The organism is Jannaschia sp. L-14R (assembly GCF_056857695.1).
In genome coordinates, this window is record NZ_JBSXNP010000009.1 from 393,002 (window position 1) to 504,666 (window position 111,665).

At 62.2% G+C, this 111,665-nt stretch carries 116 protein-coding genes and 1 tRNA gene (1 of these 117 cut by a window edge); 54 read left to right on the forward strand and 63 right to left on the reverse strand.

What is annotated here, in order from left to right:
* Positions 1-45: 45 nt before the first annotated feature.
* Positions 46-2,508: a penicillin acylase family protein gene (locus tag AC13C2_RS06315; protein ID WP_482886258.1), complete on the forward strand. Its 2,463-nt coding sequence runs from the start codon at positions 46-48 to the stop codon at positions 2,506-2,508.
* Between the two features lie 12 nt (positions 2,509-2,520).
* Here AC13C2_RS06315 and AC13C2_RS06320 read toward each other — a convergent pair whose 3' ends face one another.
* The 9 genes from AC13C2_RS06320 to AC13C2_RS06360 all read right to left on the reverse strand — a co-directional run bounded on the left by AC13C2_RS06320 (position 2,521) and on the right by AC13C2_RS06360 (position 11,620).
* Positions 2,521-3,060 (reverse strand): RSP_2648 family PIN domain-containing protein, encoded by a 540-nt coding sequence (locus AC13C2_RS06320; protein WP_482886259.1) that lies wholly within the window; start codon positions 3,058-3,060, stop codon positions 2,521-2,523.
* Entirely contained in the window at positions 3,057-4,262 is a 1,206-nt protein-coding gene (locus tag AC13C2_RS06325) for an RSP_2647 family RNA methyltransferase (protein ID WP_482886260.1), read from the reverse strand. The genes AC13C2_RS06320 and AC13C2_RS06325 overlap by 4 nt, the downstream gene beginning before the upstream one ends.
* Positions 4,263-4,376: 114 nt before the next feature.
* A complete protein-coding gene (locus AC13C2_RS06330) occupies positions 4,377-4,523 on the reverse strand; it encodes an RSP_7527 family protein (RefSeq protein WP_482886261.1) in 147 nt (48 codons plus the stop codon).
* A 136-nt stretch (positions 4,524-4,659) separates the two neighbouring features.
* Positions 4,660-5,436 carry an HpcH/HpaI aldolase family protein gene (locus AC13C2_RS06335; RefSeq protein ID WP_339644903.1) on the reverse strand — a complete coding sequence of 259 codons (777 nt, stop codon included), beginning with the start codon at positions 5,434-5,436 and terminating at the stop codon, positions 4,660-4,662.
* 74 nt (positions 5,437-5,510) lie between these two features.
* Positions 5,511-6,770 (reverse strand): flagellar motor switch protein FliM, encoded by a 1,260-nt coding sequence (locus tag AC13C2_RS06340; protein ID WP_482886262.1) that lies wholly within the window; start codon positions 6,768-6,770, stop codon positions 5,511-5,513.
* 92 nt (positions 6,771-6,862) lie between these two features.
* A complete protein-coding gene (locus tag AC13C2_RS06345) occupies positions 6,863-9,559 on the reverse strand; it encodes an ATP-binding protein (RefSeq protein ID WP_482886263.1) in 2,697 nt (898 codons plus the stop codon).
* A gap of 31 nt (positions 9,560-9,590) precedes the next feature.
* Complete coding sequence (locus AC13C2_RS06350) at positions 9,591-9,854, reverse strand: hypothetical protein (RefSeq protein WP_092764334.1); 264 nt, start codon at positions 9,852-9,854, stop codon at positions 9,591-9,593.
* A gap of 23 nt (positions 9,855-9,877) precedes the next feature.
* Positions 9,878-10,300 carry a response regulator transcription factor gene (locus AC13C2_RS06355; RefSeq protein WP_092764185.1) on the reverse strand — a complete coding sequence of 141 codons (423 nt, stop codon included), beginning with the start codon at positions 10,298-10,300 and terminating at the stop codon, positions 9,878-9,880.
* An 18-nt stretch (positions 10,301-10,318) separates the two neighbouring features.
* Positions 10,319-11,620, reverse strand: coding sequence for a short-chain fatty acyl-CoA regulator family protein (locus tag AC13C2_RS06360; protein ID WP_482886264.1), 1,302 nt, complete (start codon positions 11,618-11,620; stop codon positions 10,319-10,321).
* A gap of 246 nt (positions 11,621-11,866) precedes the next feature.
* Here AC13C2_RS06360 and AC13C2_RS06365 point away from each other — a divergent pair, with 246 nt between their 5' ends.
* The 10 genes from AC13C2_RS06365 (at position 11,867) to aat (ending at position 22,685) form a co-directional block, all read left to right on the forward strand.
* Positions 11,867-13,243 carry a substrate-binding protein gene (locus AC13C2_RS06365; protein WP_092764181.1) on the forward strand — a complete coding sequence of 459 codons (1,377 nt, stop codon included), beginning with the start codon at positions 11,867-11,869 and terminating at the stop codon, positions 13,241-13,243.
* 158 nt (positions 13,244-13,401) lie between these two features.
* Positions 13,402-14,433 (forward strand): branched-chain amino acid ABC transporter permease, encoded by a 1,032-nt coding sequence (locus AC13C2_RS06370; RefSeq protein WP_339644883.1) that lies wholly within the window; start codon positions 13,402-13,404, stop codon positions 14,431-14,433.
* An 82-nt stretch (positions 14,434-14,515) separates the two neighbouring features.
* Positions 14,516-15,730, forward strand: a complete 1,215-nt coding sequence (locus AC13C2_RS06375) for a branched-chain amino acid ABC transporter permease (RefSeq protein WP_092764332.1) — start codon at positions 14,516-14,518, stop codon at positions 15,728-15,730.
* A 5-nt stretch (positions 15,731-15,735) separates the two neighbouring features.
* Complete coding sequence (locus AC13C2_RS06380) at positions 15,736-16,497, forward strand: ABC transporter ATP-binding protein (RefSeq protein WP_424337783.1); 762 nt, start codon at positions 15,736-15,738, stop codon at positions 16,495-16,497.
* A gap of 11 nt (positions 16,498-16,508) precedes the next feature.
* The gene (locus tag AC13C2_RS06385; RefSeq protein WP_474520714.1) at positions 16,509-17,264 is read left to right on the forward strand and encodes an ABC transporter ATP-binding protein; all 756 of its coding nucleotides are present in this window, start codon (positions 16,509-16,511) and stop codon (positions 17,262-17,264) included.
* A gap of 58 nt (positions 17,265-17,322) precedes the next feature.
* The gene (gene acs / locus AC13C2_RS06390; RefSeq protein WP_092764173.1) at positions 17,323-19,272 is read left to right on the forward strand and encodes an acetate--CoA ligase; all 1,950 of its coding nucleotides are present in this window, start codon (positions 17,323-17,325) and stop codon (positions 19,270-19,272) included.
* Between the two features lie 310 nt (positions 19,273-19,582).
* A complete protein-coding gene (locus tag AC13C2_RS06395) occupies positions 19,583-19,888 on the forward strand; it encodes a hypothetical protein (RefSeq protein ID WP_092764171.1) in 306 nt (101 codons plus the stop codon).
* 245 nt (positions 19,889-20,133) lie between these two features.
* Complete coding sequence (gene accB, locus AC13C2_RS06400) at positions 20,134-20,622, forward strand: acetyl-CoA carboxylase biotin carboxyl carrier protein (RefSeq protein WP_092764330.1); 489 nt, start codon at positions 20,134-20,136, stop codon at positions 20,620-20,622.
* Positions 20,623-20,627: 5 nt separating this feature from the next.
* A complete protein-coding gene (gene accC, locus AC13C2_RS06405) occupies positions 20,628-21,983 on the forward strand; it encodes an acetyl-CoA carboxylase biotin carboxylase subunit (protein WP_092764169.1) in 1,356 nt (451 codons plus the stop codon).
* Positions 21,984-22,040: 57 nt separating this feature from the next.
* A complete protein-coding gene (gene aat, locus AC13C2_RS06410) occupies positions 22,041-22,685 on the forward strand; it encodes a leucyl/phenylalanyl-tRNA--protein transferase (protein ID WP_474520717.1) in 645 nt (214 codons plus the stop codon).
* Here aat and AC13C2_RS06415 read toward each other — a convergent pair.
* Both AC13C2_RS06415 and AC13C2_RS06420 read right to left on the reverse strand, forming a co-directional pair.
* On the reverse strand, positions 22,643-23,032 hold the full coding sequence (locus tag AC13C2_RS06415) for a DUF2155 domain-containing protein (RefSeq protein WP_482886265.1): 390 nt from the start codon (positions 23,030-23,032) through the stop codon (positions 22,643-22,645). The two genes, aat and AC13C2_RS06415, sit on opposite strands and share 43 nt — an antisense overlap.
* A complete protein-coding gene (locus tag AC13C2_RS06420) occupies positions 23,029-23,406 on the reverse strand; it encodes an NADH:ubiquinone oxidoreductase subunit NDUFA12 (RefSeq protein WP_092764167.1) in 378 nt (125 codons plus the stop codon). The genes AC13C2_RS06415 and AC13C2_RS06420 overlap by 4 nt, the downstream gene beginning before the upstream one ends.
* Before the next feature lie 164 nt (positions 23,407-23,570).
* Here AC13C2_RS06420 and AC13C2_RS06425 point away from each other — a divergent pair, with 164 nt between their 5' ends.
* Positions 23,571-24,059 (forward strand): EF-hand domain-containing protein, encoded by a 489-nt coding sequence (locus AC13C2_RS06425; protein WP_482886266.1) that lies wholly within the window; start codon positions 23,571-23,573, stop codon positions 24,057-24,059.
* A gap of 5 nt (positions 24,060-24,064) precedes the next feature.
* On the opposite strand, the gene AC13C2_RS06430 is transcribed toward AC13C2_RS06425, so the two are convergent.
* Entirely contained in the window at positions 24,065-24,382 is a 318-nt protein-coding gene (locus AC13C2_RS06430; RefSeq protein ID WP_482886267.1) for a DMT family transporter, read from the reverse strand.
* A 46-nt stretch (positions 24,383-24,428) separates the two neighbouring features.
* The gene (locus AC13C2_RS06435) at positions 24,429-24,935 is read right to left on the reverse strand and encodes an acyloxyacyl hydrolase (protein WP_482886268.1); all 507 of its coding nucleotides are present in this window, start codon (positions 24,933-24,935) and stop codon (positions 24,429-24,431) included.
* Between the two features lie 173 nt (positions 24,936-25,108).
* Between AC13C2_RS06435 and AC13C2_RS06440 the strand changes: the two genes are divergently transcribed.
* Entirely contained in the window at positions 25,109-26,401 is a 1,293-nt protein-coding gene (locus AC13C2_RS06440) for an O-acetylhomoserine aminocarboxypropyltransferase/cysteine synthase family protein (protein WP_482886269.1), read from the forward strand.
* A gap of 143 nt (positions 26,402-26,544) precedes the next feature.
* Positions 26,545-29,622 carry a hypothetical protein gene (locus AC13C2_RS06445; RefSeq protein WP_482886270.1) on the forward strand — a complete coding sequence of 1,026 codons (3,078 nt, stop codon included), beginning with the start codon at positions 26,545-26,547 and terminating at the stop codon, positions 29,620-29,622.
* A 12-nt stretch (positions 29,623-29,634) separates the two neighbouring features.
* On the opposite strand, the gene AC13C2_RS06450 is transcribed toward AC13C2_RS06445, so the two are convergent.
* Positions 29,635-29,970, reverse strand: a complete 336-nt coding sequence (locus AC13C2_RS06450; protein WP_342707782.1) for an arsenate reductase family protein — start codon at positions 29,968-29,970, stop codon at positions 29,635-29,637.
* Between the two features lie 172 nt (positions 29,971-30,142).
* Here AC13C2_RS06450 and AC13C2_RS06455 point away from each other — a divergent pair, with 172 nt between their 5' ends.
* On the forward strand, positions 30,143-30,352 hold the full coding sequence (locus AC13C2_RS06455; RefSeq protein ID WP_092764155.1) for a cold-shock protein: 210 nt from the start codon (positions 30,143-30,145) through the stop codon (positions 30,350-30,352).
* A gap of 147 nt (positions 30,353-30,499) precedes the next feature.
* Here AC13C2_RS06455 and AC13C2_RS06460 read toward each other — a convergent pair whose 3' ends face one another.
* From AC13C2_RS06460 to AC13C2_RS06475, 4 genes are all read right to left on the reverse strand, one after another.
* Positions 30,500-32,386: an acyl-CoA synthetase gene (locus AC13C2_RS06460; protein WP_339642879.1), complete on the reverse strand. Its 1,887-nt coding sequence runs from the start codon at positions 32,384-32,386 to the stop codon at positions 30,500-30,502.
* Positions 32,387-32,595: 209 nt separating this feature from the next.
* On the reverse strand, positions 32,596-34,377 hold the full coding sequence (locus tag AC13C2_RS06465) for an ABC transporter transmembrane domain-containing protein (protein WP_482886271.1): 1,782 nt from the start codon (positions 34,375-34,377) through the stop codon (positions 32,596-32,598).
* Between the two features lie 76 nt (positions 34,378-34,453).
* A tRNA-Gly gene (locus tag AC13C2_RS06470) sits at positions 34,454-34,527 on the reverse strand.
* Positions 34,528-34,716: 189 nt separating this feature from the next.
* Complete coding sequence (locus AC13C2_RS06475) at positions 34,717-35,619, reverse strand: LysR family transcriptional regulator (RefSeq protein ID WP_092764148.1); 903 nt, start codon at positions 35,617-35,619, stop codon at positions 34,717-34,719.
* Between the two features lie 258 nt (positions 35,620-35,877).
* Between AC13C2_RS06475 and AC13C2_RS06480 the strand changes: the two genes are divergently transcribed.
* Both AC13C2_RS06480 and AC13C2_RS06485 read left to right on the forward strand, forming a co-directional pair.
* Positions 35,878-36,660 carry a Bax inhibitor-1/YccA family protein gene (locus AC13C2_RS06480; RefSeq protein WP_482886272.1) on the forward strand — a complete coding sequence of 261 codons (783 nt, stop codon included), beginning with the start codon at positions 35,878-35,880 and terminating at the stop codon, positions 36,658-36,660.
* A 121-nt stretch (positions 36,661-36,781) separates the two neighbouring features.
* Positions 36,782-37,105 (forward strand): VOC family protein, encoded by a 324-nt coding sequence (locus AC13C2_RS06485; RefSeq protein WP_482886273.1) that lies wholly within the window; start codon positions 36,782-36,784, stop codon positions 37,103-37,105.
* Between the two features lie 14 nt (positions 37,106-37,119).
* On the opposite strand, the gene rodA is transcribed toward AC13C2_RS06485, so the two are convergent.
* From rodA to AC13C2_RS06515, 6 genes are all read right to left on the reverse strand, one after another.
* Entirely contained in the window at positions 37,120-38,286 is a 1,167-nt protein-coding gene (gene rodA / locus AC13C2_RS06490; protein WP_092764142.1) for a rod shape-determining protein RodA, read from the reverse strand.
* Between the two features lie 7 nt (positions 38,287-38,293).
* Positions 38,294-40,237 (reverse strand): penicillin-binding protein 2, encoded by a 1,944-nt coding sequence (mrdA, locus tag AC13C2_RS06495; RefSeq protein ID WP_482886274.1) that lies wholly within the window; start codon positions 40,235-40,237, stop codon positions 38,294-38,296.
* Between the two features lie 32 nt (positions 40,238-40,269).
* Positions 40,270-40,797 carry a rod shape-determining protein MreD gene (locus tag AC13C2_RS06500; protein ID WP_139204722.1) on the reverse strand — a complete coding sequence of 176 codons (528 nt, stop codon included), beginning with the start codon at positions 40,795-40,797 and terminating at the stop codon, positions 40,270-40,272.
* 4 nt (positions 40,798-40,801) lie between these two features.
* On the reverse strand, positions 40,802-41,737 hold the full coding sequence (mreC, locus tag AC13C2_RS06505; RefSeq protein WP_339642859.1) for a rod shape-determining protein MreC: 936 nt from the start codon (positions 41,735-41,737) through the stop codon (positions 40,802-40,804).
* A gap of 6 nt (positions 41,738-41,743) precedes the next feature.
* Positions 41,744-42,781, reverse strand: a complete 1,038-nt coding sequence (locus tag AC13C2_RS06510; protein WP_092764134.1) for a rod shape-determining protein — start codon at positions 42,779-42,781, stop codon at positions 41,744-41,746.
* 142 nt (positions 42,782-42,923) lie between these two features.
* The gene (locus AC13C2_RS06515) at positions 42,924-44,498 is read right to left on the reverse strand and encodes a 2-isopropylmalate synthase (RefSeq protein ID WP_482886275.1); all 1,575 of its coding nucleotides are present in this window, start codon (positions 44,496-44,498) and stop codon (positions 42,924-42,926) included.
* Between the two features lie 183 nt (positions 44,499-44,681).
* Between AC13C2_RS06515 and AC13C2_RS06520 the strand changes: the two genes are divergently transcribed.
* The 4 genes from AC13C2_RS06520 (at position 44,682) to AC13C2_RS06535 (ending at position 48,404) form a co-directional block, all read left to right on the forward strand.
* The gene (locus AC13C2_RS06520; RefSeq protein ID WP_482886276.1) at positions 44,682-45,458 is read left to right on the forward strand and encodes a CE1 family esterase; all 777 of its coding nucleotides are present in this window, start codon (positions 44,682-44,684) and stop codon (positions 45,456-45,458) included.
* 43 nt (positions 45,459-45,501) lie between these two features.
* A complete protein-coding gene (locus tag AC13C2_RS06525) occupies positions 45,502-46,152 on the forward strand; it encodes an SDR family NAD(P)-dependent oxidoreductase (RefSeq protein ID WP_092764127.1) in 651 nt (216 codons plus the stop codon).
* Positions 46,142-47,677, forward strand: coding sequence for a cryptochrome/photolyase family protein (locus tag AC13C2_RS06530; protein WP_482886277.1), 1,536 nt, complete (start codon positions 46,142-46,144; stop codon positions 47,675-47,677). Before AC13C2_RS06525 ends, AC13C2_RS06530 begins: the two co-directional genes overlap by 11 nt.
* A gap of 97 nt (positions 47,678-47,774) precedes the next feature.
* Positions 47,775-48,404: a hypothetical protein gene (locus AC13C2_RS06535; protein WP_482886278.1), complete on the forward strand. Its 630-nt coding sequence runs from the start codon at positions 47,775-47,777 to the stop codon at positions 48,402-48,404.
* Positions 48,405-48,537: 133 nt separating this feature from the next.
* On the opposite strand, the gene AC13C2_RS06540 is transcribed toward AC13C2_RS06535, so the two are convergent.
* Positions 48,538-50,025: an MORN repeat-containing protein gene (locus AC13C2_RS06540; protein WP_482886279.1), complete on the reverse strand. Its 1,488-nt coding sequence runs from the start codon at positions 50,023-50,025 to the stop codon at positions 48,538-48,540.
* Between the two features lie 177 nt (positions 50,026-50,202).
* On the opposite strand from AC13C2_RS06540, the gene AC13C2_RS06545 reads away from it, so the two are divergent.
* The 5 genes from AC13C2_RS06545 (at position 50,203) to AC13C2_RS06565 (ending at position 54,741) form a co-directional block, all read left to right on the forward strand.
* Positions 50,203-51,867 carry an NAD+ synthase gene (locus AC13C2_RS06545; RefSeq protein WP_482886280.1) on the forward strand — a complete coding sequence of 555 codons (1,665 nt, stop codon included), beginning with the start codon at positions 50,203-50,205 and terminating at the stop codon, positions 51,865-51,867.
* A 122-nt stretch (positions 51,868-51,989) separates the two neighbouring features.
* Positions 51,990-52,400, forward strand: coding sequence for a VOC family protein (locus AC13C2_RS06550; protein WP_092764115.1), 411 nt, complete (start codon positions 51,990-51,992; stop codon positions 52,398-52,400).
* Entirely contained in the window at positions 52,397-53,335 is a 939-nt protein-coding gene (locus tag AC13C2_RS06555; protein ID WP_482886281.1) for a 2-hydroxyacid dehydrogenase, read from the forward strand. The genes AC13C2_RS06550 and AC13C2_RS06555 overlap by 4 nt, the downstream gene beginning before the upstream one ends.
* On the forward strand, positions 53,332-54,450 hold the full coding sequence (locus tag AC13C2_RS06560) for a pyridoxal phosphate-dependent aminotransferase (protein ID WP_092764111.1): 1,119 nt from the start codon (positions 53,332-53,334) through the stop codon (positions 54,448-54,450). The genes AC13C2_RS06555 and AC13C2_RS06560 overlap by 4 nt, the downstream gene beginning before the upstream one ends.
* Before the next feature lie 54 nt (positions 54,451-54,504).
* Positions 54,505-54,741 carry a hypothetical protein gene (locus tag AC13C2_RS06565; protein WP_339645876.1) on the forward strand — a complete coding sequence of 79 codons (237 nt, stop codon included), beginning with the start codon at positions 54,505-54,507 and terminating at the stop codon, positions 54,739-54,741.
* Between the two features lie 14 nt (positions 54,742-54,755).
* On the opposite strand, the gene AC13C2_RS06570 is transcribed toward AC13C2_RS06565, so the two are convergent.
* Together AC13C2_RS06570 and AC13C2_RS06575 are read right to left on the reverse strand one after the other, a co-directional pair.
* A complete protein-coding gene (locus AC13C2_RS06570; protein ID WP_482886282.1) occupies positions 54,756-55,226 on the reverse strand; it encodes a hypothetical protein in 471 nt (156 codons plus the stop codon).
* 108 nt (positions 55,227-55,334) lie between these two features.
* Positions 55,335-56,549, reverse strand: a complete 1,215-nt coding sequence (locus tag AC13C2_RS06575) for a pyridoxal-phosphate-dependent aminotransferase family protein (RefSeq protein WP_482886283.1) — start codon at positions 56,547-56,549, stop codon at positions 55,335-55,337.
* 107 nt (positions 56,550-56,656) lie between these two features.
* Between AC13C2_RS06575 and ygfZ the strand changes: the two genes are divergently transcribed.
* From ygfZ to AC13C2_RS06610, 7 genes are all read left to right on the forward strand, one after another.
* Positions 56,657-57,367, forward strand: a complete 711-nt coding sequence (gene ygfZ, locus AC13C2_RS06580; protein WP_482886284.1) for a CAF17-like 4Fe-4S cluster assembly/insertion protein YgfZ — start codon at positions 56,657-56,659, stop codon at positions 57,365-57,367.
* A 145-nt stretch (positions 57,368-57,512) separates the two neighbouring features.
* Positions 57,513-59,345 (forward strand): M3 family oligoendopeptidase, encoded by a 1,833-nt coding sequence (locus AC13C2_RS06585; RefSeq protein ID WP_482886285.1) that lies wholly within the window; start codon positions 57,513-57,515, stop codon positions 59,343-59,345.
* Complete coding sequence (locus tag AC13C2_RS06590; RefSeq protein WP_482886286.1) at positions 59,342-60,433, forward strand: zinc-binding dehydrogenase; 1,092 nt, start codon at positions 59,342-59,344, stop codon at positions 60,431-60,433. Before AC13C2_RS06585 ends, AC13C2_RS06590 begins: the two co-directional genes overlap by 4 nt.
* A gap of 214 nt (positions 60,434-60,647) precedes the next feature.
* Positions 60,648-61,355, forward strand: a complete 708-nt coding sequence (gene pth, locus AC13C2_RS06595; protein WP_482886287.1) for an aminoacyl-tRNA hydrolase — start codon at positions 60,648-60,650, stop codon at positions 61,353-61,355.
* A gap of 150 nt (positions 61,356-61,505) precedes the next feature.
* A complete protein-coding gene (locus AC13C2_RS06600) occupies positions 61,506-62,657 on the forward strand; it encodes a serine hydrolase domain-containing protein (protein WP_482886288.1) in 1,152 nt (383 codons plus the stop codon).
* Positions 62,658-62,709: 52 nt separating this feature from the next.
* Positions 62,710-63,096 (forward strand): DUF2237 family protein, encoded by a 387-nt coding sequence (locus AC13C2_RS06605; protein WP_482886289.1) that lies wholly within the window; start codon positions 62,710-62,712, stop codon positions 63,094-63,096.
* A 207-nt stretch (positions 63,097-63,303) separates the two neighbouring features.
* Positions 63,304-63,783 (forward strand): GNAT family N-acetyltransferase, encoded by a 480-nt coding sequence (locus tag AC13C2_RS06610; RefSeq protein ID WP_482886290.1) that lies wholly within the window; start codon positions 63,304-63,306, stop codon positions 63,781-63,783.
* A gap of 78 nt (positions 63,784-63,861) precedes the next feature.
* Here AC13C2_RS06610 and AC13C2_RS06615 read toward each other — a convergent pair whose 3' ends face one another.
* From AC13C2_RS06615 to AC13C2_RS06700, 18 genes are all read right to left on the reverse strand, one after another.
* Positions 63,862-64,644, reverse strand: coding sequence for a DUF7282 domain-containing protein (locus AC13C2_RS06615; protein ID WP_482886291.1), 783 nt, complete (start codon positions 64,642-64,644; stop codon positions 63,862-63,864).
* 307 nt (positions 64,645-64,951) lie between these two features.
* The gene (locus tag AC13C2_RS06620) at positions 64,952-65,221 is read right to left on the reverse strand and encodes a hypothetical protein (RefSeq protein ID WP_482886292.1); all 270 of its coding nucleotides are present in this window, start codon (positions 65,219-65,221) and stop codon (positions 64,952-64,954) included.
* Positions 65,222-65,225: 4 nt separating this feature from the next.
* Complete coding sequence (gene trpB / locus AC13C2_RS06625; protein WP_474520743.1) at positions 65,226-66,458, reverse strand: tryptophan synthase subunit beta; 1,233 nt, start codon at positions 66,456-66,458, stop codon at positions 65,226-65,228.
* 382 nt (positions 66,459-66,840) lie between these two features.
* Entirely contained in the window at positions 66,841-67,503 is a 663-nt protein-coding gene (locus AC13C2_RS06630; protein ID WP_482886516.1) for a phosphoribosylanthranilate isomerase, read from the reverse strand.
* Positions 67,504-67,533: 30 nt separating this feature from the next.
* Positions 67,534-67,881, reverse strand: a complete 348-nt coding sequence (locus AC13C2_RS06635) for a LapA family protein (protein ID WP_482886293.1) — start codon at positions 67,879-67,881, stop codon at positions 67,534-67,536.
* A gap of 73 nt (positions 67,882-67,954) precedes the next feature.
* Complete coding sequence (gene ihfB / locus AC13C2_RS06640) at positions 67,955-68,239, reverse strand: integration host factor subunit beta (RefSeq protein ID WP_092764087.1); 285 nt, start codon at positions 68,237-68,239, stop codon at positions 67,955-67,957.
* A gap of 402 nt (positions 68,240-68,641) precedes the next feature.
* Positions 68,642-70,354 (reverse strand): 30S ribosomal protein S1, encoded by a 1,713-nt coding sequence (gene rpsA, locus AC13C2_RS06645; protein WP_339645506.1) that lies wholly within the window; start codon positions 70,352-70,354, stop codon positions 68,642-68,644.
* Between the two features lie 208 nt (positions 70,355-70,562).
* The gene (locus tag AC13C2_RS06650) at positions 70,563-71,249 is read right to left on the reverse strand and encodes a dienelactone hydrolase family protein (protein WP_482886294.1); all 687 of its coding nucleotides are present in this window, start codon (positions 71,247-71,249) and stop codon (positions 70,563-70,565) included.
* Positions 71,249-72,451: a DUF2130 domain-containing protein gene (locus AC13C2_RS06655; RefSeq protein WP_482886295.1), complete on the reverse strand. Its 1,203-nt coding sequence runs from the start codon at positions 72,449-72,451 to the stop codon at positions 71,249-71,251. Before AC13C2_RS06655 ends, AC13C2_RS06650 begins: the two co-directional genes overlap by 1 nt.
* A gap of 48 nt (positions 72,452-72,499) precedes the next feature.
* Positions 72,500-73,081, reverse strand: a complete 582-nt coding sequence (locus AC13C2_RS06660) for a hypothetical protein (protein WP_482886296.1) — start codon at positions 73,079-73,081, stop codon at positions 72,500-72,502.
* 79 nt (positions 73,082-73,160) lie between these two features.
* A complete protein-coding gene (locus AC13C2_RS06665; protein WP_482886297.1) occupies positions 73,161-73,775 on the reverse strand; it encodes a (d)CMP kinase in 615 nt (204 codons plus the stop codon).
* Positions 73,772-74,176: a GFA family protein gene (locus AC13C2_RS06670; protein WP_482886517.1), complete on the reverse strand. Its 405-nt coding sequence runs from the start codon at positions 74,174-74,176 to the stop codon at positions 73,772-73,774. Before AC13C2_RS06670 ends, AC13C2_RS06665 begins: the two co-directional genes overlap by 4 nt.
* The gene (locus tag AC13C2_RS06675) at positions 74,176-74,577 is read right to left on the reverse strand and encodes a GFA family protein (RefSeq protein ID WP_482886298.1); all 402 of its coding nucleotides are present in this window, start codon (positions 74,575-74,577) and stop codon (positions 74,176-74,178) included. The genes AC13C2_RS06670 and AC13C2_RS06675 overlap by 1 nt, the downstream gene beginning before the upstream one ends.
* Before the next feature lie 212 nt (positions 74,578-74,789).
* The gene (gene aroA, locus AC13C2_RS06680; protein ID WP_482886299.1) at positions 74,790-76,127 is read right to left on the reverse strand and encodes a 3-phosphoshikimate 1-carboxyvinyltransferase; all 1,338 of its coding nucleotides are present in this window, start codon (positions 76,125-76,127) and stop codon (positions 74,790-74,792) included.
* Between the two features lie 313 nt (positions 76,128-76,440).
* Positions 76,441-77,136 (reverse strand): tRNA (guanine(46)-N(7))-methyltransferase TrmB, encoded by a 696-nt coding sequence (gene trmB / locus AC13C2_RS06685; RefSeq protein ID WP_482886300.1) that lies wholly within the window; start codon positions 77,134-77,136, stop codon positions 76,441-76,443.
* 59 nt (positions 77,137-77,195) lie between these two features.
* Positions 77,196-78,257: a 5-(carboxyamino)imidazole ribonucleotide synthase gene (locus AC13C2_RS06690; protein ID WP_482886301.1), complete on the reverse strand. Its 1,062-nt coding sequence runs from the start codon at positions 78,255-78,257 to the stop codon at positions 77,196-77,198.
* Positions 78,254-78,757, reverse strand: a complete 504-nt coding sequence (gene purE / locus AC13C2_RS06695) for a 5-(carboxyamino)imidazole ribonucleotide mutase (protein ID WP_092764070.1) — start codon at positions 78,755-78,757, stop codon at positions 78,254-78,256. The genes AC13C2_RS06690 and purE overlap by 4 nt, the downstream gene beginning before the upstream one ends.
* A gap of 6 nt (positions 78,758-78,763) precedes the next feature.
* A complete protein-coding gene (locus tag AC13C2_RS06700) occupies positions 78,764-78,940 on the reverse strand; it encodes a YdcH family protein (protein WP_092764311.1) in 177 nt (58 codons plus the stop codon).
* Between the two features lie 269 nt (positions 78,941-79,209).
* On the opposite strand from AC13C2_RS06700, the gene AC13C2_RS06705 reads away from it, so the two are divergent.
* A complete protein-coding gene (locus tag AC13C2_RS06705; protein ID WP_092764068.1) occupies positions 79,210-79,707 on the forward strand; it encodes an Hsp20 family protein in 498 nt (165 codons plus the stop codon).
* Complete coding sequence (locus tag AC13C2_RS06710; RefSeq protein WP_092764065.1) at positions 79,704-79,934, forward strand: DUF1150 family protein; 231 nt, start codon at positions 79,704-79,706, stop codon at positions 79,932-79,934. The genes AC13C2_RS06705 and AC13C2_RS06710 overlap by 4 nt, the downstream gene beginning before the upstream one ends.
* Before the next feature lie 84 nt (positions 79,935-80,018).
* Here the strand turns inward: AC13C2_RS06710 and AC13C2_RS06715 are convergent, their stop codons facing one another.
* From AC13C2_RS06715 to AC13C2_RS06730, 4 genes are all read right to left on the reverse strand, one after another.
* Positions 80,019-80,375: a response regulator gene (locus AC13C2_RS06715; protein ID WP_482886302.1), complete on the reverse strand. Its 357-nt coding sequence runs from the start codon at positions 80,373-80,375 to the stop codon at positions 80,019-80,021.
* A 370-nt stretch (positions 80,376-80,745) separates the two neighbouring features.
* A complete protein-coding gene (locus AC13C2_RS06720) occupies positions 80,746-82,461 on the reverse strand; it encodes a bifunctional sulfate adenylyltransferase/adenylylsulfate kinase (protein WP_482886303.1) in 1,716 nt (571 codons plus the stop codon).
* Between the two features lie 209 nt (positions 82,462-82,670).
* Positions 82,671-83,684: a thioredoxin-disulfide reductase gene (gene trxB / locus AC13C2_RS06725; protein ID WP_092764059.1), complete on the reverse strand. Its 1,014-nt coding sequence runs from the start codon at positions 83,682-83,684 to the stop codon at positions 82,671-82,673.
* Positions 83,685-83,789: 105 nt separating this feature from the next.
* The gene (locus AC13C2_RS06730) at positions 83,790-84,476 is read right to left on the reverse strand and encodes a 5-formyltetrahydrofolate cyclo-ligase (RefSeq protein ID WP_482886304.1); all 687 of its coding nucleotides are present in this window, start codon (positions 84,474-84,476) and stop codon (positions 83,790-83,792) included.
* Between the two features lie 121 nt (positions 84,477-84,597).
* Here AC13C2_RS06730 and AC13C2_RS06735 point away from each other — a divergent pair, with 121 nt between their 5' ends.
* The 3 genes from AC13C2_RS06735 (at position 84,598) to AC13C2_RS06745 (ending at position 86,558) form a co-directional block, all read left to right on the forward strand.
* Entirely contained in the window at positions 84,598-85,098 is a 501-nt protein-coding gene (locus AC13C2_RS06735; protein ID WP_092764055.1) for an Lrp/AsnC family transcriptional regulator, read from the forward strand.
* A 94-nt stretch (positions 85,099-85,192) separates the two neighbouring features.
* The gene (locus AC13C2_RS06740) at positions 85,193-85,588 is read left to right on the forward strand and encodes a RidA family protein (protein WP_482886305.1); all 396 of its coding nucleotides are present in this window, start codon (positions 85,193-85,195) and stop codon (positions 85,586-85,588) included.
* A gap of 64 nt (positions 85,589-85,652) precedes the next feature.
* On the forward strand, positions 85,653-86,558 hold the full coding sequence (locus tag AC13C2_RS06745) for a formate/nitrite transporter family protein (RefSeq protein WP_092764049.1): 906 nt from the start codon (positions 85,653-85,655) through the stop codon (positions 86,556-86,558).
* Positions 86,559-86,631: 73 nt separating this feature from the next.
* On the opposite strand, the gene AC13C2_RS06750 is transcribed toward AC13C2_RS06745, so the two are convergent.
* Positions 86,632-87,552 (reverse strand): manganese-dependent inorganic pyrophosphatase, encoded by a 921-nt coding sequence (locus AC13C2_RS06750; RefSeq protein ID WP_092764047.1) that lies wholly within the window; start codon positions 87,550-87,552, stop codon positions 86,632-86,634.
* 205 nt (positions 87,553-87,757) lie between these two features.
* Here AC13C2_RS06750 and AC13C2_RS06755 point away from each other — a divergent pair, with 205 nt between their 5' ends.
* The 3 genes from AC13C2_RS06755 to AC13C2_RS06765 all read left to right on the forward strand — a co-directional run bounded on the left by AC13C2_RS06755 (position 87,758) and on the right by AC13C2_RS06765 (position 90,025).
* Positions 87,758-88,375, forward strand: coding sequence for a hypothetical protein (locus tag AC13C2_RS06755; RefSeq protein ID WP_092764012.1), 618 nt, complete (start codon positions 87,758-87,760; stop codon positions 88,373-88,375).
* Between the two features lie 17 nt (positions 88,376-88,392).
* The gene (locus AC13C2_RS06760; protein WP_092764010.1) at positions 88,393-89,085 is read left to right on the forward strand and encodes a DUF2161 domain-containing phosphodiesterase; all 693 of its coding nucleotides are present in this window, start codon (positions 88,393-88,395) and stop codon (positions 89,083-89,085) included.
* 67 nt (positions 89,086-89,152) lie between these two features.
* On the forward strand, positions 89,153-90,025 hold the full coding sequence (locus AC13C2_RS06765; protein WP_092764008.1) for a DMT family transporter: 873 nt from the start codon (positions 89,153-89,155) through the stop codon (positions 90,023-90,025).
* Here the strand turns inward: AC13C2_RS06765 and AC13C2_RS06770 are convergent.
* On the reverse strand, positions 89,995-90,126 hold the full coding sequence (locus tag AC13C2_RS06770) for a hypothetical protein (RefSeq protein ID WP_281243235.1): 132 nt from the start codon (positions 90,124-90,126) through the stop codon (positions 89,995-89,997). The genes AC13C2_RS06765 and AC13C2_RS06770 overlap by 31 nt on opposite strands.
* 218 nt (positions 90,127-90,344) lie before the next feature.
* Here AC13C2_RS06770 and AC13C2_RS06775 point away from each other — a divergent pair, with 218 nt between their 5' ends.
* Positions 90,345-91,097: an esterase/lipase family protein gene (locus AC13C2_RS06775; RefSeq protein WP_482886306.1), complete on the forward strand. Its 753-nt coding sequence runs from the start codon at positions 90,345-90,347 to the stop codon at positions 91,095-91,097.
* A 21-nt stretch (positions 91,098-91,118) separates the two neighbouring features.
* On the opposite strand, the gene AC13C2_RS06780 is transcribed toward AC13C2_RS06775, so the two are convergent.
* The gene (locus AC13C2_RS06780; RefSeq protein WP_482886307.1) at positions 91,119-93,260 is read right to left on the reverse strand and encodes a sulfotransferase; all 2,142 of its coding nucleotides are present in this window, start codon (positions 93,258-93,260) and stop codon (positions 91,119-91,121) included.
* A 140-nt stretch (positions 93,261-93,400) separates the two neighbouring features.
* Between AC13C2_RS06780 and AC13C2_RS06785 the strand changes: the two genes are divergently transcribed.
* The 6 genes from AC13C2_RS06785 (at position 93,401) to AC13C2_RS06810 (ending at position 98,190) form a co-directional block, all read left to right on the forward strand.
* The gene (locus AC13C2_RS06785; protein WP_482886308.1) at positions 93,401-94,162 is read left to right on the forward strand and encodes a Hint domain-containing protein; all 762 of its coding nucleotides are present in this window, start codon (positions 93,401-93,403) and stop codon (positions 94,160-94,162) included.
* 86 nt (positions 94,163-94,248) lie between these two features.
* Positions 94,249-95,121, forward strand: coding sequence for a TIGR01459 family HAD-type hydrolase (locus AC13C2_RS06790; protein WP_092763998.1), 873 nt, complete (start codon positions 94,249-94,251; stop codon positions 95,119-95,121).
* A 106-nt stretch (positions 95,122-95,227) separates the two neighbouring features.
* On the forward strand, positions 95,228-95,671 hold the full coding sequence (locus tag AC13C2_RS06795) for a MaoC family dehydratase (RefSeq protein WP_092763996.1): 444 nt from the start codon (positions 95,228-95,230) through the stop codon (positions 95,669-95,671).
* A gap of 86 nt (positions 95,672-95,757) precedes the next feature.
* On the forward strand, positions 95,758-96,675 hold the full coding sequence (locus tag AC13C2_RS06800; protein WP_482886309.1) for a bifunctional riboflavin kinase/FAD synthetase: 918 nt from the start codon (positions 95,758-95,760) through the stop codon (positions 96,673-96,675).
* Positions 96,665-97,159 (forward strand): YcgN family cysteine cluster protein, encoded by a 495-nt coding sequence (locus tag AC13C2_RS06805; RefSeq protein ID WP_092763992.1) that lies wholly within the window; start codon positions 96,665-96,667, stop codon positions 97,157-97,159. Before AC13C2_RS06800 ends, AC13C2_RS06805 begins: the two co-directional genes overlap by 11 nt.
* Positions 97,159-98,190 (forward strand): threonine aldolase family protein, encoded by a 1,032-nt coding sequence (locus tag AC13C2_RS06810; RefSeq protein WP_482886310.1) that lies wholly within the window; start codon positions 97,159-97,161, stop codon positions 98,188-98,190. The genes AC13C2_RS06805 and AC13C2_RS06810 overlap by 1 nt, the downstream gene beginning before the upstream one ends.
* A gap of 60 nt (positions 98,191-98,250) precedes the next feature.
* On the opposite strand, the gene AC13C2_RS06815 is transcribed toward AC13C2_RS06810, so the two are convergent.
* Complete coding sequence (locus AC13C2_RS06815) at positions 98,251-98,520, reverse strand: accessory factor UbiK family protein (protein WP_092763990.1); 270 nt, start codon at positions 98,518-98,520, stop codon at positions 98,251-98,253.
* A gap of 127 nt (positions 98,521-98,647) precedes the next feature.
* Here AC13C2_RS06815 and lgt point away from each other — a divergent pair, with 127 nt between their 5' ends.
* From lgt to AC13C2_RS06835, 4 genes are all read left to right on the forward strand, one after another.
* The gene (gene lgt, locus AC13C2_RS06820) at positions 98,648-99,568 is read left to right on the forward strand and encodes a prolipoprotein diacylglyceryl transferase (protein ID WP_424338100.1); all 921 of its coding nucleotides are present in this window, start codon (positions 98,648-98,650) and stop codon (positions 99,566-99,568) included.
* The gene (locus AC13C2_RS06825) at positions 99,561-100,643 is read left to right on the forward strand and encodes a class I SAM-dependent methyltransferase (RefSeq protein ID WP_482886311.1); all 1,083 of its coding nucleotides are present in this window, start codon (positions 99,561-99,563) and stop codon (positions 100,641-100,643) included. The genes lgt and AC13C2_RS06825 overlap by 8 nt, the downstream gene beginning before the upstream one ends.
* On the forward strand, positions 100,640-101,404 hold the full coding sequence (pgeF, locus tag AC13C2_RS06830) for a peptidoglycan editing factor PgeF (protein ID WP_092763988.1): 765 nt from the start codon (positions 100,640-100,642) through the stop codon (positions 101,402-101,404). Before AC13C2_RS06825 ends, pgeF begins: the two co-directional genes overlap by 4 nt.
* A 140-nt stretch (positions 101,405-101,544) precedes the next feature.
* The gene (locus tag AC13C2_RS06835; RefSeq protein WP_281243233.1) at positions 101,545-101,679 is read left to right on the forward strand and encodes a hypothetical protein; all 135 of its coding nucleotides are present in this window, start codon (positions 101,545-101,547) and stop codon (positions 101,677-101,679) included.
* A gap of 93 nt (positions 101,680-101,772) precedes the next feature.
* On the opposite strand, the gene AC13C2_RS06840 is transcribed toward AC13C2_RS06835, so the two are convergent.
* From AC13C2_RS06840 to sseA, 5 genes are all read right to left on the reverse strand, one after another.
* Positions 101,773-103,179: a pyridoxal phosphate-dependent decarboxylase family protein gene (locus AC13C2_RS06840; protein ID WP_482886312.1), complete on the reverse strand. Its 1,407-nt coding sequence runs from the start codon at positions 103,177-103,179 to the stop codon at positions 101,773-101,775.
* Positions 103,176-103,412 carry a hypothetical protein gene (locus tag AC13C2_RS06845; RefSeq protein ID WP_339644316.1) on the reverse strand — a complete coding sequence of 79 codons (237 nt, stop codon included), beginning with the start codon at positions 103,410-103,412 and terminating at the stop codon, positions 103,176-103,178. Before AC13C2_RS06845 ends, AC13C2_RS06840 begins: the two co-directional genes overlap by 4 nt.
* Complete coding sequence (locus tag AC13C2_RS06850) at positions 103,409-105,055, reverse strand: thiamine pyrophosphate-binding protein (RefSeq protein ID WP_482886313.1); 1,647 nt, start codon at positions 105,053-105,055, stop codon at positions 103,409-103,411. The genes AC13C2_RS06845 and AC13C2_RS06850 overlap by 4 nt, the downstream gene beginning before the upstream one ends.
* A gap of 102 nt (positions 105,056-105,157) precedes the next feature.
* Complete coding sequence (locus AC13C2_RS06855) at positions 105,158-106,342, reverse strand: amino acid aminotransferase (protein ID WP_482886314.1); 1,185 nt, start codon at positions 106,340-106,342, stop codon at positions 105,158-105,160.
* Positions 106,343-106,346: 4 nt separating this feature from the next.
* Positions 106,347-107,192, reverse strand: coding sequence for a 3-mercaptopyruvate sulfurtransferase (sseA, locus tag AC13C2_RS06860; RefSeq protein ID WP_482886315.1), 846 nt, complete (start codon positions 107,190-107,192; stop codon positions 106,347-106,349).
* Positions 107,193-107,412: 220 nt separating this feature from the next.
* On the opposite strand from sseA, the gene AC13C2_RS06865 reads away from it, so the two are divergent.
* Complete coding sequence (locus AC13C2_RS06865) at positions 107,413-108,087, forward strand: 50S ribosomal protein L25/general stress protein Ctc (RefSeq protein WP_482886316.1); 675 nt, start codon at positions 107,413-107,415, stop codon at positions 108,085-108,087.
* Between the two features lie 118 nt (positions 108,088-108,205).
* Here AC13C2_RS06865 and AC13C2_RS06870 read toward each other — a convergent pair whose 3' ends face one another.
* Complete coding sequence (locus AC13C2_RS06870) at positions 108,206-108,406, reverse strand: hypothetical protein (RefSeq protein WP_339644304.1); 201 nt, start codon at positions 108,404-108,406, stop codon at positions 108,206-108,208.
* Between the two features lie 182 nt (positions 108,407-108,588).
* Between AC13C2_RS06870 and AC13C2_RS06875 the strand changes: the two genes are divergently transcribed.
* Positions 108,589-109,512: a LysR family transcriptional regulator gene (locus AC13C2_RS06875; protein WP_482886317.1), complete on the forward strand. Its 924-nt coding sequence runs from the start codon at positions 108,589-108,591 to the stop codon at positions 109,510-109,512.
* A 4-nt stretch (positions 109,513-109,516) separates the two neighbouring features.
* Here AC13C2_RS06875 and AC13C2_RS06880 read toward each other — a convergent pair whose 3' ends face one another.
* The 4 genes from AC13C2_RS06880 to rpoH form a co-directional block, all read right to left on the reverse strand.
* A complete protein-coding gene (locus AC13C2_RS06880; protein WP_482886318.1) occupies positions 109,517-110,503 on the reverse strand; it encodes a Gfo/Idh/MocA family protein in 987 nt (328 codons plus the stop codon).
* Between the two features lie 95 nt (positions 110,504-110,598).
* On the reverse strand, positions 110,599-110,868 hold the full coding sequence (locus AC13C2_RS06885; RefSeq protein ID WP_092763968.1) for a DksA/TraR family C4-type zinc finger protein: 270 nt from the start codon (positions 110,866-110,868) through the stop codon (positions 110,599-110,601).
* A gap of 50 nt (positions 110,869-110,918) precedes the next feature.
* Complete coding sequence (locus AC13C2_RS06890) at positions 110,919-111,272, reverse strand: DUF1428 domain-containing protein (protein ID WP_339644295.1); 354 nt, start codon at positions 111,270-111,272, stop codon at positions 110,919-110,921.
* A gap of 99 nt (positions 111,273-111,371) precedes the next feature.
* Positions 111,372-111,665, reverse strand: the 3' portion of a protein-coding gene (rpoH, locus tag AC13C2_RS06895; RefSeq protein WP_092763964.1) for an RNA polymerase sigma factor RpoH. It continues 603 nt past the right edge of the window; the window shows 294 of its 897 coding nt (coding positions 604-897); its start codon lies off the right edge, out of view; its stop codon occupies positions 111,372-111,374.

Sequence of the window (111,665 nt, forward strand, 5' to 3'; positions counted from 1 at the left end):
TGAAGGTTAGATCGGCCCCGACCAAGGGGGTCAACAGGGGGAAGTATGGAGCGTCTGTTCCGCTGGACATTCCGTATCGTTGCGGCTGTCCTGCTGCTGGCCGGTCTGGCCATCGGCGTTGTCTACTGGCTGGCCTGGCGCAGCCTGCCCGACTATGACGCGACCGAGGTCGTCGCCGGACTGACAGCTCCGGTCGAGATCGTGCGCAATACCTACAATGTTCCCCACATTTTCGGCGAAACGGATGCCGACGTGTTCTTCGGGCTGGGCTATGCCCATGCGCAGGACAGGTTGTGGCAGATGACGCTGATGCGGCGCACGGCGCAGGGCAAGCTGTCGGAATTGTTCGGCCAGCGTACCCTGCGCACCGACGAATTGCTGCGCCGCCTTGGCCTATACCGTGCCGCCGTACGGTCGGTCGCGGCGCAGGACGACGAAACGCTGGCGATGTTGGAGGCTTATTCCGCCGGCGTTAATGCCCGGATCGAGGTCATAAACCGCGAGGCGCGCGGGCGGGGCGCGCCCGAGTTTTTCCTGTTCGAACCTCAGATCGCCCCGTGGCAACCCGCCGACAGCATCGCGATCATCAAGCTGATGGCGCTGCAATTGTCCGGACAGGCCAGTGAAGAAGTGCTGCGCGCCCGCGCCTCGCTGATCCTGCCGGAGGAGCGTCTTCGCGACCTGCATCCCGACGTTCCCGGCAAGGGCAAGGTTGTTCTGGCGAGTGATCTTTTCCCGACGCTGTCGCAGACCCAATTCGCCCAAGCCGACCCCGAAGAGGACCCGTTTTTGTGGCCCGTTCCGCGCCGTGGTCTGTCGGGCGCGTCCAATGCCTTCGCCGTCGCCGCCGAACGAGCGGCCGCCGGGGGCGCCCTGCTGGCCAACGATCCGCATATGGGGCTGACGGCACCGACGATCTTCTATCTGGCGCGGTTGCAGCTATCGACGGGTGGCGCCATCGGCGGCACGATCCCCGGCATACCTGTCGTTATGGTTGGCCGGACAAACCAGCTGGGCTGGGGCCTGACATCCAGTTACATGGACGATCAGGACGTGATGATGGAGCAGTTGAACCCCGATGACATCACTCAGTATCGCACCCCCGACGGATGGGCCGATTTCGAGACCGAGCGGACGATCATCAAAATCAAGGATGCCCAACCCGTCACGCTGACCCTGCGACGGAGCGTCAATGGCCCGATTCTGACGGGACGCCAGTTCGATCTGGGAACGGTAACCCCGCAGGGCTATGTCCCCGCCCTCTCCTGGACCGCGCTGGCCGAAGACGACACGTCGCTGCGCACGGGGCTGGATTTGATGCGGGCCGCAGATCTGGACGAAGGATTGGCTGCCGCCAGGTATTTCGTCGCGCCGTCGCAGAACCTGATGCTGACCAATGGCAAGCGTATCGCCATGCAGGTGATGGGCCGTCAGCCCGACCGGGACGAACTGCATCAGTCCCAGGGCCGCATCCCCGCACCGGGCTGGGTCGAGGCCAATCGTTGGAAGGGCACGAAACCCTTCGAAGAGAATCCCGTCTGGACCGACCCCGAGGGAGGGTTGCTGGGTAATACCAACAACAAGACCGTCGATACGCCGTTCCCCGATCATCTGAGTTTCGTATGGGGCGACAGTCAGCGGGTGCAACGCATGGAGCGCCTGTTGCAGGCCCGCGACGTGCATACCCGCGCCTCTCTGATGGAAGCGCAGCTGGACACCGTGTCTTTCGCCGCGCGATCGCTGCTGCCGCTGGTCGGGCGGGATCTGTGGTTCACCGGAGATTCCGCCCCCGCCGACAGTGTGCAACGGCGCAGGCAGGTGGCGCTGGAACTGCTGGCCGCATGGAACGGCGAGATGTCCGAACACCTGCCAGAGCCGCTGATCTACTCCGCATGGATGCGATTCCTGCAACAGCGTCTGATCCGCGACGACCTTGGCCCGCTTACATCGGAATACCCCCTGATGGAGCCGCTGTTCATCGAACGTGTCTTCCGCAACACGGACGGCGCGGGCGCGTGGTGCGATGTCATTCAGTCGACCGCGCCGGAAACCTGCACCGAGATCGCGCGCCAGTCGCTGGACGATGCGCTGCAGTTTCTGGAAGACCGCTATGGCTCCCGTGTCGAGGCATGGCGCTGGGGCGATGCGCACGAGGCCCGGTCGGACCACCCCGTTCTGGGCGACATTCCCGGTCTGGGACTGATCGTGAATATTCGCCAATCGACCTCCGGCGGCGATCATACGCTGCAACGCGGGCGCACCAGTGGCGAGTTGCCCGACCCGTTCCTGAACGTACAGGCGGCGACCTATCGCGGCGTCTATGACTTTGCCGACCCGGAAAGCAGCGTCTTCATCACCTCGACCGGGCAGTCAGGGCATCCGCTGTCCAAGTATTACGACGACCTGGGCGAGTTGTGGCGACGTGGCGAATACATACCGATGACGCTGGACCCCGATCTGGCGCGCGCCGGTGCAGTCGGGATCACGACCCTGTTGCCCGTACCTTAAACGGGCGCTCCTTCAGTCTGACAGGGCCTTGCACAGCCGCGGCAAACGCGCCCGTTTCATCAGGGCGCGCAAGGGTTGCGGTGTGCCTGAAAGACGCTGCGCCGTCGCACGCACGTCTTCGACGACCCACGCAACAGTCGCGCCATCCACCAGCCAAAGGTCCATCAGGAAAGCGTCGGGATTCTGCAACTTCATCCCCTCGGCAGCCACGTCGCGGCGTGGAAAATCCTTGATGTTCAGTGTCACCAGCACGTCGGCCCCGGCGTCCGAGGCCGACGCCAGAACATGGATGTCGTCCGGGTCCGGCAACCAGAGCCGGGCCTGCGTTGCATCGCCAGGAAGGACCTCCGCCTTCGGAAAACGCGCCCGCAGGGTCGCGATTTCACCCCGCGAAAACACTTCGCCGCCTTCGATCTTGCGCGAGGCCCTTGCCCATTCCTCCAGCACCCGCGGCGACCAGAGCGGACGATACAGTTCCGCGCGGGCGCAGCCGATCAGAATTTCGCGCAGAACCGTCGGATACAGCACGCAGGCATCAAGGAAGACTTTCAATCCAGCAACCGGAACGTCAGTGCCTTGAGATACCCGCTTTCGGCCAGTTGCGGATGCACCGGATGGTCGGCCCCGGCGAACCCGGTATGGATCAGTTGTGCCGTTCTTCCGGCCCGCCCGATCCCCCGGATGCACGATGCTCGAAATTTGGACAACTCCGCAGCATGGCTGCACGAACACAGCGTCAGGTATCCACCCGACGCGACCAACGGGGCCGCAAGCCGCGCCACCCGTTCATAAGCCCGCAGGCCTGCCGTCAGCGCCGGTTTCGCTGGCGCGAAGGCCGGTGGATCGGCGACCACGATGTCGAACCGCATGCCATCCTCGCCCAAGGCGGTCATAACGTCGAAGGCATCGCCCTTGCGCGTCGTGAAAGCCTCGGCTCGTCCCATCCGCGACGCTCCCTCCTCGGCCAGCGCCAGCGCGGGGGCCGATCCGTCGACAGCCAGCGCCGATACCGCACCCGCCGCCAATGCCGCCAGCCCGAACCCGCCGACATGGCTGAACACATCCAGAACGGTCGCATCCTTGGCAAGCCCGGCGAGGAAAGCATGGTTCGGACGCTGGTCGAAGAACAGCCCGGTTTTCTGCCCGCCTGTCAGGTCCGCCATATAGGTGGCCCCGTTCATCGGCACCGCAACCGCCGCGTCGAGTCCCCCGCGCATCCAGCGCGTCCCCTCACTCAACCCTTCGGTCGTTCGGGCCCGACCGCTGGCGTTCAACAGAACATGCGCAATTCCAAGATCGGTCAATGCCGCCGCGATTTCCTCGACCAGAACATCCGCCCATGCTGCATTCGGCTGCACCACGGCGGCCTCGCCGAAACGGTCGATCACGACGCCCGGCATTCCGTCGGCCTCGGCATGGATCAGACGGTAGAAAGGCGCACCGATCAGCCGATCTCTATGCGCCACGGCAGTCGATAATCTGGCCGCGATCCATGCGCCATCGATGGCGGCGTCAGGGTCCAGCGACAACACCCGCGCGGCGATCCGCGATCCCATGTTGACGCCGACCGTGGCCAGCGGCACGCGATCGGCGTCTTCCAGAACGGCAAGGCTGCCGGGCGCGATGGCGCGACTGCGGCGGTCGGCGACGATATCGTCAAGATAGACCCAGGGGTGGCCGTGCCGGATGCGTTTGGCATCGACCTTGGGTTTCAGGCGGAGCGTCGGGCGGGACGTGGGAGTGCTGTCGGTCATACGCCTCCCCTAATCGGTGCCCAAGCCGTGCGAAAGCCCTGCCCGACATGCAAAAGCCCCCGAATAGGGGGCTTCGCATGGAACGTCCGGGCAAAAGGCCCGTCGTCATGTGACTCAGGCGTGAGCGTCACCCGCCGTGTTCGCGCGCGTATTGCGGATGCGAGCGGCAATGGCAGTGAATATATCGCGCACAAAAGCCGCACGAAGGGCGCGGGCATTGGCTTCGATTTCCATCGTATCGATCATGTTTGGGTTTTTCATTTTGCGTCTCCGGCTGCATCAGGAGCGTAGGGCACGCTCCGTTTTTGCTTGAAAGATACATATGCCGCGATGCGGCAGAAAACCAATGCCAGCGCAGCATTTCCCCCATGCATCAGATGCAACCCGGAAAATCCACCTATTTCAGCCCGTGTATACCTGCTGCAACCGCCTTCGCACCCTGCAATATCCAGCTGTGCTCGCTGGCCACCACGAACATGGTGAACCCGTTGGGGCGCCAGTTTCGCGCCGTTTCGATATCGGGTACCCAGGTCACAAAGGTCTTGTTCTCGTCTGCGCAGACCTGTCCGACGGAGGCCATCGCGGCAGGCAGGTCGGGGTTGTCCAGCGTGTCGTGACCATAGGCGACCGTCAGGTCGGCCGGACCGATGAACAATCCGTCGACGCCTGGCACGCAGGCGATTTCGCGGGCCGCTTCCACGCCTTCCGGCTCTTCGATCTGGGTCAGCACGATGGTTTCCGCTGCCGAGCGGGCCAGCAGGTCGGGCATCTTCTGCGCCGTGAAACCGGCCCATCGGGTCGATCCGGCATAACCCCGCCCGCCATGGCCGAACCGGGCGGCGCGGGCGATGGCGCGGGCCTTCTCGACAGTATCGACATGGGGCACCACGATGCCCGTCGCCCCCATGTCCATTACGTCGAGGATGCGCGCCGGGGACCCGTCGCCGATGCGGACCAGCACCGGAAAGTCCCGTGCCCGCGCCACGGCCATGCAGGCGTCGATGGCACCCCGATCGAACGGCGAGTGTTCGGCATCGAGGCAAACGAAGTCCAATCCGGCCAGCATCAGGATTTCCAGCGTGACGTGGTTCGGCGTCTTCATGAATGTCCCGACGAGCATGTCGCCTGCCTGCATCCGGGCGCGAAGTCCCCTGGCTCTGGTCAGATCGGTCACGTCGCGGCCTCCGGAAATAGTGTCGGACGCAACCTTAAAAGGCGGCGGCCGGAGGGCAAGCCCGAAGGAGCGCGTCAGGGCAGGTCTGGCAAGTCGGGCGAATCGGGCAGGTCGGGTAACTCCGGCAGGTCGGGCCATTCGGGCAGATCGGGTGATTCCGACATGTCGGACATACCGTCCATTGCGGGCACCTCGTCCATCGCGGCCAGTCTACCGGATGCAGCCTGCGGTGCACTCCGTTCAGCTTTCGGCCCGTCTTCGCCGTCAGTTGCAGTCTCCGCCTTTGAAGAGGTCAGTTGGCCGGTCCCGCCGAACTCCGATTGCCCGTCGCAACTGCGATCGACCGCCTCTCCCGGAAGGGCCGCGATCTTGACGGCGCGCAGGCCGTTCAACTGACCCAGCCGCGCCACCATTGCCGCGCCGCGTGGCAGACGTTTGCGGCCTGGCAAGGTCAGGCCCGAGGCACCGCCATGCAGGACGATCTGCGACAGGGCTTGCGGGTCAAGCGGGATAAGGTCGCCTGCTTTCATGTCCATCAGACGCGACAGCGGCAAACGCATCGGCGGCAATACGGCCTGCAGCAACACGGGGGCCTCTGCAGTGGCGGCGCGCATCGCGGCTTTCCAGTCGGCCTCGGGGTCCAGCGCCTCTCCGACTTGCGGAAGCGGCGCAGCGTCCACTGGAAGGATTACCGAAATCGACCCGTCCCGCAGGCCATCGCCCAGCTTCACCGCCATATCCAGCCGCAGGAACTGCGGCGACGTCAGTATCAAGGCCAGCGAGTCCGGCCCGGCAATGAAACTGCCCCCGCGCAATGCCCCGGGGCGCGGCTCCTCGGTCGCGGCGGGCAGCAGACGCTGCATCTGCACCAGCAGGGCGCGCGCGAAGGGTTGGACCAGTGCCGCATCGATCCGCGTGGCCCGTCGCGCCGGGCGGGCGGGGCCATCAACCCGGCCGATGGTCTGCACCTCCACCAAGGCGTCGGTCAGCGCCGGATGCAGCACGATCAGACCGGTCAATGCGGCCAGAACCTCGGGCGAATGGGCCGTGGGCGCGCCGGGTACCATTCCCGGTGGATCGATCGGCAGGCAGAGCGCGCGTTCGTTGAGATCATCGAACGCGGCCTCGGCCGTGACGCGCCGGGCCGTCCGCTCGCCCGTGGCAAGCCCAAGGCCCGACATGTCATCGCCGACCCGCAGTGCGGCCATTCCAAGCGCAGCCAGCAGATCGGGTGCCGCCGAGGGGGCGGCACGACCCGACATGCCGGAGTCCGGCCCGCCGGACGGGCCCCCGGCCATACGGCGGAGTGTGGAAGAGGACAGATCGGGCGACATGGCATCCGGTTGCGAAGAGACTCACTGCCTCCTGTCTGCGGCAATCGGGTTAACAAAACCTTTGCACGGGTCAGAACTGGGGTCGGGCGGGGCTATTCCGCCGCCCGCGCGGTGCCCGCGGTCCGCGTCTCCCCCGGCAGACGCAGGCGGAACGCGGCACCGCCCTGCCCCGGCAGGTAGTCGATGCTGCCGCCCAGCCGCGCCATGACCTCCCGGCAGATCGCAAGCCCAAGGCCCGCACTGCCTGCCGCCGCCTGGTCCGATAAACGTGCGAATTTCTCGAAGATCAGGCCGCGATCGGGCGCGGCAATACCGGACCCGTTGTCGGTGAAATCGACGATTACGCCATCTGCTTCCGCCATCACCGCTATCCGCAATGCAGGGTCGTCCGCATCGCAGTATTTTGCGGCATTGGTGATCAGGTTGATGAATACCTGCGACAGCCGGTCCGGGTCCGTCCGCAATGTCACATCCTCGCCCTCCGGGTCTCGGTCGATCCTCAGGCCGAGTGACACCGTGCCGGCCGCCGTCACGGCACGGTCGATCACGGTGCGCAGTGTAACGTCTGCGGGGTTCAATACGACTTGCCCCGATTCCAGGACGCTCAGGTCCAGAAGGTCATCCAACAGACGGGTCAGTCGCTCGCTCTCGTCCAGAATGATCCCGGCATAGCGGGCACGATCCTCATCGCTTACCCTACCGTCAGCCTCGTCTCCGCGCAAAATCTCGGAAAACGCCCGGATCGACGTCATCGGTGTCCGTAACTCATGGCTTACCTGACTGAGAAAAGCGTCTTTCTGATGACCCAGTGCCGTCAGCTTGTCATTGGCCGCACGCAATTCACCCGCAGTGCGGACCAATTCTGCCGACGAGGCCTCCAGCCGGGCTGAATAATCCATTATCTGCGCCGTCTCGTCGGCCACGGCCAGCAGGTCTTCAACCGATACTGCGGCATCTCCGGTGATGCCGGTGACCATCGCATGCGCAGTCGCGGCCCCGACCGACCCGGCAAGCTTCCGTTCCAGCCGATCCAGTAGGTCGGGCGTCGTTTCCGGCAGATCCGATGGACGTCCCTGGGCGCGGGATTCGGCAGCAAACACCTCCTGTGCCTCGGACGCGCCAAGAATGCGCTGCGCCATGATCAGAAGTTCCTCGGCCCCGGCATGATAGCTGCGACGGCCCCGAGGTGCTGCGGTACGGTCGAAGACCTGCACGAAACGCGGGGCCTGCAACTGCTCCATCGGCGTGGGGCGGGTCAACAGGGATGTCAGGCACAAGACGAAGGTGTTCAGCCCCAGTGAAAGGATCATCGCAGACAACAGCGGATCGCCGGTTAGTCCGAACGGTGCTTCAGGGCGCAGCCATTCGATGCCGAACGGTCCGACCGTCGTCGGCCCCGCCAACACCGGCACCAGCATCGTCCAGGCCCAGATGACGAATCCGGTGACGATGCCCGCCGCCGCGCCCAGCCGTGTGGCCCCCGTCCAGAACAGGCCGAATCCCAGTGCCGGCAAGACCTGCGCCATGCCGACGAAGCTGATCAGCCCGATGGAGGCCAGCGCCGCCGTGCCGCCAGTCGCCAGAAAATAAAGATAGCCCATTGCCAGCACGACCAGGATCGACGCCCGCCGCGCCCGCAGCACGACGCCCCGCACATCGCCGGAAATCGACGCCTGTGCCTGCCCGCTTCCATCCCTGTTCTGCGCCGCCAGCCAGAGCGGCATGACGACGTGGTTCGACAGCATCGTCGCGAGCGCAACGCTGGCCACGATCACCATGCTGGTCGCCGAGGAAAATCCGCCGAGAAATGCCAGAAGCGCCAACCCGCCCTGCCCCTCGGCCAGCGGCAGCGTCAGGACGAACAGGTCGGGATTCGATCCGGCAGGCAGTCGCGCCAGACCCGTCACCGCGATCGGCACCACGAAGATGCACATGGCCATCAGATAGGCCGGAAACGCCCAGCTTGCGGTTACCAGGTGCCGCTCGTCAGAGTTTTCGACGACCAGCACCTGAAACATGCGCGGCAGGCAGATGACGGCGGCACCCGACACAAAAATCAGCCCGGCCCAACGCCCCGGCACTGCCGTCCAGTTCGCAACCGGTGACGTCGCGATGGCTTCGCCCGTGGCCGCGGCCCCGCCGTTGATCCCCCAGACCACGAAAGCGCCGACCGATAACAGTGCCACCAGTTTGACCACCGCCTCGACCGCGATGGCCGAGACGATACCGTCGTGACGTTCGCCTATGTCCAGCTTGCGGGTGCCGAACAGAATGGTGAATACCGCCAGCCCGCAGGCCACCCAGAATGCCAGCCCGGTCAACTCGCTGGCCTGCGTTCCCGGTGCCGCAAAGACACCGAACGACAGCGTGACCGATTGCAGTTGCAGCGCGATGTAGGGTGTCGTGCCGACCACGGCCAGCAACGTCACGATCACCGCAAGCAGGTTCGACTTGCCATAGCGGCTTGAGATCATATCGGCGATCGAGGTGATGCGTTCTGCCCGCCCGATCCGCACCAGTTTGCGCAGGCCCCACCACCAACCGATGAAGACCAGCGTCGGGCCAAGATAGATGGTCATGAACTCCAACCCCGATCGGGCGGCGTATCCGACGGCACCATAGAACGTCCAAGCTGTGCTATAGATCGACAGCGACAGGGTATAGATCGTCGGGCCACGCATCAGACTGCGCCCTTTGGCGGCAGCACGCTCGCCCGCGAAGGCCACGACGAAAAGGAATGTCACATAGGCCAGGCAGACCGCGACCAGTAGGCTGAACGTCAGGTTCATGTCCGCTGCCCTGCAAGAAGCGCATGGCCGATCATTCAGCCCCGCTTTCGCGATCTGCATCGTCACGCAGATCCCGCATGTGCAACCGCCCGATCCAGAGCGCCAGACCGATCAGACCCAACCACGAAGCGAAAAGATACGTAAGCCAAGGTGCTGTAGCCCCGGCAGCGGCCGGATCATCGGACAGCACCAGATCGGGGATCAGAAATAGGACCGCCCCCAGAAACGGCAGCAGCCGGGCCGCATCCACCAGACGTGCCCTGCGATGCGCGCGGGTTTGGGCGTCCGTGGCCATTCGGTCCGCCGTCGCCCGGCCCGTCATCCGGGTGCCGTCCGCGCCAGATCACGCACGGCCTCGATCAATTCCCGGTTCGAAAAAGGCTTGGTCATGAACCGGCTGACGCCCAATGCCTCGGCCCGGTCACGATCCTTGGTCTGGCCTTTGGCGGTCAGCATCAGGACCGGCAGATCTGCCCGCGTGCCATTCTGTCCGGCGCGCAACCCTCCCAGCACCTCGAACCCGGACTGGCCGGGCAACATCACGTCCAGCACGATCACGTCCGGCGCATGCCGCACCACCGCGTCCAGCGCCGTCCTGCCATCTGAATGGGTGGACACGCGCCAGCCCTCTCGTTGCAGCAGAAAGCCTATGGCGGTGGCGATATTCGGTTCGTCCTCGATCAACAGGACACGGCCGCGCGGCGCGTCAACAGGCGCATCGGCAGAAGGTATATCAATCATGTCCGGCCTCCCCTCCGATCATGAACGCGGTAAAGTGTCCCCCGTCAGGTCCACCATGTCCAGCATATCCGGTCGCGTTGACAGGACCGACGGTTCCCGACGCGCCGGACATTCAATGCGGGGACAGACGCGGCAGCCCGGTCCGACCGGCGCACCCGCACCGCCGCTTTGAGTTCGGGTCAACAGCATCGTCGCGCGTATCACGGGCGCGGCGCCAAACCCCGCGACCGCCACCGCCTGAGCGATGGCATGAACGCGCCAGTCCGCGCCGTCCGGCGTTTCAACCACCACGGTCAGAGGGCGACCCGGCTGACCCAGCGCAGTGTACACAGGCCAGAGCGGACATCCGGCCCCCATTACCGGCAATGGAAATCCCGCCACCGGCTTGCGCCGCAGCAGTGCACCGGCGGCATCGCAGATCACCAATCCGCGCCCCGGATCGACGACACCCATGCGCCGCAGAACCAGTGCCAGATCGCCCCCGGCAGCGGCGATCAGATCATCCGGGCCGTCTGCTGCCTCGACGAGCGCGCGTGGCAATCGAGATGCGTCCTCGGCGTCGCCCGTCAGAATTTCTGTGGCCAGGACGCGCGCATCCTCCCCCGTCAGACCGCCGACAAGGTCCGTGACGGCGGCGACCCCGTCCCGTTCCAACACATCGAACCGGTGGCCCGCGTCGTCCAGAAACCGCGAAACCGTCTCGGAAGGCAGCATGCGGTCCGCCCCGCGCGCCGCCTGCCGGTCGAACAGGCCGACGACGGCTTCGGCCCCATCGGCCAACCTGCGGCTGTCGGCGTCGAGGTTGGCATGAAACCGGCCCAGCCAGTTGGCGTCGATTTCGGGCGTCTGCGCGAGGATCGAGGCGGTGGAGCGGACGACAGACACTGTCGACAATAACTCGTGCATTGCGTCGGCCAGTGTCGGATCGTGGGACAGACGGTCCGATAGCGCCTCGATGGTACGGGCCTGTGCGGCCAGGGCCCGCGCCTGCGCCGCGATCAACCCGGCCCAGTGTGGAAACCGACGAGCCAGGTCGGGGGCATCGTCAAACTCCGCCTCGTTGTTCTGCTGTGCCCCTGCAGCCGCCCGTAGTTCCTCGATCAGTGCTTCGTCGCCGTCTTCGGCCAGGGCGGCGCGATCGGTTTCCAGTGCCGTGGCCAGGCGTGACAGAAGACTGCCCCCGATCGCCCTGCGGTTGTGCTCGATCAGGTTCAGATAGGACGGCGAGATACCCACTGTCCCGGCCACTGCGGTCTGTTTGCGTCCCAGGGCCAGGCGGCGTTCGCGGATTCGGCTGCCGGTTGGAATGGACCTTGGCATACAACCTCCTGACCTTGTTCGATTGCTGCGCGTGCAAGCGATTTGCTGCATGTGCGGGACAAAAAATTTACACGTATCCGGACAAGTCTGTCATATTATTTACAATAAAATCGCATCCCGTCTATGAGTTATTGATGATTTCACTTCAGGTCGTCGATAGTGCCGTTGACCCGTCAAGCTGGACGGGCCTGTCGCGCGGACCTTCGGAGGAGGGGGAGCGGGGCGTCAAAAACAGGGAGGGTCTCAATGACCAAATCGAATTTCACTCGCCGTGGCGTGATGAAGACCGGTGCCGCAACCGGTGCCGGACTTGCCATTCCAACGGTTTTCTCGGGCGCGGTCTGGGCCGACGCCCATAGCGGTTTCACCAATGCGCCTCAGGGCGACACGGTCACGCTCGGCTTCAACGTGCCCCAAACCGGCCCCTATGCCGACGAAGGCGCGGACGAGCTTCGTGCGTTTCAGCTCGCGGTCCAGCACCTGAACGGTGAGGGCGATGGCGGCATGATGCAGACGTTCTCGTCCAAGGCTCTGGATGGCACCGGCATCTTGGGCAAGAAGGTCGAGTTCGTCACCGGCGACACACAGACCAAGTCGGACGCGGCGCGCGCCTCGGCCAAGTCGATGATCGAAAAAGACGGCGCCATCATGATTTCGGGCGGCTCCTCGTCCGGTGTCGCGGTCGCCGTTCAGGGCCTCTGCCAAGATGCTGGCGTGATCTTCATGGCAGGCCTGACGCACTCGAACGACACCACGGGCAAGGACAAGAAGGCCAATGGCTTCCGCCACTTCTTCAACGCCTATATGTCCGCCGCCGCACTCGCCCCCGTGCTGGAGCAGCTTTATGGTGCCGACCGTAAAGCCTATCATCTGACCGCAGACTATACTTGGGGCTGGACCCAACAGGAATCGATTGCCGCCGCGACCGAAGCTCTGGGCTGGGAAACCGTCAACGACGTGCGCACACCGCTCGCCGCGACGGACTTCTCGTCCTACATCGCGCCAGTCCTGAATTCCGGTGCCGATGTCCTGATCCTGAATCACTACGGCGGAAACATGGTCAACTCGCTGACCAACGCGGTTCAGTTCGGCCTCCGTCAGGCGCAAGCCAACGGCAAGCAATTCGAGATCGTCGTGCCGCTCTATTCGGAGCTAATGGCGCAGGGTGCTGGCGAGAACATTGCCGGTATCGTGGGCTCGCAGAACTGGGACTGGAAACTCGAAAACGAAAAGGGCGCGCGTTATACCGGCACCAATGCCTTCGTGAAATCGTTTGGCGAAAAGTACGGCTTCCCGCCATCACAGGCCGCTCAGACCTGTTATGCGCAGACCATGCTGTATGCGGATGCGGTCACCCGCGCCGGCTCGTTCAATCCCTGCGCCGTTGTCGAAGCCCTGGAGGGTTATGAGTTCGACGGTCTGGGCAATGGCCCCACGCTTTACCGCGCTGGCGATCACCAGTGCTTCAAGGACGTGGTCGTCGTGCGCGGCAAGGAGAACCCGGAGAACGAGTTCGATCTTGTTGAAATCGTCGAGGTCACTCCGGCCGAGCAGGTCACATACCCGGTCGATCACCCGATGTTTGCCGGTGGCGAACTGGGCGAATGCAACCCGGGCGCGTAAGCGAAAGCTGACAAAAGGGGCCGTGTCACTGGCACGGTCCCATTCCTTCCCAGCCGGTTCATCGGTCGCCGGATCGTCAATGGCAGTGGTCCCGCGTCCCATGCACCCCGATGCCGCCCCATAATCAGAACGCATCGTCTTACAGGAGACCTCGGGCCATGGAAGCCTTCATCCTCCAAATCCTCAACGGCCTTGACAAGGGGTCCGCTTATGCGCTGATCGCCTTGGGTCTGACGCTGATCTTCGGCACGCTGGGGGTGGTCAACTTCGCTCACGGCGCGTTGTTCATGATCGGGGCCTTCGTGGCCGTGACCATGTCCAAGCTGCTGTCGCTGTCGACCACCACAATCGACCCGACCCGCACCGATTTCCTTGGAAATCCGGCAACCATCGATACGCCCTATGTCGTCAACTGGTTCGGGCCGGAAGTCGGGGCCACGCTCATCGACTGGGCGGTGCCCTTGGCCATCCTCCTGGCGATCCCGGTGATGCTACTGTTCGGCTTCATCATGGAACGTGGATTGATCAAGCATTTCTACAAGCGCCCCCATGCCGACCAGATCCTCGTGACGTTTGGTCTTGCCATCGTTCTGCAAGAGGTCATCAAGTATTTTTACGGCGCGAACCCGATCCCGACCCCTGCCCCAGACGTATTTCGCGGGTCGTTCGACTTCGGCGCGTTGCTGGGCTTCGATCCGAATACCGTCATCTATCCCTACTGGCGTCTGGTCTATTTCGCTTTCGCGGGCGTCATCATCGCCGCAGTCTTCGCATTTCTTCAGTTCACGACCTTCGGCATGGTGGTCCGCGCAGGCATGGCCGACCGGGAAACCGTAGGCTTGCTGGGCATCAACATCGACAAGCGGTTCACCATCATGTTCGGCATCGCCGCAGCCGTCGCCGGTCTGGCCGGAGTGATGTACACGCCGATCAATCCGCCAAACTATCACATGGGCATGGACTTCCTCGTGTTATCCTTCGTTGTCGTCGTGGTCGGCGGCATGGGGTCACTTCCCGGCGCGGTGCTGGCGGGTTTCCTTCTGGGCATCCTTGAGAGCTTCGCCTCGACCACATGGGCCACGAACGCCGTACCCGGCATCAACCAGATCATTATCTACCTCGTCGCCATGATCGTCCTTCTGACGCGTCCGCGCGGGCTGATGGGGCGCAAAGGCGTGATGGAGGACTGAGCACATGACCGACCAGACACAACATATCGCCACCCCGACGTCAGAGCCCGCCAAACCGGTCCGCAGACGAGTCGGCGGCGGCATCCTGGGATTGACGCGCAAGGACTTTGCCCTGCTTGTCATTGTCATTCTGCTGACGGTGTTGGCACCGTTCCTGCTGAACCCTTTTCCGACCGATTCGGCCATGGCGCAATTCAACGCGGGCTATCCTGACCTGATGCAGCGGTTCGTGATCTTCGGAATCTTCGCCATCGGTTTCAACATCCTGTTCGGCCTGACCGGCTATCTGTCGTTCGGCCATGCGGCCTTCCTCGGCGTCGGCAGCTATTCCTGCGTCTGGATGTTCAAGCTGCTGGGATACAATGTCCTGCCGGGCATCGGACTGGCGATCATCATTTCTGGCCTGTTCGCCCTGTTGATCGGGTTCATCTCGCTGCGTCGTTCGGGGATCTATTTCTCGATCCTGACGCTGGCCTTCGCGCAGATGTCCTTCGCGCTGGCCTATTCGGTTCTGTCGAATCCCAAATTCAATCTGACCAACGGCGAGACGGGCTTGCAGGTCTACACCAATGATCCTCAGATCTTTCACAACCCGGCCACCACTGTGAATGCGCCCCATATCTTCGGCCTTGCCATGCGCGAGACCGAGACGTTGTCGTTGGGAAGGTGGGATTTCCAGTTCAACGTCGGCTACTACTTGTCGGCGTTCTTCATGGTGATCTGCTTCTATCTGGCAATTCGGCTGTTCCGCTCGCCTTTCGGGATGATGCTGCGAGCTGTGAAGTCGAACCAGCAGCGGTTGAACTACACCGGGCTGAACCCCAAGCCCTATACGCTCGCCGCCTTTGTCATCTCCGGAATGTACGCCGGGCTGGCCGGTGGCCTTCTGTCGGCAATGGACCCGTTGGCCGGGGCCGAACGGATGCAGTGGACGGCAAGCGGAGAGGTCGTCCTTATGACCATCCTCGGTGGGGCCGGGACCCTGATCGGGCCTGTTCTGGGTGCAGGCTTCATCAAGTATTTCGAGAACATCTTCTCCAAGATCAACGAATCCACCTTGCAAGCCTGGTTCGCCTTCATGCCTGACGGGATGCAAGATGTGGTCGTCGCCATCGTTTACCCATTCGTAGGCAAAGGCTGGAACCTGACGCTTGGTCTTCTCTTCATGGTTGTCGTCATCTTCCTGCCCGGCGGGTTGGTTCAGGGCGGACAGAAGATTGCAACAGTCTTCCGGCGCGACCGGAAGGCATCAGGCGTAGAAGACGATGCCGCCGAGCAACGTCAGGCTGGGGAGTAAGCATCATGGGTATTCTCGAGGTCAAAAACGTCGGTAAGCGCTTCGGCGGATTGCAGGCCCTGTCGGACATCAACCTGTCAATCACCCAAGGCACCGTTCACGCCATCATCGGTCCGAACGGCGCGGGCAAGTCGACCCTGCTGAACTGTCTTGTCGGCAAGCTGATTCCCGACACCGGATCGGTCAGCTTCGAAGGCAAGTCCGTACTGGGCCGCAAACCGCACGAGATCAACCAGATGGGCATTTCGCGCGTTTTCCAGACGCCCGAAATCTTTGGCGATCTGTCTGTCATGGAAAACATGATGATCCCCTGCCTGGCCAAGCGGGACGGTGCGTTTTCGCTGCAAGCCTATCATGCGCTGCTAAGCGACCGCGAAATCGTCGACCGGGCCGAACACATGCTTGAAGACATGAACATGGCCGACAAGCGGAACATGCATGCGGCGGCGATGTCGCGTGGTGACAAGCGGCGGCTGGAAATCGGTATGTGCCTTGCCCAGGAACCGCGCCTTCTGCTGCTGGATGAACCGACGGCGGGCATGGCGCGGGCAGACACGAACAACACCATCGATCTGCTGAAGCAGATCAAGGACTCGCGTCCGATCACCATCGCCATCATCGAGCATGACATGCACGTCGTCTTTTCGCTGGCCGAACGGATCACTGTGCTGGCGCAAGGCACCCCGCTGGTCGAAGACACGCCCGACAAGATCAAGGGCCACCCCAAGGTGCGCGAAGCCTATCTGGGCGAAAGCGCCGAGCACTGAGGAGACATTCGATGAACGTCAAACCCGACTTCACCCGCGACGCGAACCAGGCCGCGACAGCCCCGGCTTATTTCTCTGTCCACGATATCCACGCCTATTACGGCGAGAGCTACATCGTGCAGGGCGTCAGTTTCAACGTCCACGAGGGCGAGATTCTCGCGCTGCTGGGCCGCAACGGTGCCGGCAAGACCTCGACCCTGCGGACCTGCGCGCGACTGGGCAATCCGGAGCTCCGGCACGGCGAAATCTGGCTGGATCACAAACCTCTGCACAAGATGAAGGCGCATGAGGCGTCGCAGGCCGGTCTTGGCCTCGTGCCCGAAGACCGCCGTATCATCGCCGGTCTAACGGTCGAGGAAAACCTCAAGCTGGCGCAGATTGCCCCGCCCGTCGGCTGGTCACTTGAACGCCTTTACGAACTTTTTCCGCGACTTGGCGAGCGTCGCAAACAGGAAGGCATCACCCTGTCCGGCGGCGAACAGCAGATGCTTGCCATCGCCCGTGCCCTTGCCCGTGATGTGAAACTTCTGCTTCTGGATGAGCCTTATGAAGGACTTGCACCCGTCATCGTCGACGAGATCGAGAAAACGCTGCACGAAATTCGCAAGCTGGGCATGACCACGATCATCGTTGAACAGAACGCAGTTCGGGCCCTGGAAATCAGCGATCGGGCCATCATCCTAGACACCGGCGGCGTGGTCTTCGACGGCACCGCAGCCGAGGTGCTGAGCAACGCGGAACTGCGCGCAGAATATCTAGCGATTTGAATATATTATCGGGGTACCTTGCAGCCCCGACGCGGCCCGCACGGGCAAAGGAGACCCCATGCCAGACGATCAGATTTTCCCGCCCTCCGCCGAGATGGCGGCGAATGCCCATGCCGACCGCGCGACCTATGATGCGATGTATCAGGCCAGTGTCGAAGACCCCGAGGCGTTCTGGGCCGAGCATGGCAAGCGCGTCGACTGGATCAAACCCTATACCCGCGTAAAGGACACCAGCTTCGCGCCGGGCAACGTATCGATCAAATGGTTCGAGGACGGCACCCTGAACGTCGCCGCGAACTGCATCGACCGGCACCTGAAAGACAGGGGCACGCAGACCGCGATCATCTGGGAGCCGGACTCGCCCGATGACGAAGCGCAGCACATCACTTATCAGCAGTTGCATTCCCATGTCTGCAAGATGGCCAACGTCCTTAAAGGCATGGGTGTGACCAAAGGCGACCGCGTCGTCCTGTATATGCCGATGATTCCGCAGGCCGCCTATGCGATGCTTGCCTGCGCGCGGATTGGTGCGATCCATTCGATCGTCTTCGCGGGTTTCTCATCCGAGGCGTTGTCGGCGCGGATCAACGGGTCTGACGCGAAGGTCGTCATCACCGCTGACGGCGCGCCGCGCGGCGGGCGGGTCACCAACCTCAAGGACAGTGTCAACAAGGCGCTGCTGCATTGCGACGACAGCGTCAAATGCCTGTTGGTCAAGCGAACCGGACAACAGGTTGCGTTCCGCCCGGAGAATGACGTCTGGCTGCATGAAGCGGAGGCAGAGGTTTCCGACGACTGCCCGCCTGAGGAGATGAACGCCGAGGACACTTTGTTCATCCTCTACACGTCCGGCTCGACGGGGATGCCCAAGGGCGTGGTCCATACGACCGGGGGCTATCTCGTCTACGCCTCGATGACGCACCAATACACCTTTGACTACAAGGACGGCGAGGTGTTCTGGTGCACGGCGGACGTTGGCTGGGTCACGGGTCACAGTTATATCGTCTATGGCCCGCTGGCGAATGGCGCGACGACGCTGATGTTCGAAGGGGTGCCGACCTATCCTGACGCGGGCCGATTCTGGGCGGTCTGCGACAAACACAAGGTTGCGCAGTTCTATACCGCACCGACTGCCCTGCGTGCGCTGATGGGGCAGGGCAATTCCTTCGTGGAGCCGTATGATCTGAGCAGCCTTCGCATTCTTGGAACCGTGGGTGAGCCGATCAATCCCGAGGCATGGGCCTGGTACAACGACATCATTGGCAAAGGCCGCTGCCCCATAGTCGATACCTGGTGGCAGACGGAAACCGGCGGTCACCTGCTGACCCCCCTGCCCGGCGCCATAGCCACCAAACCGGGCAGCGCGACCCTGCCGTTCTTCGGCATTCAGCCCGTCATCCTTGAGCCCACGACGGGCGAGGAAATCCACGAGACCGCCGCCGAAGGGGTGCTTTGCATCAAGGACAGCTGGCCCGCCCAGATGCGGACCGTCTGGGGCGATCACGCGAGGTTCGAGAAAACCTATTTCAGCGACTACAAGAATTACTATTTCACCGGTGATGGCTGCCGCCGCGATGCCGACGGGTACTACTGGATCACGGGACGGGTCGACGACGTGATCAACGTGTCCGGTCACCGCATGGGCACCGCCGAAGTCGAAAGCGCGTTGGTCGCCCACCCCAAGGTGGCCGAAGCGGCAGTCGTTGGATACCCGCACGACGTAAAGGGTCAGGGTATCTATGCCTATGTCACGCTCATGGGGGGGCAGGAGCCTGACGACGCATTGCGTAAGGAGTTGTCAGACTGGGTCCGTTCCGAGATCGGACCCATTGCGAAACCTGATCTGATCCAATGGGCACCGGGTCTGCCGAAGACACGGTCAGGCAAGATCATGCGTCGCATTCTCCGCAAGATTGCAGAAAACGACTTCGGTGCATTGGGCGATACCTCGACTTTGGCCGATCCGTCGGTTGTGGACGATCTGATCGAAAATCGAATGAACCGATAAATATATGATTTATATACGTTAACGACGTCAAATTCTCGCCCCTGCATTACCGTTTCGACGCCGTGATGCAGGGGTTTTCTGTTCTGGCCCAGCGGGCGTAGCAAACAGAACGGAGGCCGACATGGCTATCATGGGACTTATCGGATCGTCACAACCATCATAAGGCGCGACAGCGACATCGGGTCAGGCGTAAGAACCGGACCGGGCAGCATCCACCGACAGTTCGACATCGACTGACACAAGTCATACCGCGGGCAACGCAAATGGCCAGCAGGCAGACGCGCCACGGTCTGCGGACCAGACCCCTCCCGTGACGTATGCCCGCGGCGTGAACGGGACCGCATCGCGCTCCGGATCGGATGGTGGCGACAGCGTGGCCCGCCCGCAGAATGCACAGATGGATGCCCCGCGCCTGTTACAGGCATTTGCGCCTGATGCCGACGAAAATCGTGCCCGACGTTATGTCGAAGCAGCGCAGGACCGGCTGGTCAGCCAGCAACTCCTGTCTCGCATACCTCTCCCGACCGAAGCCCGACCCAATCTGATGGTCGAGACCCCTACCACGAAAGATGGGATCGCATCCAGTGGCACACCCCCACGAGGTCGCACCGCCTGACAGGAGGGCGGGTCGCGATGGACTTTTACCAAGCAGTTCGATCACGCAGCGATCTTAACGATTTGGTTATGAGCGCGGGAGCAGCTTTGGAGGCGAAATCATTTGTCGGCACAGCATTCCGGAGCCGTCGCGGCTGACGAACGGACGCTCGACTGGTCGGGCTGCCATCATCGCGATCACATCGAAGTCCTTTCCCTCGCGGCACGGACGCGGTAATGCCGGGCAAACAGGCAGCGGAGATGGCAATGACCAAAAACCACGAGAGCGATGTCGCCTTTATCAAGGCGCTGGCCGAACTTCTGCGCGAAAACGATCTAAGCGAACTGGAAGTCAGTCGCGAATACGGTGAAGACGACGCGCTGAACGTGCGTGTCGCGCGGCAACTGATCTCTGCCCCCGTTGCGGCCGCGCAGGCCCCGATGCAGATTTCTGCCCCACATTCGCCCCCGGCTTTGGCTCCTTCCAGTTCTGCCACCCCGCAGGAAGACCCGGCGCAAGACCCCGGCGCGGTCACATCACCTATGGTCGGCACGGCCTATCTGGCATCCGAGCCGGGCGTGGCCAACTTCATCGCCGTCGGCGATACTGTGGACGAAGGCCAGACGTTGCTGATCATCGAGGCCATGAAGACCATGAACCAGATCCCCAGCCCGCGCGCAGGCACCGTCAAACGCATTCTGGTCGAGGACGGCGCCGCCGTTGAATACGGTGCCCCCCTCGTGATCCTGGGCTGAGCGCGATGTTCAAGAAAATCCTGATCGCCAACCGGGGCGAGATTGCACTGCGCATCGTACGCGCCGCGCGCGAGATGGGGGTGGCAACCGTCGCTGTCCATTCCACCGCCGACTCTGATGCAATGCATGTCCGAATGGCCGACGAATCCATTTGCATCGGGCCTGCGCCAGGCAGCCAGTCTTACCTGAGCATACCGGCGATCATTTCCGCCTGCGAAATCACCGGCGCCGAAGCGATCCATCCCGGATACGGATTCCTGTCGGAAAACGCCGCCTTTGTGCAGGTGCTGGAAGATCACAACATCACCTTCATCGGCCCCACGGCGGAACACATCCGCATCATGGGCGACAAGATCACCGCCAAGGACACGATGATCAAACTTGGCGTGCCCTGCGTGCCGGGTTCGGACGGTGGCGTGCCCACGCTGGAGGACGCGCAGCGTCTGGGCGAGGAAATCGGATATCCGGTCATCGTCAAGGCCACGGCAGGTGGCGGTGGGCGCGGCATGAAGCTGGCCAAAACCGCCGCCGACATGGAAACCGCGTTCCGCACCGCACGCACCGAATCCAAGGCAGCGTTCGGCAACGACGAAGTTTATCTGGAAAAATACCTGACCACGCCGCGCCATATCGAGGTTCAGGTCTTCGGCGATGGGAAAGGCCGTGCGGTTCATCTGGGCGAGCGGGATTGTTCTTTGCAACGCCGTCACCAGAAGGTCTTCGAGGAGGCCCCCGGCCCCACGATTACACCCGAGCAGCGCGCGCAGATCGGCAAGACCTGCGCCGAGGCGGTAGCCCGCATCAACTATGCCGGCGCTGGCACGATCGAATTCCTGTACGAGAACGGCGAATTCTATTTCATCGAGATGAATACCCGCCTTCAGGTCGAACACCCGGTGACCGAGGCCATCTTCGGTGTCGACCTGGTGCGCGAACAGATCCGCGTGGCTTCCGGCTTGCCGATGTCGTTCCAGCAGGACGATCTGAAGATCAATGGCCATGCCATCGAAGTTCGGATTAATGCCGAAAAGCTGCCCAACTTTGCGCCCTCGCCCGGCACGATCACGCAATATCACGCCCCTGGTGGGTTGGGCGTGCGGATGGATTCGGCGCTTTATGACGGGTATCGCATCCCGCCCTATTACGACTCGCTGATCGGCAAGCTTATTGTCCATGGCCGCGACCGGCCCGAAGCACTGGCTCGTCTGCGACGGTCGCTGGGCGAGTTGATCGTCGATGGGGTCGATACCACGGTCCCGCTGTTTTTCGAGCTGTTGAAAGACTCGAACATACAGTCCGGCGATTATACGATTCATTGGCTGGAAGGCTGGCTGGAAGAGAACCTTGGCTGGAAAGGCTGACGCGCCAGAGGACTGAAAAGTCTTGGCGACACGGATCGACTGCGCGACAATGGGATCATGCCCCGCGATACCGCCCCGATCACGCCCGAAACCCTTCTGATGGCCTATGCCTCGGGCGTTTTCCCGATGGCCGAAAGCCGGGCCGATCCCGATATATTCTGGGTTGACCCCGAAAGGCGCGGGGTGATGCCACTGGATGGGTTCCGTCTGTCACGCAGCCTGGCAAAGCTCATCCGGCAGAACCGGTTCATCGTCACCCTGAACGAAGAGTTCGACGGTGTGGTCGCAGGATGCGCCGACCGGGCAGAAACTTGGATCAATCCCGAAATCATGGCGCTTTATTCCGCCCTGCACGACACCGGCTTCGCACATTCGCTTGAGATATGGGACGGCGATACACTGGCGGGCGGGGTCTATGGTGTGACGCTGGGTGCCGCGTTCTTCGGCGAGTCGATGTTCTCGCGCAGGCGCAATGCCTCAAAAGTGGCGCTGGCCTATCTGGTGACATTGCTGAACGCGCATGGATTCAAGCTGTTCGATACGCAGTTCCTGACGGAGCATCTGGCGTCCCTGGGCGCAATCGAAATCTCGCGCGGCCAGTATCACATTCGACTAAAGGATGCCCTGTCCAAAAAAGCGAAATTGACCGGGCCGGTGCCTCAGTTTCCGGCCGTCATGCATCTGAGAAGCCAGACGTCGTAACGCCGGTGCTCCAGCGCATTGAGGGCCGGTGACGAAGCCACCATCCATCCGGCGAACAGTTCCTTCACTTCACGCGCATCGACGATCTGGATCAGGCCGAAGGCATCACCGGTGGGATTGTTGGCAGGGAAGCGGCATTCGACCAACGTCACCTGCAACGGACCATAGGCCATCGTCTGGCCAACCGACATTTCAACGTCGATGACTTCGCCGCTGGTCTTGTCGAGCGTTCGCAGGACCGCGCCGTTGCCTGTGCCGGTGCGCACTGCCTGTGCCGAGGCGGGCACGGAGGCGACGACAACCGCGGCGGCGGCACAGCCAATGATGGCGGCGAAAAAGCGCGTCACTCCGGCCTCCACGCCTCGTAGTCGGTGGCGGGTTCGACATCCGCCCGGCGCAGCGATCCCTTGCGGAAAAACGCTCCGTCCGATCCGGTCAGATTGGGCAGATGCGGCTTTTCCCATGTCTTGCGGATGATCGGGTCACGGGTCGGCGGAAGCGCATAGGTGTGATGTAACCAACCATACCATTCGGTCGGCACGCGGCTTGCATCGTTGTCGCCGACATAGTGAATCCAGCGGCGGCTGTCGTCGGCATTGCGATAATAGACATTGCCCGCCACGTCCTCGCCGACTTTCTCGCCGAAGCGTCGGGTCCAGAGTGCGGTGCCAAAGCTCTGCCCGTCCCACCATCCAAAGAGGCGTTTCAGAAATCCGGCCATGACAATCCTCCGCGCGATGCACGCCACTTCCTACACCGCAGAGCCGGGTGGTCAAGGTTGCAGGGCGCAGTGCGCGACGGGTCGCGTATCTGTGCATGAATGCGTATTGAGCCGATCGGTTCAGTTTCCATATTACCTCCCATCTGAAACCAAGGACTCCTGTCATGATGCGATCCGCCCTTTTGCTGTCTACCATTCTGATGCTGGTCGCCCCGCCCGTCCTGTCACAACCCGAGCAGCGCACCGATATGGGCGAAGCGGCCATCGACGGGTTTGCCTACTCCATCGACCTCAATGCCGACGGGCAAATTTCGCCGATCGAGATGGACAGCGCGACGCGACAGGTTTTCACGTCGATGGATGTCGATGAAGACGGTCTTGTCGTGCGCAACGAGATGATTGGCTGGGAAAACGGCCTGTCCGGTCTGGCCGAGTTCCGGGGGCGTGGCCAAGCCTATGGTGCCACGATGGGTCTGGTGTTCGACATGCTGGACGCCGACCGCTCGGGTGCGCTGGACGTGGACGAACATGCAACAGGCCTTGCGCGGGCATGGGTCTATGCCGACCGGGACGGCAATGGGATGATGTCCGTTTCGGAGTTTCGGGACAATTTTCTGGTAACGGTGGCGTTGCGCACCGCTTTGACCGAGTAACCCCGCTAGCCGGCGGATACCTTCAGCCCTGCGACTCCGGCCACGATAAGGGCGACCGACACCACCTTTAGTGGCGTCAACGCCTCCCCCAGCCAGAGCCAGCCCAACACGATGGTGCCGATGGCGCCCAACGCTGTCCAGATGGGATAGGCGACCGACACCGGCAAGTCCCGCATCGCCAGGGCCAATAACCAAAGGCCCACGATAACGCTGATAATTGTAATCACAGTCGGTCCTGTCCGGGTGAGTCCGTCTGACATCTTCATCGAAACTGCGAAAGCCACTTCGAACACGGCGGCAAGGGCGAGATATATCCAGGCCATGTGCCCTCCGGTGCGACGGACTCTGGTCGCTGTGGTTTCTGATGGTTCAGCGCAGGCCTACGGAATATCTAAGAAAGATGGAATTTGATCCCGGATTGGAATCGCCCAGCCCGCCGTTCGATGTGTGGTCGAGTCCGATACTGATCTGGCTGGAGCTGCCCAGCTGAATTCCGGCTTCAACGTCCGTGCGAAATTGCAGGGTATGGCCCAGATCGGGCCCGTCGCCGCGGCTGTAGGCGCCAGGCATGAACGAACCGCCGAAGAACCATCCGCTCGATGTCTCAATCCGGCCGGCCAGACCAACGCCAGCCCAGACGGCCCCGGCATCGGTGATCGCCGCGCCATAGACCAAGCTTAGCCCAAGGGCGCGTTCATCCTCCATTCGTCGGACATAAAGTTCCGCATCGCGGTTGCCGTCCGTCTCGCGGACCCCCAGCGAAAACGCCAGCTCCTGCGCCGGGGCGGCATTGGACAATGCCAGGATTGCAGAAACGGCAATCGCCAATGGGCGAAAACCGGACAAACGTCCGGGTCTGCTCGAAATACGCAACATCAAGGTCTCCGCCTTTTTGTGTGTTTTTTGCCTCGGCTGAGAGAGTAGCCCCACCTGACCCCAAGACGAAAACCCAAAACGGCGACAGCGGGCATTGGACAAACATCTGCGACCTTCATATCACACTGCGGACAGAGGGCACGCGCCATAGTGCCAGGCAAGGGAGAGCGAAGATGACAGAAACCCGCCAATACGGCTTCGACACGCTGCAGATTCATGCAGGGGCGCGCCCCGATCCGGCGACCGGCGCGCGCAATACGCCAATCTATCAGACGACGGCCTATGTGTTCCGTGACGCCGAACATGCCGCAGCGCTGTTCAACCTGCAGGAAGTCGGATTCATTTATTCACGCCTGACCAACCCGACCGTCGCGGTGCTGCAGGAACGCATCGCCACGCTGGAGGGCGGAGCGGGCGCGGTCTGCTGTTCTTCAGGTCATGCCGCGCAGATCATGTCGCTGTTCCCGCTGATGCAGCCGGGTTGCAACATCGTCGCCTCGACGCGTCTCTACGGCGGCACGGTCACGCAGTTCAGCCAGACGATCAAACGCTTCGGCTGGTCCTGTAAGTTTGTCGATTTCGACGATCTGGATGCCGTGCGCGATGCCATCGACGATGGCACCCGCGCCATCTTCGGCGAGGCGATCGCCAACCCCGGCGGCTGGATCATGGACGTGCGCGCGGTGGCCGATATCGCCGATGCAGCGCAAATTCCGCTGATCATCGACAACACGTCGGCGACCCCCTATCTGATCCGCCCGATCGAACACGGGGCAACGCTGGTTGTCCATTCAACCACGAAATACCTGACCGGAAATGGCACCGTTACCGGCGGCTGCGTCGTCGATTCCGGCACCTTCGACTGGTCCGCAACCGGCAAGTTCCCATCCCTGTCCGAGGCCGAGCCCGCCTATCACGGTCTGAAATTCCACGAGACATTCGGCAACCTGGCCTTTACCTTCCACAGCATCGCGGTCGGGTTGCGCGACCTGGGCATGACGATGAACCCGCAGGCCGCGCACTATACCCTGTGCGGGATCGAGACGCTTTCGCTGCGGATGGAACGCCATGTCCGCAATGCCGAAACCGTGGCTGGCTGGCTGGAAAAGCACCCGGCGGTCGATCACGTCACCTATGCCGGGCTGCCGTCGTCCAAATATCACGCTTTGGCCAAGAAAATTTCCCCCAAGGGCGCAGGTGGTTTGTTCACCGTCGCCCTGAAGGGCGGTTATGACGCCTGCATCAAGTTTGTCGACAACCTGGAGATCTTCAGCCATGTCGCCAACCTTGGCGACACGCGCAGCCTGGTGATTCACTCCGCCTCGACGACCCACCGGCAGCTTTCACCGGAACAGCAGGCGGCTGCGGGGGCCGGTCCGGACGTGGTCCGCATTTCCATCGGGATCGAAGACGCCGATGACCTGATAGCCGATCTGGATCAGGCGCTGACCAAGGCGTCTGCCTGACAAACCGAAGACCGGGGCGGAACACAGCAATTGTCCGCCCCGGAAACTCCGTCAGCTTTTCTTGCGCGATATCCTGCCTTAAGCTGCTTTCTTGTTCGGCGTCCTACTCGCCAGGGCGCGCATCCCCGTGCTAGGCCTTTTGCATGACCCCATTGATCGCGCTCGACCTTTCACTTGACGGCATCGCCATCCTGTCCCGTTCCGAAGGGGGGGTATGGTGGCGCGAGGGCATCGTTCGGCTGGATGTGCCCGATATGAGCGACGCGCTGACCCGGATGCGCAGGCGTTGCGCCGCGCGCGTAGGCGAGGATTTCACCTCGGTTCTGATCATTCCCGACAGTCAGCTTTTGTTCACGTCGCTGGAACGCGACGATCGTGACCCGAAGGTGACGATCCGTGCCCTTCTGCGCGGTCGCACTCCCTACGAAGTCGAGGACCTGACCTTCGATTTTATCCAGAAGGGCGACCGGCTGCAGGTCGCCGTGGTTGCCCTGGAAACGCTGCTGGAGGCGGAAAATTTCGCGGCCAAGTTCGGCTTCCGCCCGGTTGCCCTGATCGGCGCTCCGAAAGATGCCACCTATCCCGGCTTGCCCGACTTCGGTCCGACCGGTATCGCAGCGGAAATATTGAACGGCGAAAAGCTGATCCTTGATCTGGGTGACGAAATCACCGTGGTCCCGGCCCCGGACGTACCTGAAGAGTCTGAGGCCGAAACCTTCGGCGAAACCCTCGCCGCCGTCAAAGCGTCCGACGCGGATGATCGATCGAAACCGTCTGCAGAAGACCCGGTTCCGCCAAAAGTCGCGGCTCCGACGTTTCCGCCATCCGCGCCCTTGCCCTCGTCCGCACCGGTCGCGCCGCCGCGCGCCCGTGCCGAACCTGTGCCGTCTGTCCGCGCGGTTCCGCCGCCGCCGATCGGCAGCGCACCTGATTTAAGCGATCAGGGACCTCAGGATACTGCCGCGGTACTGCCGGAACCCGATGTGACTCCCGAAGTGCCGACCCTCCCGGAGGCGAAACCGGCAGACGTGACCCCGCCCACGCTTGTCACTCCGGCGGCGGCATCCGCGCCGTCTTCACCGGAGGTATCGACCGAGAGCGTCTCCGATAAGCCAGGTTCAGAAGAGCCTGCACCTGCCGGGAAAGTGTCGGATAGTCTGGATAACATGTATGTTTTTGCCCGTGCCCCGGAAGACCAGCGCAGGCCCCCCACGAAAGGCCCAACGTTCAGCACTCAACGCAAACCACTGAGTGCGGCCGAACAGTCAAAGAAGCCACATCTGGCGCGCATAACTCCGCGCCTGAGTGGCCCGACCGCCGTGACCGACAGGAATACCTTGGCCGACGCAGCGGACCAATCGAAACCAGCCAATGTATCTGCCGCAAGTTTCCTGTCTGCCGATAAAGGCGACGACGATCTGACGTCGGCGACCGGCGATACGTCAACCTCTGCGCCGCCGCAGCCGACATCTCCGGCCAAGGCGTCAACATCCTACGATCAACCCCGCCCAAAGGCGCGGAATGCGCTTGTGGACCGTTTGCGCCGACAGCCCAAGTCACCCCGCTCGGCCCCGTCCGCGTCAGCCTCCACGGACGAGACTGTCGCCATGACACTGCCGGGACTCGCGCGCGAGAATGCCGCGCAACCTGCGGGCAAGCCGGGCCTCGGAATGGGCCTTGTCCTGACGCTGGTCCTGCTTGGCATCATGGCGTTGATCGCTGCATGGTCGGTGCTCTTCCAACCCGGCGATGCAGTTCCCGAGGTTGCGGACGACGCGTTGACGAAGCTTGAAGATTCCGCATCGGCTACGCTGATCCCGAATGCCATGCCCGCACTTGACACCGACGAAACCGCAACTGTGATCCCGGATGTCGCACCCGAGGCATCGTCCGAACGGCCGCCCGACACAGACGTCGCATTGCTCTTGCCGGACAGCAGTAATACCACCCGAAGTGCGGAGGGCAGCGTTGCCTCTCCGGTGCCCGATCTGGTCACAGCGCCTTTGCCGATTCCCGGTGCATCACCCGAGGAAATGGACGAAGTGGAGTCCGCAGACGCCTCCGACGATGCCGGACTGTCCGAAAACCAAACCGACGTCGCAGGCGCGGATGGCGCGTTCGAAATACCCGGTGCCTTCGACGCGGTGACGGCCCTGCCGGATGCACCGCAGGCACAAGACCCGGAAGATATATACGTCGCATCGATCGACCCGGCCGTCCGCGTGGGCGATGCAGTCGCCCTGCCGCAATCTGCGCCGCCCGCCGATACATTTTCGCCGCAGACCGTGCCCGCGCCTGCCGGGACCGAGTTTCCGACAGCCACTAACGGGCTTGTCGTGGCCAGCGCCAAGGGCACGCTTGCGCCCGGCGGCTATACCGTGGTGTCCGGGCGACCGCAGGTCTTTCCTGTACCCCGGCCCCAGACAAGCGCGGCACAGGTCGCGACCCGATCCGCCGAAGATGAGGCCCAGCGGGCCATCCTGTTGCGCACCCGTCCCACCCAGCGCCCGAACGACGCTGAAGAACGGGTGGAACGCGTGTTGTTCAATGGCATGACCCAGGCGGAGCTGACCCGTGTCCAGCCCCGCCAGCGGCCTGCGTCGATCATCGCAGCCTCGGTCGCGCAAACTGAAACGCAGGCTGCGGCTACTGCCCGCGCCGCCTCCGAAGCCGCGGCCGCCGTTGCCGCGTCCGACGAACAGAATGCTGCCGTTCAGGCCGCCGCCGCCGCTGCCGCCGCATCGCTGGCCAATCGATCGTCCGCCGCTCCGACATCCCGCCTGGCGCTTGCGGAGTCGAACCGGCCCCGCACGCGCCCCCGTTCGGTCGAGCGCGAGGCCGCGCAGATTGTCACGCAGCGCCGCGAACAGGCTACTGTCGCTTCCGCCTCCACAAGTAGCGCGACTGCTGCTCCTCAGGCGACCAGCAGGGCGCCTGCAGCTCAGGCCAGCAGCACTCGCCAGACCATCCGGTCGGCAGGCGGCAGTGTGGCCCGCGCGGCCACACAGTCCAACGCCATTCACCTGCGCGAAATCAACCTGATCGGCATCTATGGACGCCCGACAGATCGGCGCGCCCTGGTCCGGATGTCGAATGGCCGATATGTAAAGGTCAAGGTCGGCGACAGGCTGGACCGGGGCCGCGTCACGGCCATCGGCGAAAGCGAGCTGAGCTATCAGAAGCGCGGACGCAATATTGTTTTGCGGATGCCCCGCGTCTGATCCTGGCCAATCTCAATCTGTCAGTCCGAGGGCGGCGCGCGTTGCCTGTGTCCATCCCAGGTGAAGCGTTGTGTCGGTGTCCACTACTGGACGTTTGATCAATGCCGGGTGCGCCACCATCAGTGTCACGAAATCACCTGCACGGACCTCTTCTGGCAGTCCGCGCCATGTCATCGACCGTGTATTCAGCATCGTGTCACCCAGTGCGTCATGCCAGTCCGCGACCTCGGCGCGTGTCACCGGATCGTCTCGCAGATCGCGCAGCCGGACATCATGCCCCTGAAGCGACAAGAGTTTAAGCGCTTTACGGCAGGTATCGCAGGCTTTCAGCCCGTGCAGGACGATCATCGGCGAGTCTCCCATTTTCAGGCGCACGTTTTGCCCTCTCCCCTTGACGTTTTCAACGCAACCTTTAGCTCAGGATTGTGTCCGGAGGTCTCCGCGAGCACCTTCTCGCTTTGTGCTCCGGTCACCATACCGTCGCGATATTGCGGACGGACGACACGAAGGAGACACGGGAATGGCCGTTGGCACCGTGAAATGGTTCAATGCTACCAAAGGCTTCGGCTTCATCGCGCCCGATGACGGTGGAAAGGACATTTTCGTCCATATTTCCGCAGTCGAACAGGCCGGTCTGACGGGCTTGCGGGACAATCAGAAAATACAGTTCGAGTTGCGGGACGGTCGCGATGGCCGCACCTCCGCCACGGATCTCGTGGCGTTGGACTGAACCGTAAACTGGCAAACTGATTATCACGCCGCGCCATTGCGGCGTGACGACCTGGGATGGCTGCGAAAGCGGGCATTTTTTACCGAAGCATGGCAACTGCCGTAGCGGGAGGCTGCGCTCCCAGAACGTCAGATGAACGGCCGAACGCTAGGCCCATTCCCACGGGCGAGTGTAATTGCCCATGACGGCAATGACGTCCCGCTGCTCGACTTCTCCGGTCTTTTCCAGCTTGGCGACAAGGCCGCGTTTCTTATCTTCGAACACGGACTGCACCCTGGCGGCAATACCGGCATCTGCCAGCGCAGCATCATAGACGCGCGTGATGGCCTTTTTGCGCAGGTCCGGCTTGAACACCTTGCCCACGGCAGTCTTGGGCAACTCGTCCAGGATTTCGATATATTTCGGAAGTGCCGCGCGTTCATGGACGTGTTCCTTGCACCAGGCAATCAGATCGTCCGGCGTGCATTTGGCCCCGGCGACCAATTCAACATAGGCGCAGGGCAATTCGCCCGCGAAGGCATCGGGCTGACCGATGGCCCCGGCCATGCCGACCGCTTCATGCCCGGCCAGCGCCTCCTCGATTTCGGCGGGGTCGATATTGTGACCGCCACGAATGATAAGGTCCTTGGCGCGCCCCGTGATCCAGAGATAACCGTCCTCATCCACCCGCCCCAGATCACCGGTTCGCAAATGCGTGCCGTAGTGGAACAGGTCGGTGTTCTTAGTTGCCTCGGTGTAGGTATGACCGGCCCAGACACCGGGAGACGCAACGCAGATTTCCCCCACGGTATCCGTCGGACATTCCTTTACGCCATTGCCATCTGTCGTCAAAATCTTGACGTCCGTGTACATGAACGGAATGCCGACCGAGCCGATTTTCTTCTCGCCGTCGATCGGGTTGCAACTGACCAGACAGGTCGCCTCGCTCAATCCGTAGCCTTCGACCACCTTGACGTTAGTCGTCTTTTCAAAACGACGGAACAACTCGACCGGCAGCGGGGACGATCCGCAGAACGCCGTCTTGATCGAGGAGATATCGGCATCGACTGGGCGCTGCATCATCGCCGACATGGCCGTCGGCACGGTAATCAGGAACGTGACCTTCCAGCGTTCGATCAGCTTCCACATGTTGTCGAAAACACCTTCACCGCGATAGCCCTGCGGCGTCGGGAAGACGACATGTGCGCCCGATGCGACCATCGCCATCAGAATGACGTGGCAAGCGAAAACGTGAAACAGCGGCAGCGGGCAGATCACCACGTCCTGTTCCGAAAACAGCAGGCGATGGCCGATCCAGCCATTGTAGATCATGCCGGAATACTTGTGCTGCACGACCTTCGGCATGCCCGTGGTGCCACCAGTGTGGAAGTACGCGGCAACGCGGTCTCCGGCACTGTCGGCAAAAGTCAGACGATCCTTGGGCTGCTTGGCCATTTCTGCGGTCCAGTTCAGGACGCGCGCCTTGTGCTTGACCTCGACCTTGGGCCGGATCAGCGGCACGATCAGTTTTTTGACGCCGGTCAGATAGCGGTGCAGATCGACCTCGATCACCGTATTGACGTTCGGAGCCAGCGCGACGGCTTCAGCTACCTTCTGCGCTACGTCGGTCTTGGGGAAGGCGCGCAGGGTGACGACGATCTTGGCCTCTGTCTCCCGCAGGATGGCACCGATCTGCTGTGCTTCCAACAACGGGTTGATCGGGTTGGCGATGCCGGCCACGGTCGCACCCAGAAGGGCAGTCGCGGTTTCGGTGCAATTGGGCAGGACATATGCAACGCTATCGGTCTCGGACACGCCGAGCGAACGGAACAGGTTCGCGGCCTGAGTGACCTGACCATGGAACTGTGACCACGTCAGCGTTTCGGCCGGGTCGGTCGGACCGGACAGCAATTGATAGCTGATGGCCGCGCGATCACCATGCTTGGCCGCGGTCTGCGACAGAAGCTGATACAGAGTCTGCGCGGGCTGCGCAGACTCCCACGGCTCTGCCGCCTCGATGTCCAGAATATCCTGCTTGTTGGCGAAAGATGCCATGTGGTCGTCCCCTCCCGGTCAGCCGAGGCTCCCTCCCCGGTTCGTGCCGCGCAGGATGGGGGACAGGGCGCGTTGGTGCAAGTGAGACGCTACGGCGAGACGGCTTTCACTCCCTTCCAAATTTGTCAGGATCATCAGTCAGTGACACAGTTAAGGTCTGGATCAGAAGGGCCCGTCGGTTCGCTTCCAGGTCAGCAGCCCAGCTGCGCCTATTCCGCCGCCAGTCCGTCGGTGAACTGCAGTCGCGCCAGGCGTGAATATAGCCCGCCCTGCGCCACCAGTTCGTCATGCGTGCCCTGCGCGGCGATGCGCCCGTTTTCCATGACGACAATACGGTCTGCCTGTTTCACGGTGGCCAGCCGGTGCGCGACGATAATGGTGGTGCGGTTCTGCGCCAGCTTGGCCACAGCATCCTGCACCGCGCGCTCGGATTCGGCGTCAAGTGCACTTGTCGCTTCGTCCAGCAGCAGGACAGGGGCATTTCTGAGAATGGCACGGGCGATCGCGATGCGTTGCTTCTGCCCGCCCGACAGCATCACGCCGCGTTCGCCGACATAGGTATCGTAGCCCTGCGGCAGCGCAGACAGGAAATCGTGTGCGGCGGCAGATTTCGCCGCCTCCTCGACCTGTGCATCGGTGGCTTCGGGGCTGCCGAAGCGGATGTTTTCGCGGGCCGATGCGGCGAAGATCACCGGGTCCTGCGGCACCAAGGCCAGATTGGCACGGAAGGCATCGCGATCCATATCCCTCAGGTCGACACCACCCAGTGTCACGCGCCCTTGATCGGGGTCATAGAACCGCTGAATCAACTGGATAACGGTGGATTTTCCTGCCCCCGACGGCCCGACGAGCGCAACCGTCTCGCCGGGGTTCACCACCAGATCCACGTCGTGCAGCGCCTTTGTTTCCGGTCGCGTGGGATAGCGGAACGTCACACACTCGAAAGCCACGGCATCGGCGCGCGGCGACATGACGGGCTGCGCCGGGTCGCGCACATCGTCTTCCACTTCCAGCAGTTCGACCAGACGTTCGGTCGCGCCCGCCGCGCGCTGCAATTCACCCCAGATTTCTGACAGGGCCGCCACCGATCCGGCGACCATGATGGCGTAGATCAGGAACTGGATCAGCTCACCGATCGACATGATTTCGGCTCGTACATCCCGCGCCCCGATCCACAACACGCCAACGACGCCGGCGAAAATCAACGCAATCACGATCACCGTCATTATGGCGCGAACCTTGATGCGGGTGCGTGCCGACAGGAAGGACTTTTCGGTCACGTCGTCAAACCGATCAGACGCTTGCCCCTCGTAAGTATAGGCCTGCACGGTTTGCGCCGATAACAGCCACTCGGACGCCCGGCCTGAGGATTCAGCGATCCAATCCTGATTTTCACGGCTGAGCGTCCGCAGCTTCCGCCCAAGCACGATGATCGGCACGATCACCGCCGGTACCAATAACAACACCAACCCCGATAATTTGGGCGCAGTCCAGAGCATGAGAGCCAACCCGCCGCCAAAGATCAGGACGTTGCGCAAGGCTATGCTGACCGACGACCCAATCACCGATAGCAGCAGGGTTGTGTCCGTAGTGATGCGCGACAGAACCTCGCCCGTCAGTATATTGTCATAAAAGCTGGGAGACATGCGGATCATCCGGGCGAAAACCGCCTTGCGGATGTCGGCCACGACCCGTTCGCCCAGGCGCGTGACCAGATAATATCGCAGTCCGGTGCCCAAGGCCAAAAGTCCTGCAACGATCAGGGCGGCACCGAAGTATTGGTCCAGAAGCTGGGTTTCACCCGTCTGGAACCCGTCGACCACGCGGCGCACCGCCAGCGGCAGAACCAGAGACACAAAGGCAGTCAGTACGAGCGCGGTCATCGCGGCGAACACCATGACCAGATGCGGCCTGAAGAACGGAATCAAGGATCGCAGGCTGCCAATCCGCTTCGACCCCGTGCGATCGGCTACCTTCGCGATATCGGCCATGCGGTTCTCCGGCTGTATTGACGCTGACCTAAGCGCGACATGGGGGCGGCGCAAGTTCATGGACCTGGTCGGGGGGTGGAGCGGGCGGCGGGAATCGAACCCGCGTCATTAGCTTGGAAGGCTAAGGTCTTACCACTACACAACGCCCGCATCAGTAGACTCAGTTATCGCGGTTCGTTTCTGAGCGCAAGATCACACCTGCTCGATCCGAGTCAGGTTTGCTCATGGAGGACAAGCGCAGTCTCACCTCCTGTCTCACAGGTGCCCGCAGGAACCCTTATTGGCCACGGCACCTGCAGCCACAGTCCAGCTCCGGCTGTGAACCGATGCGGCAGGGCCTTAGTGACTGGCCGATACTGCGGTCAGAACCGGTTTGCGATGCGACGGGCGAAGCGTGCCATAGACGTCACCGATGATCTCGGTCAGGCGCGCACGGGCAGGGTCAAGCGGGGCCGGCGCGGAGTAGAGGGAAATACCAACTTCGCCGATTTCAGGCAGGTTCCCACCATGTGGAACGGGCAACATTTCCGGCGTATCGAAACCGTCGATCACGACGTGACAGGCCAGATCGGCGCTGACGGAAGCGTCAATCGCGCGGCTGGATTCGGCAGTAATCGCCACCTCCCATGAAATGTCCGCGGCATCCAGAGCGGCCTGCGCACGGGTCCGAAACACGCAGGCGGTCTCGAAAGCCAGACGCAGTGGGCGCTGTGTCCAGGCGATGCCCTCTTCGGCACCGACCCAGATCATCGGCAATCGCACCAATTCCTCGCCGCCCGGACCGGGGGCAGCTTCGGTAGTCAGGATGACATCGCAGCCGCCTTCTGCGAACATCTCGTGCAAAGTGGTGGTGACGCTGGAAATCAAGGTGATCCGTACACGCGGGTACTCTGCCGCAAACGCCCGCAGGACCGCTGGAATGCAACGTGGCACGATATCGTGCGGCACGCCCAGACGAATTTCGCCCTCGGGCACAGCATCGCGCATCCGATCAAGCAACTCGTCATTCAACGAGAGCATGCGCCGGGCATAGGCCAGCACCTTTTCCCCTTCGGGCGTCAAGCGTACGCCGCGACCCGCCCTGTCCAGCAGGCGGGTATCCAGCGCCTCCTCCAATCGTTTGATCTGCATCGACACAGCCGATTGCGTCAGATGCAAAAGCACGGCGGACCGTGTTACGCCTCCGGTCGCGGCGACGGTGGCGAAAGCACGTAGTGCGGTAAGATCTAGATTTCGGGCCATCTGGTTTTCCTTCCGCGGGTTTTCTAACAAGTTGGCCCAAATAACGGAAATAGATTGGTTTCATGGCACACATCACAATCTGGAATGTGCCTGCGATGACATCTATAGACAAAACAGTAGCCTTCGATAGGTAATAACAATCGAAAAGCCGCGAAACTGCCATAATGCCCGCTTGAATTGTCTTCAGCCAACCCCGATATTCCACCCGAGGGAAGCCGCACCGGCCCACCCATGTTCTCATCCCTATGGAGGAACCAGATGGCACAATTCGACGCTCTGCGGACCGGTACCGTTTCCGGCGCCCGCGCCGCAGAAATTGATCAGGGCCTTCGCGCCCACATGAACAAGGTCTACGGCACGATGTCCGTGGGCATGCTCATCACATTCGCTGCAGCCTGGGCGCTGTCCGGCCTCGCGACCACGACCGATCCGACGCAGGCTGTCGCACAGATGCCCAATGGGGTCATGGTGACATCGCTGGGCGAAACGCTGTATTTCTCGGCCCTTCGCTGGGTTGTGATGTTCGCACCGCTGGCCTTCGTCTTCGGCTTTTCAGCCATGATCAACCGGATGTCAGCCGCAACCTCGCAACTGGTGTTCTACGCTTTCGCCGCCACCATGGGCGTGTCGCTCAGTTCGATCTTCATCGTCTTCACAGGCGTATCGATCATGCAGACGTTTCTTGTGACGTCGATCGCCTTCGCGGGTCTGTCGCTCTATGGCTACACGACCAAGAAGGATCTGTCCGCGATGGGCACGTTCCTGATCATGGGCGTAATCGGCCTGATCGTGGCGATGGTCGTCAACCTGTTCATCCAGTCGGGTCCGCTCGGCATGGCGATCTCGGCGATCGGTGTGCTGATCTTTGCGGGTCTGACGGCCTACGATACGCAGAAGATCAAGACCGAGTACATCGCTCACGCCGCACAAAGCGATCAGGAGTGGTTGGGCAAAGCCGCCATCATGGGCGCGCTGAACCTCTACCTCGACTTCATCAACATGTTCATGTTCCTGCTGCAGTTCATGGGCAACCGCGAGTAACGTACAGTTCATGACAATGGATCAGGCCGCCCTTCGGGGCGGCCTTTTGCGTTCCGGGAACAGTTGCAAGTTTCAGCCCGAACACAGCATTCTCTTGCGACCCAACACAAGGATACATGTCATGAAGATCGACTATGTAGAATTCACCTCTCCGGCTTTGGAAGATACGCAATCCTTCTTCGCCGCCGCATTCGGGTGGAGCTTCGTGGACTATGGTCCAGGCTATCGCGATATTCAGAATGCCGGAACCGGCGGTGGGATCGAGCGGGGGGGCCAGCGTGCACCGCTTATCGTGCTGCGGACCGATAATCTGGACGACGCACTGGCGCGAATTCGTGATGCCGGTGCCGAGATCACGAAGGAAATCTTCGATTTTCCCGGCGGTCGCAGGTTTCAGTTCCGTGAACCCGGCGGAACGGAGATGGCCGTCTGGTCCGACGGCTGAGACGCCGCCCACCCCTATCGCTTGAACAACTGTCCTTCGCCCTGCGCACGGGGCCTGTGCACATGAGCGGATTGCACGATCCCGAACGCCAGCATCAAAACAAGCATCGCCGACCCGCCATAGCTGACCAGCGGAAGCGGCACACCGACAACCGGGGCCATACCCATGACCATCGACATATTGACCGCAAAGAACAGGAAGAACGTCGCCGCAACACCCAGCGTTGCCAAGGCTGAGAACCGATCCTTCATGCGCAGGGCCGATACGATGCAGAATATGATGATAAGCATGTACAGCGCCAGAAGGGATGCACCCCCCACCAGACCGAACTCTTCGGCAAGAATAGTGAAAATGAAATCTGTCTGCTTTTCAGGCAGGAAGTCCAGGCGCGCCTGCGTGCCCTGCATGAATCCCTTGCCGGTCCAGCCCCCCGAGCCCAGCGCAATCTTGGACTGGGTTATATTGTAGCCCGCCCCCAGCGGGTCAGTGTCCGGGTCCAGAAAGGTATCGATGCGACGATACTGATAATTCTCGATCATCTGCCACGTCGTACCCCGTGATTTGATCACCGCCGTAACCAGCCCCGCCGCTGCCGCGAAGACCGTGGCGAAATATGCCCAGTGAACCCCTGCCAGAAACATCATCATGGCGCCGCCCATCAGCAACAGGATCGCGGTGCCCAGATCGGGTTGTTTCAGTACCAGCATAGTCGGCAAAAGAATGATCAGCACAGGCAGAATTACCCATTGCGGGCGATTGACCTTGGTGACCGGCAACCAGTCGTAATAGGCCGCCAGCATGAGAACGAGCGTGATCTTCATCAACTCGGACGGCTGCAGTCGCATGAAACCGATGTCGATCCATCTTTGTGCACCGCCTCCCGAGGCACCCACAAAATCCACCGCCAGAAGAAGAACCAGGGCTCCGCCATACATCGCAGCCGAAACATTGCGCCAAAACCAGATCGGAATCATGGCGGCCGCGAACATCACTACAAGACCCAGAGCGAACCGCTGCATCTGCGGCTCGGCCCAGTACCAGCTGCCACCGCCCACCGAGTAGAGAACAATGAACCCGATCGACGCTACTGCCGTCACCAGAAGCACAAGACCCCAATTCAGAGCGAGCACCTTGCTCAGACCTGACGGCACACGGGCGACTTTATATTCAAGGTAGCTCATCTTTGCATCATGCTTCCGATGTGCCCGAAGTTCGGCTGGATATTGCAGGATTCAGCTTTAGATTGGACAGAATACCCTCGACCTTTTCACGGTCCCGGCTGGGATAGGCGTCAAGCGGCGGCATCCCGTTGTTGAGCGCATAGAGCATGATATCGCGGGCGATAGGTGCCGCCACAGTAGATCCGCCGCCACCGTGTTCAACTACGACCGAGACAGAATACCTGGGGTTTTCATAAGGACCATATCCGACGAAAAGGGCATGATCCCTCCGGTCCCATGGCAGATCTTCGTTGCTGATCACGCCCTTCGCACGTTCGGCTGTCGTGATGTTGCGAACCTGACTGGTGCCGGTCTTTCCGGCCCATTTCATGCCCGCCAGGTCGAATTTGGACCCCCCTGCCGTGCCTTTGGGGGCGTTCACCACCTGAAACATGCCGTCGCGCGCACGATCCAACCAACTGCGCGGCAGGTCCAGCGGCCCCTGGACACCCGAAGGGCGCGCCACACCACCGACCGAACGGACCATCCGGGGGTTGACCTCCAACCCCGACGCAATGCGGGCTGTCATCACGGCCAATTGCAACGGAGAGGTCAGGACATACCCCTGCCCGATGGCCGCATTCAGGCTATCGCCGACATACCAGTCCTCGCCCCGTCGGGTGCGTTTCCAGTCGCGATCAGGGATCAGCCCTTCGCTGATCGACGTCATCTCGATATCATGCGCGATACCCAGCCCCAACCTGCGCGCCATCCTGGCGATGTTGTCGATCCCTGTTCTTTGCGCCATTTCATAATAATAAATGTCGCAGCTTTCGCGCAGCGATTTCGCCATATCCACATTGCCATGACCCCCGCGCTTCCAGCAATGGAACCGGCGGTTGGAGACATTGATATAGCCGCCGCAATAGATCTGTTCGTCAGGTGTGATGACCTCCGCTTCCATGGCTGCCATAATTACTGCCATTTTGAACGTCGATCCGGGGGGGTACAGGCCCTGCACGATCTTGTTGTGCAAGGGGCGGCGATCGTTGTCGCGAAGGCCGGAATAATCTGGCACGCTTATGCCCGAAACGAACATGTTCGGATCGTATGACGGCGAAGACACAGCGGCGACAATATCACCATTGAGCACATCCATCACCACAGCGCTGGCGCTTTCCGTGCCAAGGCGCGCCTGCGTGAAGTTCTGCAATCCCGCGTCGATCGTTAGCTGAACATCGGCACCGGGCCCGGATTCCGTGCGCCCCAACTCGCGCATGATACGGCCCGCGGCATTCTGCTCGACACGCATGGCCCCCGCCCGCCCGCGCAAATCGTCCTCCAACCGCTGCTCGACTCCGATTTTCCCGATCTGGAACTGAGGTGTCAGCAACAGCGGATCAGGGTTTTCGGCATCCTCGATATCACGCTCGGACACGCTTCCGACATAGCCGATGACATGGGCATAATCCGGTCCCATCGGATAGGAGCGGCTAAGTCCCACTTCAGGCGTGATCCCGGACAGCGCGGGCACGTTGACCGAAATCATCGAAAGTTCGTCCCAGGTCAATCGGTCGGCCAGCGTGACGGATTGATGTGGACGACGATCCATCTCGCGCAGGGCTCGCTGCAACACCTCTTCGTCCAGCTTCACCAGACCGCGCAGGTTGGCGATCACGGCATCCGCGTCATCGGCATCCTGGCGGATCATCGAGACGCGGTAAATCTGCTCATTGCCAGCAAGTTCGATGCCATTGCGGTCGTAAATCACCCCGCGTTCGGGCGCGATCAGGCGAACCTTGATGCGGTTTTCTTCCGCCAGCAGCAGAAACTCATCGGCCTGGTCCACCTGCAGATAGCGCATCCGCCCCAATACAAGAGCGCCGATCCCAAGCTGCACACCGCCCAAGATCAGACCGCGACGCGAAACGCGCCGGGACGACAGAGTGATATCCTGTGCGTTGCGTTTCATGGCGCGTCCTTGCAAGCTGAACGATAGAGGTCTCAGGCGCGAGTGCCGAGGCTGTCGAGCTCGCCGGGGGCAAGCCGTCTAACCCCGATCATCTGTGAGAATATGGCGACTGCAGGGTAAAAGACAACGGTTGCAAATGCGTGCAAGCCCTGCCCCAGAATCGGTGGTGTTTCAGCAAGAAGAAGCACAAGCACCAGGTAATCTGCTGCAAACGCCGCCAAGATACAGACCGAGACCACACCAACTTCGGACCAGAAAGGTGCCGCTTCGGCATGATCGACCCGGCGGCGCAGATATTCGCTCATCAGAAAGACGATCAGGGTCCAGAGACCCAAGGGTCGCATCAACACGAAATCGCCCAGCAGCAACACGATCACCAGAAGCCAAACCGGCAGATAATCGGGACGGCGCAAAACCCAGGCCGCGACCAGGGCAATGACCAGGTCTGGTCCGGGCACATTGCCGTCACCCGCATCGAATGGCAGCAGGGCAAAGAAAAATATCAGCGCCGACAAACCCACGAAAGTCGCCCGATACCCCCAGATCGACTTTGCCGCCATAATCTCAGCCCCCGTTTGCGGCGGCGGCAGCATCCGGTTCTGCGATGCCCTCCGGAATCGGCGGGCCCTGCAACGGTGCGGGCGCAGGCAGCAGCAGATCGCCGGTGGTGGAGATGTCCTGTGCCACGCGTGTTCGCAGGACCCTCAGAAACTCCAGCCGCGTGATATCCGCAGACAACCGGACGCGCAGCCGCCCATCCGCCCCACGCACGATCTGTCCGACGGACAGATCCGGAGGAAACACTCCACCGTCGCCACTGGTAACGATACGGTCGCCGGCCCGTACGTCGTCCGGGTTTTCGACAAATTCCAGCACGGGGGCGGACGTTGTGTCGCCCGCAAGAATCGCGCGCTTGCCCGAAGGCTGGATCGTGACCGGAACACGGCTGTTTCCATCTGTCAGCAACAGAACACGGGCCGTCCGGTTGCCCACGCCCGAAATGCGTCCGACAAGCCCCAGTCCATCCATTGCTGCCCAGCCATCACGGATGCCATCGTCCGCCCCGATGTTCAGAAGGACTGAACGCCGGAAAGGGCTGCCGGAATCGGTCAGCACCACACCGGTAATATAGGTCAGGCCCGGCGATAGGCGCACCTTGTTCAGGTCCAACAGACGGGCGTTTTCCTGCTCCAGCTGGATCGCGGCCTCGCGCCAGGCTTTCATTTGCTGCAACTCACGCCGCAGCTCCTGATTTTGCTCATAGACGCGGGCGTAGCCCTCGAAATCCTCGATCAGACGACCGGCCCAGGTGACCGGGGCCAATGCCCATTCGAAATTCGGAACAACCCGGTCGACCAGCGCCGCGCGAATGCGTTCGGCACGGGGATTGTCGATCCGCCAGAGCAAAAGCAACGCGATCAGAACGGTACAGGTCAGCGCCACGAAAAGCCGCCGGAGCGGCTTGCCGTAGATATCCTCGCCGGGCCGGGACCGCGCCATGGCGGATCAGCTGTCGTAGTCGATGACGTGGCTCAACTGCCGCTCGTATTCCAGCGCCTTGCCGGTACCCAGCGCCACGCAGTTCAGACATTCGTCGGCGACCGAAATGTTCAGGCCCGTCTGTTCGCGCAAGGCGAGGTCCAGATCGCCCAGCAATGCCCCTCCGCCGGTCAGCATCACTCCGCGGTCGACGATATCGGCGGCCAGATCGGGCGGCGTGGATTCCAGCGCCGTCATCACCGCTTCGCAGATCTGCTGCACCGGCTCAGCCAGCGCCTCGGCGACCTGCGCCTGACTGATCTCGGTTTCCTTTGGCACACCATTCAACAGGTCGCGACCCCGGATCATCATGACCTCGCCACGCCCATTTTCCGGCATCCGGGCGGTGCCGATTTCCTTCTTGATCCGCTCGGCCGTAGCCTCGCCCACCAACAGGTTCTGGTGACGGCGCAGATAAGAAATTAACGCCTCGTCCATCCGGTCACCGCCGACACGAACCGACCGCGCATAGACGATATCAGCCAGCGACAGCACGGCCACTTCGACCGTGCCGCCGCCTATGTCGACGACCATGCTGCCGGTTGGATCGGTGATCGGCATACCCGCCCCGATTGCCGCCGCGATAGGTTCCGCGATCAGGCCCGCCTTGCGCGCACCTGCGCCCAGAACCGACTGACGAATGGCGCGCTTTTCAACCGGCGTGGCCCCGTGGGGAACACAGACGATGATCTTCGGCTTAGAGAAGGTAGAGCGGCGATGCACTTTGCGGATGAAGTGCTTGATCATTTCCTCGGCCACATCGAAATCGGCGATGACACCTTCGCGCATCGGCCGTATCGCCTCGATGGACCCTGGCGTGCGACCCAGCATCAGTTTGGCATCCTCGCCCACGGCCAGCACTTCCTTGCGGCCATTCTTCATATGGTAGGCGACAACCGATGGCTCGTTCAGCACGATCCCCTTGCCCTTGATGTAGACCAGCGTGTTCGCCGTGCCGAGGTCTATGGCCATGTCCGAGCTGAACAGGCTTCCGAAGATATTCATTCCACTTTCCCCAAACCATACTCGCCTCCGTGGCGGCTGGCCCGGAAGGTTTGGTGCGGTGTAGCGGCTCCGGGGGGGTGGGGTCCAGTGCGCGTGTGCTACGGGGTCGGCGGAGGGTTGCCGGGGCGGTGTCGCAAGCCAGTCAGCCTACGTCCTTGTAAGAAATCTCCCGCCCGTCAGTTCCGCCCCGCTCGCGCCGCATCAGCAGTCGGTTGAGCGCGTTCACGTAGGCCCGAACGCTTGCCACGACTGTATCCGTATCCGCAGACTGGCCGGATACGATTCGTCCATCCTCCTCCATCCGCACGGTAACAGTGGCCTGTGCATCGGTGCCTTCGGTCACAGCCGACACCTGATACAACTGCAACGTGGCCGAATGCGGGACCAGTGCCTTGACTGCGTTGAAGGCCGCGTCGACCGGGCCGTCGCCGGTCGCCTCGGATGATTTCGCTTCGCCGTCTATGGTCAGGGTCAGCTCGGCTTCCTGCGGGCCGTCGGTGCCGCAGACGACGCGCAGACGTTCGACCTTGATGCGGTCTTCGGCCTGCCGCTCCTCGTCCTGCATCAGGGCGATCAGGTCGTCGTCGAAGACCTCTTTCTTGCGGTCGGCCAGCGCTTTGAAGCGGACGAAAACATCGGCCAGCTGATTGTCGGCCAGTTCATACCCCAGTTCCTTCATCTTGGACCGCAGCGCCGCGCGACCCGAATGCTTGCCCATCACCAATGAGGTTTCAGACAGGCCGACGTCTTCGGGGCGCATGATCTCGAACGTCTCCACGTTCTTCAGCATACCGTCCTGGTGGATTCCGCTCTCGTGAGCGAAGGCATTCTTGCCGACGATGGCCTTGTTGAACTGCACCGGAAACCCCGAGACCGATGCCACGCGACGCGAGATCGCCATCAGTTTGCGACTGTCCACGCCGGTGGTGAACGGCATGATGTCGTGGCGCACCTTCAGTGCCATCACGACCTCTTCCAGCGCCGTGTTGCCCGCGCGTTCGCCCAACCCGTTGATCGTGCATTCGATCTGCCGCGCGCCGCCTTCGACCGCGGCCAGCGAATTGGCCGTCGCGAGCCCCAGATCGTTGTGACAATGCGTGGCAAAGATAATCTCATCCGCACCGGGCACTTCGGCGATCAGGCGGCGGATCAGTTCGGCAGATTCGTTTGGCGCGGTATAGCCCACGGTATCGGGGATGTTGATCGTGGTGGCCCCGGCCTTGATGGCGATCTCGACCGTTCGGGCCAGATAATCCCATTCGGTCCGGGTCGCATCCATAGGCGACCATTGTACGTTATCGCACAGATTGCGGGCATGGGTGACCGTCTCGTGAATACGCTCGGCCATCTCGTCCCTGGTCAGGTTCGGAATGGCGCGGTGCAGCGGCGAGGTGCCGATAAACGTGTGAATGCGCGGCGATTTTGCGTGTTTCACAGCTTCCCAACAACGGTCAATATCTTTCAGATTGGCGCGGGCCAGACCGCAGATCGTGGCCCGGTCGGCGTTTTTCGCAATGTCTGAGACGGCGGCGAAATCACCGTCCGAGGCGATGGGGAACCCGGCCTCGATCACGTCGACACCCATCTCGTCCAGCATGGAGGCGATCTCCAGCTTTTCGTCGTGGGTCATCGTGGCACCTGGCGACTGCTCGCCGTCGCGCAGGGTAGTATCGAAAATTATGACGCGATTGCCGGTGGGTTTTACGGGGGTGTTCATGATGACTGATCCTGTGCTTTGCGTTTCCTGTCCGGCGCTGCATCCCTCCCGAGCGACCGCGCCGAATGGCACGCTCAGGAGCGGATAAGAAGCAGGTCCAGGGTCAGTCGGATCTTCGTCATGGCGCAAAGATACGGAATCGTGACTGGAAAGAAAGCCCCGATTTCGCGCTAGGGTTTCGAAATGCGAATCCTGATCCTTCTTCTCGCTCTTTTCGCCACACCTGTTGCCGCCTGCGGCATCGACAGTGATTGCGAGGTGCCGGGCGGAACGTATCGCATCTATGTGCCCGATGGCGGGGCGGATGGCGCGATTTTCTTTGCCCATGGCTACGGAGGGTCGGCGGCAGGCACGATGCGCAATGACCGATTTCGGGCCTTGGCCGGCCGGTTGGGCGTGGCGCTGGTGGCATTGGCCTCCGTTGGCAAAGACTGGGCGCTGCCGAACGCGCCGGAACATGGCAACGATCCGCCGCGGGACGAGATCGCCTATGTTGCTGCGGTCAAGGCTGACGTCGTGGCGCAGTTTGGGCTGGACCCCGACCGGATGCTGCTGGCCGGATTTTCGGCAGGCGGCATGCTGACGTGGAACGTAATCTGTCAGGGTGGCGATCTGTTCGCGGTTTTCGTGCCGATGTCGGGGACATTCTGGAAAGAGCCACCCCAGTCCTGCGATGCTGACGCCGCCGTCACGCATTACCACGGAACCGCCGATACCGTGGTCCCCATCGGCGGCCGGGCCATCGGTTCCTCCCGGCAAGGCGACATGGGTGAAGTACTGGCATTCTATGTCCGCGACCGCGCCCTGACACCCGCGGGTCCGGTCGATGCCCCGGATGGGCTGTCGTGTCAGCGATGGGACGGCAAAGAGGAAACTTATCTGGAGTACTGCACCCATCCGGGCGGTCATCGGTTTTCCGCCGACTGGATCGAACGCGTCTGGACCCGTGACATGAAGTGACGCCCGCACTGGACGGCACCACGACACCGCCTAGATCGGAAACATGGACAACGCACTTGTCATCGGCGCGTCGGGCGGTATCGGGGCGGCCTTGGCCGACCGGCTGGACGCAAAGCATTTCGTCACCCGTCTCAGCCGACGGGACGATGGTCTCGACGTCACCGATCCGGTGTCGGTCGTCAGGGTCATGAACCGTATCGAAGGTCCGGTCCATCTGGCCTTCATCGCGACCGGCATCCTTGCCCCGGACGGCCATGCGCCGGAAAAGGCGCTTGACGCGATCGACGCCGACGCCATGGCCCGGACCTTCGCCGTGAACGCCATCGGCCCGGCCCTTATCCTGCAACATCTGGCACCGCTTCTGGCCGATGATGCCCGCGTCGGCGTGTTGACGGCGCGGGTGGGAAGCATCGGCGATAATCGCATGGGCGGCTGGTATTCCTATCGTGCCGCCAAGGCCGCGGCGAACCAGATCACCCACGGCGCAGCGATCGAAATCGGGCGCAGGCACAAACGGTCGGTGGTCGTGGCCCTGCACCCCGGAACGGTCGAAACGCCGTTCACCGAAGGATACAACGCGCCGAAGATCAGCGCGAAGGATGCAGCGGAACGTCTGATTGGCGTGTTGACGGACCTTACACCCGACGACACCGGCGGATTTTTCGACTATGCGGGCAAACGCGTTGAGTGGTGAACTGCGCCTGATTCTGATCCTGGGCGATCAACTGTCCGACGACCTGAGCGCCCTGCGTGAAGGCGACGCCGACCGCGATGTGATCGTCATGGCCGAGGTTCAGGCCGAGACGGATTACGTTCCCCACCATCCAAAGAAGATCGCCTTCCTTTTCTCCGCGATGCGTAAGCACGCGGCACATCTGCGCAAACAGGGCTGGACCGTCCGCTATGCCACGCTGGACGACCCCGACAATACGCAGTCCATTCCCGGCGAATTGCTGCGCGCGGCCGAAGCCACGGGTGCGACCGAGGCGATCGGCACCGAGCCGGGCGAATTTCGCCTGATTTCCGCACTCGAGGACGCGCCAATCCCTGTCCATCTGTTCCCCGACGACCGCTTCCTGTGTTCCCATGCAGAGTTCGAGGGTTGGGCCGAGGGCCGCAAGGAGCTTCGGATGGAATGGTTCTATCGCGAGATGCGCCGCAAGACCGGCCTGATGATGGAGGGCGACAAGCCGGCGGGTGGCAAATGGAACTATGACCACGACAACCGCAAACGCGCGCCCAGGGGGCTGACCGTGCCCGGACCGCTGCGCCACGAACCCGACAGGATTACCCGCGACGTGATCGAAATGGTGCGCAACCGCTTCGGCGATCGCTATGGTTCCGTCAATGACTTCTGGTTCGGGACCAGCCGCGACATGGCCCTCGAAAGTCTTGGGCATTTTGTCCAACACAGTCTTCCGACTTTCGGAGACTACCAGGACGCGATGGTTACCGGGGAGCCGTTCCTGTTCCACGCGCTTCTATCCCCTTACCTCAACGCAGGCCTTCTGGGGTGGCGCGAAGTCTGCGATGCTGCCCAAGCCGCCTGGATGGCAGGCGATGTTCCGATCAACGCCGCCGAAGGATTCATCCGCCAGATCATCGGCTGGCGCGAGTACATCCGGGGGATCTATTTCCGCGAAGGTCCGGACTACACCTCCCGCAACGCGCTGGGGGCAGACCGCGACCTGCCCGAATTCTATTGGACTGGCGATACCGACATGCGCTGCCTGTCCGAAACCATCGGCACCACCATGGCCGAGGCCTATGCCCATCATATTCAGCGGCTCATGGTAACAGGCAACTTCGCGATTCTTTCCGGTCTGGACCCGGCGCAGGTGCATGAATGGTATCTGGTGGTCTATGCCGATGCCTATGAATGGGTCGAGGCACCCAACGTGATCGGCATGTCGCAGTTCGCAGACGGCGGCGTGGTGGCGTCGAAACCCTATGTTTCGGGCGGAAATTACATCAACCGGATGTCGGACTACTGCAAGACCTGCGCCTATGTCGTGGGGCAGAAATCGGGCGAGGGCACCTGCCCGTTCAACCTGCTCTACTGGGGGTTTCTGGATCGGCATCGCGACAGGTTCCAAGGCAATCCCCGGATGGCGCAGATGTATCGCACCTGGGACCGGATGGACGCGGATCACCGTCAGACCGTGCTGACCGAGGCCTCTGACATCTTGCGAAAACTGGGTGCGGGCGACCGTATATAGGCCGCGACAATATCGCCGATTCACCCAAGCGCCGCCGCAATTTCGCCGCCCACTGGGGGCAAACCGTGTCCAAAGACGATATTGTCGAGGACATGAGATGCAGTTCGACCGCTTGATGATGAAAACCGTGACCCGGCTCGCAAGATCCGGCATTGCGGGGCTGCGCTCCACATCCGTGGCTGCGACCGGCAAGGAGGCAGACGCTTCGGGGCCGCGCGGATCGGGAAGCTGGGCCAATGAATGGAGCGGCGCCAAATCCGCAGTCGCGAAAACTGCCGTGGAACGGGCGAAGTCGCTGGCGCGTCCGGGCAAGTCCCGCACAAAATCCAATGCACCCCAAGACGCGATCCCTGAAGGCACCATTCGCACCCGTCCGTTGATGTCTGTGCGAAATGTGAAGCTGCATAACTGGATCGCCGACAGGATGGAGGCCGAGGCACCGACCTGTTCACTACATGCCTGCGTGGCCCTGAACAGCTTTCTGACCTCGCTTGCGAACCCGGATGGCACCGATCCCCTGACGGGCCTGACCGCCGACCTTCTGATCGTGGATGAACATGGACAGCCCGTCGTCGCGCTGATCCGCGAAAATGCTGCGGATCCATCTCAGCAATTGATGATCATTGATGCCTTGCTGGATGCCGACCTGCCGATTGTGGACATCCCCGCGCGCCCATCGCTAAGCGGGCTCTGGGCATCAATCGCCGAAACGCTTCCGAAAGACTGACATCGTCGTTCCCGCACCGCTCACTCCGGGCGGAACAGGGGGCATGGCCGAGTGATCGGTCATGCCCCGCTTGTCATCATGGGTATAGCGATTGACCCGTTACCCACTCCCAACCTCAGACAGACGCTCCAATTCACCCGTCGCTGCCCGGTGCCACTGGCGCTTCAGCCCCTTCGGGCGCCGGGGCGGATTCGGCAGCCGGGACATCGGCTGCGGGTGCTGTCTCCGACGTCTCGCGTTCCGCCAGACCGCCGCCTTCCCAGAGACCCGTCTCAACCTGCCCGGTGGCATAGCGCATCGTGCCCGGCCCTTCACGACGACCGGCCTTGAACGAGCCTTCGTAGACGTCGCCATTGGCGTAGGTTGCGATCCCCTCGCCTTCGATCTCGCCGTCGTTCCAGCCTCCGGTGTAGTTGAATCCGTCGGCCATCTGGATCGTGCCCTGACCCTCGCGCTGACCCCGGATGAATCCGCCTTCATAGACAGTGCCATCGGCATAGGTGGCCTTGCCCTGCCCGTGACGCAGGCCTTCGGCCCAGTCGCCCTCATACCGATACCCGTCCGAGAATGTCATGACGCCGAATCCGTGGTTCTGTGCGTTCACGAACCCGCCCTCGTAGACCAGGCCGTTGGGATAGGTCGCGCGGCCTTCACCGTCGATCACACCCTCCTTCCATTCGCCTTCGTAAATGCCGCCATCCTGATAGGTAATCTTGCCGGTGCCATCCGCCAGATCGTTCTGGAACTGCCCGACATAGACCGAGCCATCGGGATAGATCACTTCGCCTGACCCTTCGATCCGACCTTCTGACCAGCTGCCGGTGTATTTGTAGCCATCGGTGCCGGTGAAGGTGCCCTGACCATCACGGCGATCGGCCTTGAATTCGCCCTCATAGACGTCACCGTTGGCATAGGTGACGCGGCCCTTCCCTTCGCGTTTGCCGTCTACCAGCGTGCCGACATATACGTCGCCGTTTCCCTGCGTCAGTGTGCCGGTGCCGTTGATCTGACCGTTTTCCCACAACCCGTCATAGATCAGCCCGTCCGGAGTCCGCAAAATGCCCTGCCCCGAACGTACGTTGCCAGCCATCTGACCCTCGTAGGTCGAGCCATCGGGATAGGTGATCCGCCCGATGCCGGACTTTTCGCCCGCGACCCAGCCACCTTCGTAACGATAGCCGTTGGCCGCCTCCATCACGCCTTCGCCATCGTGAACGGCATTGACGAAACTGCCGGTATAGCGAGTGCCATTGGCGTAATCCGCAACGCCCTCGCCTTCGATCCGGCCATCGACCCATTCGCCGGTATAGGTCGCGCCGTCGGCAAAAATGATCGTGCCGGTGCCATTGGGTTCCCCCCGTTCGAAGGCACCTTCATAGATCGAGCCGTCCGGAAACACGGCGCGGCCTTGACCGACGATTTCGCCGTTGGCCCATTCGCCGCTGTAGGTATAACCCGACGGCAGGGTATAGGTGCCCGTTCCGTGCTGTTTGCCGTTCAGGAATGTTCCTTCATAGACGCCACCCTCGTCGTATTGCTTGGTGATGACCTCCTGCGCGTCCGCAATGCCGGCCAGCGCCACCACCATCGTCAATACTGCGGTCCTGATCAGCCCGTTCATCACCTTGCCCCCTCATCGTCCGTTTGTTGCCTGACAGGCTAGGCAAATGGGGGCCGACAGGCAACGGGAGATGCACAGGCGGCATCGGCATCGGCGCTTCCCCCCGCGGGCGCGCCGCGCTAGGTCCGGCCCCAGCCCCAGACCAACACCGCCGACCCGCGCGCCCGGAGACCCTGAATGTCCGACACGTTCCGCCTGACCCTTGCCCAGTTGAACGCTACAATGGGCGATCTGGAGGGCAACGCCGCACAGGCTCGTGGTGCCTGGACAACCGCCAAGAATGCCGGGGCCGACATGGTCGCCCTGCCCGAAATGTTTCTGACCGGCTATCAGCCGCAGGATCTGGTCCGGAAACCTGCCTTCGCCGCCCACGCCCGCGCCGTGTTGGACACGCTGGTGGCCGATTGTTCCGAAGGCCCCGCGCTGGCGATCGGGCTGGCGGCTTGGCCCGAAGGAGAAGAAAAGCCGTTCAACAGCTATGTCGTGGCACGGGCTGGCAAGATCGTGGCCGAAATCCACAAGCATCACCTGCCGAATTACAAGGTATTCGACGAAAAGCGGTATTTCGCGTCGGGCGACATCTCCGGCCCCTACACTATCGGCCCGGTCCGCATCGGTACGCCGATCTGCGAAGATGCCTGGTACGACGATGTCACCGAAACCCTGGCTGAAACCGGGGCTGAAATCCTGCTTGTTCCGAACGGCAGCCCCTATTTCCGCGGCAAGCAGGACGTCCGATATTCCCTCATGGTTGCGCGGACGGTCGAGACCCGGCTGCCGCTGATCTATCTGAACATGGTCGGCGGACAGGACGACCAGATCTTCGATGGTGCCAGCTTCGTCCTGAACCCCGGTGGTCAGTTGACGCATCACCTGCCCTCGTTCGAATCGAGCGTCGTCCATATCGACTTTGACGACACTCCCGACGGCTGGCGCGCCCGCGATGGCAACAAGGCGCCGCAACCCGACGGCCCTGGCGCCGACTATACCGCCATGGTCGTGGCGCTGCGCGATTATATGGTCAAGGCGGGCTTCGACCGCGCCGTTCTGGGCCTGTCGGGAGGCGTCGACAGCGCCATCGTGGCGGCCATCGCGACCGACGCCCTGGGCCCCGAAAACGTGCATTGCGTGATGCTGCCCTCGGAATACACGTCGGAACATTCGCTGGAGGATGCACGCGGCGTTGCCGACCGCCTGGGGTGCAGACTGGATATCCTGCCGATCTCCGGTCCGCGTGCCGCCGTGACCGAGGCGTTGGAACCGCTTTTCGAGGGCACGACGCCTGATCTGACCGAGGAAAATATCCAGTCCCGTCTACGCGGCCTGCTGCTGATGGCGTTGTCCAACAAATTTGGCGCGATGCTTTTGACGACGGGCAACAAATCCGAAGTCGCGGTCGGATACTCCACGATCTATGGCGACATGGCAGGCGGCTATAACCCGGTGAAGGACCTCTACAAGACCGATCTGTTCGAGGTTTGCCGCTGGCGTAACGCCAATACGATGGACTGGTTCAAAGGACCGGCGGGCGAAGTCATGCCGGAACGCGTGATCGACAAACCACCCTCGGCTGAATTGCGCGACGATCAGAAGGACGAGGACTCGTTGCCGCCCTATCCGGTTCTTGACGATATTCTGAAACGTCTGATCGACGCTGAGCAATCCGTTGCCGAAATTGTCGCGTCCGGTCATGACCGTGATGTCGTGAAACACATCGAGAAGCTAATCTATCTAAGCGAATACAAGCGCTTTCAATCTGCCCCGGGCGCGCGTCTGTCGCAGCGCGCGTTCTGGCTGGATCGTCGCTATCCAATCGTCAATCTGTGGCGCGATCCCAGTTGAACAGGCTGGGGGCCAGCCCCCAGACCCCCGAGATATTTGTGCCAAGAGGATACTTGCTTCGTGAACTCAGCCATATCGATTCTTTGTTTTTCACCCACAGTCCAAAGCGCTAGAACCGGCGCATGAGCATATTTCACCTTGCCTTCAATGTCCGTGATCTGGACGGTGCACGCGCCTTCTACGGAGGCCTGCTGGGTTGCGCCGAGGGACGCTCGACCGATACATGGGTCGACTTCGATTTCTTCGGCCATCAGATAAGCCTGCATCTGGGCGAGCCGTTCGATCATCGCCCGACGGGCCGGGTCGGGGATCACATGGTCCCGATGCCGCACTTCGGGGTGCTGTTGCCAATGACTAACTGGCGCGCGCTGGCCGATCGACTGGAGGCAGCAGCGACGGAGTTCTTGATCGAACCGGTGCTGCGGTTCGCAGGACAACCAGGTGAACAGGCAACAATGTTTTTGCTGGACCCGTTTGGTAATCCGCTGGAATTCAAAGGCATGCAGGATCCGGCCGGAGCCTTTGCCACGTGACGCGGGTGCTTTTCGCCGCGCGACCGGATCGGTGGGAGGAGTATCGCGGCGTCCTGCCGACCGCCTTGGCCGAGGCCGGGGTCACGGCAGAAATTGTCCAGTTGAGCGACCGTCCGGACCCGGCAAGTATTGACTGGATCGTTTACGCCCCGAACTCCGACCTTCAGAATTTCGCGCCTTACACAAGACTGAAGGGCGTGCTGAATCTGTGGGCCGGGGTCGAAGATGTGGAGGGGAACCGCAGTCTGATTGCACCGCTGTGCCGGATGGTCGACAACGGCCTGACACGCGGCATGGTGGAATGGGTCACCGGGCATGTGCTGCGTCACCATCTGGGAATCGATGCACATCTGGTCCGTCCCATGATCGGCTGGGACACCAAGTCCCCGCCGCTTGCGGCAGACCGCCCCATTGCAATGCTGGGAATGGGCGAGCTGGGAACGGCCTGCGCTTCAGCACTCGTGGGTTTGGGATTTCCGGTTACCGGCTGGTCGCGCAGCCCCAAGACGGTCGCGGGTGTCCGGTCGGTGACGGGCCGCGATGGCCTGAAAGACGTGCTGTCCGGAGCCGAGATCGTCGTCCTTCTGACGCCGCACACGCGATCGACCGAAAACCTGATGAACGCGGAAACACTGGCCTGGATGCGGCCCGGAGCGGTGTTGCTGAACCCCGGTCGCGGTGCCCTCGTAGACGATGGCGCGCTGCTGCAGGCGCTGGACGGGCCGCTGGGTCACGCCACGCTGGATACGTTTCGGATCGAGCCGCTGCCCGACGATCACCCGTTCCGCACACACCCCAGGGTAACCGTCACCCCGCACATCGCTTCGACAACGCGACCTGCGACTGCGGCACGCGTGGTGGCCGAAAACATTCGACGGGGCGAGGCAGGCATGCCGCTTCTGCATGTCGTCGACCGGAGCGAGGCCCTGCAATGACAAAATCATCGCCGGTAAAACTGACCTCTCTGGCCCAGAGCCTTCCCGCATCCGTTCCCTTCGTCGGACCCGAAGCGCAGGAACGCGCGCGCGGCGCGCCTTTTGCCGCACGTCTGGGCGCGAACGAGAGTGCGTTCGGCCCGTCACCCCGCGCCATGGCCGCGATGACAGCCGTGACGCAGGATGCCTGGATGTATGGCGACCCGGAATATCACGCCCTGCGCACCGCCCTTGCCGACCACCATGGCATCGACGCCACGAACATCGTGGCGGGCGAAGGTATCGACGGGTTGCTCGGCTATCTGGTGCGGCTGTTGGTTGAACCGGGGGATGCAGTCGTCACCTCGGAGGGCGCCTATCCGACATTCAACTATCATGTCGCGGGATTTGGAGGCAGCCTGCACCGTGTGCCCTATGCGGGCAATCACGAGGATACGGCTGCACTGGTCGCGAAGGCGGCCGAAGTTGGCGCGAAATTGATCTATCTGGCCAACCCGGACAATCCGATGGGAAGCTGGCACGACGCAGAGACCGTTACCTGCATGCTCGACGCGCTGCCTGACGGCACGCTGCTGTGTCTGGACGAGGCCTATGCCGACCTTGCCCCGCCCGAAGCCGTCCCACCACTAGACACGGACGATGTTCGCGTCATCCGCTTGCGGACGTTCTCCAAGGCACACGGCCTTGCCGGTATGCGGGTCGGATATGCCATCGGCGAAGCCGGTCTGATCCGGGCCTTCGACAAGGTGCGCAACCATTTCGGGTTGGGCCGCGTCGCACAGGCCGGGGCGGTGGCCGCATTGGCCGATACCGACTGGCTGGCCGAAGTGCAGGCGCGGGTGGCGCAGTCCCGCGATGCGATCGCCGCAATTGCCCGGCAGAACGGGCTGATCCCCTTGCCCTCGGCCACCAACTTCGTCGCCGTCGATTGCGGACGTGACGGTGATTTCGCCCGGCGTGTTCTGGCGGCGCTGATCGCGCAAGACATTTTCGTTCGAATGCCGGGCGTTGCACCGCTGGACCGCTGCATCCGCATCAGTTGTGGCACGGCAGCGGACATGGACGCATTGCGGACGGCTTTGCCACGGGCCCTGTCGGAGGCGGCAGGATCGTGACTTCACTTGGCTGATCGATGCGCTAGGTTGACCGTCAGCATCACGGATAAGGCCATGCGCAACGACGGACAGATTGACCGGGTCGAAGATTACACCAATGCCTTTCTGGGCATGGCCTATCTGATGCTGATCACGGTTTTGGTATTTGTGTGGGGCGTCTGGGGATACCCTGTCGCGCTGGCAACCTGCGCGGGTCTGCACTTGGCGATCCGACGGTGGGGATTGTGGCGTGCGACGCGGAATGCGGCCTGGGACGCACGGGTCGAGGCCGTCCTGGCGAAACGCCGCTGACATCAACTTCAGATCTAGTCCTTGGTCTGAAGGCCTGACTCGGAAGACCCCGCACTCTTCGAGGATCCGGCATTCGACAGGCGATAGAACCGCGTCATCGTGCTGAGTCGATCCAGCGCAGCATCCTGATCCGCGATTGAGGCAATCTCGTCCGACGACACGCTGCTGACGCGGGCCGGTGCGGTTTGGTCAACGGAATGATCTGACGAAAGGGATACGTTGGCAGACGATCCGGTGATCGGCCCCGGCGTTGCGGACGACACATCGGATGTCGTCGGACCGCCCGATACAGCCGTCAGGGAAATGTCCAAAGGGGCCGTCGTCATTGCTTGGGGCGGCATGTCTGCAACCTGAAGCACAGATGCGAGGATCGGTCCCCACATCAGACCCAGCACGCCAGCGGCGACGAGTGTCTTGGTCGGTGCCGCGCTGACGACTTCGCGCAGGGACATACGGAGATGGGTCGCTGGATCGTCAGAGGTCATGGTCGGTTTCCGAATGGCAATCAGACGCAGTGGGCAAAAGCCGTCTACGTCCTCCCAGCAAAAGCCGCGAACATGGCCAAAATTCGGCGAAGACTTGTTTAGCCTATGTTATCCAGCAGTTCCGGCCAGAATGGCCGATGCGGCTTCCAGTGCACCGGCACCATGCGGAACGCCCGTGGCCTTGAGGCCCGCGTCGATGGTGGCCAGCGTTCCCAGCATACTGTGACCAGATACATGCCCCATGTGCCCGATCCGGAAAAACCCGTGCCATGCCGGGTCGTCGGGCGCGGCCATGCCGATCCCGATGCCCAGCGTCAGTCCCATCTGCTCCTCGCACCAGTGACGCAGACGTGTGGCATTCCCCGGCAGACGGACGGCAGTGACCGCATGGCTGCGACTGGCGGGGTCGCGGACGTTCAGTTCCAACCCGACTCCACCGGTGCCGTGATTCTCCCACTTGGCGAACGCCGCGTGCAGCGTATGTGCCAGCGTGGCGTGACGCGCCCAGACAGCATCAACCCCTTCTTCGTGGACAATCATGTCAAGGGCTTCGCGCAGACCATAAAGATGGTGCGTCGGGCCAGTCCCCTGGAAGTACCGGAAATACACCTCGGGGTTGGTGCGCGGAATCCAGTCCCAATAGAACGTGGCAAGGTCAGAGCGTTCTCGTGCCCGCGCCGCCCGGTCATTGTAGAAAACAAAGGCCATGCCTGCAGGCGTCATCAGCCCTTTCTGGCATCCGGCGAAGGCGACGTCGACGCCCCACTCATCCATCTCCATCATGTCGCAGGCCAGCGACGCCATGCAGTCTGCCTGCAACAGCGCCGGGTGACCCGCCGCATCCATCTCGGATCGGATCGCCCTGAGGTCGGCGCGCAAGGACGACGAGGTATCGACGTGGACGCAGAGGACCGATTTGATCTCGTGATCCTTGTCCGCGCGCAGTCTTTCACCAATGGCCGCCGGGTCCATCGCATCGCGGTTGCCGAAGTCCAGCATCTCCGTGCGGATGCCCATTCCGCGCGCCACTTCGGCCCAACCGTCGGCAAAACTGCCGGTGCGTGGCACTAGCACAAGATCGCCGCGCGCGTGGGTGTTGGCCAGCGACGCCTCCCATGCGGCATGGCCGTTGCCGATATAAATCGTGGCGTTGTGCGACGTGCAGGCGACGGCTTTCAGATCGGGGATCAAGGAATGCGTCAGATCCACCAGCGGCCCGTTGTAGATATTCGGCGACGGCCGATGCATCGCGCGCAATACCCGGTCGGGAATGATCGAAGGGCCGGGAATTGCCAGTGTCTGGGGGCCATGGGCAAAGGGCATGGAAGCTCCTGTTTAAGCGTTGGCAGATCGCTACGCCCGCCATTTCGCGGGGTCAATGTGCGGCTGTCGGGGGTTGGCATGGGGGCGGGTTTGCTTATGTGTCAGGCATGAACAGAACCATCCTCCGCGTGTCCGGTGACGACCGGGCGAAGTTCCTGCAGGGCCTGCTGACGCGGGACGTGCCTGCGACGGGTCTCGGCTATGCCGCTCTGTTGTCGCCACAAGGCAAATACCTTGCCGATTTCGTGACGTTCGCCGACCCCGAGGCCCTGTATCTTGACGTCGCGTCCGACATGGCGCCGGAATTGGCGCAACGGTTGTCGATGTACCGGCTGCGATCGAAGGTCACGATCGAAGACAGTGGTTTGACCGTAGCGCGCGGGCTGGACGACATGCCGACAGGCGCGCTCCCGGATCCGCGACCGGGTATGGGGTGGCGGCATTACGGCGTACGAGGCGGTGATGAAGTCGACTGGAACGCGGTGCGGGTCGAGAACATGGTGCCTCAGGCGGGGGCCGAATTGATCCCCAACGAAAGCTACATCCTCGAGATGGGGTTCGAGCGGCTGGGCGGCGTGGATTTCAAGAAAGGCTGCTATGTCGGACAGGAAATCGTCGCCCGCATGAAGCACAAGACCGAGTTGCGCAAAGGTCTGGCGCGGGTGCAGGGTGCGGTCTTGCCCGGTGCAGCAATCCTTTCGGACGGACGGCCAGCGGGCACCGTCCACACCGTGTCAGGCAACCGCGCGCTGGCCTATCTGCGGTTCGATCGGGCCGAAGGCATGGCGACCGAGGCCGGGCCGTTGACGCTGGCCTGATGCGAAACCTTTACCCCGTCTTCCGAAGGTATCCGCGATAAGGCCGCGTCCGTTCCCGCAGTCATGCGGCATGACCGACGCGATGGGTTTGCGATCCGGCATCGAAGGACCTACCTAGTTCTGAATCCAGAAACACGAGGCCTCCATGACATTCCAGTCCGTTCAAACGACGATCCTGCGCGATGCGACCCCCAGCCACGGCAACCAACCGCTGGGCAATCTGCCCGAATGGAACCTCGACGATCTGTATACAGGCGAGGATGCGCCCGAACTGGCCCGCGACATGTCGTGGCTGGAGGCGGAATGCGCAGCCTTCGCCGCCGACTATGAGGGCAAGCTGGCCGACCTTGATGCAGATGAAATGCTGCGCTGCATCCAGCGCAACGAAAAGATCGACGAAGTCGCAGGCCGCATCATGTCTTTTGCGGGCTTGCGCTATTATCAGGTCACGACGGATGGCGACCGGGCCAAGTTCATGTCCGATTGTCAGGACAAGCTGACAAATTTCACCACGCCGCTGGTGTTCTTTTCCCTGGAATTCAATCGTATCGACGATGACGCCTATGACGCGCTGATGGCCGCGAACGCGGACCTTGCCCGGTATCGGCCTGCGCTGGACCGGATGCGTGCGATGAAGCCCTATCAACTGTCGGACGAGTTGGAGAAGTTTCTGCACGACACTTCTGTCGTCGGCGCGAACGCGTGGAACAAGCTGTTCGACGAAACCATCGCCGGGCTGACCTTCGACGTGGACGGCGAGGAATTGGGGATCGAGGCAACGCTCAACAAGCTGACCGATCCGGACCGCGCGAAACGCGAGGCCGGTGCCCGTGCCTTGGCCGAGGTGTTCGGAAAACAGGTCCGCACCTTTGCGCGGGTCCACAACACGCTCGCCAAGGAAAAGGAGATCGTTGACCGCTGGCGCGCCCTGCCCAGCCCGCAAGCCAGCCGCCACATCGCCAACCACGTGGAGCCCGAGGTCGTCGAGGCGCTGCGCAATGCCGTGGTGGCCGCCTATCCGCGCCTTTCCCACCGCTACTACGCGCTGAAGGCGAAATGGCTTGGCCTCGACACGCTGCAAGTCTGGGACCGCAACGCCCCGCTTCCGATGGAGGAGACGCGCCTGGTCAGCTGGGACGAGGCGCGCAAGACCGTGATGGATGCCTACGCCGGGTTCTCGCCCGAGATGGCGAAGCTGGCCGAGCCGTTCTTCGACAAGGGCTGGATCGACGCGGAGGTCAAGCCGGGCAAGGCCCCCGGCGCCTTTGCCCACCCGACGGTCACGACCGTGCACCCCTACGTGATGCTCAACTATCTCGGAAAACCGCGCGACGTGATGACGCTGGCGCATGAACTGGGCCACGGCGTGCATCAGGTCCTGGCGGCGGGACAGGGCGAAATGTTGTCGTCGACACCGCTGACCCTGGCCGAAACCGCGTCGGTGTTCGGTGAGATGCTGACGTTCCGTGCCATGCTGGACGGCGCCAAGGATGATGCGCAGCGCAAGGTCATGCTGGCCGGCAAGGTCGAGGATATGATCAACACGGTCGTGCGCCAGATCGCCTTCTACGACTTCGAAGTAAAACTGCATGCGGCCCGCGCCGAGGGCGAGTTGACGCCCGAGGACATCGACGCCCTGTGGATGTCGGTGCAGGCCGAAAGCCTGGGCCCGGTATTCGAATACATGGAGGGCTACGAGCACTTCTGGGCCTATATCCCGCACTTCGTGCATTCGCCCTTCTACGTCTATGCCTATGCCTTCGGCGACGGCCTCGTAAATGCCCTCTATGCGGCCTATCAGGACGCGCCCGAAGGCTTTCAGGAAAAGTATTTCGATATGCTCAAGGCGGGCGGCTCGAAGCACCACAAGGAGTTGTTGGCTCCCTTCGGTCTGGACGCCAGCGACCCCGCGTTCTGGGACAAGGGCCTGTCGATGATCGAAGGTTTCATCGACGAGCTGGAAGCATTGGAGGAATGAGCGTCCTGCCCATGACCATGTCCGGTTGGGTTCTGACGGGGCACGGCGGACCCGAAGTGTTGGAATGGCGCACTGATCTGCCCTTGCCGGTGGCGGGACCGGGCGAGGTGTTGATCGCGGTACGCGCCAGCTCGGTTAACAACACCGACATTAATACACGGATCGGCTGGTATTCCAAATCGGTCCGCGGTGCGACGGATGGCAACGCTGTCGATGATGATGCGGGCGATGGCGGCTGGAACGGGGCGCTCTCGTTTCCACGCATCCAGGGCGCGGATTGCTGCGGTATCGTGGTGGCTACCGGTCCCGGCGTCGAAACCGGACGGGTAGGCGAACGCGTCGTTACCCGTGCAATGCACCGGGTCGAAAACGGCGGGCCGTTCGACATCGCGACCTTTGGGTCGGAACGCGACGGTGGCTTCGCGGAATACATGACCGCGCGAGCTGCTGACGCCATTGCCGTACATGCCGATGCAATAACGGACTCGGAGCTGGGTGTCTTGCCCTGCGCCTACTCTACCGCGGAAGGGATGCTGGACCGCGTCTCACTGTCCGCCGAACGGGTACTGATCACAGGCGCATCGGGCGGAGTCGGGCTGGCGGCAGTACAACTGGCGCGCCTGCGCGGGGCCGAGGTCACTGCCATCGCGGGAGGCGACAAGGGCGCTGCTGTGGCCAAGGCAGGTGCGCAACACGTCATCGGACGCGATGATCCGCTGCCCGATGGGTTCGACGTGGTGGTCGATCTGGTGGCTGGCCCACGCTGGCCCGACATGCTGGCTGCCCTACGGCGCGGCGGACGCTACGTTACGTCCGGCGCGATTGCGGGACCAATTGTCGAACTGGACATTCGCGACCTGTACCTGCGTGACTTGACATTGATGGGCAGCACGGCGCAGCCCGACCACATCATACCGACCCTGATCGCGCATATGGAGGCCGGTCGTCTGCACCCGGTTATCGCCGCATCCTATGATCTGCGGGACATGGCCGCCGCACAGGCTGCGTTCACCGCGAAACAGCATGTCGGAAAGATTGCTCTTCGCGTGGCGACGGGCGAACGCGGAACCGGGCAATCCGGAAGCTAGTCCAGCATATCGCGCAGCACCGCAACCCGCCCGGATTTCCTTCCTGTCTCCGGTCGCCCGATGGAGGGGAGGACAAAACGTACAGGTCGTCCTCGACACAGGTCCGCATGAAGCCCGCCAGATCGCCGGTGCGTGTGCGGATCAGGTCGGCTTCCTGACACTGGCCCCCCGCAGTCTAATATCATAGCAAAGGGCACGAATGTCGGAGGCGACGATGCAACTCTGGGTCGGCCTGGGCAATCCGGGCGCGAAATACGCAGGCAACCGCCACAATATCGGGTTCATGGCACTGGACCGGATCGCCGAGGATCAGGGCGTGATCTGGCGGTCCAAGTTTCAGGGCGCTGTGGCCGAAGTGCGGTTCGGATTCGAAAAGGTCTGGTTGCTTAAACCGATGACCTTCATGAACCTGTCCGGCCAATCGGTCGGCGAAGCGATGCGGTTTCACAAGCTGGAGCCCGGTGACGTCATTGTATTCCACGACGAACTCGACTTGGCCCCCGGCAAGATGAAGCTGAAGCAGGGCGGCGGCCATGCGGGCCACAACGGTCTGCGATCGATCCACCAGCACATAGGCCCGGAGTATGCGCGCGTGCGGCTGGGCATCGGCCATCCGGGGCACAAGGATCGCGTCGCGGGCTACGTCCTGTCGGATTTTGCCAAGGCAGAGGGCGAGATGCTGGACAATCTGGTGCGTGGCATCTGCGATGGCGCACCTAAGTTGGCGGCCGGAGATGGACCCGGCTTTTCCAATGCCGTTGGGTTGCGCGTCTCGCCGCAGCGACCGTCGACGGGGTCTGGCGGACCCAAGGCAAAGGCCGATGTTCCCAAACCGTCCAAACCAGATCCTGCACCCCGGCCCGAGGCGGAACCCGATCCTCCATTGTCGGCGCTCCAACGATTGGCCGCGCGGTTCAAGTGAGGCTGACAGACGCCTTTCGGGCGCAGGCAGTCAACTGCGCCGCCTTGGGCTCACCTTTCACGGACGTTGGGTCAACTGGTTACTGGGTCAAACCACACTGGACGCCCGGCGCCTGACCGTGCTTCGGTAACAAAAAGTATGGGGGCGGAAATGGTTAAATGGATCCAGCGGCTGGGACTGGCCATCCTGGCGGTCGCTGTTGTGGCGGCGCTCGCCGCGCTCTGGAAGCGGGAAGAGATTACACGTCTTCTGGCGGTAAATTCGCTGTTCGCCCCCGACCGTATTGTCGTGAACTTCAGTAACATGGACCGCGCCTTCCTGAACGTCCCGCTCTCCCAGGCATCGGGCACCCGTCTGCCCGATGGCTCGCCCGTGCCGCTGCCCGACGGTACAGAGAAATGGATCGCGGACAGGTCCATCACCTCGATTGTCGTACTCAAGGACGGCAAGGTCACGCACGAAAGCTACTATCTGGATACGCAGCCGGGCGATCTGAGGATCAGCTGGTCGGTCGCGAAATCATTCCTGTCGCTGCTGACCGGTATCCTAGTGGACGAAGGCGCGCTGACCCTGTCGGACCCGGTCGAAAAATACGCCCCGCCCCTGGCCAATTCAGCCTATGCCGGAGTGTCGGTGCAGGACATTCTGCAAATGGAATCCGGCGTCGCCTTTGACGAAGATTACTTCAACCCTGACAGCGATATCAACCGGATGGGTCGTGTGATTGCCCTGGGCGGGGCACTTGACGATTTCACTGCCGATCTGTCGGTACGCGACCGCGTGCCGGGTGCCGCGATGAAATACGTCTCGATGGATACACATGTGCTGGGCATGGTGCTGCGCGGCGCGACGGATCGGTCGATCCCGAATCTGATGGCCGAAAAACTGACCGGCCCGATGGGTATCGGCGCAGCGACCTATCTGACCGATGGCGAAGGCGTGGCATTCGTGTTGGGCGGGTTGAACATGACGACGCGGGATTATGCCCGCATGGGCCTGCTGGTTGCACAGGGCGGGCAATTGGACGGACGGCAGATCGTGCCCGAAGATTGGATCAACATCTCGACCGTGCCTTCCGCGCTGACCGAGGTGGGCCGGATGCGCTATGGGTATCAATGGTGGATGCCTGCCGATGTGAGGGCTGGCGAGATCATGGCGCAGGGCGTCTATGGGCAGTTCGTCTACATCGACCGCGCCCGCAATGTCGTGGTCGCCGTAAATGCCGCCGACCGCGCCTTTCGAGAGCCGGGCGTGTCCGAAGGCAACATCGAAATGTTCCGCAGGATCGCCGCCGCGCAATAGACGCCAGCATGCGTTGTGCTAGCGTTGCGGCAATCCGCAAGAGGAGAGACCGATGCCCGATACGCCCCCCGGCCAACTACCCGCGCTGAACGTCCACGGTGATGCGCTGGCCCCCTGTTCCAATGATCCATTGACCGGATTCTTCCGCGACGGCTGTTGTAACACCGGGGCGATGGACGGCGGGGTTCATACGGTCTGTGCCGTGATGACGTCCGAGTTCCTCGCCTATTCCAAGTATCTGGGCAACGACCTGTCGACGCCCCGGCCCGAATACGGATTCGCCGGATTGAAACCGGGGGACAAATGGTGCCTGTGTGCCGCACGTTTTCTGCAGGCCCACGAAGAAGATTGCGCGCCGCAGATCGACCTGTCGGCCACGCATCAGCGGACTTTGGATATCGTGCCGATGGATATCCTTACTCTCTATGTCACGGACTGACATGCTGAACCCATTCGCCGCCCTGTGCCTGACGGGCAGACCCGTGCTGACCGATACGCCTGACCTGCGAATGCCCGACCAGACGCGCCGATGCTGACCGAGGGGGTTTACCCCGTTCCATCGGGCAAGATCGCCACCGTGGTCACGCATCTGGAGATGTTGGCCCCGCCCGCGTCCGCTCCTGCTCCTTTCCCGAATGGGACTCGGATGAACCGAGTCGATCGCCCGAACGTGGATTGGTACCGCGACCTGTTCACCCGCGTTGGCGCGCTGGACTGGTTGTGGTTTTCCCGGCTTAAGATGGACGATGCAACGCTCGGCGCGATCCTCGGCGATCCGCAGGTCGAGGTTTTCGCACTGGAGAGGGCGGACCGTGCCGAGGGTCTTCTGGAACTGGACTTTAGGGATGGCGCGACCTGCGAACTGGCATTCCTGGGTCTGACCCCGACACTGCAGGGCGCAGGCGTGGGACGGGCGCTTATGTCAGCAGCCATCGACCGGGCCTTTGCCCGCCCGATCACCAAGCTTCAGATTCACACCTGCACCTTCGACAGCCCGGTCGCCTTGCCGTTCTATATCCGATCGGGGTTCATGCCGGTTCGCCGCGAGATCGAAATCGTCGACGACCCGCGCCTGACCGGCACGATCCCGGAAGGAGCGGCAGCGCATATCCCCGTCATTCGTTAACGCATGGATACACTAGCAGTCAGACGAAACGGGCCGCCCGCATCTGCGGACGGCCCCGATACCAGATATTAGGGATGATCAGCCGCCAAAGGGCACAGCAACCACTTCACCGTTCACCATGACAGGAGTGTCGACGTCCGTCATGCCATCGGCGAAATCATAGCTTGTGTTGCCATTGCTCTCGGTGTGCAGCATCGCGATGTAGGTATCGCCGGCTACGACCGGCGCGTCGAGCTTGACCTCGACATCAGACGATGTACCCGCCGATACGGCTTTGTGACCGATAGATGCCGGCACTACGGGTGCACCGTCCTTGGTCGAGTGGATCACCAGATAACCGTCCTGCGAGGCCTCAACGGTTGGAAAGGTGACGACGTCCCCTTTGACGGTGACCACCGAAACGTCGACCATATCGGTCACCGTGTCCTGCATCATCTCGGCTTCGACCATCATCTCGGTCGTGGCCTCAAGCATCGCCACGACAGGCGCATCGCCGTTCATGGCTGGGATGTCGACATCGGTCGATCCATCGGCGAAGTCGTAGGTGTCGTTGCCATTATCCTCGACGTGCAGCATGGCGGCAAACTGTGTGCCTTCAGGCAGATCCACATCCGACGCGACAGTCACATTGACGTTTTCGCCCGCCGAGATCGAGGTGTGACCGATTGAGGCCGGGGCAACAAGCTGACCATCGACCACTTCATGCAAGACGACATAGCCATCAGCATCCGCCGTGACATTGGTGAATGTAACTTCGTTTTCATTCAAAGTCGCACCGGTTGTGTCGATCCTGCTTTCAGCGGTGGCGGCCCCGGCCAGCAGTGCAGCCGCGGCAACGGTCGTAGTGAAAATACGTGTCATATCTTCCCTCCTTGGGAGTGATTGAACCCTTTCAACGTGCCACCAGTCGGATGGTTCATCCGCCCCGGATCACATAAACTTGCTCAAAGTGGACGTACGGTTCAGCAGACAATTCTGTCGCGAGGACTTCCCCGTCAAAGAACCTCGTGCATGTTCCGGCCAAGCATCTTTCCGGCCATGCGTCTTGGGGGCGGAGAGGATAGCCTCGCCGGCGAGCGACATGTATTGCGCACGCAATATGGTGCAGCCACGCGTATTCGGTCCCGATATCCGGGACGGCCACCCCGCACAATTCGGGCAGTCGCGGCTAGCGCCCGCGCCAGAGACCGCGTGCCGCCAAGACCAGTCCGAAGGTGACGCACCAGAGGACAAGGGCCAAAACGACCCGCCCATGCCAGAGCGAGATCGTCCAGACGGTCTGGCTGACCTGGGCTGTCGGGCGTCCGTCGAAACCAAGCCAGAACTGTCCGGCGATCACGCGGCCCGCACCCGCCGTGCCTCCCCACCAGAATGCAAACGCCAGATAGCTGATTGCGGCCAGCGCCAGCAGCACAAGACCGGCCCGAACAAGCGCCATGAAATCAAAGAACCTCGCCCATCTCCCACCCAAGCGCCTTGGCGACAGTGAAGATATCCTTATCTCCGCGCCCGCACATATTCATCACGATCAGGTGGTCCGATGGCAGGTCCGGCGCGATCTTGGTGACATGGGCCAGCGCGTGGCTGGGTTCCAGCGCAGGAATGATACCCTCCAACTTGCAACACAGCTGGAACGCCTCCAATGCCTCCTTATCGGTGATCGACACGTATTGCGCGCGTCCGATGTCGTGCAGCCATGCGTGTTCCGGTCCGATACCCGGATAATCCAGACCTGCACTGATCGAGAACCCTTCGAGAATCTGGCCATCATCGTCCTGCAACAGATACGTGCGGTTGCCGTGCAGCACGCCGGGCCGTCCGCCGGTCAGCGAGGCGCAATGCTCCATCCTGTCGTTGACACCCTTACCGCCCGCTTCGACCCCGATAATGTTTACATCCTTGTCGTCCAGGAACGGATAGAACAAACCCATCGCGTTCGATCCGCCGCCGATGCAGGCGATGATCGTGTCAGGCAGACGCCCCTCGGCATCCTGCATTTGCACCTTGGCTTCCTGACCTATGATTGCCTGAAAATCGCGGACCATGGCAGGATAGGGATGCGGGCCAGCGACCGTGCCGATACAGTAGAATGTATCGTCCACGTTCGTCACCCAATCACGCAGCGCATCGTTCATCGCATCCTTCAGTGTACCGCGCCCGGACGTGACCGCGATGACTTCAGCCCCCAGCAGCTTCATGCGGAACACGTTGGGTGACTGACGCTCGACGTCGTGCGCGCCCATGTAGACCACACATTTCAAACCGAACTTGGCGCAGACCGTCGCCGTCGCCACACCGTGCTGGCCCGCGCCGGTTTCCGCGATGATCCGGGTCTTGCCCATGCGCCGCGCCAAAATAATCTGGCCCAGCACATTATTGATCTTGTGCGCGCCGGTGTGGTTCAACTCGTCGCGCTTGAGATAGATTTTCGCACCCCCCAGACGCTCGGTCAGGCGCTCCGCGAAATACAGCGGGCTGGGGCGACCGACGTAATGGGTCCAGAGATCGTGCATCTCGGCCCAGAAGCTGTTGTCGGTCTTGGCGTATTCGTATTGCCGCTCCAACTCCAGGATCAAAGGCATCAGCGTTTCGGAGACGAAGCGTCCGCCGAAGTCGCCAAAACGGCCGTTTTCGTCCGGGCCGGTCATGAAACTGTTCAGAAGATCGTCGGGCATTATCTCTCCTCGTTTGGTCCGGGTTTAGGGCGCGCGGGCGCTCGCCGCAACGGGGGCACACCTCTTGTCACCTCTCGGGTATGCTAAGCTCTCCGGACAAGAAGGAGAGCGCCATATCAGGATAAGACGTCCGCTTAACAACCTTCAACCTGCTCTATCTCAACCAGCCCGGCCTTCCAGCATGTAATGATCGCGATGGCTGGGATGCCAAGGGCATTGGCTACGCCCTTTCGACAACCCGGCACCCCGCCGAAGCGGTGGCCCGGCAGATGCTCCTGACGGTCGAAATGAAAGGCACCGGTACGACCGTCGTCGTTCCGGGCGACTGTTACGACGCAGCTACGACGCAGCGGCCCGATTGAGATACAGGCCTGCGAAGGCGTTACTGGCCTGACGCAGCCGTGCAGAAAGCCGCGATCAGGCGTGCGTCCTTGACGCCCGGCGCTGACTCGACGCCAGAGGATACATCGACCTGTCGTGCGCCGGTCAGGCGCACCGCCTCGGACACGTTATCGGGCGTCAGGCCACCAGCCAGCATCCAGGGCATCTTCCACTCTCGCCCGGCGATCAGCCGCCAGTCGAAACCGACACCGTTCCCGCCGGGCAAACTGGCATCCTCGGGCGGCTTGGCGTCCACGAGAACCTGATCCGCCACGTCGACATAACGATCCAATATGGGCAGATCAGCGGCATCGCGCAGGCCGACTGCCTTCATGACCGGCAGGCCGGTGCGTGTTCTGACTTCTGCAACGCGTTCAGGCGTCTCCGTGCCGTGTAACTGGATCATATCCAGTGGCACCGTTCCGGTAATCGCATCCAGCAGCGCATCATCGGGGTTCACCACCAAAGCGACTTTGGCCAGACCGACGGGCGCTGCCAGCGCAAGGTCCCGCGCTTGTGGAAAACTGACATTGCGCGGTGACTTCTGAAAGAACACAAGCCCCATGTAAGCGGCGCCTGCCTCGGACACTGCGGCTACGTCAGACAATCTGGTCAAACCACAGATCTTGGTTCGAACCCCCGATCCGGGTCGTGTCACGCGCATCATATCAGAAAGACCCCGATTCCTGGGCGGTCAGCGTGCATCACCCAAAAGCGCCAGAACCTCGTCCTGATCGGAGGCGGCGCGGGTCTTGGACAGCTCTTTCTGAAGGCGCTCTTTTTGCGCCCGTTCGGAGCGGGCTTCGGCGCGATGCTTGTGCTCGCGAAGCCATTCCCAGACGAAACCGATCAGCAGACCCATAGCTATGGCGATGAACAGCACGATAAACAACGGAAGTGTTATCGACAGATCAAGGCCAAGACGTGTGCCAATTTCTTCCGGCAACAGACGCAGGGTCACGGCACCGCGATTCGCAAGCGCCAGAACCAGAAGGCAAAGGGCGAGAAGGCCAAGAAAGAGATAGCGTAAAAAGATCATCATCTGGACCTAGCTCCGCCGCGCCGTCCTGTCCAGCAGGAGCGTATGGCAAAGGTATCCGCCGTTTAACCGTTCATCACGCCTTGCCGTTCAGACGGTCGCGCAAAAGCTTGCCAGCCTTGAAAAACGGCACGTGCTTCTCCTCGACCTCGACAGCTTCGCCCGTGCGCGGATTACGCCCGGTGCGGGCATCGCGCTGCTTGACGGAAAACGCGCCAAACCCTCGCAACTCCACCCTGTTGCCGTCCGACAGGGCCTGAATGACCTCTTCGAATATCGTATTCACGATTTTCTCGACGTCACGCTGGTAAAGATGCGGGTTTTCGTCAGCGACTTTCTGAATCAGCTCGGATCGTATCATTTCAAACCTTCCCGCGATTTATTGCACCGAGGTAACGTTTCCGCAGGTGCAGAACACATATCGAATTCACTACACACCCGAAAGCTGTCTCCGGACGTCAATTGACGGAAACCGGCATGCAACCGCGACAGGACATCGGATAGGACGTGTCTGCCGACGATACCACTGCCTATGCTGCTTTATCTAGCAGATCAACTTGTTGGCGATCATTAGACAGGAGCGAACGTTTTGCGCGATTCCTTGCGCAGATAGCCTCCAAGCCTCCTTCTGTCAGTGTCAAAAGACGTAGCTAAAATGGAATTTGGTGCAGTCTGGACAGTTTGGACTGTCAGCAGGCCGGAATCGAAAACGGCCCCGCCCGAAGGCGGGGCCGTTGATATTTTCACCCGAGGGCGGGCTGGATCAGTCGTCGTCGCCCTTGAGCGCGGCGCCAAGGATGTCGCCCAGCGATGCACCCGAATCGGAGGAGCCGAACTGCTCGACGGCCTCTTTCTCTTCAGCGATTTCACGTGCCTTGATCGACAGGCCCAGACGACGGGCCTTGCTGTCGACGTTGGTGACGCGAACGTCGAGCTTGTCACCGACACCAAAACGCTCGGGGCGTTGATCGGCCCGGTCACGTGCCAGATCGGAGCGGCGGATGAAGGACTTCATGCCCTCATATTCCACTTCGATTCCGCCTTCTTCGATCTTGGTAACCTCAACCGTGATGATCGAACCGCGCTTCACGCCGCCAATCGCCTCGGCGTAGGGATCGCCCCCGGCCGCCTTGATGGAAAGCGAGATACGCTCCTTGTCGGTGTCGACCTCGGACACGACCGCCTTGACGATATCGCCCTTGCGGTAATCGCCGATGACGTCTTCACCACGGCCTTCCCAGGTCAGGTCCGACAGGTGGACCATACCGTCGATGTCGCCTTCCAGACCGATGAACAGACCGAACTCGGTGATGTTCTTGACCTCGCCCTCGACGGGCGTGCCCTCGGGGTGGGTTTCGGCGAAGACTTCCCACGGATTACGCTGCGTCTGCTTGAGACCCAGCGATACGCGGCGCTTGGCGGTGTCGATTTCCAGCACCATGACCTCGACCTCTTGCGAGGTGGACACGATCTTGCCGGGATGGACGTTCTTCTTGGTCCACGACATTTCAGACACGTGCACCAGACCCTCGACGCCCGGCTCCAGCTCCACGAATGCACCGTAATCGGTGATGTTCGTGACGCGGCCCGTGTGGTTCGAATCCAGCGGGTACTTGGCGATCACGGTGTCCCAAGGATCGTCCTGCAGCTGTTTCATGCCGAGGCTGATGCGATGGGTTTCCTTGTTGATTTTGATGACCTGAACCTTGACGGTCTCGCCGATCGACAGGATCTCGCGCGGATCGTTGACACGACGCCAGGCCATGTCGGTGACGTGCAGCAGGCCATCGACGCCACCCAGATCGACGAACGCGCCGTACTCGGTGATGTTCTTGACGACGCCGTCGACGGTCTGACCTTCGGCCAGGTTACCGATGACTTCGGCGCGCTGCTCGGCACGGCTTTCCTCAAGGATCGCGCGGCGCGACACCACGATGTTGCCACGACGACGATCCATTTTCAGGATCTGGAACGGCTGCTTCAGACCCATCAGCGGGCCGGCATCGCGCACGGGGCGGACGTCGACCTGGCTGCCGGGCAGGAAGGCCACGGCACCGCCAAGGTCGACCGTGAAGCCGCCCTTGACGCGACCGAAGATGGCACCTTCGACGCGCTCTTCCTTGCCATAGGCTTCTTCCAGACGATCCCAGGCGGCTTCACGGCGGGCCATCTCGTGCGAGATGACGGCTTCGCCACGAGAGTTCTCGACGTTGCGCAGAAAGACTTCGACTTCGTCGCCGACTTCGATTTCCGCAGCTTCACCAGGGTTCGCGAATTCCTTGAGATCGACGCGACCTTCCATCTTGTAGCCGACGTCGATGATGGCCTGACCCGCTTCGATTGCGAGTACCTTGCCTTTGACAACGCTGCCTTCTTGCGGCGTGTCGATTTCGAGGCTTTCGTTCAAGAGGGCCTCGAACTCCTCCATGGATGCATTCTGAGCCATATGGCTGTGTCTATTCCTTTGTTTACGTATGCTGGCCGCGCGGTTGTCTCCGCCGGTCTGGATTGATGTCCGCCTTCGGCGAAACGGATTGGTCGGAAAGTGCCCTGAGATTCGGCCGGGACCGGTTCGTCGTCGCACTGTCGGGTGACGCGCGGGGGCATAGGGGAAAATGGGCGCGGGGGCAAGGGCACGGCATCGGACACCGGGTGCGGCCGGTCCAGATCTTCATCAGCACCCTTCAGGTAAGCTGCTGAGCCAGAAACGCCTCGACTGCCGCCCACGACCGATCCGCCGAACGCTTGACATATCCCATGTCCGAAGTTCCGTCTGCCCGTGCCGGATTGGTAAAGGCGTGCCCGGTCCGGCCAAAACAGAGCGCATGCCAGTCGGAGGAATATTCATCCAGTTCCGCAGCCAGCTTACCGAATTGCGCGGGCAAGGCCAAAGGGTCGTTCCAGCCGTGACACAGCAGGACAGGAGGCATGGCGACGGTCTCGAACGGCGGACGATCATAGACACCGTGTAACAATACGGCGGCATCGCCGCCCCCGGCGCGCGCAAGGTCCAGTACCGCTTTCCCGCCCAGGCAAAATCCCATCGCGCCCACCTTTGCAGGCCCCCACCCCCGCACCTCGGCCAGAGCCGCGCGCATCCGGCGCAACAATGCCGCCCGGTCGTTCTGTACCGTCGCCATCTTGACCGAAGCCGCGTCCGCATCTTCCGTGCGCCATCCGTCGCCGTAGTAGTCAACGGCCAGAACGTCGTAGCCAAGCGCGGCGAACCGGTCTGCCTGCTTCATCTCGAACTCGCGAAGACCGCAAAAAGCGGGGGCGATCAACAGCCCGGCCCCGTTCGGCGCATCCGGTTTGGCACGATAACCGACCATGGTTTCGCCTGCGGTTTTGTAGACGTGGCGTTTACCCATCAGTCGCCCTCCAACAAATCCGGTTCCAGTGCCTCGATCTCGGCGACGGCAGCGCCCGCGATCCCGCGCACATCGCCATACATGCCCATCATCGACGCCATCGCCTTTTCAAGCTGCTTCTCGCGCAGGGCCCATTGCGCCTGCATCTGTTTGCGTTCTTTCAGGAGAGCCATCTGCATCGCCTCGAACGGTTCGATAACCGCCTCCATCCGCGACCGGAACTGGGGTCCGGTGAGATAATCGTAGAGCATTTCGGTCTTGGTCGCCTGACCTTCGCGAACGCCGCGCGCCTCAGCGGCACGGGACAGGCCTTCGCGCAGGACACAGGCCAGCGGCACCGCATAGCGGGGCGCGGCGATCCAGATGCCGTCGACCAGCGCGAATGTTTCCAGTCCCTCGGGGCGCACTGCCGATGTCAGCACGGCCACGTCCGCTCCCGCTGAGCGCATGTCGTCGCGCAGCTTGGGAAGCCAGTCCTTGTTCCAGCCCGAGGTGCGTTTCGCTTCCCACAGGATCGTCCCCATTGTGCCGACGCGCTGAAGGCAATCGGCACCGCGCTGCCCCTTGCCCACCGGCTCGATCACATCGGTGGGAAAGGCACGGGCCAACTGATCCTCCAGAACCACCTCCGCTGCTTCACCCTGCAACTGCTGACTGCCCTGATCCATTTTCTTCTGCATTTCCTCGACCTTGCGGCGCATCCCCTCCATCTGCTGATCTTTCTCTGCCAGCTTCAGCGCATTCACCTCCTGAACAGTCTTCAGGCGCTCCGTCGCCATGGCCTCGGCTTCGGCCTGCAGCTTGCGCCGTGCGATATCCGTCGCCGCGGCGACCTGCTTCTGGATCGTAAGGTCCATCTCACGCTCGCGATCTTTCAACGCCTCTTCCCGCGCAAGCGCCGCAGCTTGTGCCTTCTGGGCCGCGGCCAGCTTGGTCTCGCGATCGGCGTCCCGCACCTTCATCGCCGCGATTTCGGCCTCCCGCTCCTGCGCGCGGACTTCTATCTCTGCCAGTTTCGCGGCCTGCGCGGCGGTGGCGCGGGCGGCTGCCTCAGCCTCGATGGTGCGCTTCTGTTCGGCCAGCGCCGCTTCCTGCCGGGCGGCGGCATCCTGCCGCGTTTTAACCAGCAGCGGACCGGCCAGCGACTCGGTCAGCGGAATTTCATGCGAACAGGCGGGGCATGTGATGCGAGGGTCATTCATGGCCCGAACCTGCGTCAGCGATCCACCGGCAACAAGGGCGAAAGGCGCTCAGATGTCTTCGCCCTTGCGCTGAAGACGCTCCAGCAGCTTCTGCTGCTCGCCCGAGCTATCGCCACGCCCGAACTGCCCGGCCCCCGACGAGAACAGCGAGCCATAGCTGACGGCAAGGTTTACCGTCTGACCGAGCCCGGAAATCAATTGATCGCGTCTCAGCGAGCTGAGCGGATGGATGAACACCGCCCAGACGCGGTCTTCCGCGATGGCATAGCGGGCATCCAGTGCACTATCGAAATTGGCCTGCATCATCCGCATCAGGTCCGTATCCGACAACCCTTCGGCGGATCGGATCGGCACCATGGCGCGCATTCGGTCGGCGCGGGCATCGGTGACAACCAGCAAGGGAACATCCCCGACCGTCAGGCGAAACGCCGGGCCCGCGCGCTCCGCATCGGGGTCAAGCGCGGTCAGGATCTCCTCCATCCGGTCGACAGTCATATTAACGGCTGCCGGTTCCGACTCCGGCGCAGTGACTTGCGCCTGGACCGACCAGGACAGGCCGATGGCCAACATCGCTGCGGCAAGCGTGAACCTGCTGAGCAGTCCGGACAGAAATGACAGGGCGGTCGGCATGGCATTCCTCCGCAGATAACTGCCGACAGGCTAGGCCGAGGAGGCTCATGCGCGCCATGCACCTGTCGGTGAGCAGTACTTATCGCGCAATCAACGCCTCAGCGACCCGTTGCGCCGCCGCCTCGACTGCCTCTTCGATATCCATGGCGGAGGTATCAATAATCGTAGCCCCCGGTGCGGCCACCAACGGGGCGTCGGCTCGGTTCATATCCCGCTGATCGCGCGCAAGAACATCCTGTAACACGTCGTCCAGCGTCATGGTTTGATCCTCTGGCGACAATTCCTCGAACCGCCGCCTGGCGCGCACTTCGGCAGACGCCGTGACATACAACCTGACCTCCGCCTCGGGACAGATCACGGTGCATATGTCGCGTCCGTCCAACACGGCACCTCCTTCGGAGCGGGCGAAGCGTCGCTGAAATTCGGTCAGGGCGGCACGCACATCTGGCAGGACGGCGACCCGGCTGGCGGCCTGTGCAATGTCCTGCGTTCGCAGGGCATCACCGTCCAGATCGTCCGGTTGCAAGCTCCGCGCCGCCTCGACAGGGTCGACCCCCTCCATCGTGCGCGCACCGACCGCGCGATAGAGCAACCCCGTGTCCAGATGGCGAAACCCGAATCGTGCGGCGACGGCCTTGCTGATCGTGCCCTTGCCCGCCGCAGCAGGGCCGTCGATGGCGACTGTGAAAATCATGTGTTTACCTGTGTTGTCATATCGGCGTCCGCGCCGGGGGCTTGCGGCGTACCGTCGGCGATCTCGTACCAGTCGCCCTTCTGGGCGCAATAGATGTGTCCCTCCATCGACAACCCCGTCGGCTGATCCAGCACGCCCGCCATGATCGACAGGTTCGCGCCCGGCCCGTCCCAGAACAGGTTGCTGCCGCAGGTTGGGCAGAAGCCACGTCGCGCCTTGGGCGACGATTGAAACCATGTCACCGACCCATCAATCGCGATGGCGTCGCGGGGTGCTGAGGTGGCGGCGACGTAGTTGCCTGTCGCCTTGCGGCATTGAGTGCAATGGCAGGCCACAACCGGGCGCATTTCACCTGCAATAGCAAAGGTGACCGCGCCGCACAGGCAGCTCCCACGGCGCATCACGGCGCAACCTCCGGACCCGATCGACCTGCCGCGAAGCAGGGCAGGCCATCCGACGCACGATAGTAATCCCCCCGGTCAGCATAGAAAATGTGCCCATCCATTCGCAGACCGGTTTCATCATCCAGCGATCCTGCCATTATGTAGGTCAGCCCGTCGCCCTCCTCCCAAAAAAGATAGCTGCCGCAGATGCCGCAGAAACCACGCCGCCCGGTGGCGCTGGAAGCAAACCATGTTACCTTGCCGTTCAGCGCGATACTGTCCCATGGCGCGGGAATCGCGGCGGCAAAATGCCCGGTGGACTTGCGGCACTGGGTGCAATGGCAGGCCGCCACCGACCTAAGATCATGCGTGGTTGAGAAGGCTATCTGGCCGCACACGCAACTTCCGGTTCGGGTCATGACTTCCTCCTGCCTTATGCCTAGCGGGACCGGTTCACGGCGTCCATTGTATCGGCCACAGACGTCAGGCGAAGATGTCGCCGCGAGGTTTCAGATCCATCGACCAGCCCGGTGCGGGCAAGTCCACGCGCCGGACCACGGCACGAGGCGCGCGTCCAGACACTTCAAAGTCAGCCATGACCTGCACGCCGGGATGAACCCGCGGGGACGCCTCAGGATGTGAAGACTGCGCCAAGCTCTTCCATCAGCGACCGAAAAATCGGGAATGATGTCAGGATCGGACCGGCATCATCGACGGTAATCCCGACCTGCGCGGCCATTCCGGCACACAGGAAGGACATCGCGATCCGGTGGTCCAGATGGACGGCGACGGTCGCCCCGCCTGTGACGCCGCCGGGGCCGCGTCCGTCCACTTCCCACCAGTCCGCGCCGTCGCGCACGGTCACGCCGCAGGTCCGCAGGCCGGTCGCCATGGCGTCGATGCGGTCACACTCCTTGACCCGCAATTCAGCCACGCCGCGCATTACCGTTGTGCCCTCCGAGTTGGCGGCGACCACGGATAGCACGGGATATTCGTCGATCATGCTGGCGGCGCGATCGGGCGGCACCTCGATCCCTTTCATATCAGGTGAAAACCTTGCGCGCAGGTCAGCGACAGGTTCGCCGCCCTCTTGGCGCGGGTTCTCGTAGGTCAGGTCGGCGCCCATGTCGCGCAGCGTCTCGAACAGTCCGGCACGCGTCGGGTTCAGTCCGATATTCGGCACCAGCACATCCGATCCGGGCACGATCAGGGCGGCGCAAACCGGAAAGGCGGCGGACGAAGGATCGCGCGGCACGACGATGGTCTGGGGTCTCAGTTCGGGGCGACCGACCAGCGTGATTTCGCGGCCTTCGCGCGTCTCCCGCGTTTCGATCTGCGCGCCGAAGCCGCGCAGCATCCGCTCGGAATGGTCGCGCGTCGCCTCGCGCTCCACCACGACCGTTTCGCCCGGCGCGTTCAGCCCGGCCAGAAGGACCGCCGACTTGACCTGAGCACTGGCGACCGGCGTGGCATAACGCACCGGAACCGGCTCCGGCGCGCCCACGACTGTCATCGGCAAGCGCCCACCGCTGCGCCCGTGTGCCACCGCCCCGAACAGCGCCAGCGGGTCTGTCACCCGCGCCATCGGTCGCTTCCGCAAGGATGCGTCGCCTGTATAGGTCACCGAAAATCCGTGCGTGGCCGCCGCACCCATCAACAACCGGACCCCTGTGCCGGAGTTGCCGCAGTCGATCACATCATCCGGCTCCATCAACCCACCGACACCGACGCCGTTCACGACCCATGTATCGCCGTCTTTGGTCACACGCGCGCCGAAGGCCTGCATCGCGCGACCCGTGTCCAGCACGTCCTGTCCTTCCAGAAGGCCGGTCACCCGCGTCTCGCCCACGGCCATCGCGCCAAGGATCAGGCTGCGGTGGCTGATCGACTTGTCGCCCGGGACATGCGCCTCGCCCGTCAACGGACCCGGTGCGGTGGCGGTCAGGGGGGTGGCGGGGCCGTGGCTCATGTCGATCTCCTCAGGTCGGGGCCGGGATAGACCGCGACGCGAGGCACGTCCATTCCCCGTCTTGGCTCCGCAAATAGTCCCGCCGGAGGCTCCGCCCCTGTCAACGCGTCGTGACCTGCCCCGTCTGCAGGTCAATGGAAACGCTGCACCCTAGCTGTTTTCGCGATCTGCAACTCGGGCCTTACCACTGGTGCACGAAGGATCAGTACCAAAACCAGAAGAAGCGAATGCTTCTCAGGCCTTGCCCGATACATGATATTTCTGAAAGCGTATTCCGTGCGTTACCGCCGGGCGCGGTCTGGAACGTGCCGGTCTAATCCCGCCGGAACGTCATGTAATGCGGCGTGCGGCCTTCGCGAACGGCCTTTGCCTCGTAGCGCGTTCTTGTCCAGTCCTTCCAAGGGGTTCGCCAATCTTCCGGGCCTTCAGCCAGCCACGTGAAACCGTATTTCGGCACCTCCTCCAGGGTTTGGCGCACGTAATCGGGAATATCTGTTGCGACACGGAATTCCGCCCCCGGTTTCAGAGACTTGGCCAGGGGGACAAGATGTTCTTCGGTGACAAACCGACGACGATGATGGCGGGCTTTGGGCCACGGGTCCGGGTAGAGAAGAAACGCTTTCGAGACAGATGCTTCTGGCAAAACATCGAATAGATCGCGGGCGTCGCCGGGGTGGATGCGAACATTTTCGACGTCTGCCTTGCGCAATTTACCCAGAAGCATGGCGACACCGTTGATATAAGGTTCCGCGCCTATGATACCGACGTCCGGGTTCAACACCGCCTGATGCAGCATATGTTCGCCGCCGCCAAAGCCAATTTCGAGCCATATCTCTTTGTTCTCGAAAACATTACCCAGATTCAGCAATGTCCGGCCTGGATTCACGTCCCAGCCCACGGCACCGGGCGACAGGGCGTCCAGATCTGAATCGAGGTAACCTTTCTGGCTGTCCTTCAGATGCTTGCCCTTCAGGCGACCGTAAAAGTTTCGGTGGGGGCGTTCGGTCATTTTGGCTGCCGTCAGGAGTTGGATATTTGAGAAGGAGAGTGTCGGATCGGTGTGGGAAACTACGTCACGATGCGATTCACATGTCCCATCTTGCGGCCCGGCCGAACCTCGGATTTGCCATACAGGTGAATCTGCGTGTCCGGGGTCGCCAACAGGTCCGGCAATCGGTCCATGTCGTCGCCGATCAGGTTCTCCATCACCACGTCACTGTGCCGTCGCCCGTCGCCCAGCGGCAGACCTGCGACAGCACGAATATGTTGTTCGAACTGATCGACGGCGCATCCGGCCTGGGTCCAGTGGCCTGAGTTGTGAACCCGGGGAGCGATCTCGTTTACGATCAAACCGTTTGATGTCACGAAAAGTTCGACGCCCAGAACGCCGACATACTCAAGCGCGTTCAGGATGCGTCCGGCCAGAAGTGCGGCGTCAGTGCGTTGCGCGCCCGTCAGCGTCGCGGGAACGGTGGTCGTGTGCAGGATGCCGCATTCGTGGACATTTTCACCTGGATCGAAACAGACGACTTCACCCGTGACGCCGCGCGCAGCGATGACGGAGACCTCCCGTTCGAACGCTACGTATCCTTCGAGGATCGCATCCTGCCCCTGCATTTCGGCATAGGCGGTCTGCGCCTGACCGGGTGTACGGATGTGGACCTGGCCCTTGCCGTCGTATCCCATACGACGCGTTTTCAGGATCGCGGGTGTGCCCAGATCAGTCAGTGCGGCTTCGAGCGCCGATAAGCTGCCGATGTCGCGGAACGGTGCACAGGTCAGGCCGAGACCTTCAAGAAACGTCTTTTCAGTAAGTCTATCCTGACTGATCGCAAGCGCAGTGGTGCCAGGGCGGATCGGACGGAGTGCCGCCAGAAGATCGAGAGCTGTGGCGGGCACGTTTTCAAACTCGAACGTAATAACGTCGACTGCGTTCGCGAAGTCTTGCAGGGCCGACATATCCTCATAGCTGACCTGTGTGAGCGCGGCGCACACCTGCCCGGCGGGGGCCATCCCCGGTTCGTAAATGTGGGTAAGATAGCCCAGACGGCTGGCCGCGACCGAAAGCATCCGGCCCAGTTGGCCACCGCCGAGAATGCCGATAGTGGATCCGGGGGCGAGCGCGGTCATTCCGGGCAATCCGGTATCGCGGCGGACAAATCGGCGCGCCAGTTGTCCAGCCGCTCAGCAAGCTCGGCATCAGACAACGCGAGGATGCCTGCTGCCATCAAACCGGCATTCGCCGCCCCGGCAGATCCGATCGCCATCGTCGCCACGGGAAACCCCTTCGGCATCTGCACGATGGAATACAGCGAATCGACACCCGCCAGCGCCTTGGTCTGGACCGGCACTCCCACGACGGGCACGCGGGTTTTGGAGGCCATCATGCCGGGCAGATGCGCGGCGCCGCCGGCCCCGGCGATGATGACCTGCAAGCCGCGGTCGACGGCCGTCTTTCCATAGTCCCAAAGCCGGTCGGGCGTACGGTGGGCCGAGACGATGCGCGTCTCGTAGGGCACACCCAACGCATTGAGAATGTCGGCGGCTTCCTTCATCGTCGGCCAGTCGGAGGTCGAGCCCATGATGATACCGACCAGCGGTGTGGCGGACGTGGATGTGGTGTTGGTCATGGAACCTCAGGCGATGATATCGGGGGTCAGTTCATCCTCGATCCGGGCCATGCGGTCCTTGAGGGTCAGCTTCTGTTTCTTGAGCCGTTTGATCACCAACAGATCGGGGGCAACGCTGTCCTCGATTGCACGGATCGCGGTATCCAGATCGCGGTGATCCTGTCGCAGAACGTGCAGCCGCATCCGCAGCACATCCTCATGGGTCAATTCTTCGGGGGCGTTGGACACTGGAGGGCTCCGGCAAGCGGCATGGTCGGGCGGGGATCTGGGCCTATTATACTGCGACAGCCTCCGGGTCCAATGGGTTCGAGCGTCCCGCAGCCCAGTCTATGGGCGTGCATTGCACATCTTGTCATAACGCCGCTTCATCCCCACATTTCCATCATCCCCGGTGCCGCTGCCTAGGGCCGGGATCAACCTTTCGGATCGCTTGACGCAAAGGACCCGAGATCATGACCAAGCCAACATTTGGCACACATCCGTTTCTGCTGGGCTTCGATGAACTCGAACGCCTTGTCGAACATACCGTTCGCACGGGGAACGAGGGCTATCCGCCCTATAACATTGAACAGACCGGCGCGGCGGGGTTCCGTATCACGTTGGCCGTAGCGGGTTTTGCCGAAGACGACTTATCGATCACGCTGGAAGATCGCCAATTGGTGATCCGAGGCCGATCTCGGGATGATTCTCAGGGCGATGAACGGATTTATCTGCACAGGGGCATCGCCGCACGGCAATTTCAGCGGGCTTTCGTGCTGGCTGACGGGGTCGACGTGTCGGGTGCGCATCTGGAACACGGACTTTTACACGTATCCCTGCAACGAACTGCGCCCGAGAACGTTGTAAAGACAATACAGATCGACAGCGGACGCAGTCAGGTCACTGAACAGTCACAGAACCGACCATCGGCTTCGCCACGACATGAACATGGGAAAAGGATAACGTCATGACGCAATTGACTGATATCGAAGCCTTGGGCGGGTCGCTCGTTTATGTTCGCAGGGTCCAACTGGACGATCTTCCGTCCGACGTTCAGGACGAGGCCCGCGAAGGTGGTCTGGATGAATTATATGCGCTGCACCGCGCCGACGGCGAACAGGTCGCGCTGGTCGGGGATAGGTCGCTGGCCTTCAATCTGGCACGGCAGAATGACCTGACCCCTGTCAGCGTCCACTGATCAAACACGTTAAACACGATCAAGGCCGCCCTTATAAGCGGCCTTTTGCCATCTTGGTATGGCGCTCCGCGATCGAGATAGTCGTCAGTGTAGTAAGCTGCGCAGGATTTTCACGATTTCCTCGCCCCGTGCTGGCTTGACCAGAATCGGGACGTCCCTGCCATACCGACTGATCAGGCAGGCCAGATCGGAGCGTCCGGTGTGGAAGATAAAGGGAACGCCGTCGGCGAACAGACGATCAGCGACCGGGAACACGTTCGACCCGCAGAGATCGACGTCCAGAACAGCCGCATCAAGCTTGCGACCACATCCTTCCAACGCGGTCTGAACGGTCGCGAAAGGCCCTGTGACCTGTGCGCCCTCCTCTTCCAGCGTCAGGGACAGATCGAGCGCCAGCAGCGCCTCGTCCTCAACCAGCATGATGTTGTGTTCGTCGAGCATTGTCGGTTTCCAACCTGGACATTCGCAGTGGGCATGATGCCCGGCTTTCCAATTTGTTCACCGACACAACAGGGCTGGGCCGAAAGATGTTCCGCTATGGTGGATAACCAATACGTAAATATTTACAGGACTTACATCACCGTTGCGTGATTATCACAAGATGCCGCAGGCCATCGTGCTTTGGCCACGGTCCTGACACAATCTGGTCTTGCTGTTCCATCTCCCACGCGGCGATGTCGTCTCCACACCCAGAGGGAAATGGTGGCGTAGAAACATTTCATAAATACCGACGCTGCCGTCACCCTAGTGGCTTACGGGCGACGGGCGCTGCCGTCACCCTGAGTGGCTTACGGGCGACGGGCTTTGCCAGTCACCCTGAGATCAATCCCATGGCTTCGAGTTTCAGGAGGACTTGCTGCGCACAGTTGTCCACCTCGAAGCCTTCTGTATCGACGACCAGCTCGGCCGTGGTTGGCGCCTCGTAGGGATCGGAGATCCCGGTGAATTCGGGGATCTTGCCAGCACGGGCCATAGCATACAGGCCCTTCCGGTCGCGGCGTTCGCATTCTTCCAAAGAGGTGGCGACATGGACCTCGACGAACGCGCCATAGGTTTCGATCATCTCGCGGGCGGCGCGGCGGGTGGCGGTATAGGGCGCGATCGGCGCGCAGATCGCGATGCCGCCGTTTTTGGTGATTTCCGACGCGACATAGCCGATGCGCTTGATATTGATGTCTCGATGTTCCTTGGAAAATGTCAGCTCCGACGACAGGTGTTTGCGCACCACGTCGCCATCTAGAAGCGTGACGGGACGTCCCCCCATTTCCATCAGCTTGACCATGATCGCGTTGGCAATCGTGGACTTACCGGACCCCGATAGACCGGTAAAAAACACTGTAAAACCCTGCTGAGAACGGGGCGGCGAGGTGCGGCGCAGTTCGGTCACGACTTCGGGGAAGGAGAACCAATCGGGGATGTCGAGGCCTTCGCGCAAACGGCGGCGCAACTCGGTGCCCGAAATATTCAGAATCGTGACATTCTTCTTATCGGCAATCTCGTCATTCGGCTCGTACTGAGCGCGTTCCTGGACGTAGACCATATGTTTGAAATCGACCATCTCACAGGCGATTTCGTCCTGGTGTTCCCGGAACAGGTCCTGCGCATCATAGGGGCCGTAGAAGTCCTCTCCGGCAGAGTTCTTGCCCGGTCCGGCGTGATCGCGCCCGACGATCATATGCGTGCATCCGTGGTTCTTGCGGATCAACCCGTGCCAGACCGCCTCGCGCGGGCCAGCCATGCGCATCGCGAGGTTCAGGAGCGACATTGTAGTGGTCGAAGGCTGATACTTGTCCAGCACCGCTTCGTAACAGCGGACGCGCGTGAAATGATCTACGTCGCCGGGTTTGGTCAGACCGACGACCGGGTGGATCAATAGGTTGGCCTGCGCTTCGCGGGCGGCACGAAAGGTCAGTTCCTGGTGCGCGCGGTGCAACGGGTTGCGCGTCTGAAACGCGACGACACGACGCCAGCCCAGCTTGCGGAAATAGGCCCGAAGTTCGTTCGGCGTGTCGCGGCGTGCGCGGAAATCATAATGGACAGGGGCCTGAATTCCCGTGATCGCACCCCCGACATAGATCGGCCCGGCGATGTTGTGCAGATAGTTGACCGCAGGATGCGCCAGATCGTCGGCGCCGAATACCTTTTCCGCCTCGCGCGCCTTGTCCGGGCGATAGATGTCGCTGACCGACAGGATGGCCAGAATTACGCCTTCCTGATCGCGCAGGGCAATGTCCTTGCCCTCCTCCAGTGTCTCGGCAAACTTTTCGGTCACGTCCAGCGTGATCGGCATTGGCCAGAGGGAGCCGTCGGCCAGACGCATATTTTCGACCACACCCTCGTAGTCATCCTTGCCCAGGAAGCCCTTGAGCGGGTTGAACCCACCGTTCATCAACAGTTCCAGATCGCAGATCTGGCGCGGTGTCATATCCCAGCTGACCAGATCGGCAGCTTCGGCCTTCAGCTTCTGGGCACTGTCGTAATTGACATAGAGTTCGGGGATCGGGGCAAGGTTGGCGGCAAAAGACACGGGGCATGACTCCTTATCGGCCGGGCAGGCCGCTGAACGTTTGTGGCGCGTCTAGGCTTTCTAATTCGTCAATATCAAGACGCCCGCACCGAAAACGGCAGCGCCCCGTGAGACAATGACTGGATCAGGTGCGGATCGTTCCTTCATTCCCGCCGGTCGACGCAAAGACACATGCGCATTTCACCGACAGTGGACGCCGCAGCGTGGATTCACTGTGCCGGTTCGTCCACGGGCGCGCCGTACCCCAGAGGCTCGGTATGATCTTGGGTAATTTCGCTGTCCTGCCCGTGTTCTGCCAGGAACTTCTCGGCCTCCAGCGCTGCCATGCAACCCATGCCCGCAGAAGTGACAGCCTGACGATAGATATGATCGGTCAGGTCGCCCGCGGCAAACACACCCGGGATCGAGGTCGCGGTGCTGTCGGGCGCAGTGATCACATAGCCGCCGTTGTGCAGATCCAGCTTGTCTTTCACCAGCTCCGAGGCGGGCGCATGTCCGATCGCGACGAAGACGCCATCGACAGCGATCTCCTGCATTGCGCCAGTGGTGGTGTGCTTCAGGCGAACTGCTTCTACACCGCGTGGGGTCTCGGCACCCAGAACTTCGTCCACACCGTGATCCCAGATGATCTCAATCTTGGGATGCTTGAACAGTCGGTTCTGCAGGATCTTCTCGGCCCGCAGGCTGTCGCGACGGTGGACCAGAATGACCTTATCGGCGAATTTCGTCAGAAACAGCGCTTCCTCGACGGCTGTATTGCCGCCGCCAATGACCGCGACCACCTTGCCGCGATAAAAGAAGCCATCACAGGTCGCGCAGGCGCTGACGCCGAAACCCTTGAAATGCTCCTCGGATGGCAGTCCCAGCCATTTAGCCTGCGCCCCTGTCGCCAGGATCAGTGCGTCGCAGGTGTAGATCGCACCGCTGTCGCTGACGGCGGTGAACGGGCGTTTGGACAGATCCAGCGATGCGATATGGTCGCTGACGATTTCGGTGCCCAGAGCGCGGGCATGTGTCTCCATCCGAGCCATCAGGTCAGGGCCCTGAACTTCGGTATCGCCGGGCCAGTTCTCGACCTCGGTCGTTATCGTCAGCTGGCCGCCGGGCTGTATACCCTGCACCAGCAGCGGGTGCAGCATGGCACGGCTGGCATAGATGCCAGCAGTATAGCCCGCTGGACCTGAGCCGATGATGAGAACCTTGGAATGGCGCGTATCGGACATATGGAAATCCTTTCGTCTGGGGTGTCGATATAGGGAGGGATGCGCGGTGGAGGAACCCCCGTTGTCAGCCTGCCCTGCGCATGTTTCCCTGCGGGATGCGCACGGCTACTGCCTATGCTGGATGGTGCCGTCGTCCAGCACGATGACATCCATCGGCACATCCCATGGCATCGGATAGATCGTGGTCATACGCGAAAACCCGTAACCGACTCCGATCACACGATGCGGTCCCGGCAGCCGAACAAGTGTGCGGTCGTAATAGCCGCCTCCGTTTCCCAGCCGAAATAATGCATCGTCCACACCCAGCAACGGGACGATCACGACGTCGGGGACGACAGGCATGACGTTGCGGGGAACGGGAATGTTCCAGATGCCACGCTCCATCGCGCATCCGGGCGACCACAGGTGGAAGCCGACCGGTGCATCCCGCCCCACGACGACGGGCAAGGCGATCCTGGCGCCGCGCTCATGCGCTTGTGCCATCCAGCGGCGAAGATCAGGCTCGCCCCGGATCGGCCAGTAGGCTGCGATCGTTTGCCCTGTCGGGTCGTCCAGCACGTCGTCGATACCCTGCGAAATCGACGTTTCGGCCACAGCGCGATCGGATACGGACAGTGTTTTCCGCAAACCGTAAAGCCGCTGCCGCTCCGCCTTGCGGAAGGCTGCAACGTCGCGCCTTGTCTGTGGATCGACAACATGGCCATCCACCAGCAGATGGGCGAAGCAAGGTGCGGAATCATCGTCTTCGTCCTGATCCATCTCGGACCTCCCGGTATATCTGGTTCTTTGCATCGGCCGAAGGGGTCAAGATGTCCCTCCATCTTTCGCGACGCAATCTTGCGCAACATTGAAATATTGTTGCGCAGAGCCCTTTGCTGTGAGACACATCCGCCAACTCAGAGACAGGATCAATATGCCCCCCGCCAAACTCGACCCCATCGACCGCCAGATTCTATCGGAATTGCAGGCTGACGGTCGCATGACCAATGTCGAACTGGCACGCCGCGTTGGCATCAGTGCCCCACCTTGCCTGCGCCGTGTCCGCGCGCTGGAGGAAGCCGGGTTGATCAAGGGCTATCATGCCGACGTCGATGCCCGACAGTTGGGGTTCGAGGTCCAGGTCTTCGCGATGGTGTCGCTGGTACGTCAGGCCGAAGTCGACCTGTCTGCGTTCGAGGCGCTGTGTCGCGACTGGCCGCTGGTCCGGGAGTGCCACATGCTGAACGGCGAGACCGACTTCATTCTGAAATGCGTGGCCCCCGACCTGTCGACATTCCAGTCGTTCCTGACCGGATCGCTGACGGCGGCGGAAAACGTGGCGTCGGTGAAGACATCGCTGGTGATCCGGGGCGCCAAGGATCTGCCGGGTGTGCCGTTCGAGGTCCTCGAGGAGCGACTGGGCCGGGAGGCTTGAGGAGGGTGGTTCGCAAATCAGAGGATATGTCCCATTTGGTGCGGCCCTTATGGTGCAGCCTCGCTCAATCCCGTCAAAACTGAACTGAGTTTCCATGCCCCTTCCAACCTTCCACATGATCGACGGCGCGCCTCAGCCGGTTGCAACCTTTTCGCACTGCTCGGAAATCGACGGCTGGGTATTCCTGACCGGTCAGATGCCGACCTGGCCCAGCGAGCCGGAACGCGCCTTGCCCGACGGTGTAACGGCGCAAACGGCGCGGGTGATGGATAATCTGAAGATCGTGTTGTCGGGGATGGGCCTGGGGTTGGAGAATGTCGCGCAGGCGCGGATCTATCTGACCGAGTTCGAGCGGGACTACGCCGCCATGAACCAGATGTATCAGTCCTATTTCTCCGAAGGAAAACTGCCTGCTCGGACCTGCATCGGTGTAACCGGACTTGCCGTCGGGGCGCTGGTAGAAATCGACATGGTGGCGCGACGGCCCTGATTTAGGCTGGCTGGACTTCGTATCCGGTTGCCCCATCTCGGACCTAGGAAAACAGGGGACGAACATGCAGGACCGGGCGGAAGAAATACAGGCTGAGGCTGAGGCCGAAACCGAAGCCAGGGTTCGCGAACGCGAAGTGCGGGAAAAGACGCCGACCGCCACCGAAAAGGCCTTGACCCGGGAAGAACGACAGATCGTCGGAAATCATGCCAGGCTGTCGGCACTGTCGGTCTATTCGATCATTCTGCGCGAAGGTGAGGAAGAACTCCATCGCTCCAAGACATCGCTCTGGTGGTCGGGCCTGGCTGCCGGTCTGGGTATCAGCACATCGGTTCTGATGGTAGGCGTCATCCGGGCCGGCCTTGGACCTGACTATCCGTATCTGACACTGGTCCAGAGTTTCGGCTATACGTTCGGTTTCGTCGTGGTCATCCTGTCCCGTCTGCAATTGTTTACGGAAAACACGATCACGGTCGTCCTGCCGATTTTGGCGAAGCCGTCGCGTGACGGTTTCTACAACGTCGCCCGGCTATGGAGCATCGTTTTCGTCGCCAACATGCTTGGTACATTCATAACGGCGGGTCTTGCGGTGCATGGTGGCATCCTGACGCCCGAAACCCTGAATGCAATACTCGAGATTTCGCGTCACCTTGCATCGATGTCCCCCTCGGAAACGTTGCTTCGTGGCATTCCGTCAGGGTTCTTCATTGCTGCGTTGGTCTGGATGCTGCCTTCGGCCAAAAGGACGGAGCTGTTCTTGATCATCATGTTCACCTGGCTGATCGCGGCCGGAGATTTCACCCATGTCGTCGCTGGATCGAACGAAATTTTCACGCTGGTGGTCAGCGGAGAACTGGGAATTCTCACCGCTTTCAGCAAGCATATCCTGCCGATGTTGATCGGCAATATTCTAGGCGGCACAGGTCTGTTTGCCATGCTGGCTTATGGACAGATTCAGAACGAAATCTGAAAAGCGAACCGTTCAAAAAGAACAAGAAAACGGGTCATTTCTCGTTCCTGTCATCATGAAAGAGCTTGAACCGTCAGAGCTTGAGCGCCGGAATAATCTGTTTCTTACGGCTCATCACGCCAGGCAGAACCACGCTGTCGCCGTTGACAGACACTCCGAAGCTGGCTTCGGCCACTGCTTTGGTCAGGGTATCGGGCACAAGTAGCGTCGCCTGTTCGGCCAGGATATCGACCACGAACAGCAAAACCTGCGTCACGTCATCCTCCCTGGCCACCTGTGGCATCGCCGCCATCAGCGCGTCCTTGCGCGACAAGATCGCCTCGGGCGAAGTGGTTTCCAGGACGGAGACGCGGAATTTGGTGCCCTCGACTTCATATTCCTTGCTGTCCATGCGCAGAAGCTCGGCTTCAGAGAACGCTGACACGTCGGATTTCGCAGCGAACATTTCGGACGCATAAGCCGGAATATCGACCGACAGGTCAGCCGCCAGACGCTCGGCCAAGACCCGGTCATGGTCAGTTGTGGTGGGCGAGCGGAAGGCCAGTGTATCCGACAGGATACAGGTCAGCATCGCACCCTTGATTCCGTCGGGTGCCGTTGACAGCGCGCTGCCCATAAGATCCGCCATGATTGTCGCCGTGCAGGCCAACGGACGGATGGTGATGTCGATTGGGCCCACTGTTTCCAGACCGCCGACCAGCTTGTGATGGTCGATGATGGCGCGGATATCGGCGGCATTGATGCCCGCAGGTAATTCCGCCGGATTATTGGTGTCGACGATGACCACAGGTTGGCCGGCCTCGACATCCATGATGATGCGCGGTTTGGGCAGATCCCATTTCTTCAGCATCCACAGGGCTTCGGTGTTCGGCTCGCCCAGCAGGACGGGCGTCGCCTCGATGCCGATGAACTCCGAAAGGTACCATGCCCATGCGATCGGGCTGCCGGTGGAATCGGTGTCGGGGGATTTGTGGCCGAAGACAAGGGTGGTCATTGCGGGGGTCCGTGCTGAAAATCGGTGTACGATCAGGGTCGGGCGGGGCCATAACCTGCGCCGCTCCGATTGTCACGGGGGGCCGACCGCCGGGAGTGGCGAAAGCGCCTTCGGGTGCTATAGCGGTCCGGCACGTACGCCCTTCCCCTGTTCGAGGTCATTCATGCTTTTCCGTCACTGTGCGACGCTACCGCTTGCGATAGTCATGAACGTTCTCGCCTTGGTTTCCCCTGCTGCCGCGCAGGAAGCAGCCGACAGCGAAGATTTCACGGTCGCGATCGGGTCGCGGACGTTCCTTCTGGGCGAGCCGCCCCGCAACGCCGGGCGAATAAACGGCTTCCTGCCGCTGAGTTCGATCAGGTCGATTCAGAACATCGTCCTGTCAGACCTGTTGCCCGGAGCTCAGGGCAGTGTACTCTCCATCAGCCAGCGCCCGAGCAATCCGGCATATCCGTTTGGACCAGAAGAAACTCCGAAACGTTTGGGCAGCCGGAATCTCGTGCCGGAATACTTTCGGCAACCGGCCTTGCGTGCAGAAGTGAGCCCGGGGGACACCCGACCCATCGTTCAATACCTTTATATGCCGGAGGGTGTGGCTCCGGCATTCCTGACCGTCTGTTTTGCGACCTGGAACCGGCGCGGTAAGGATTGGGTTTTCTGCGGACTGAATGCGACCTATCCCCCCGCACGCGAGATCACTCTCGAAGCCCGCATCTACCGACCCACCGCTCCCGCAACTTTCGGCACGCTTCTGTCGGCCACGGTCGCCCGCCTCGCAGCACATCCAACCCTGGCAGGCGGCAAGATGGCTCTGCCATCGTAATGCCCGCCAGAGACCCCATGCGCGAAACCGATCTCTACGCCCCCGTAAAGGTGTTTCTGGAAGATCAGGGCTATACCGTAAAGGCCGAGATCGGGCCCGCAGACGTCATGGCGCTGCGCGAAGACGAGCCACCCGTGATCGTGGAGCTGAAGACCGCTTTCAGCCTTGCCCTGATCCATCAGGGGATCGACCGGCAGGCCGTCACACCGCATGTCTATCTGGCCGTTCCCGATGTGGCAGGACGACGGGGTTGGACGGCGTTGAAAGCCAATCTCAAGCTGGCCCGGCGGCTGGGTCTGGGCGTTCTGACGGTGCGGCTGCGTGACGGGCTGGTGACGGTGCATTGCGATCCTGGGCCGTTCCGGCCGCGCCTGTCGAAAAAGCCCAAGGAACGCCTGCTGCGCGAATTCGCAACACGGCGCGGCGACCCGAACGATGGCGGCGCAACGCGGGTGGGGCTGGTGACGGCCTATCGGCAGGATGCGATGTTGGTGGCAGCATATTTGGCTGCACACGGGGCGTGTCGGGGACGGGACGTAAAGGACGCCACCGGCGTGGGGCGGGCGACGGCGATCATGCGCGATGACCACTACGGATGGTTCATGAAGATATCGGTCGGGGTTTACAGTCTGAGCGATGCGGGACGTCGCACCGCCCACCCGTCCGTCACGGCCAGCGAAGGCGACGGAATTGCCGCGGACAATCAATAACCGGCCGTGCGGGGAGCGGGCACAGCGGACCCTCGACTTTCGCCCCGCCGCGCCGCACCAAGGCCCCATGCCCCTCGTCCTCCTCACCGCGCTTGCCCTGTGTTTTCTGGCTGCCAACTCGCTACTGACCCGTGCGGGCGTAGTCGACGGAACCGATCCGCTGGCCTTTGCCGCGATCCGGGTCGCGGCGGGTGCTGTCGTGCTGGCGGCTCTGGCCGCACGGCGCGGGATCACCGTGACCGGCGTGCGGCGGTGGGGCGCGGCGATCGCACTGGTAGTCTATCTGCTGGGGTTTTCGCTGGCCTATCGCACGCTGGATGCAGGAATTGGTGCACTGATCCTGTTCGCCACCGTGCAAATCGGTCTCTTCGCTCTGTCTCTGGCGCGGGGCGAACGCAGCGGCCCGGTCAGACTGGCCGGTATGGGGCTGGCGCTGGCCGGGCTGGTCTGGCTGCTTCTGCCGGGCGGCACGGTGCGGACTGACCCAATGGACGCAGGCCTGATGATCGTCGCCGGACTTGCCTGGGCTGCCTATTCCTTCGCCGGAAAGTTCGAGCCGCGACCGCTGGCCGGCAGCGCAGGGAATTTCCTGATCGCCACGGCCTTGTTCGCCCTTGCCGCCCCGATGTGGTGGGGCGCGGCGGTGACACCGTTCGGGGCGGCGATGGCGGCGCTGTCGGGCGGCATCGCGTCGGGCATCGGCTACGCCATGTTGTTTCGGGTGCTGCCGCAGATGGGCGTGGCGACGGCGGGCGTGGCACAGTTGATCGTGCCGGTCATCGCCACGTTGGCTGGCGCGATCCTGCTGGGCGAGGTGCCGGGCGCGCGGGCATTGGCGGCAGGCGGACTGGTGCTGGCGGGGATCGGATTGGCGACAATCCGGACCGGGGCGAAATCCACGGGCTCGCGCTATTCATGCAAAGGCTCCAGAGGGTCATAGGCGGGCGCATCGGGGTCGGCCCATGCCACACTGGGCAGCGCGGCGGGCCGGAAGGACAACCCCGTCATCTGATCGCGGCTGACCCAGCGGCGGCGCGTCACCACACCTTCGGGGTCGTGCCAGTCGTCGCGGAGTTCCCCGCTGGCAAGATGACAGCGGAAAAATACTTCGACCTGATGAAAATCGCGCGCGCGAGTGATATTCGTTGATCAGGCAGAGCGCGTCGACATGGATCTTCAGACCCGCCTCCTCCTGAACCTCGCGGCGCAGGTTGACGGGCAGACTGGTATGCGGTTCAGCTCGATACTAGATAACGGGAGTGATACGGCTCGCCCTCCTCCTGGTCGCCCTTGCGGCGCCCGTGCTGGCCCAATCGGACAGCATCTCCGGACGGGTGCCGGATTGCGTCGTCCTGCTGCATGGGCTCGCGCGCACCGATGCATCCCTTCTGGTGCTGGAGGAGACGCTGCTTACGCAGGGATACCGCGTGGTCAACAGCGACTATGACAGCACCTCGGGCACGGTCGAGGCGCTGGCCGCGGCGACCCTGCCCTCCGCCATACGAAGCTGTGGAACAAGTCCGCTTATAAACTTCGTCACCCATTCAATGGGCGGCATTCTGCTCCGGGTGTGGATGGCCGAAAACAATTTTCCGCAAATGGGACGCACCGTGATGCTGGCACCGCCGAACCAGGGCTCCGAAATCGTGGACCGCATGGGCGAGGTCGCCGCCTTCGAATGGATCAACGGCCCTTCGGGGATGCAACTGGGCACAGATGGTCTGCCGACTCGGTTGGGTCCGGTCTGGCCCGGTGTCGGGGTGATCGCGGGCACGCGCAGCCTGAACCCGCTGTGGTCATCGCTCCTGCCCGGCCCGGACGATGGCAAGGTCTCCGTCGCCTCCACCCGTGTGGCCGGAATGGACGATCACATCGAAATGTCGGTGACGCATACCTTCATGATGAATCAGCCAATTGTAATCGGGCAGATCCTGACGTTTCTCCGCAATGGGAAATTCAACCCGGACCTGACGCTGACCGATGCCATCGAAGATATCGCCACCGTCGACTGACCCGCACCTGGGGCCCGCAGGTCAGTCAGGCGGCAGCAGCCCTTTTGCATCCAGTGCAGCGATCAGTTCGGCGATTTCCTCCGCGCTGCGCTTCCATCCGCCGCTGGACGATTTGTAGAGCGGCTGTCGGACCTGCGCGAAGCTGAGGGTCTGGACCCGGCCCGCATGTTCGTTGAACGACATCACCCGCTCATTCCACTCCAGGTCGAGATACTCCAGCAGCGCGCGCACCTGCTCCTCAGGGTTTTGCAGAAGGGCGTCGTAGTCGATGCGATGATATGCGTCCGGCAGGTCTCTCTGCCAGATGTTCATGGCATCGCGAAACATCTCGACCTGATCGGCGATTGCGGGCTGACTTGCGGCGTAGCGATGCGTGCCTTCGCGGAAATGGTTGCGCCAGATCGACAGCCCCATGTCACGCGGATCGCGCGTTACCACGACGACCTTCGCACGCGGCAGGATCGCCTGAATCAGGCCGATATCCATGAAGGTGAAGATCGACTTGTCGGTCAGGTGGTGACCGTCCGGCGTCTGACCGGCGGCGTGACAGGCCGCGTCGGCATAAGCGTCACCTGCTGCCGTAAGATCGGCCTCGGTCGGGGTCCCGCCTTCCGCCAGAAGCCTGGCCAATGGCATGATACTGCGTCGGACCACGCCCAGTTCACCCCCGGCGGCTACCATGGGGTGGGCCGAGATAATCGCCTCGACCAGCGTAGTGCCCGACCGGGGCAGGCCGGTGACGAAGATCGGCGCGGCCTCGGAGGTGCTGCGGACACCGGACGCCAGCGCCGCGCGCAGGATCGGCCATTCGCGGTCGGTGCTGGTTTCCTGCCGCTCGCGCAACTGCCGCACGTCGTATGGAAAGGTCCGCAACATCGAGGCGTTGGCGGATGCAAGATGCGCGGCGGCGGCAGCGGGGTCCGAAGATTGCAATACGCGGGCCAACGCGTAATCCAGCTGACGGCGGAGCTGAGGTCCGATCTCTTTGCGCGCAAGCACATCTTTCATTACGATGACCGCCGGATCGTCCTCCGAAAGTTTCGTGCCATAGGCCAGGGCCCGCGCAGCGGAACCCTCGGTCGGGTCGGCAGCCATTGCCGCGCGAAGGTCCGCTTCCGCCGCGGTCATGTCGCCCAGTGTCTGGCGCAATTGTCCGCGCCCTGCCAAAGCCGCCGCATCGGTCGGGTGCCTGGCGATCAGGGCATCATAAACCGCCAGCGATTCGTCCAGCTGCCCATCGGTGCTGAGCGTACGGGCCAGCAGAATATCGTATTCGGTCGACGCTTTGCTACGCCTTCGCGCGTAGTCGATTGCATCGCGATGACGCCCGACCTGCATCGCCGTTTCAGCGGCAAGCGCCAATACGGCATCGCTGTTCGGATCGACACGCAGGGCCTGCTCGGCGATGGCCATCGCCCTGTCGGCCAACCCGGCCTGAAGCACGATCCGTCCGTAGACCAGTTGCGCAGACGTCAGACGCGGTGCGATCTGTGCGGCCCGCCGCGCCTCGACCAGGGCCTTCACGACTTCGGTTTCCATGGCAAGCGAATGGACGAGACCCAGACGCAGGTCGACGGCATAGGGTTCCAGCACGATACCTTGCCGAAACGCCTCGGCCGCGGACGCGAACTTGCCCGCATCGGCCCGGGCCTGCGCGACGATTCCCCAGATCACCGCCCCCGCCCGCGCTTTCAGGATCGGTGCGGCCCTGGTTTCGACCGCGCGCAGGTTGCCCCCGGCCGCAGCCTTGCCCAATGCCGCAAGGTCGGCCCTGGTCGCACCTCCGGTGCCCTGCGCCTTGGCCCCCTGCCCCTTCGCCGCCGTCTGCAACATTTTCAGCAAAGCCTGCGGCAGCCCGGCCTTCCGGGCCCGTTTCAAGATCTGATTTCCCTGACCGTGGCGCGATTCCGAGATCGCGAGTTCCATCCACAGGATCGGTTCTTTCGGAGCCAGCGTCAGACATCGCTCGAACGCCAGCCGTGCTGCCCCCGCATTTTCGAGCATGGATTCGGATCGGGCCAGTTGCAGCCATGCCTCGGCGGAATTGGGCGAGGATTTGGTCAAGGTCCGCAAAAGCGCGCGCGCGCTTGTCGGACGCTCGGCTTCGATTGCTTTGCGTACGGCGGCGAGCTGCTGTGCGAGGGGCGCTGTCTGATTGGTCATGGCCCCGCCTACCATGGAGATTCCCGCTCCAAAAGACATTGGGAAACCGATTGTTTCAGGCTGCACCGTAGATATACCGATCAAAACCGATTAGAACCGATGCCAGCGGTGGGGACTGCTAACGCCAGGACGGCCCCGTCATGTCTGCCTATCAACGGCTTCCTTCAACCTCGTTCAGCCCTGTTCCGGGGACCCACGACACCATTGACGGGCCCGATCACCGGACATTGGCAAGCTATGACCTGTCTTGGATCGATACTCGCGGCCTTGCCACGTGGGACCGTCGCGCACTTCCCGATACTCCCGAAATCGAGGCCGCCGTCTCTAGTTTCGCGCGCGGTGCCCTTTTGCGCGGCATTCGCGGTCCTGTCCCGATCGAGGATCTGATTCCCGGTGACCGCGTTGCCGTGCGCGGCGGCGGCACGGCACAGATCGACTGGATCGGATCGCGCAGCTATGACGCAGGGGCAGAGCGACCGATGTTCTTTCGTGTTGCGGCCCATGCCTTCGGCGCGTCCGGCCCGGATCACGATGTCCTGCTGGGGGCACATGCAAATATCCTGATCGACAGTCCGCGCTGCCACAAACTGGTCGGCGGATTGCAGGCTTTCGCCCCGATCCGTGCCTTCGAGGATGGCCACTCCATCACCGCCATCGTGCCACAGGGCGAGGTGACGGTATACGGCATCGCCTGTTCAGGTCAGGAAGCCATCTTGGTCGGGAACCTGCCGGTCGAAAGTTATCACCCCGCCCGCGCCACCGGGCGCAATCTGACGCGCACGATGTTATCCGACATGGGGAAACTGTTCCCGCAGACCGCGTCCGGTGCAGGGTTTGATGCACCGCGCATCCCGTATCTGACCGTCTCCGAAGCACAGGGCCTGGCGATGACAGGGGTCTGAGTGCGCACCGTCAATCGCGACTGCTGGACCCTGCCCCCGCGTCCTGTAGGTAGGGGTCGATTGACCCCCACTGCCGAGGCCGCGACATGCAGATCATTCAGTCCCTTTCACAGGTCTCCGGCCAGTATCAGGCATTGTTTGTCGATCTCTGGGGTTGCGTCCACGATGGCGTGCGCGCGATTCCCGGCGCGGTCGAGGCGCTGACGGCCTATCGTCGCGCCGGAGGCAGGGTCGTTCTGGTCACCAATTCACCCCGGCCCCGCGAAGGTGTGGCCAAACAGATCGCGGGCTTCGGTGTGCCGGAAGATGCCTATGACGCCATTGCGACCTCCGGCGATTCAGCCCGGCTGGCGCTGTTTCGGGGCGCTGTGGGGTCCAGGGTCTGGCATCTGGGCCCCGATCACGACCTCGGGTTCTTTGAGCCGCCGGCGATTCTCTCCGACCCGATGACTATCACCCGCGTTCCGCTGGATCAGGCCGAGGGCGTTGTCTGCACCGGCCCCTTCGACCCGCAGGCCGACCCGTCGGTCATGCGACCCGAGTTTCTGGCAGCGAAGACACGCGGCCTGAAGCTGCTCTGCGCGAACCCGGATATCGTCGTTGACCGGGGCGAGGTTCGGGAGTGGTGTGCCGGCGCACTGGCAGAACTTTATTCCGAAATGGGGGGTGAGAGTCTGTATTTCGGCAAACCGCATCCGCCGATCTACGATTTGGCGCGACGACGGCTGGCGGCAGTCGCCGATGTGCCAGACAGCGCGATCCTGGCCATCGGTGACGGACCGTTGACTGATGCGGCGGGCGCAATGGGCGAAGACCTGGACCTTTTGTTCATCTCGGGGGGACTGGGTGCCGCAGAAACGGGAACGGCCCCAGGCGGAAGTCCCGATCCTGCGAAATTGGAGGTATATCTGGCCGAAACAGGTATCGTTCCGACCTATGTGATCGGAACGTTGCGGTAATATAAGTCCTATTTATGCAACTTTTGTGAAGTATTATTACTTATGATGTTGCCGCGATGCGGCATTGCCGTATATGTTGCGTATGACGAATTTCGGAGGACGCCCCATGCTCGACAACGCCCCGCGCGGCTCGATCTGCATCGAGGATATCGAAATCGGCATGTCCCGCAGCCTGCGGAAGGTCATCACCGACCGCGATATCGAATTGTTCGCTGAAGTTTCAACCGATCATAACCCGGTGCATCTGGACGACGATTACGCCCGAGACACGATATTCGAAGGTCGCATTGCCCATGGCATGCTGACTGCCGGGCTGATTTCAGCGGTCATCGGGGAACAACTGCCCGGCCACGGCACTGTCTATCTGGGACAGACGCTCAAGTTTCTGGCTCCGGTCCGTCCCGGCGACATGGTCGAAGCAGTGGTGACGGTCGTGGACATGGACCTTGGCAAACGCCGCGTTACGATGGAAACGCACTGCGCCATCGACGGCAGGAAAGTCCTGAAGGGAGAGGCCGTCGTGCTGGCCCCGTCGCGCAAGTTCGACTGATTACGATACCCGTCAACGTGTCGAAATAACATCGCGAGCGGGCCGCCCGCTTGCACCGCCTGAACGGGCGGGCTAGCCCGGCGGTCATGCGGATTTTCCGGACCCATCACGACATTCCCGCCGACGCGCGCGGTGCATCGGCTGCGGTGGGTAATTTCGATGGCGTGCACCGCGGGCATCAGCACGTGCTTGACCTTGCCCGACGCGACGCACCGCTGGGCGTCGTCACGTTCGAGCCGCATCCCCGGCAGGTCTTCGCCCCCGGCGGCGCGCCCTTCCGTCTGATGTCGTCCGAGGCGCGGTCCAACCGGTTGGCGAAACTGGGCGTTGATCTGCTGTTCGAACTGCCGTTTCCCGCCATCGCCCCTCTCACCGCCGAGGTTTTCATGGCCGATGTGCTGGCGAATGGTTTGGGTCTGTCGCATGTCGTCACCGGGGCGGATTTCCGGTTCGGAAAGGGCCGTGCGGGCGATGTTGTGGCCCTGCGCGACGGCGGCGAACGGCTTGGCTTCGATGTGACCATTGCCGATCTGTTGGGCGGTGATGCACCGGTGTCGTCCACTGCCATCCGCAGCGCCCTGACCGAGGGTCGTCCGCGTGACGCCGCCGAGTTGCTGGGCCACTGGCACCGGATCGAAGGCCCCGTCCTGCACGGCGCAAAACGCGGGCGCGATCTTGGCTATCCGACCGCCAACCTGTCGGTCGACGGGCTGCACCTGCCGAAACTGGGTGTCTATGCCGTGCTGGTCGACGTGCTGGAAGGACCGAAGGCGGGGGCATATCACGGCGTCTCTTCGCTTGGTGTGCGACCGATGTTCGGCGAAAATACCCCGAATATCGAAACATTCCTGTTCGATTTCGACGGTGATCTTTACGACCGCCACATCTCGGTCGGGCTGGTCGACTATCTGCGCCCGGAATTGAATTTCGACGGACTGCCCGCGCTGATCGCCCAGATGAAGGCCGACGCCGATCGTGCAAAAGCGATGCTGAATGCCCTCTGACCCTCGTTCCGACCCTATCGATCGCGACGGACTGCGGCCCGCCTTCTGGAGGCGCGCGCTGACCGACCTGACCCAAAAGGAATGGGAAGCGCTTTGCGATGGCTGCGGCAAGTGCTGTCTTAACAAACTGGAAGACGAAGAAACGGGCGAAGTCGCCCTGACCCGCATCGCCTGCCGCCTGTTCGACGACCGCACCTGCAGATGCTCCAACTACGACCTGCGGCTTCTGCATGTCCCTGAATGCGTCGTGCTGACCCCTGCGACGCTGCCGAAGGCGGCCTATTTCATGCCCGAGACCTGCGCCTATCGCCGCCTGCATGAAGGTCGTGAATTGCCCGCCTGGCATCCACTTCTGACCGGCGACCCGATGTCACCACACAAAGCGGGCGCGTCCTTGATAGACGAGACAGTGAACGAAACGCTGGTCCCCGACGATGACGATTGGGAGGATTTTGTGATCGAGGAGCCGTTGGGAGGCGCGTGATGAACCTGAACTTTGCTTCCGACAACACCGGCCCGGTGGCCCCCGCGATCATGGATGCCATCCTTGCCGCCAACACCGGTGCGGCGATGCCCTATGGCAACGACCCCTGGATGCCCGGCGTGCGCGATGCACTCCGCACCCTGTTCGACTGGCCAGAAGCCGAGGTCCTGCTCGTCGCGACCGGCACCGGGGCCAACGCGCTGGCGCTGGCCGGTCTGGTGAACCCCTGGGACGCGGTGCTGTGCCACCGGATCGCGCATATCGAAGAAGACGAATGCGGTGCGCCCGAGTTCTTTACCGGCGGCGCGAAGCTGGTGCTGGTCGATGGGGCCGACGGTCGCATCGACGCAGACGCGCTGGCCGCACAGATCGGGCGCACAGGTGTATCCTTGCACAACGTCCAGAAAGGCGCGCTCAGCCTGACCAACGTGACCGAGGCCGGAACGCTCTATACGTTGGACCAATTGCGCGACCTGACCACGATGGCCCGCAACGGCGGCTTCGCCACTCATCTGGACGGGGCGCGCTTTGCCAACGCATGTGCTGCGTTGGCATGTTCCGCGGCGGATATGGTGCGCGGCTTCGATATGGTCAGTTTTGGCGGCACCAAGAACGGCTGTATGGCAGTTGAGGCCATTGTAATACGCGACCCGGCCCGGCACCGCGAAATGGAACTGCGGCGCAAGCGCGGCGCGCAACTATGGTCGAAGCATCGTTATCTGTCGGTGCAGATGATGGCCTATCTGGCCGATGACCTGTGGCTGAAGAACGCCCGCGCATCCAACGCCGCATGCGCGCGACTGGCCACCGGCCTGCGCGATCTTGGCGCGATGATGGAGTGGGAGCCGCAGGCGAACATGATCTTCGCCCGTCTGCCCCGCGCGACCCACGACCGGGCGTTGAACAAGGCAGATTATTATCTGATGGACGAAGCCGATGATGCTGCGGGCGGGCCGCTGTGCCGTCTGGTCTGCGACTTTACCAAGACGAACGCCGAGGTCGACGCCCTGCTGACCCTGTTCGCAGGCTGAACATTACCTCTTGGCAGGAACATCTCCGCCGAAGGCTCCGCGTCTGACCCGGTACGAAGCTCAGCTTTTTTTGGCTGTGGTCTTTTTCGCCCCGGTTCCTTCCATCGCGTCCAGACGAGCCTTCAACGCGTCATTTTCTTCGCGGGCTTTCTGGGCCATGGCACGTACGGCGTCGAATTCCTCGCGCGTGACGAAATCGCGGTCTGCCATCCAGCGGTCCAGCAATGATTTCATCGCTGTCTCGGCTTCAGACTTCGCGCCCTGCGCCACGCCCATCGCGTTGGTCATCAACTGACCGATGTCATCCATAAAACGGTTGCGGGTCTGCATAATCTGGGTCTCCGGGTTTGCTGCGATTCATATGGGGTCATCGCGTCGAAGTCTCAAGATCTGCGCTTCACCAGCCCGTGATCGCAAAGGGATTGACGGGATTGCAGGGGGCAGGCATTGCGACCCCATGAATAACATGGTCATCACATTCCCGAACATTTCGCCCGATATCTTCCGTGTTTCGATCGCCGGATTCGAAATTGCGCCGAAATGGTATGCCGCCGCCTATATCCTCGGCATCGTCGGCGGCTGGTTGATGGCGCGCTGGCTTGTGATGCGCCCCGCTCTCTGGCGCGGAGGCAAATCGCCGATGACGCCGTTGCAGGTCGAAGACGTGATGACCTGGGTTACGCTGGCTATCGTTCTGGGCGGGCGCCTGGGATACGTGATCTTTTATCAACCCGGCTATTACCTGGCGAACCCGGCGGAAATTCTGGCCGTCTGGGAGGGCGGCATGTCATTCCACGGTGGCCTGATCGGGACAGGACTGGCGATAATATTCTTCGCAAGACGCCACGGAATTCCAATCCGGTCGATCCTGGATATCGGGGCCCTCGCCACGCCGCTTGGACTTGGACTGGGCCGGCTGGCCAACTTCGTCAACGCAGAACTCTGGGGCCGTCCCAGCGACCTGCCCTGGGCCGTGGTCTTTCCGGGCAGCGCCGCGCAGGCCTGCTCCAACGTCGGAGAGCTTTGCGCCCGGCACCCCAGCCAGATCTATGAGGCGATTCTGGAAGGCGTCATTCTGCTGGTCGTGCTTTGGGTGATCGCGCTTCGGGGCGGGCTGAAAATTCCCGGCATGATCTGCGGCATTTTCCTGGCCGGCTATGGCTTCGCGCGCATCTTCGTCGAATATTTCCGGCAGGCGGATGCACAGTATATCACGCCGGACAATCCACTGGGGTATGTCGTCAGCCTGGGCGACTACGGCATGACAATGGGTCAGGTTCTATCCCTGCCGATGGTGATCGTGGGTCTGGGCGCCGCCTGGCTGGCGCTGCGCGCGGCGCGGTCGGACGCGGCACAGTCCGACAAGGCGCGTGCCTGACGCACATCGCCTGCGCGACCTTCTGATCGGGCGTATCCGCGCAACCGGACCGCTGACCATCGCCGACTATATGGCCGATTGTCTTCTGCACCCGTCGCTGGGATATTATTCCACCCGCGATCCCTTTGGCACGGGCGGCGATTTCATCACCGCGCCGGAAATCAGTCAGATGTTCGGCGAGATGCTGGGCCTGTGTCTGGCGCAGGTCTGGATCGACCAGGGCCGTCCGAAACTCTTCTCGCTGGTTGAACTTGGGCCGGGCCGGGGGACGTTGATGGCGGACGTTCTGCGCGCCACGCGCGCTGTTCCCGGATTCGTCACAGCGGCCCGCGTCCATCTGGTCGAAGCGTCCGAAACGCTGAGACAGATTCAGGCCGACACGCTATTCGGGCACGATGTCACATGGCACGGCACCGTGAACGATCTGCCCGATCTTCCGACATTTCTTCTTGCCAACGAATTTCTTGACGCCCTGCCGGTCCGCCAGCATGTCCGCGATGGAAATACATGGCGCGAGCGGCTGGTGACCGAAACCGAAGGTGCGCTGTCCTTTGCCCTGGGTCCCGCCATGCCGGTGCCGGAATTGAATTATCACAACGTTCCCGCCCCCCTGCCCGACGGTACTCTGGTCGAACGCTGCCCTGCCCTGCCAGGCATTGTCGGCACGGTGGCGTCGCGGGTGGCAAGGGGCGGGACCGCGATCTTCATTGACTACGGCCACTGGCGCAGTCGCGGCGACACGCTACAGGCGCTGCGCAACCATACGCCCGAAGATCCACTGGCCAACCCCGGTCAGGCCGATCTGACCGCGCATGTCGATTTCGAGGCTATCGCCCGTGCCACACCGGCAAGTCTATGCAGCGTCAGCGCAATGATATCTCAAGGGGTCATTCTTGAACGGCTTGGCATCACTGCGCGGGCGCAGGCGCTTGCCCAATCAATGGGCGGCGCGCGACTGAACGCGCATGTCGCGGCCCATCGGCGCTTGACCCACCCATCCGACATGGGCGACCTATTCAAGGCAATGGCGCTGCTTCCAGTCGGTGCCGCCCTGCCACCGGGATTCGATCGATGACATTGGAAGCCCTTCAGGCCGACATCCTTGGCCCTGTCGCCCACGGGTTCTTTACCCGGCATGGCGGCGCATCGTCCGGCATTTTCGAAGGGCTGAACTGCGGCACCGGATCAAGCGATCAGACCGAAGCTGTGCAGATCAACCGCGCCCGCGTGGCCGAAGCCATGGGCGGGCCCCTGCACAGTGTGCATCAGGTTCATTCGGCAGATGTCATCGTCATCGACGGCCCGCTCTGCGATGCAACAGACGAAACCGGGGCGCCGCGCCGCGCCGATGCGCTGGTGACGGCCGTGCCGGGTCAGGTGTTGACGGTCCTGACCGCCGATTGCCAGCCGGTGCTGTTCCATGACTCCGAATCGGGCGTCGTCGGGGCTGCGCATGCCGGATGGAAAGGTGCCCTTGATGGCATCCTCGAAGCGACGATCGAGGCGATGGAGGGGCTGGGCGCGATCCGGCCGAACATTCGCGCGGCCATCGGCCCGTCGATCAGCCAGCGTGCCTATGAAGTCGGCCCGGAATTTCCGGACCCCTTCCTTGACGCTGACGCCGAGGCGGGACGGTTCTTTGCGAACGGAGAAGGCGACCGATACCTGTTCGACCTGCCCGCCTATGGGTTGTGGCGGCTGCGCCGGGCCGGGGTGCAGGCGGAATGGACCGGGCATTGTACCTATTCCGACCCCGCACGCTTCTACTCCTATCGCCGCACGACCCATGCGGGTGAGGCGGATTACGGGCGTCTGATCGCTGCTATCCGGCTCTGACAGTCATTGTCGCCGCGGCGTCGCGCCGTGCGCGCCTCTTTTCGCCACAATCAAGCCGCCGAAAGACCCGGATCGGGTCCAATCGCCGCCCTCTGCCGTCTGCATAAAGTGTTAACGCCGACAACGCCGGAGGGCACGATATGTCACGACAGACCTGGATGGATCGCACCATCGAAGCCGCCCGCATCGCCGACGTGCGTCTGCCATGGTCGCGCAAGCCAGCGCCTGTGCCGACCCCCGCTCAACAGCCTGCCGCGATCCGCGCCAAGGTCTGATCGGTTTTCAGTTTGGCCGGGCGTGTCGAGAAATCCACGCGCGGTCGAAACCGGACGCGGCCTGTCTGCCAACGGGGCCGCGTCCGACGAATTTCAGGCGTCGCGCGCCGCTGCCTCCAGCGCCCGCACCGCCGCTTCCACATCCGCCGTCGTCGTCCGGTGGTTCACGATCGCTGCCCGCAGGCAACTGGTCCCGTCGACGATCGTCGTCGAAAACACGGCCTCTCCCGACAATTGCAACTGCGCCGCCAGCGCCAACGCCTCTCCCTGCAGGGGACGGATCACACATAGGTTGGAAACCACCGGCGCAGCCAGCTCCAGCACGTCTGACGCCTGGGCCAGGTCGCCCATATGCGCCGCCTGTCGGCAGTTGTCCGTGATCTGTGCGCCCAACGCGTCCACTCCCAAGCCCTCGACCGTGGCCCAGACCTTCAGTGCCGAGAAACTGCGTGACAGCTCCAGACCGTAATCGGTCGCCCACCAGTCGCCACCTGCCAGCCCGTCGGCCCCGGCGGCCAGATACTCGGGCCGTTCACGGAAGGTCGCCAGATGCAGCGTCTCGTCCCGGATCAGCACCGCTCCGGCGGAATAGGGCACCGCCATCCACTTGTGAAAATCCATCGCCACGCTGTCGGCCCGCTCGATACCCTTTGACAGGTCGCGCCAAGGCGCATCGGCCAGCCGGGTCCAGAACCCGAATGCAGCGTCGCAGTGCAGCCACATCTCCTCGTCTCGGGCCACGTCGGCCAGTGCATTGAGGTCGTCATAAGTGCCAAGGTTCACAGACCCGACTGTACCCACCACCGCCAGCGGGTGTCGCCCCGCAGTGCGGTCGGCGGCGATGGCGGCACGCAGGGCGTCCACATCCATCCGACCCATTGGCGCGGGCACCTGCACGATGGCCGCAGCCCCGTGGCCCATCACCTCCAGCGCCTTCTTGACGCAGGAATGGCCGCCTGCTGCAATATAGACGCGCATTTCAGGCAAAGCTGCCAGACCGTCAGCCCGGACTGACGGAAAGCCGCGCATCCGCGCACATGACAGCGCAAGGATCGTCGCCTGTGACGTGCCTGACGTCATCAGACCGGACCCGTCCTGCCATCCGGCAATATCATGCAGCCATTTGATGACGGCACGCTCCACCTCGGCTCCGCCCTGGTCGCGCCCTCCCATGTTGGCGTTCATGGTGGCTGCCACCATCTCGGCGGCGACGCCGGTCGCGGAGCCTGTCCCGTGCACCCAGCCCCAGAATCGCGGATGCGTGTTTCCGGTGGCATGCGGCATGATGTCGGTGGCGATCCGGTCGAACAGGTCAGTGGTCGGCATACCCCGACCGGTGATCGCGACCCGCGCCGCCATGTCCTCGGGCGGGGCCTGCCACGGCAACTCGCGCGCCGCGCGCAGGCGGGCTACGCAGGCCGAGGCGACACGGTGCAGGTCCGCCTCGAACGCCGACCAGTCGGTCGGGTCCAGACGATGGCCCTCGGATGTGTCGGTCATGGTTTATTCTCCAGAAGGCGAGTCTTGGTCGCGGCGAGGCGCGTGTCGTAATCCTCGGCCAGAGTATCGGGCAGACGGCGCTCCAACTCGGCTTCGAGATCATAGAGCGCCTGCGCCTCGACCTGATCCAGACCAGATGCTTGCAGCGCCTCGGGCGTCAGCTTGACCAGGGCTTCGAACAGCACTTCGGCCTCGTCACGGATCATTGTCAGGGTCAGATGCAGGGCGGTCATCGCGCCACCGCCGCGGCCAGATCCGACAATGACGCTCCTGTGGTCAGCATGTCCGGGTCCAGCTTCAGTTCGATCACCGCCACTGTGCCGCAGGCCATCGCCGCCTTCAGCGCGGCGGCGAATTCATCCTGCGTCTCAACCGTCCAGCCCTGCCCGCCATAGGCACGGGACAGTGCGGCAAAATCGGGGTTTGCCAGATCGGTGCCCGACACGCGCCCCGGATAGTGGCGTTCCTGATGCATGCGGATGGTGCCGTAACGTCCATTGTTGGCGACGATCACAACTGGCGTGGCCCCATGCTGGATCGCCGTTGACATCTCGTTGCAGGTCATCTGGAAACAGCCGTCGCCTGCCAGACAGATTACCGGCGTGCCGGGCCTTTCGATGGATGCCGCGATGGCCGCAGGAAAGCCGTAACCCATGCTTCCGGACGTCGGCGCCAACTGCGTTCCATAGCGGCGCCAGCGATAATAACGGTGCAGGAAGGCGGCGTAGTTCCCCGCCCCGTTGGTCAGAACGGCATCGTCGGGCAGGGTCGCGTCCAGATGTTCGATCACCTGTTCCAGTTTGACCGCGCCGGGCGTTTCCTTCGGCTGAATCCACTGTTCGTAGTCGGCGCGCGCGGTCGCCTGAATATCGTGCCAGCCCGGCAGAACGTCGTCGCGGGCCGCAAGCGCCGCGATCACGTCGGGTGCACGTGCCTGAATGGCAACGTCAGCCGACCAGACCCGGTTCAGCTCTCCGGCGTCGGGATGAATGTGGATCAACGCGGGGGCGTCCCGCACCGGGTCCAGCACCTCATATCCGCCGGTGGCGATATCGCCCAGCCGGGTGCCCAGCGCGACAATCAGGTCGGCGTCCTTCAGCCGCGCCATCAGCTTGGGGTTCGGCCCGACATTCAGGTCGCCGACATAGGCGGGCGAGTGATTGTCGATGTAGTCCTGCCGCCGGAACGTGACCGCGACGGGCAAGCCGTGCCGATCCGCCCAAATGGCCAGATCATTTGCCGTCTCTGCTGACCATCCGGGGCCGCCCGCGACGATCAGCGGGCGTTCGGCCACCCGCAACCGGTCGATAACCTGCGTCAGGTCCGGCACTGCCGGGCGGGGCACCACGATCTCGGGGCGGTCCGGCACATCGGCCACGTCCGACAGCATATCTTCCGGCAGGGCCAGCACCACGGGTCCGGGCCGACCGGACTGAGCGACCGAAAAGGCGCGCGCGATGTATTCGGGCAGGCGGTCGGTCTGATCGACCTCGGCGACCCATTTGACCAGCCCGCCGAACAACGCGCGATAGTCCACCTCCTGAAAGGCCTCCCGGTCGCGATGGTGACGCGCGATCTGGCCCACGAAACAAATCACCGGCGTCGAATCCTGCATAGCGATATGCAGGCCCGCACTGGCGTTCGTGGCACCGGGTCCGCGCGTCACGAAGACTACACCGGGGCGGCCAGTCAGCTTGGCCGTCGCTTCGGCCATCATCGCGGCACCGCCCTCCTGACGGCAGACAATATTCTGGATACCACTGTCATGCAGGCCGTCCAGTGCGGCAAGGAAGCTCTCGCCCGGCACCGAAAACACGCGGCGTACGCCTTGCAGGCTCAGTTGGGCTGCAAGGATCTGGCCTCCGTGGCGGGTCATTTGCATCTCCGGATTAGGGTTGTCGCAGATGAACCGCAAAGCGGCACCTGTGTCCACCGAAGTCCAATAACGCCGGCGTCGATGCCCTGCCCGCAAAGGTCGTCAGACACCCGCCGCCACGATCGCATCGGCCAGCAGCGGCACCGTCCGATCATTCAGGCCCGCGATATTGATGCGCGAATCGCCAACCATGTAGATGCCATGGTCGCGGCGCATCACCTCGACCTGATCGGGCGTTGCGCCCAGCAGGGAAAACATCCCCCGATGCGCCGCCAGAAAGCCGAAGCGGTCGGACCCGACACGGTCGCGCAACGCCGTGGCCAGGGCTTCGCGCAGACCCAGCATGCCGGAGCGGACGTCCTCCAATTCGGCGGCCCAATCGGCGCGCAGGGCATCGTCGGTCAGAATTGTCGTCACGACACGGGCGCCATGATCAGGCGGGAAGCTGAAGTTCAGACGGTTCAGTGTGGACATGGCCCCCTGCGTGACCTTCAGTTTGTCCGCCGAGGGGGCGATGGCCATCAACAGCCCTGTGCGTTCGCGGTAAATGCCGAAGTTCTTGGAACAGGATGCGGCGATCAACGCCTCCGGCACTTTCGCCAGCAGCGCGCGCATCCCGGCCGCATCGGCATCCAACCCGTCGCCAAACCCCTGATAGGCGATATCGACGAAGGGGATCAGCCCGCGCACGATCAGCAGATCGGCCACTGTTTTCCACTGGTCCAGCGTCAGGTTCGCGCCGGTCGGGTTGTGGCAGCACCCGTGCAACATCACCACGTCGCCCGCATCGGCGCGGCCCAGATCGTCCATCATCGCATCGAAGTCGACGCCGCCGGTGTCCGTTTCGAAATACCGGTATTCGGCAACCGTAATCCCCAGATACTTGGCGATCGCCGGGTGGTTCGGCCAAGTCGGCATCGACAGCCACAGCTTGGCATCGGGCGAGGCCATGCGCACCAATTCCAACCCCTGCCGGATTGCACCGGTGCCGCCGGGCGTGGCGACGCTGGCCAGGCGGTCGACGGGCTTGTCGGCGCCCAGCACCAGCGTCGACAGCGCGTCGGCAAAGGCCGGATCGCCCGCAAGGCCGGTATAGACCTTGGTGTCCTGCGTCTCGACCAATTGCCGTTCGGCGGATTTAACGGCGCGCATCACCGGGGTCAGGCCGGTCGCGTCCTTATAGACGCCGACGCCCAGATCGATCTTAGTGTCGCGCGGATCTTCGCGGTAAGCTGCCATCAGCGCCAGAATCTTGTCGGGGGCCTGTGCGGTCAAAGCGTTCAGCATCTTCTCAGCCTCTTTCGATTTTCAGATCGGGATACATGCCCCATTCGGCCCAACTGCCGTCATAGAGCGAATGGTCGCCATGCTCCAGACGGGTCAGGCCCAGGTTTACAATCGCCGCCGTCACACCGCTGCCGCACGATGTGATGACAGGCTTGTCCAGATCGACCCCGGCGGCAATGAAGACCTGTGCCAGATCGGCACCGTCCTTCATTGTTCCGTCCGCAGCAAACAGCGTCTTCCACGGCACGTTCTTCGATCCGGGAATGTGGCCCGCGCGCAGGCCGGCGCGCGGTTCTGCCTCGTCGCCGCGAAACCTCGGCGCGGCACGGGCATCGACGATCTGCGCGTGGCCAAGCTTGGCGGCCTGCGCGACCTGCGTGACGTCGCGCATCAGATCGGGGTTGCGGGTGACGGTCATGTGACGGTCGCGAATGTTGGGAAGGTCAGATGTCACCAGACGCCCCTCGGCCCGCCATTTGGGCAGACCGCCATCGAGGACCGCGGCGCGCTGACCGAACAGGCGGAACAGCCACCACAGCCGCGCCGCCGAAAAAATTCCGTAGCCGTCGTAAATCACGACTGTATGACCGTCGCCCACGCCCATCTTGCGCATCCGGGACATGAACTTTTCGACCGGTGGAGCCATGTGCGGCAGAGCACTGCGCCCATCGCTGACGTTATCCAGATCGACGAAGCGCGCGCCGGGGATATGCGCCTGGCCATATTCTTCGAACGGATCGCGGTTCATATCGGGCAGATACCAAGACGCATCTAGGATCCGCAGATCGGGCGAAGTCAGCCGCTGCGCCAACCATCGGGTCGAGACTAGTGTTGCGGGATCATCGATCATGGCGAAGGCTCCTTCCACACGCGGCATTAGACCTGCCTGTTGATGCACGCAACGTAGCAGATGAAATCCGGGCGGCATTTGACGCTGCAAAAAATCGACCAAAGCACATCACAACAGGTCGCCGGGGCTTGCCTTGCCGCGACACCCACTCTAAAGGGCGGCTCTTCACGACCCGGGCGGACACCCTTGGAGGCCGCCCACAGACATATTGGAGTTTATCATGGCTGGAGAGATTCCGGATCTCGTGGCACATGCCCGGACGGGGACAGGCAAGGGGGCCGCTCGTCAATCGCGCCGCAACGGGATGGTCCCGGGCGTAGTCTATGGTGGCGGTCAAGACCCCCTCCCCATCGAAATCCCCTTCAACGAACTGCTCAAGAAGCTGAAGGCCGGTCGCTTCCGCGCCACGCTCTGGAACCTGAAGGTCGAGGGACAGGAAGACGTGCGCGTCATTGCCCGCGATGTTCAGCGCGACGTGGTCAAAGATCTGCCGACGCACCTGGACCTGATGCGCCTGCGCCGCACGTCCAAGGTGAACCTGTTCATTCCCGTCGTGTTCGAGAATGTCGAAGGTTGCCCCGGTGACAAGCTGGGCGGCGTGCTGACAGTCGTTCGTCCGGAAGTCGAGCTGCGGGTTACCGCAGGCGATATTCCCGACCACCTGACAGTCGATTGCTCGGGCATGGAGATCGGCGATACGGTGCACATCTCGGATGTAGAGATGCCAAAAGGCTCGAAGCCGACGATCGAGCGGGACTTCGTTCTGGCCAACATGCAGGCACCTACGGTGATGGGTTCGTCCAAGGACGAGGACGAGGACGAGGTCGTCGAGACCGAAGTCATCAACCAGAATGCCGAGACTGTCGAAGGCGAAGACAAAGACGACAAGAAGTAATCCGTTTTTTCGGACCGGACATGATTTGGGCGCGGAAGGGAACCCCTCCGCGCCCTTTCTCGTTCAGGCGGCCTCCCCTCCGCCGAAACGAATGGTCGAATAATCTCCCGACAGGGTCTTAGTTCGTGCCTCCGGGGATGGCCGCCTTGCCCCCACGAACGACCAGCTTGCCAGCGCCGACGCCGGTTTTCACGACGGTCTTTCCCGCAAACAGCGTGGTGTCCACAGTTCGGTCCACGACCTTTTCAGTAGAGCAGGCGGACAGGGTGATCGCGGCGGCAAAGACGGCGGCGACAATCTTGATAGGCTTCGAGAACATGGCAGTATTCCTTTCATGCTGCGCCGTCTTGTTTTCAGACTTGGGCGGACGGGCGGCGCACTGTCCGGGCCGGGACGAAGCGCGTGTTCGCGCCGTCCTGATGCCCCTATTTAGGAGGCCGCTTCACATAAGAAAAACGAATAAGAATTGCGCTTAGCGCGATAAATGCTCATACATGAGCTATGGATATCGCCCTCATCCGCACCTTTCTCACCGTCGCCGATACGGGCAGTTTCGTAAACGCCTCGGCCCGCCTGTTCGTCACCCAATCCGCAGTCAGCCTGCGTGTGCAGCGGCTTGAGGACAATCTTGGAAAGGTACTGTTCCTGCGCTCCAAGGCGGGCGTCGAATTGACCTCTGCGGGGCGCGCGTTCGAACAATATGCCCTCAGCATGATCAAACTCTGGGAGGAAGCGCGCCAGCAGGTCGGCGTGCCGCAGGGTTTCACGAGTTCACTTATTATCGGGGCGCAGTACTCGCTTTGGCCGCGCCTAGGGTTCCGATGGCTGGATGCATTGCAGGCCGCCCGCCCTACCCTCGCGTTGCGCGCCGAAATGGGAATGCCCGACCGCCTGACCCGCTTTCTGATCGAGGGTGTCGTGCAGGCCACTCTGACATATATCGCGCAGCAACGCCCGGGCCTGACCGTCGTCCCGGTGATGGAGGACGAGCTGCTTTTGCTGTCTTCCTTCCCGGTCGACGACATTGGTGGGATCGGCGACGCCTATGTCTACACTGATTGGGGACCCGAATTCACACAGGCCCATGCGGTCAGCCTGCCCGACATGACCAACGCAGGCTTAACGCTGAAGCTTGAGGCGCTCGGCGTAGAGTATATCGTCAACCGACGCGCCGCCGCCTACGTTCCCGCAAGGTCCGCAAAGCGTCACCTCGATGCAGGGCGACTGCACCTGGTGCCTGGAGCGCCGGTCTTTCCCTATCCTGTCTGGGCAGTATTCCGCGACGATCTGCCCGATGACATCAGGCAGATCGCGCTGGAAACACTTACCCGCGTCGCAGATCAGGCCGAAGACGCGCAAGACGATGTGATGCAGGCCCTCGCCCGGATCAGCGAAGACGACATATCGAGGCTGGGCGACGATTGAGCCGTCAGCTTACCGGCCGGTCGCCCGCAGCCGCATAGGCCATATCGATCACTTTTTGCGTCCCGCGCGCATCTTCCAGAGTCCACGGAAATGCGGCCTCTCCCCGGACGGCGGCGGCAAACGCCTCGACCTGCAGGACGTATTGATCGACGCCCGGCCAGCTTCGCGTGTGGGTCACGCCGTCACGCCCGCGCCATTCCACCCGTGCCTCGCCGAAACGGGCGGCGTTATAGGGCGCGGTCAGGCGGATCAGCCCCGCCTCACCGTGGAACAGCACGAATTGCTCGGGCAAAAGACGCATCGAATTGACCCAATGCGCGGTAAAGTCCGGAAACCTTGCAGACACGCGCGCAAGCACGTCACAGCCGTCTTCCCAGTCGAGATCCGCATGGGTGATCGCGTCAGGCTCCGCCCCCGTCGCCCAGCGGGTCGAACCGAAAGTATAGACACCGATATCGGGCAGGATACCGCCGCCGGTCGCAGCCCGGTTGCGGATATTCGCAAGGTCGCCGGAATTGTCATAGGTGAACACCGCCTCGACATGACGCAACCGCCCGACCACACCATCGGCCAGCAGCTCGCGGACCAGATGCCACTGCGGATGATGCACGATCATATAGGCCTCGGCTGCGATCAACCCGGTCCGGTCGCGCGCCGCGATCAGCGGCGCAATATCATCCGCGTGCATCGCGACGGGCTTTTCCACCAGCACATGCTTGCCAGCATCCAACGCCTTCAGGCCCCACTCGATGTGCATCGTATGCGGCAGCGGCACATAGACGGCATCGATCTGCGGGTCGGCCAGCAACGCATCATAGCTGTCGTGAATGCGCAAACCGGGCACGAGGTCGGCAAAGGGCGCGGCCTTATCCGGTGACCGGGTGGCCAGCGCCGACAGGACATTGCCGCGCGCCGCGTGGATCGCCGGTGCCATATCGCGTTGCGCAAAATTCGAGGCCCCCAGAATGCCCCATCGGATCGCATCGTTCATCGGTGTGCCCTCGCGCGCATTTAATCGGTACGACGCTCATACCGTCAGGACAGCGTGCTGTCACTTTCGACGCGCAGGTCCCTCAAAGGGAACGTTCACTTTAACTGGCTGTCCTTGCTTCCGCGCCGGTTGATGCCACCGCGAGGTGCATTCCGCGTATCGCGCTGACCCGCGCAGTCGATGCAGAGCTTGACCCCGGGCAGCGCGTCTCGCCGCGCTTCGGGGATCGGCTCTTCGCAGTCGGCGCAATGCGTCAGGCTCTGGCCCGAAGGTTGCTTCCGGGCCCGCATCCGCGCCAACTCATCGGAGATCGAGGCTTCGATCTGTTCGGCAACCGCACCGTCTTTCGCCCATCCTCCTGCCATGCCATCCCCTCCTCATCCATGAAGTATATATAATTCTGCCTGACACGACGTCAGGCGCGAACCGTCATCAGCGGCCGAAAACCGCCGTAGATCATCCGGCTGCCATCGAAGGGCATGTCGGACATATCCTCATTATCCTCCATCATCCTGGCCCAGGCAGCGTCGCGCACGGATTTGTCGGGCCATTCGATCCACGAGAAGACGACCACTTCGTCGTCCTTGCACTGCACTGCCATCGGGAAGGACGTAACCTTGCCGTCTGGCACATCGTCGGCCCATGTCTCGACCATCGAAACAGCACCCGAAGGTTTGAACATCTTGTCCCAGGCGTCCTGCGCATGAGCGACATAGGCGTCCTTGTTGGCTTGCGGCACGGCCGCGACGAACCCGTCGAAATAGCTCATAGTGACCTCCTTTGATATGCCCTGATCCTAGCACGAAAACGGGCCGCCTCCGATCAGGAAACGGCCCGCTTGAAAGAACAGAAAAGGTTTGTGGCCGGGTCAGGCCGGAACCATTCCCTTTTCCCGCGCCAGTTCCCGCACCCGGCTCGACAACTTTTCGAATGCGCGGACTTCGATCTGGCGGATACGCTCGCGGCTGACGTTATATTTGCCGGACAGATCTTCCAGCGTGACGGTTTCTTCGTTCAGTCGGCGCTGGGTCAGGATGTCCTTTTCGCGGTCGTTCAACACGTCCATCGCGTCGGTCATAAGGCTGATGCGGCTGTCGTATTCGTCCTTCTCGGCGTAATCGCCGGCCTGGTCCGCGCTGTCGTCGGCCAGCCAGTCCTGCCA

What these genes read in the sequence shown, in the direction of transcription:
- AC13C2_RS06380 (WP_424337783.1), top strand. Translation starts at nt 15,736, where the DNA reads ATGGGTATTCTCGAGGTCAAAAACGTCGGTAAGCGCTTCGGCGGATTG.
- AC13C2_RS06485 (WP_482886273.1), top strand. Translation starts at nt 36,782, where the DNA reads ATGAAGATCGACTATGTAGAATTCACCTCTCCGGCTTTGGAAGATACG.
- AC13C2_RS06615 (WP_482886291.1), bottom strand. Translation starts at nt 64,644, where the DNA reads ATGACACGTATTTTCACTACGACCGTTGCCGCGGCTGCACTGCTGGCC.
- AC13C2_RS06355 (WP_092764185.1), bottom strand. Translation starts at nt 10,300, where the DNA reads ATGATTGATATACCTTCTGCCGATGCGCCTGTTGACGCGCCGCGCGGC.
- AC13C2_RS06560 (WP_092764111.1), top strand. Translation starts at nt 53,332, where the DNA reads ATGACAAAATCATCGCCGGTAAAACTGACCTCTCTGGCCCAGAGCCTT.
- aat (WP_474520717.1), top strand. Translation starts at nt 22,041, where the DNA reads ATGCCCCGCGATACCGCCCCGATCACGCCCGAAACCCTTCTGATGGCC.
- AC13C2_RS06435 (WP_482886268.1), bottom strand. Translation starts at nt 24,935, where the DNA reads ATGTTGCGTATTTCGAGCAGACCCGGACGTTTGTCCGGTTTTCGCCCA.
- AC13C2_RS06545 (WP_482886280.1), top strand. Translation starts at nt 50,203, where the DNA reads ATGTCCGACACGTTCCGCCTGACCCTTGCCCAGTTGAACGCTACAATG.
- AC13C2_RS06510 (WP_092764134.1), bottom strand. Translation starts at nt 42,781, where the DNA reads ATGAATATCTTCGGAAGCCTGTTCAGCTCGGACATGGCCATAGACCTC.
- rodA (WP_092764142.1), bottom strand. Translation starts at nt 38,286, where the DNA reads ATGAGCTACCTTGAATATAAAGTCGCCCGTGTGCCGTCAGGTCTGAGC.
- AC13C2_RS06600 (WP_482886288.1), top strand. Translation starts at nt 61,506, where the DNA reads ATGGTTAAATGGATCCAGCGGCTGGGACTGGCCATCCTGGCGGTCGCT.
- lgt (WP_424338100.1), top strand. Translation starts at nt 98,648, where the DNA reads ATGAATAACATGGTCATCACATTCCCGAACATTTCGCCCGATATCTTC.
- pgeF (WP_092763988.1), top strand. Translation starts at nt 100,640, where the DNA reads ATGACATTGGAAGCCCTTCAGGCCGACATCCTTGGCCCTGTCGCCCAC.
- sseA (WP_482886315.1), bottom strand. Translation starts at nt 107,192, where the DNA reads ATGATCGATGATCCCGCAACACTAGTCTCGACCCGATGGTTGGCGCAG.
- ihfB (WP_092764087.1), bottom strand. Translation starts at nt 68,239, where the DNA reads ATGATACGATCCGAGCTGATTCAGAAAGTCGCTGACGAAAACCCGCAT.
- AC13C2_RS06480 (WP_482886272.1), top strand. Translation starts at nt 35,878, where the DNA reads ATGGCACAATTCGACGCTCTGCGGACCGGTACCGTTTCCGGCGCCCGC.
- AC13C2_RS06585 (WP_482886285.1), top strand. Translation starts at nt 57,513, where the DNA reads ATGACATTCCAGTCCGTTCAAACGACGATCCTGCGCGATGCGACCCCC.
- AC13C2_RS06845 (WP_339644316.1), bottom strand. Translation starts at nt 103,412, where the DNA reads ATGACCGCCCTGCATCTGACCCTGACAATGATCCGTGACGAGGCCGAA.
- AC13C2_RS06620 (WP_482886292.1), bottom strand. Translation starts at nt 65,221, where the DNA reads ATGGCGCTTGTTCGGGCCGGTCTTGTGCTGCTGGCGCTGGCCGCAATC.
- AC13C2_RS06350 (WP_092764334.1), bottom strand. Translation starts at nt 9,854, where the DNA reads ATGGCCACGGACGCCCAAACCCGCGCGCATCGCAGGGCACGTCTGGTG.
- AC13C2_RS06635 (WP_482886293.1), bottom strand. Translation starts at nt 67,881, where the DNA reads ATGATGATCTTTTTACGCTATCTCTTTCTTGGCCTTCTCGCCCTTTGC.
- AC13C2_RS06315 (WP_482886258.1), top strand. Translation starts at nt 46, where the DNA reads ATGGAGCGTCTGTTCCGCTGGACATTCCGTATCGTTGCGGCTGTCCTG.
- pth (WP_482886287.1), top strand. Translation starts at nt 60,648, where the DNA reads ATGCAACTCTGGGTCGGCCTGGGCAATCCGGGCGCGAAATACGCAGGC.
- AC13C2_RS06760 (WP_092764010.1), top strand. Translation starts at nt 88,393, where the DNA reads ATGCGCGAAACCGATCTCTACGCCCCCGTAAAGGTGTTTCTGGAAGAT.
- AC13C2_RS06690 (WP_482886301.1), bottom strand. Translation starts at nt 78,257, where the DNA reads ATGACCGCGCTCGCCCCCGGATCCACTATCGGCATTCTCGGCGGTGGC.
- AC13C2_RS06655 (WP_482886295.1), bottom strand. Translation starts at nt 72,451, where the DNA reads ATGAATGACCCTCGCATCACATGCCCCGCCTGTTCGCATGAAATTCCG.
- AC13C2_RS06670 (WP_482886517.1), bottom strand. Translation starts at nt 74,176, where the DNA reads ATGCGCCGTGGGAGCTGCCTGTGCGGCGCGGTCACCTTTGCTATTGCA.
- accC (WP_092764169.1), top strand. Translation starts at nt 20,628, where the DNA reads ATGTTCAAGAAAATCCTGATCGCCAACCGGGGCGAGATTGCACTGCGC.
- ygfZ (WP_482886284.1), top strand. Translation starts at nt 56,657, where the DNA reads ATGAACAGAACCATCCTCCGCGTGTCCGGTGACGACCGGGCGAAGTTC.
- AC13C2_RS06880 (WP_482886318.1), bottom strand. Translation starts at nt 110,503, where the DNA reads ATGAACGATGCGATCCGATGGGGCATTCTGGGGGCCTCGAATTTTGCG.
- AC13C2_RS06590 (WP_482886286.1), top strand. Translation starts at nt 59,342, where the DNA reads ATGAGCGTCCTGCCCATGACCATGTCCGGTTGGGTTCTGACGGGGCAC.
- AC13C2_RS06325 (WP_482886260.1), bottom strand. Translation starts at nt 4,262, where the DNA reads ATGACCGACAGCACTCCCACGTCCCGCCCGACGCTCCGCCTGAAACCC.
- AC13C2_RS06425 (WP_482886266.1), top strand. Translation starts at nt 23,571, where the DNA reads ATGATGCGATCCGCCCTTTTGCTGTCTACCATTCTGATGCTGGTCGCC.
- AC13C2_RS06575 (WP_482886283.1), bottom strand. Translation starts at nt 56,549, where the DNA reads ATGCCCTTTGCCCATGGCCCCCAGACACTGGCAATTCCCGGCCCTTCG.
- AC13C2_RS06800 (WP_482886309.1), top strand. Translation starts at nt 95,758, where the DNA reads ATGCGGATTTTCCGGACCCATCACGACATTCCCGCCGACGCGCGCGGT.
- AC13C2_RS06500 (WP_139204722.1), bottom strand. Translation starts at nt 40,797, where the DNA reads ATGGCGGCAAAGTCGATCTGGGGGTATCGGGCGACTTTCGTGGGTTTG.
- AC13C2_RS06345 (WP_482886263.1), bottom strand. Translation starts at nt 9,559, where the DNA reads ATGAACCTGACGTTCAGCCTACTGGTCGCGGTCTGCCTGGCCTATGTG.
- AC13C2_RS06445 (WP_482886270.1), top strand. Translation starts at nt 26,545, where the DNA reads ATGACCCCATTGATCGCGCTCGACCTTTCACTTGACGGCATCGCCATC.
- AC13C2_RS06370 (WP_339644883.1), top strand. Translation starts at nt 13,402, where the DNA reads ATGGAAGCCTTCATCCTCCAAATCCTCAACGGCCTTGACAAGGGGTCC.
- AC13C2_RS06765 (WP_092764008.1), top strand. Translation starts at nt 89,153, where the DNA reads ATGCCCCTCGTCCTCCTCACCGCGCTTGCCCTGTGTTTTCTGGCTGCC.
- AC13C2_RS06730 (WP_482886304.1), bottom strand. Translation starts at nt 84,476, where the DNA reads ATGCAAAGAACCAGATATACCGGGAGGTCCGAGATGGATCAGGACGAA.
- AC13C2_RS06460 (WP_339642879.1), bottom strand. Translation starts at nt 32,386, where the DNA reads ATGGCATCTTTCGCCAACAAGCAGGATATTCTGGACATCGAGGCGGCA.
- AC13C2_RS06650 (WP_482886294.1), bottom strand. Translation starts at nt 71,249, where the DNA reads ATGGGTAAACGCCACGTCTACAAAACCGCAGGCGAAACCATGGTCGGT.
- AC13C2_RS06450 (WP_342707782.1), bottom strand. Translation starts at nt 29,970, where the DNA reads ATGATCGTCCTGCACGGGCTGAAAGCCTGCGATACCTGCCGTAAAGCG.
- AC13C2_RS06805 (WP_092763992.1), top strand. Translation starts at nt 96,665, where the DNA reads ATGCCCTCTGACCCTCGTTCCGACCCTATCGATCGCGACGGACTGCGG.
- aroA (WP_482886299.1), bottom strand. Translation starts at nt 76,127, where the DNA reads ATGAGCCACGGCCCCGCCACCCCCCTGACCGCCACCGCACCGGGTCCG.
- AC13C2_RS06715 (WP_482886302.1), bottom strand. Translation starts at nt 80,375, where the DNA reads ATGCTCGACGAACACAACATCATGCTGGTTGAGGACGAGGCGCTGCTG.
- AC13C2_RS06550 (WP_092764115.1), top strand. Translation starts at nt 51,990, where the DNA reads ATGAGCATATTTCACCTTGCCTTCAATGTCCGTGATCTGGACGGTGCA.
- AC13C2_RS06535 (WP_482886278.1), top strand. Translation starts at nt 47,775, where the DNA reads ATGCAGTTCGACCGCTTGATGATGAAAACCGTGACCCGGCTCGCAAGA.
- AC13C2_RS06755 (WP_092764012.1), top strand. Translation starts at nt 87,758, where the DNA reads ATGAACGTTCTCGCCTTGGTTTCCCCTGCTGCCGCGCAGGAAGCAGCC.
- AC13C2_RS06795 (WP_092763996.1), top strand. Translation starts at nt 95,228, where the DNA reads ATGCTCGACAACGCCCCGCGCGGCTCGATCTGCATCGAGGATATCGAA.
- AC13C2_RS06710 (WP_092764065.1), top strand. Translation starts at nt 79,704, where the DNA reads ATGACGCAATTGACTGATATCGAAGCCTTGGGCGGGTCGCTCGTTTAT.
- trmB (WP_482886300.1), bottom strand. Translation starts at nt 77,136, where the DNA reads ATGACCGAACGCCCCCACCGAAACTTTTACGGTCGCCTGAAGGGCAAG.
- AC13C2_RS06540 (WP_482886279.1), bottom strand. Translation starts at nt 50,025, where the DNA reads ATGAACGGGCTGATCAGGACCGCAGTATTGACGATGGTGGTGGCGCTG.
- AC13C2_RS06885 (WP_092763968.1), bottom strand. Translation starts at nt 110,868, where the DNA reads ATGGCAGGAGGATGGGCGAAAGACGGTGCGGTTGCCGAACAGATCGAA.
- AC13C2_RS06790 (WP_092763998.1), top strand. Translation starts at nt 94,249, where the DNA reads ATGCAGATCATTCAGTCCCTTTCACAGGTCTCCGGCCAGTATCAGGCA.
- mreC (WP_339642859.1), bottom strand. Translation starts at nt 41,737, where the DNA reads ATGGCGCGGTCCCGGCCCGGCGAGGATATCTACGGCAAGCCGCTCCGG.
- AC13C2_RS06855 (WP_482886314.1), bottom strand. Translation starts at nt 106,342, where the DNA reads ATGCTGAACGCTTTGACCGCACAGGCCCCCGACAAGATTCTGGCGCTG.
- AC13C2_RS06570 (WP_482886282.1), bottom strand. Translation starts at nt 55,226, where the DNA reads ATGACCTCTGACGATCCAGCGACCCATCTCCGTATGTCCCTGCGCGAA.
- purE (WP_092764070.1), bottom strand. Translation starts at nt 78,757, where the DNA reads ATGACCAACACCACATCCACGTCCGCCACACCGCTGGTCGGTATCATC.
- mrdA (WP_482886274.1), bottom strand. Translation starts at nt 40,237, where the DNA reads ATGAAACGCAACGCACAGGATATCACTCTGTCGTCCCGGCGCGTTTCG.
- AC13C2_RS06890 (WP_339644295.1), bottom strand. Translation starts at nt 111,272, where the DNA reads ATGAGCTATTTCGACGGGTTCGTCGCGGCCGTGCCGCAAGCCAACAAG.
- AC13C2_RS06610 (WP_482886290.1), top strand. Translation starts at nt 63,304, where the DNA reads ATGAACCGAGTCGATCGCCCGAACGTGGATTGGTACCGCGACCTGTTC.
- AC13C2_RS06735 (WP_092764055.1), top strand. Translation starts at nt 84,598, where the DNA reads ATGCCCCCCGCCAAACTCGACCCCATCGACCGCCAGATTCTATCGGAA.
- AC13C2_RS06365 (WP_092764181.1), top strand. Translation starts at nt 11,867, where the DNA reads ATGACCAAATCGAATTTCACTCGCCGTGGCGTGATGAAGACCGGTGCC.
- AC13C2_RS06385 (WP_474520714.1), top strand. Translation starts at nt 16,509, where the DNA reads ATGAACGTCAAACCCGACTTCACCCGCGACGCGAACCAGGCCGCGACA.
- AC13C2_RS06810 (WP_482886310.1), top strand. Translation starts at nt 97,159, where the DNA reads ATGAACCTGAACTTTGCTTCCGACAACACCGGCCCGGTGGCCCCCGCG.
- AC13C2_RS06660 (WP_482886296.1), bottom strand. Translation starts at nt 73,081, where the DNA reads ATGCCGACCGCCCTGTCATTTCTGTCCGGACTGCTCAGCAGGTTCACG.
- AC13C2_RS06875 (WP_482886317.1), top strand. Translation starts at nt 108,589, where the DNA reads ATGGATATCGCCCTCATCCGCACCTTTCTCACCGTCGCCGATACGGGC.
- AC13C2_RS06850 (WP_482886313.1), bottom strand. Translation starts at nt 105,055, where the DNA reads ATGACCCGCCACGGAGGCCAGATCCTTGCAGCCCAACTGAGCCTGCAA.
- AC13C2_RS06750 (WP_092764047.1), bottom strand. Translation starts at nt 87,552, where the DNA reads ATGACCACCCTTGTCTTCGGCCACAAATCCCCCGACACCGATTCCACC.
- AC13C2_RS06740 (WP_482886305.1), top strand. Translation starts at nt 85,193, where the DNA reads ATGCCCCTTCCAACCTTCCACATGATCGACGGCGCGCCTCAGCCGGTT.
- AC13C2_RS06815 (WP_092763990.1), bottom strand. Translation starts at nt 98,520, where the DNA reads ATGCAGACCCGCAACCGTTTTATGGATGACATCGGTCAGTTGATGACC.
- AC13C2_RS06785 (WP_482886308.1), top strand. Translation starts at nt 93,401, where the DNA reads ATGTCTGCCTATCAACGGCTTCCTTCAACCTCGTTCAGCCCTGTTCCG.
- AC13C2_RS06455 (WP_092764155.1), top strand. Translation starts at nt 30,143, where the DNA reads ATGGCCGTTGGCACCGTGAAATGGTTCAATGCTACCAAAGGCTTCGGC.
- AC13C2_RS06465 (WP_482886271.1), bottom strand. Translation starts at nt 34,377, where the DNA reads ATGGCCGATATCGCGAAGGTAGCCGATCGCACGGGGTCGAAGCGGATT.
- AC13C2_RS06565 (WP_339645876.1), top strand. Translation starts at nt 54,505, where the DNA reads ATGCGCAACGACGGACAGATTGACCGGGTCGAAGATTACACCAATGCC.
- AC13C2_RS06745 (WP_092764049.1), top strand. Translation starts at nt 85,653, where the DNA reads ATGCAGGACCGGGCGGAAGAAATACAGGCTGAGGCTGAGGCCGAAACC.
- AC13C2_RS06475 (WP_092764148.1), bottom strand. Translation starts at nt 35,619, where the DNA reads ATGGCCCGAAATCTAGATCTTACCGCACTACGTGCTTTCGCCACCGTC.
- AC13C2_RS06520 (WP_482886276.1), top strand. Translation starts at nt 44,682, where the DNA reads ATGCGAATCCTGATCCTTCTTCTCGCTCTTTTCGCCACACCTGTTGCC.
- AC13C2_RS06705 (WP_092764068.1), top strand. Translation starts at nt 79,210, where the DNA reads ATGACCAAGCCAACATTTGGCACACATCCGTTTCTGCTGGGCTTCGAT.
- AC13C2_RS06840 (WP_482886312.1), bottom strand. Translation starts at nt 103,179, where the DNA reads ATGACCGACACATCCGAGGGCCATCGTCTGGACCCGACCGACTGGTCG.
- accB (WP_092764330.1), top strand. Translation starts at nt 20,134, where the DNA reads ATGACCAAAAACCACGAGAGCGATGTCGCCTTTATCAAGGCGCTGGCC.
- acs (WP_092764173.1), top strand. Translation starts at nt 17,323, where the DNA reads ATGCCAGACGATCAGATTTTCCCGCCCTCCGCCGAGATGGCGGCGAAT.
- AC13C2_RS06675 (WP_482886298.1), bottom strand. Translation starts at nt 74,577, where the DNA reads ATGACCCGAACCGGAAGTTGCGTGTGCGGCCAGATAGCCTTCTCAACC.
- AC13C2_RS06665 (WP_482886297.1), bottom strand. Translation starts at nt 73,775, where the DNA reads ATGATTTTCACAGTCGCCATCGACGGCCCTGCTGCGGCGGGCAAGGGC.
- AC13C2_RS06630 (WP_482886516.1), bottom strand. Translation starts at nt 67,503, where the DNA reads ATGCGCGTGACACGACCCGGATCGGGGGTTCGAACCAAGATCTGTGGT.
- AC13C2_RS06420 (WP_092764167.1), bottom strand. Translation starts at nt 23,406, where the DNA reads ATGGCCGGATTTCTGAAACGCCTCTTTGGATGGTGGGACGGGCAGAGC.
- AC13C2_RS06865 (WP_482886316.1), top strand. Translation starts at nt 107,413, where the DNA reads ATGGCTGGAGAGATTCCGGATCTCGTGGCACATGCCCGGACGGGGACA.
- AC13C2_RS06605 (WP_482886289.1), top strand. Translation starts at nt 62,710, where the DNA reads ATGCCCGATACGCCCCCCGGCCAACTACCCGCGCTGAACGTCCACGGT.
- trpB (WP_474520743.1), bottom strand. Translation starts at nt 66,458, where the DNA reads ATGCCCGACGATCTTCTGAACAGTTTCATGACCGGCCCGGACGAAAAC.
- AC13C2_RS06330 (WP_482886261.1), bottom strand. Translation starts at nt 4,523, where the DNA reads ATGAAAAACCCAAACATGATCGATACGATGGAAATCGAAGCCAATGCC.
- AC13C2_RS06340 (WP_482886262.1), bottom strand. Translation starts at nt 6,770, where the DNA reads ATGTCGCCCGATCTGTCCTCTTCCACACTCCGCCGTATGGCCGGGGGC.
- AC13C2_RS06870 (WP_339644304.1), bottom strand. Translation starts at nt 108,406, where the DNA reads ATGTTCTCGAAGCCTATCAAGATTGTCGCCGCCGTCTTTGCCGCCGCG.
- AC13C2_RS06440 (WP_482886269.1), top strand. Translation starts at nt 25,109, where the DNA reads ATGACAGAAACCCGCCAATACGGCTTCGACACGCTGCAGATTCATGCA.
- trxB (WP_092764059.1), bottom strand. Translation starts at nt 83,684, where the DNA reads ATGTCCGATACGCGCCATTCCAAGGTTCTCATCATCGGCTCAGGTCCA.
- AC13C2_RS06525 (WP_092764127.1), top strand. Translation starts at nt 45,502, where the DNA reads ATGGACAACGCACTTGTCATCGGCGCGTCGGGCGGTATCGGGGCGGCC.
- AC13C2_RS06835 (WP_281243233.1), top strand. Translation starts at nt 101,545, where the DNA reads ATGTCACGACAGACCTGGATGGATCGCACCATCGAAGCCGCCCGCATC.
- AC13C2_RS06360 (WP_482886264.1), bottom strand. Translation starts at nt 11,620, where the DNA reads ATGCCAAGGTCCATTCCAACCGGCAGCCGAATCCGCGAACGCCGCCTG.
- AC13C2_RS06780 (WP_482886307.1), bottom strand. Translation starts at nt 93,260, where the DNA reads ATGACCAATCAGACAGCGCCCCTCGCACAGCAGCTCGCCGCCGTACGC.
- AC13C2_RS06700 (WP_092764311.1), bottom strand. Translation starts at nt 78,940, where the DNA reads ATGCGGCTGCACGTTCTGCGACAGGATCACCGCGATCTGGATACCGCG.
- AC13C2_RS06430 (WP_482886267.1), bottom strand. Translation starts at nt 24,382, where the DNA reads ATGGCCTGGATATATCTCGCCCTTGCCGCCGTGTTCGAAGTGGCTTTC.
- AC13C2_RS06515 (WP_482886275.1), bottom strand. Translation starts at nt 44,498, where the DNA reads ATGAACACCCCCGTAAAACCCACCGGCAATCGCGTCATAATTTTCGAT.